Origin of the sequence: Streptomyces sp. MK7 (assembly GCF_032658145.1) — a bacterium.
Classification (GTDB): domain Bacteria; phylum Actinomycetota; class Actinomycetes; order Streptomycetales; family Streptomycetaceae; genus Streptomyces; species Streptomyces spiralis.
This window is the reverse complement of sequence record NZ_JAVACL010000005.1, coordinates 57,672-173,014: the sequence shown is the minus strand read 5'-3', so window position 1 is coordinate 173,014 and position 115,343 is coordinate 57,672. Positions and strand designations below refer to the sequence as shown.

Here is a 115,343-nt window from a genome sequence, read left to right as displayed (position 1 = left end):
GCTCCCGGGTCAGCCTCGCCGAGCCCGGCGCACCGGTCCTGCTGCCGCCCGCGGTCGCCCGGGAGATGGCCGCGGCCGTCGGCGCCGCGCTGGACAACGTCCGCAGGCACGCGGGTGAGGACGCCTGGGCATGGATCCTCGTCGAGGACGAACCGGAGTGCGTGCTCGTGACCGTACGGGACGACGGGCCCGGCATCCCCGAGGGCCGGCTCGCCCAGGCCGAGGGCGAGGGCCGGCTCGGCGTCGCCCAGGCGATCAAGGGCCGGCTGCGCGACATCGGCGGCACCGCCGAGCTGGTCTCGGTGCCCGGCCAGGGCACGGAGGTCGAGCTGAAGGTGCCCAGGAACCCGAAGAAGACGAAAGCGGAGAGCAGATGAGCGCACGGCAGGACCCGATCAGGGTCATGGTGGTCGACGACCACCCCATGTGGCGGGACGCCGTCGCCCGCGACCTGACCGAGTCCGGCTTCGAGGTGGTCGCCACCGCGGGCGACGGCGAACAGGCGGTGCGCCGCGCCCGGGCCGCCGCCCCCGACGTGCTCGTCCTGGACCTCAACCTGCCCGCCAAGCCCGGTGTGCGGGTCTGCAAGGAACTCGTCGCCGCCAACCCGGCGCTGCGGGTCCTGGTGCTGTCCGCGAGCGGCGAGCACGCCGATGTGCTGGAGGCCGTGAAGTCGGGTGCCACGGGCTATCTGCTGAAGTCGGCCTCCACGGGGGAACTGCTGGACGCGGTGCGCCGTACCGCCGTCGGCGACCCGGTGTTCACCCCCGGCCTGGCCGGGCTGGTCCTCGGCGAGTACCGCCGACTGGCCGCCGAGCCCGCCCCCGCCTCCGGGCCCGGTGCCGACGAGCCGAAGGCGCCCCGGCTCACCGAGCGCGAGACCGAGGTGCTGCGCCTGGTCGCCAAGGGCCTGAGCTACAAGCAGATCGCCGAGCGTCTGGTCATCTCCCACCGCACGGTCCAGAACCACGTCCAGAACACCCTCGGCAAGCTCCAGTTGCACAACCGAGTCGAGCTGGTCCGCTACGCCATCGAACGGGGGCTCGACGGCGACTGACGGCGCCGCCCGAGGGATCTCGCCCAGCGATCCCGCCGAGATGCCTCGCCCCGCGCTCGCGTCAAGCCGCGTACGCGGCTCATCCGCTCTTTCGGGTGGATTTGCCGTGATCAACTACGGGACATTTCACCGGAATTGACTTTCCCGCCCATGCCGAAGTGACCTGCGTCACCATTAGCGTGACCCTCACCAGGCAACCGCGGCGAAGGGACATTTCCATGCGGGTCGGAGTACTGACCGGAGGCGGCGACTGCCCCGGGCTCAACGCCGTCATCCGGGGCGTCGTCCGCAAGGGCGTGCAGGAGTACGGCTATGACTTCGTCGGCTTCCGGGACGGCTGGCGAGGGCCCCTGGAGAACGACACCGTCCGCCTCGACATCCCCGCGGTGCGCGGCATCCTGCCCCGCGGCGGCACCATCCTCGGCTCCTCGCGCACCAACCCCCTCAAGCAGGAGGACGGGATCCGGCGCATCAAGGACAACCTCGCCAAGCAGGAGGTGGAGGCGCTCATCGCGATCGGCGGCGAGGACACCCTGGGTGTCGCCGCCCGGCTGAGCGACGAGTACGGCATGCCCTGCGTCGGCGTCCCCAAGACCATCGACAACGACCTGTCGGCCACCGACTACACCTTCGGCTTCGACACCGCGGTCGGGATCGCCACCGAGGCCATCGACCGGCTCCACACCACCGCCGAGTCCCACATGCGGGTGCTGGTCTGCGAGGTGATGGGCCGGCACGCAGGCTGGATCGCCCTGCACTCCGGACTCGCCGGCGGCGCCAACGTCATCCTCATCCCCGAACAGCGCTTCGACCTCGACCAGGTGTGCGCCTGGATCACCTCCCGCTTCAAGGCGTCGTACGCCCCGATCGTGGTCGTCGCGGAAGGCGCCATGCCCAAGGACGGCCAGATGGTCCTCAAGGACGAGTCGCTGGACTCCTTCGGGCACGTCCGGCTCTCCGGGGTGGGCGAGTGGCTGGCCAAGGAGATCGAGAAGCGCACCGGCAAGGAGGCGCGGACCACCGTCCTCGGGCACATCCAGCGCGGCGGCACCCCCAGCGCCTTCGACCGCTGGCTCGCCACCCGCTTCGGGCTGCACGCCGTCGACTGCGTCCACGACGGCGACTTCGGCAAGATGGTCGCCCTGCGCGGCACCGACATCGTCCGCGTACCGATCGCCGAGGCCACCGCGAAGCTGAAGACGGTCGACCCGAAGCTGTACGAGGAGGTCGGGGTCTTCTTCGGCTGACGCTGGCCCCGGACGGCTACACGGTCGTGCGGCGCAGCTGCCCGATCAGTTCCCGCACGACCGCGGCCCCGTTCAGGCTCAGCACCGACTCCGGGTGGAACTGAACACCGGCGAAGCCCGGACCCCGTACGGCGTGCACCTCCCCGTTCTCCGCCCGGCTCACCTCCACCCCGTGCGCGGCCAGTTCCCGTGCCGCCTCCTCGTCGCAGCGGGCCACGAAGCTGTTGTAGAAGCCGACGGTCTCCGCCCGCCCGAACAGGTCGATCCCCGTCTGCGCACCCTGGTACGGCACTTCCTTCCGTACGATCTCGAGCCCCAGCTCCGCCGCGATCAGCTCGTGCCCCAGGCACACCCCGAGCACGCCGTGCCGGTGTTCCCGGATCACCTGGGCGGCCAGCTCCCGCAGGAACCGCATCTTCGGGTCGGCGAGGTCCGAGGGGTCGCCCGGGCCGGGGCCGAGCACGACCGGTCCCCCGTGCGCGAGGACGGTCTCGCGCAGCCCCGGCTCGTCGTGGCGCCGTACCGTCACCTCCAGGCCGGCCGAGCGCAGCACGTGCGCCAGCATCGCCGTGAAGGTGTCCTCGCCGTCGACCACCAGGGCGTGCCCCTCGAGGGAGCCGGACCGCTCCTGCATCCGCAGCCAGAACGGCGCCAGCGAGGCCCGGCGCCCGTCCAGCGCCGCCCGCACCCGCGGGTCGTCGTCGAGGCGGGGCAGCGCCCGCTCGGTGTGCGGCCGGCCGGGACGTACGCCCAGCGCCGCCAGCACGCCCGCCGCCTTCGCGTGCGTCTCGGCGACCTCGCTCGCCGGGTCCGAACCGCGCACCAGGGTCGCGCCGACCGGCACGCGCAGCCGCCCGCCCGCGTCGATGTCGGCGGTGCGGATCAGGATGGGGGAGTCCAGGGTCTGGGTGCCGCCGGGGTCCCGGCCGAGCAGCGCGAGGGCACCCGCGTAGTACCCGCGTCCGACACCGTCCCGCCCGAGGGGCTCATGGCGCTCGATGACCCGGCAGGCGTTCTGCACCGGCGAGCCGGTGACGGTCGCCGCGAACATCGTCTCCCGCAGCACCTCCCGGACATCCAGCGAGGACCGCCCGCGCAGCTCGTACTCGGTGTGCGCGAGATGCGCCATCTCCTTCAGCCGCGGCCCCACCACGACACCGCCCATGTCACCGACGGTGCACATCATCTTGAGCTCCTCGTCGACGACCATCGACAGCTCCTCGATCTCCTTGCCGTCGGCCAGGAAGCCCAGCAGGTGCTCGGGGGTCGGGCCCTCGGCCGGGTAGCGGTACGTCCCGCTGATCGGGTTCATGACGACGGTGCCTCCGGACATCCGGACATGCACCTCCGGGCTCGCTCCGACCAGAGTCCGGTCACCGGTGTGCACGACGAACGTCCAGTACGCCCCCCGCTCGCCCTCCAGCAGCCGCCGGAACAGCGCCAGCGCGTCGGACCTGCCGAAGCCGGGGATCCGGCCCTCGTACGTCCGCCGGATCACGAAGTTCGCGCCCTCGCCCGCGCCGATCTCGTCGGTCAGCACCCGCCCGACGATCTGCGCGTACTCCTCGTCGCCCACGTCGAAGCCGTCGCCCTCGACCCGGACCTCGCGCGCCGGCAGCTGCGCCAGCGCCTCGGCGAGCGGGATCGCGTACGACTCCTCGGGCGTCAGCACCATCAGCGGGGTGCCGTCGTCGCGGACGTCGAAGCCGCGCTCGCGGATCTGACGGAAGGGGACCAGCGCCAGGCCCTCGTCGGGCAGCTCGGCCAGGGTCTCCCGGGTGCTCACCGGGCCGAGCAGCAACTCGACCAGGTCGTGGTCGTGCCCGGGGGCACGGCGCCGCAGCAGGGCGAACGGGCGGGGATCGTGCAGCAGCTGTGCCAGGTCCATGGGTTCCTCTTCCGTCGATCTCGGTCGATGTCGGTGAGGAACGACCCGGGTGCCGCACACACCGAAGGCCGCCCCTCGGGCGGCCTTCGCGAAGTGTGGGATACGCGCAGTCAGCGGGCCGCCGGAGAAGCGGTCCACCACCAGTTCTGGTTCTGGGTCGAATGCGCGAACATGCCCGGCACCCTACCGCACACCGTCCGCGACCGCGCACCTTCTGTCTCACTTGATGAGCAGATGAATGGACCGGCGGAGCGACCCCGTAGTGTTGAGAAGGTGACCGTGAACGCTAAGACCAGCGCGAGCGCTGGCAACACCTGGCGAAACCTGCCCGCGGCGCAGCAGCCCGAGTACTCCGACCCCGAGGCTCTGCGCGCAGTGATCGCGGACCTCGAGTCGTATCCGCCGCTCGTCTTCGCGGGCGAGTGCGACCAGCTGCGCGCCCGGATGGGAGCCGTCGCCAGGGGCGAGGCGTTCCTGCTCCAGGGCGGCGACTGCGCGGAAGCCTTCGACGCGGTGTCCGCCGACCACATCCGCAACAAGCTCAAGACGCTGCTCCAGATGGGCGCCGTGCTCACGTACGCCGCCTCGGTGCCGGTGGTGAAGGTCGGCCGGATCGCCGGCCAGTACTCCAAGCCGCGCTCCAAGCCGACCGAGACCCGTGACGGCGTGACGCTGCCGACCTACCGCGGCGACTCCGTCAACGGCTTCGAGTTCACCGAGGAGGCCCGCGTCCCGGACCCCGAGCGGCTGAAGCGGATGTACCACGCCTCCGCCTCCACGCTGAACCTGGTGCGCGCCTTCACCACCGGCGGCTACGCCGACCTGCGCCAGGTGCATGCCTGGAACCAGGACTTCGTGAAGTCCTCCCCGTCCGGCCAGCGCTACGAGCAGCTCGCCCGGGAGATCGACAGCGCGCTGAACTTCATGCGGGCCTGCGGCACCGACCCGGAGGAGTTCAAGACCGTCGAGTTCTACTCCTCGCACGAGGCGCTGCTGCTCGACTACGAGTCGGCGCTGACCAGGACCGACTCGCGCACCGGACAGCTGTACGACGTCTCGGCGCACATGGTGTGGATCGGTGAGCGCACCCGGCAGCTGGACCACGCGCACATCGAGTTCGCCTCGAGGATCCGCAACCCGATCGGCATCAAGCTCGGCCCGACCACGACGGCCGAGGAGGCGCTGCGGTACATCGAGCGCCTCGACCCGGACCGTGAGCCGGGCCGGCTGACCTTCGTCGTGCGGATGGGCGCGGACAAGGTGCGCGACCGGCTGCCCGAACTGGTGGAGAAGGTCACCGCCTCCGGCGCGACCGTGGCCTGGGTGACCGACCCGATGCACGGCAACACCTTCGAGGCGGCCTCCGGGCACAAGACCCGCCGCTTCGACGACGTGCTCGACGAGGTCAAGGGCTTCTTCGAGGTGCACAAGGCGCTGGGCACGCACCCGGGCGGCATCCACGTGGAGCTGACCGGTGACGATGTCACCGAGTGCGTGGGCGGCGGCGACGAGATCTTCGTCGACGACCTGCACCAGCGCTACGAGACGGCCTGCGACCCGCGGCTCAACCGCAGTCAGTCGCTGGACCTGGCCTTCCTCGTCGCGGAGATGTACCGCGACCAGTGAGGCGGTCGCCCGCTGACGGCCGATGAGTGGGGCGCGGATCACAGACGGTCCGCGCCCCGTCCTCTTTTGCCCGTCCGGCGCGGCGGGTAAGGTTAGGTTTGCCTCACCGAGCAAGTCGGGATGGCACCACTGATCGATCCCGGCGGGAGGTGAGCGGCGCGTGTACGTCTGCAGTTGCTTCGGCGTCACCGAGCAGCAGGTCAAGCAGCACGCGGAGAACGGCGCGTGCACGCCCCGCCAGATCGCCTCCGCCTGCAAGGCGGGAACGGACTGCGGTGGCTGCGTCCGGCGCATCCAGGCGCTGCTCGGCCGGGGCAGCTGCCCGCGCCGGGAACTGGCCGACCGCGGAGCCTCGCCGTTCCCCCGCCTGCCCCAGCCGGCCCCGGCGACGGAACTCGGCGACGCGGCCTAGGTCTAAGACTGACGGACGCCCGGAGCCCTTGAGGCTGTCGCCGCCGTTCTCTGCCGTCGGCCGTTCTCTGCCGTCGGCCCGTCCCCTGCTGTCCGGCCGTCCTAGTGCGTCGAGAAGCCGTGCGTGCCCGGGCCCGAGGGGTCGGGCTGGCTCTGCTCGATCACCGTCGACAGGTAGAGGGCCTCGCCCAGCTTGTCCACCAGCTCCAGCTGGGTGTCCAGGTAGTCGATGTGGTGCTCCTCGTCGGCGAGGATCGCCTCGAAGATGTTCGCGGACGTGATGTCGCCCTTGTCGCGCATCACGTCGACGCCCCGGCGCAGCCGGTCGATGGCCTCGACCTCGATCTGCCGGTCGGCCCGGAACATCTCCGTCACCGTCTGCCCGACCTGCACATGGAAGAGCCGCTGGTAGTTGGGCAGGCCGTCCAGCAGCAGGATGCGGTCGGTGAGGATCTCGGCGTGCCGCATCTCGTCGAAGGACTCGGCCCGCGTGTACTTGGCGAGCGTCGACCACCCCTTGTGGTCCTGCAGCTTCGAATGCAGGAAGTACTGGTTGATGGCGGTGAGCTCGGCGGTCAGCTGCTCGTTGAGCAGTTCGAGGACCTCGGGGTCGCCTTGCATCCTGCGGGCTCCTTCCGGACGGGTCTGGGCCGATAGCGCCGCATGATTGCACCGGCATACAGAGCCGTCCAGTAAGTGCACACTTAGTGCGAGATGCCCGAATCATCCCCGGGCTGGTCATGTGCACCCCGTCCGGTCTGTCAGGATGGAGTCATGGGTCAGCCGGTGGAACGCGCATCTGGGGACGCGTCTGGAGCGAGTGCGAGAGGAGCGTCCGGAGCGGCGTTCGGGGGAGCGGCACAGCCGGAGCTCCCGCCGGGGCAGCGGCTGCAGCGCGGCTGGCCGGTCACGCACTACGGGCCCGTGCCAAAGTTCCGGCCGGAGCGCTGGGAGTTCCGGGTCTTCGGCGCCACTGCCGACGGGGAGAAGCACTGCTGGACCCACGAGGAGTTCACGGCCCTGCCCTACACCACCGTGGTGGCCGACCTGCACTGCGTCACGAAGTACAGCATGCTCGGCGCCGAATGGGGCGGCATCCCGGCCCGGACGATCCTGGACCTCGCGCCGCCCGCGCCGAACGTCACCCATGTGATGGTGTGGGCCGAGTACGGCTTCAGCTCCAACCTCCGCATCGCCGACTTCGGCTCCGGGCGCACCCTCTTCGCCACTCACAAGGACGGCGAGCTCCTCACCGCCGAGCACGGCTTCCCGCTCCGGCTGATCGTCCCCCACCTGTACGCCTGGAAGGGCCCCAAGTGGGTGCGCGGAGTGGAGTACATGACCGCCGACCGCCGCGGCTTCTGGGAGGAACGCGGCTACCACAACATCGGCGACCCCTGGAAGGAACAGCGCTACTCCTACCAGGAGGAACCGGGCGACGGGCCGGAGCTGTGAGGTCTTCCCCCCGGCTGCCGCCCGTCCGGCCGCTCAGCCGTCCCTGAGCTTCTTCAGCCGTTCCACGTCCGCCGCGTGGCCCTCCTTGCCGCCGGGGGTTTCGATGATCAGGGGGACGCCCTCGGTGGCGGGGTGGGTCAGCAGGGCGCGGAAGGGGTCCTCGCCGATGTGGCCGGCGCCGATGTTCTCGTGACGGTCCTTGTGTGCGCCCACCACGTCCTTGGAGTCGTTGGCGTGGATCAGCTTCAGCCGGCCGGCGCCGACCGTGTCCACCAGCAGGTCCAGGGTCTGGTGCATGCCGCTCGGGCCGGTCAGGTCGTGCCCGGCGGCGAAGACGTGGCAGGTGTCCAGGCACACGCCCAGCCTCGGATGGTTCTCCAGCGCCTCGAAGTACGGCCCGAAGTCCCAGGTCCGGGAGCAGAGTGAGGCGCCCTGGCCCGCGGTCGACTCCAGGAGCAGGTACGGATCGTCGTCGTGGGTGAGCTCGTCCAGCAGCGGCAGCATGTGCGTGCGCACCTGCTTCAGCGCCACGGCCCGTTCCCGGCCGCCGGTCGCGCTCCCCGTGTGCACGACGACGCCCAGCGCGCCGATCTCCCGGCCGCGCCGCAGCGAGTGCCGCAGCGACGCCACCGACCGCTCGACGGTCGCCTCGGTGTGCGAGCCGAAGTTGATCAGGTATGGCGCGTGGACGTACGCCGGTATCGATTCCTCCGCGCAGGCCGCGCGGAACTCCTCGTCCTGCCTGGCACTGCCCGCGGGCGTGGCCCAGCCGCGCGGATTGGCGACGAAGACCTGCACGGTCTCGGCGCCCAGCTCACGGGCGTAGGACAGGCCCACGGAGCTCAGACCGCCCGCGACGGGCACATGGCTGCCCACGGGGTTGCGGGAGCGGCCCGGGAGGGACGGAAGGGCGCGGGGAGTGGGGGAGTGCTCACTGCTCACCCGTTCAGGGTGTCACGTGGCAGGGGGGCGCCGGCGGCGGGCCGCCGTGATCCCGGTCTCCTCGCCGACGGCGGCGACCGCCGTCACCTGATGGTGATCGTTATCGTCGAGCCCTTGGGCGCCCGCTCGCCGCCGTCCACCGACTGCTTCTTGACGGTGTCGCCGAACAGCCCGAGGATCCCGCGGTCCTCCTCGACCTTGAAGCCGGCCTGCTGGAGCGTCTTCTTGGCGTCGTCGACGCTGTCGCCGGTCACGTCCGGCACCTCGACCATCTCCGGGCCCTTGGACAGCGTCAGCGTGACCGTGTCGCCCTCGGCGGCCTTGCCGCCGCCCGCCGGGGTCTGCGCGGCGACCTGCCCCTTGTCGTACTCGGAGTTGATCCGCTGCGGTGCGACCGTCACCTTCAGGCCCGCGTCCTGAAGGTCGGACCTCGCCTCGTCCGGGTCCTCGCCGGTGACGTCCGGCACGTCCACCGGGCGGCCCTTGCTGACGACGACCGCGATCGCCGAGCCGGCGTGCCGCTCCGTGCCCGCCTCGGGGTCCGTGCTGATCACCGAGCCCTTGGGGACGCCATCGCTGAAGGCCCGGCTCACCATGCCCGGCTCCAGCCCGGCCTTCCTCAGCAGGCGCTGCGCCTCACCCAGCGGGCGCCCCTTCAGGGCGGGCACCTTCACCGTCTCCGGGCCGTCGGAGACGGTGAGCGTCACCGAGTCGTGGCTGCGGATCCGGGTGCCCGCCTCGGGGTCCGTGCTGATGACCGTGCCCCGCGCGACCGTGTCGCTGTAGGCGTGCCTGACGTCCTTGACCTCGAGACCGGCCGCGTCGAGCCGCTGCCGCGCCTGCGTCTCCGTCTTCGCCAGCAGCGGCGGGACCTTGGTGAACTGGCCGGAGTTGATGTACCACACGCCGCCGCCGACCCCGAGGACCAGCAGGACGGCGGCGACCACGGTCAGCAGGACGCGCCGGGGCCGGCGGGCCGGACGCCGCGGCGCGGGGGGAGTCTCCAGGCGGCTGGTGCGGTGGACCGCCGCCTCGGCCGCCGAGGCCTCGTCCTCCTCGTTCACGGGCAGCGGGCGCGGCACCGTCAGCGCCCGGGGTATGACGCTCGTACGGTCCTCGGCGTTGTCGTGGTCCTCGGTGAGTGCCTGCGGCGGCACCGCGTCCAGCTGCTCCGGGCCGAGCGCAGCGCGGGCCTCGCGGGCCCGCGCCAGCAGCGCCACCGCGTCGTGCGGCCGTACCTCCGGGTTGCGGGCGGTGGCCGTCGCCACGAGCTCGTCCAGCTCGTACGCCAGCCCCGGCACGGCGGCCGACGGAGCGGGCACGTCCTCGTGGAGGTGCTGGTAGAGCACCTGGGCGGGGCTCTCCCCCTGATGGGGCTTGCCACCGGTCAGCATCTCGTAGAGCACGACCCCGCACGCGTACACATCGACCCGGGGGTCGGCGGTGCCCTGTTCGATCTGCTCGGGGGCGAGGTAGGAGACGGTGCCGAGGACCGCGCCGGTGGTGTTCGTCACCGTGTCCACGGCCCGCACCAGACCGAAGTCGGCGACCTTGACCCGGCCGTCGTCCCCTATCAGGACGTTCTCCGGCTTCATGTCGCGGTGCACGAACCCGGCGCGGTGCGCGGCGCCCAGCGCGGCGAGCACCGGCTCCAGGATGTCCAGGGCGGCGCGCGGCTGCAGCGCCCCGCGCTCGCGCAGCACGTCGCGCAGGGTGCAGCCGGAGACGTACTCCATGGCGAGATAGACGTACGACCCGTCGGTGCCCTGGTCGAAGACCTGCACGACGTTGGGGTGGTCCAGGCGGGCCACCGACTTGGCCTCCCGTATGAACCGCTCGACGAAGGACCCGTCGGCCGCGAGTGAGGGGTGCATCACCTTCAGCGCGAGGACGCGGTCCAGGCGGGTGTCCAGGCCCCGGTAGACCGTGGCCATCCCGCCGACGGCGATCCGCGCGTCGACGCGATAACGGCCGTCGAGCACCTGCCCGACCAATGGGTCCTGAAGGGTCGTATCCACGCAGGCGAGTGTACGAGCCACGACGGACACGGACCGCTCCCAGTCGCTCTCCACGGCCCGACTGCAGCCGACCTGTGACGCGCTGCACACAAGCCCGCGGCCGGCCGTGCGGGAGCCTCGGCCAGTCGTGCGGGAGCCTGCGGGCAGTCGTGCCTCCCTCAGTGCTCAACGCCTGGGAGGTACCCCCAGGCGGCACGGGTGGGCGCAGGCGGACCCCGCCGGCGCGGCGAGCGAACCCCGCTCCGCAACCCGCGAGCACCTAGAAGGCCGGACGCTCCGGATCCAGCACGGCCAAGCCCTCCGCAGGAGAAGACGCCTCGGCGAAGTGCCGCTTGGGGATCCGCCCCGCCAGCCGCGCCATCCGCCCCGCCGCCACCGCATGCCGCATCGCCTCGGCCATCACCGCCGGCTTCTGCGCCCGCGTCACCGCCGAGGCGAGCATCACCCCCGCACACCCCAGCTCCATGGCCAGCGCCACGTCCGAGGCCGTGCCGGCGCCCGCGTCCAGGATCACCGGCACGCGCGCGTGCTCGACGATCAGCTGGAAGTTGTGCGGGTTGCGGATGCCCAGCCCGGACCCGATGGGCGAGCCCAGCGGCATGATCGCCGCACAGCCCACGTCCTCGAGCCTGCGCGCCAGCACCGGGTCGTCGTTGGTGTACGGCAGCACCGTGAAGCCGTCGTCGACCAGCGTCTCCGCCGCGTCCAGCAGCTCGATCGGGTCCGGCAGCAGCGTCCGCTCGTCGGCGATGACCTCCAGCTTGATCAGGTCGGTGCCCAGCGCCTCGCGCGCGAGACGGGCCGTGAGCACCGCCTCGCCCGCCGTGAAGCAGCCCGCCGTGTTGGGCAGCACCCGGATGCCCAGCTTCTCCAGCACCGACAGCACGGAGCCGTGCACCGAGGGGTCCACCCGGCGCATGGCAACGGTGGTCAGCTCCGTGCCGGACGCCACCAGGGCCCGCTCCAGCACCTCCAGGCTGGGCGCACCGCCCGTGCCCATGATCAGCCGGGACGCGAAGGACGTGTCACCGAGGACAAGCAGATCGTCGGCCATGGGTCAGCCTCCCTGCACGGCGGTCAGCACTTCGACGCGGTCGCCCTCGCTCAGGGTCGTGGACGGCCACTGCGCGCGCGGGACCACGGTCTCGTTGAGGGCGGCGGCCACCCCGGAGGGCGCCGCGGTCAGGCTCCGCACGACGGTGTCCAGCACGGTGCCGGGCGAGATACGGCGGGGCTCGCCGTTGACGGAGATGTTCACGCGGGCTGCTCCATCGGGACGGCGGCGAACCGCCGCGGGGTGAAGGGACGGACCTCGTCCGGGAGTTCGCCGGTGGTCAGGACGTGGGCCATGGCGTCACCGGTGACCGGCGTGAGCAGCACGCCGTTGCGGTAGTGGCCGGTGGCCAGCAGCAGCCCGTCCAGCTCGGTCGGGCCGAGCAGCGGCGCGTTGTCGGGTGAGCCGGGGCGCAGCCCGGCCCGGGTCTCGGTCAGCGGCAGCTCGGTGATCCCGGGGGCCAGGTCGTGGGCGTCGCGCAGCAGCTCGTACACCCCGCCGGCCGTCACCGTGGTGTCCCAGCCCAGCTCCTCGCTGGTGGCGCCGATGACCAGCTCGCCGCTGACCCGCGGCACCAGATAGACGTGGCTGCCGCGCACCATGGCCCGCACCGTGCGGCTCAGGAACGGCGCGTAGCGCTTGGGCACGGTCAGCCGCAGCACCTGCCCCTTGACCGGCCGAACCGGTGGCAGCACCTCGTCCGGCACCCCGGCCAGCTGCCCGCTGCGGCTGCCCGCGGCGAGCACCACCTGTTCCGCGCCGAGCTCCGTGCCGTCGCGCAGCACACAGCCCGTGGCCCGGTCCCCCCGCACGGTGAGCCGCTCGGCCCACGCGCGGTGGAGGACCACCCCGGCCCGCTCGCACGCGGCGACCAGGGCGGCGGCGAGCCGCCGCGGGTCGATCTGGTGGTCGCCGTCCACCCGGAGCCCGCCGCGCACGCCCGGCGCGAGCATCGGCTCCAGGCGCCGGCAGTCCCGCCCGGACAGCCACTCCGACTCCAGGCCCGAGGCGCGCTGAAGGCCGTGCAGTTCCCGCAGGTGGGCACGGTCGTCGGCGTCCAGCGCCACGGCGAGCGTGCCGCAGCGGCGGTAGCCGAGGTCGTGGCCGGTCAGCTCGGTCAGCTCGGCCGCGAAGTCCGGATAGCGGCGGGCCGAGGCGAGGTTCAGCCCGAGCAGGGTCTGCTCGCCGTAGTGCAGTTCGGTGACGGCGGCCAGCATTCCGGCCGCCACCTGCGCGGCCCCACCGCCCGGCTCGGGGTCCACCACGGCCGTGGCGAACCCGCGCTGCGCGGCCCGCCAGGCCGTCACGAGCCCGATGATCCCGCCCCCGATGACCAGGACGTCTGACGTACGTGGCAACGACATGGGCGTCCAGCCCCTCCCTTCGCCGGCATGACCCGGATCAGGTTCGTACGGTCGGAGGCCGCCAGCCTCCCTCTCAGCCCGGTGCGTCCGGGCTCCCGCGAGTGCTTGTCGGGGGCCACCCTAGCCCCTGCGGCAGAGCACTCGTAAGGGAGCCTCTCGCATGCCCCCTGACCGACCGAACCGTCGGTGACTATGGTGATCAGGTGAGCGAGCAGACGCAGGAACAGGGCATGTCACAGCCGCGGCGGGTGGTCGTCGTGGGCGCGGGCATGGCCGGTGTGCAGACCGCGGTCGCCCTGCGCGAGCAGGGCTTCGCCGGCACCGTCACGCTGATCGGCGCCGAACCCCACCAGCCCTACGACCGGCCGCCGCTGTCCAAGGCCGTCCTGCTCGGCAAGGCCGAGGGCTCGGCCTTCGACGTCGACTTCGAGTCGCTCGGCCTCGAACTGCGGCTCGGCTGCGAGGCGCTCGCCGTCCGCCCCGACGCCCATGTGCTCGACACCTCCGAGGGACCGGTGCCCTACGACGTCCTCGTCGTCGCCACCGGCGCCGAGCCGATCCGGCTCCCCGGCGCCGAGGGCGTCCCCGGCGTCCATCTGCTGCGCACCCTGGACGACGCCGAACGGCTGCGGCCCGTGCTCGCCGAGCAGCACGACATCGTGGTCGTCGGCGCGGGCTGGATCGGCGCCGAGTTCGCCACCGCCGCCCGCGAGGCGGGCTGCGCGGTGACCGTGGTGGAGGCCGCGGACCGGCCGCTCGCCGAGGCCCTGCCCGCCGAGGTGGCCGCGCCGATGACCACCTGGTACGCCGACAGCGGCGCCGAGCTGCGGACGCACGCGCGCGTGGCACGCGTCGAGCCCGGCGCGGTGGTGCTCGACGACGGCTCGCGGCTGCCCGCGGGCGCCGTCGTCGTGGGCATCGGCGCGCGCCCCGCGACCGCCTGGCTCGCCGGTTCGGGCATCGCGCTGGGGGAGCGGGGGGAGGTGCTCGCCGACGACCATCTGCGCACGTCCGTGCCGGACGTGTACGCCGTCGGGGACTGCGCCTCCTTCCCCTCCAAGCGGTACGGCGAGCGGCTGCTGGTCCACCACTGGGACAACGCGCTCCAGGGCCCGCGCACGGTCGCCGCCGACATGATCGGGCTGACCCCCGCCGCCTACGACCCGGTGCCGTACTTCTGGTCCGAGCAGTTCGGCCGCTTCGTGCAGTACGCCGGTCACCACACGTCCGCCGACGCCACCGTCTGGCGCGGCGAGCCGTCCGGCCCGGCGTGGACGGTCTGCTGGCTGCGCGGAGACCGGCTGGTCGCCCTGCTGGCGGTCGGCCGGCCGCGGGACCTGGCGCAGGGCAGACGGCTGATCGAGGCCGGCACGCCGATGGACCCGGAGCTGCTGGCGGACCCGGCCAGGCCGCTGAAGGCGGCCACGGCGTAGGGCGCCACGCGGTGCGCCGCGGGGTTTCGAGGGGCGCCGCAGGGCGCCGTACGTGCGATGTTCTCCTGCGGGTTCTCCCAGGCGGACGGGCCTGACTTCCGACTGTCGGTGGCGGATGGCAGGCTTGGATCCGTGACCGAGATTGACGCGAAGATCGATGCTCTCGTCCCCGCCTGGCTCACCCTCCCCGAGATCGCCGAGATGCTCGGCGTCGAGGTGACGAGGGTGCGGCAGCTGGTGAAGGAGGGCCAGCTCATCGCCGTACGCCGTGGTGAGAACCGCGCGCTGCACGTGCCCGCCGCCTTCATCGACGGTGACAAGGTCGTCAAGGGCCTGTCCGGGACCTTGACGCTCCTGCGGGACGACGGCTTCACGGTCGAAGAGATGATCGAGTGGCTCTTCACCCCCGACCCGACCCTGCCCGGCACCCCCGCGCAGGCCCTGAGCGAGAATCGCGGCACGGAGGTGAAGCGCCGCGCCCAGGCGCTTGCCGTCTGACCGGTACCGCCTGAACAACCCGTCCGGCGTACGGGCCACGGCGGGGCGGCCACGGCCGCTTCGCCACCGCCGCTCCGCCGCGGCCCGTACGCCCTCGACACACCGCGCCGACAACGCACCACCGCACCGAACCGGGGGAATCCACCCATGCCCGTGCCCGACACCGCCGCAGCCGCCGCCCGTGACCGGCTCGCCGACGCGCGCCTGTACCTGTGCACGGACGCCCGTACCCGCCAGGGCGACCTGCCCGGGTTCCTCGACGCGGTGCTGGCGGGCGGGGTCGACATCGTGCAGCTGCGCGACAAGGGCATGGAGGCGGGGGATGAGCTGGAGCACCTTCAGGTGTTCGCCGACGCCTGCGCCCGCCACGGCAAGCTGCTCGCCGTCAACGACCGCGCCGACGTCGCCCACGCCGCCCGCGCGGACGTGCTCCACCTCGGCCAGGACGACCTGCCGGTGCCCGCGGCCCGCGCGATACTCGGCGACGGCGTCCTGATCGGCCGCTCCACGCACGCCGAGTCCGAGGCCGCCGCGGCCGCCGTCCAGGACGGCGTGGACTACTTCTGCACGGGCCCCTGCTGGCCCACCCCCACCAAGCCCGGCCGCCACGCACCCGGCCTCGGCCTGGTCCGGTACGCGGCCTCCCTCGGCACCGACCGCCCCTGGTTCGCCATCGGCGGCATCGACCTCGGCAACCTGGACGAGGTCCTCGACGCCGGCGCCCGCCGTGTCGTCGTGGTCCGGGCGATCACCGAGGCCGAGGACCCCGGCGCGGCGGCGGCCGAGTTCGCCAAGCGGCTGCGGCAGGCGGACACGCCCTGACCGGGCGGTCGAGCAGGGCGACGGCGGGGCAGGCGTCTCGCCTTCCGGACGGCCGGGGCACTCCTACCGCCTCGTATCGGGCCCGGTTGTCCGACAGGTGGACAAGAACCCGGCAATTCCGGCAAATTCCCGGCGTTCGGTTGGGGGACCGCCGCCCCCTGGCTAACCTGCGACTATGGCCCTCGGCACCGCATCCACCAGGTCGGACCACGCCCGTACCGTGCGCGACATGCTCGCGACGGGCAAGACGACGTATTCCTTCGAGTTCTACGCCCCCAAGACCCCGAAGGGCGAGCGGAACCTGTGGAACGCGCTGCGCCGCGTGGAGGCCGTGGCGCCCGACTTCGTCTCCGTGACCTACGGCGCGGGCGGCTCGACCCGCGCGGGCACGGTCAAGGCGACCGAGGCCATCGCCTCCGACACCACCCTCACCCCGATCGCCCACCTGACCGCCGTCGACCACTCGGTGGCCGACCTGCGCAACATCATCGGTCAGTACGCCGACGCCGGGATCCGCAACATGCTGGCGCTGCGCGGCGACCCGCCTGGCGACCCGATGGGCGACTGGGTGGCGCACCCCCGGGGGCTGACCTACGCCGCCGAACTCGTCGAACTGATCAAGACCTCCGGTGACTTCTGCGTCGGTGTGGCGGCCTTCCCCGCGATGCACCCGCGCTCCGACGACTGGGAGACCGACGTACGCCACTTCGTCGACAAGTGCCGCGCGGGCGCCGACTACGCCATCACGCAGATGTTCTTCCAGCCCGAGGACTATCTGCGCCTGCGCGACCGGGTCGCGGCCGCCGGCTGCGACACCCCGATCATCCCCGAGGTCATGCCGATCGCCAGTGCCAAGACGCTGGCGCGCATCCCGTCCCTCACCAACGCCGCCTTCCCGGACGCCCTGAAAGAGCGGATCCTCACAGCACAAGACGATCCGACGGCTGTACGCTCCATTGGCATCGAGTTCGCCACGGAGTTCTGCGCGCGGCTGCTGGCCGAAGGGGTGCCCGGACTGCACTTCATCACGCTGAACAACTCCACGGCGACGCTGGAAATCTACGAGAACCTGGGCCTGCACCACCCGCCGCAGGCCTAGACCGGCCGTACCCGCGTACGACAGACTGCGAAGCGGCCACTGGGAGAGGGGCGTACATGGGCTGGACGGTCCTCTACATCGCGTTCGGCATCGTCGCGCTGTGGCTGCTCGGTGAGGTGCTGCTGCAGTACAAGGCGCGCCTGCGCTGGCGGTTGCTCGCCTTCGCCGGCTTCCTGTGTGTCGTGCTCGGTGTGCTGATGCCGTCCGTGGTGGTGATCGGCGTGGGCGCGGCCGCGTTCGCGGTCGGGCAGACCTACGTCACGCTGTCCTTCCGCCGCGGCTTCGCCGCCGGCTGGGCGGTCAGGCACCCCAGTGGCGAAACGACCAAGCGCCGCCGCGGCAAGGCCGAGCGCCAGGACCGGGCCCTGGAGGATTCCGGCCTCGAAGGCGCCGACGGCGGTCACGACGGCCACCACGGTCAGGAAGAGGCGGACGGCGCGGACGGCGTGGGCAGCCCGGCCGGCCGTGACGATCTGTCGTACGGGCCCGACGACTACGACCAGGACGACGTCTTCGCCCCGGCCCGCGCCGGCGACCCCATGGCCGCCGAGACCACCGCCGTGTACCAGCCGCAGCCCCTGCCCGACGACACCGGTTCCTACGGCGTCTACGGCGACTCCCCGCAGCCGGCCGGCCTGCCCCAGGACCAGTACGCCACCGCGGCCCAGGCCGCCGACCAGGGCTACGGGTACGACTACTCCGGCTACGGGCAGCAGGCCTACGGCTACGACGGCTCCGGCCAGCAGGGCTACGCCGCCTACTCGGACCCGTACACCGGCGCCCAGAGCTACGGCGGCGCCTCCTACGACACCACCTACGGTGGCCAGCAGGGTTACGCGCAGCAGGGCTACGGCGTCCAGGACCCCTACGCCACGGGCGGCTACGGCGGCGAGGCCCCGGCCGGCGGGGTGTGGGTCCCGCAGCAGCGCACCGACGACTCCTACGGCGGCGAACTCCCGCCCGAGCAGTCCTACCCGTACCAGGACAACGGCCAGGGCGGTCAGGGCTACGGCCAGGCGCAGCAGGGCGCCGGATTCGACGAGCAGTACCGTTTCTGAACCGGTCTGAACCGGCCCTGGGGCGCGGGCACTTCCGCGCGCCGGGACTCACTGCGACCCGCGGAACTCCGGCCCCTCCACGACGAGTCCGGCCACCAGCGCGCCCGACATCCCGGCGTGCGGCAGCCCGCCGCCCGGGTGCGACCAGCCGCCCACGGTGAACAGGCCGTCGATTCCCGTGGAGTTCGCCGGATGCAGCAGCCGGCCCCCGGCCGCGGCCAGTGACGGCGCGGGAACGGCCCCGCCCGCCGCGCCTGTTTCCCGGGCGATGTCGGCCGGTGTGCGGGTCTCGCGCCACAGGATGCGGTCGCGCAGCCCCGGCACGGCCCGCTCGGCGGCGGTGATCATACGGTCGGCCTGCGCCTGCAGTGCCTGTCTGCCGGGCTGTTCGTCCGCCCCGGGCAGTGCGGGAACCGTGGCCGTGAGCGTGATCGCCTCGTGCTCCCCGTCGGGGACCAGGGCCGGGTCGTCGGGGCGGAGCACCGTGACGGTGGGCCGCGCGGGCATGCCCGGAGCCGTACCGAACAGGGCGTCCAGCTCCGACTCGCGGTCCTCGGTGTGCACCACGGTGCGATGGGCCGTCCCCTCGGGGCGGCCGCCGCGCAGCGCCAGCAGCACGGTCAGGCGGCTCGGCAGCCCGTGCCGCGCGGGCACCTGACCCTCGCCCCGCAGAGCCGCGCCCGCCACGAAGCCGCTCAGCGTCTCCGGTGCCACACCGGCGACCACGAACTCCGCCTCCGCCACGCCGCCTTCGGCGAACTCCACACCCGTCGCCCGGCCGTCCTTCTCGAGGATCCGCACCACCTCGGTGCCGAAGACGAACTCGACCCTGCGGGCCACACAGCGCTCGTACACCGCGCGCGCCAGTTCACGCAGCCCCCCGCGGACGTACCAGATGCCGAAGGCGTGCTCCATGTACGGCAGCACGGACGCGCTCGCCGGGGCGGTGCGCGGATCGAGGCCGTGGGCGAGCGCATGGCTCTCCAGGAGCGCGGCGAGGCGCGGATCGCGCAGCTCCCAGGCGCCGACCTCGGCGAGCGTGCCGGCCCGCCGGGTGCGCAGCAGGCGCCCCAGCGGGACCGCGGGATAGGGCTCGCGCTCGGCCAGCACGGACCAGTTGGGCCACAGCGGCTCCTCCAGAAGCGGCCGGCGGGTGCGGTCCCAGGCCTCGCGCGCCCGCACCAGGAAGTCGCCCCAGCGCTGCCCGGCGCCCTGCCCGAGCGCCGTGTCCAGGGCCGTGACGACTCCCGCGCGGGAGGCGTTCGGCAGCGACACCTCGGTGCGGTCCGCGAACACGTGCCGCGCCGCCGGGTCGACCTGGACCAGTTCGACACGGTCCTCCAGCGGCTCCTTGCCGGTCTTGACGAACAGGTCGCGGTAGACCGCGGGCAGCGGGAGCAGCCCGGGCCCGGTGTCGAAGGCGAAACCGTCCCGCTCGAGGCGGCGCACCGCTCCGCCGTACGTCTCCGTACGCTCGTACACCGTCACCCGGTGGCCCGCGACGGCCAGCCGGGAGGCGGCCGCCATCGCGCCCGTCCCGGCGCCGATCACCGCAATCCGTGCCATGCCCGCGACTTTATCGACCACCGCTGACAACACCTGCTCCGGGGCGTTGACCAGCGGCTTTTCCGGTCCATGGAGCGCCGCCCCCGGGTGCAGGTGCGCAGGGCTGAGTACACGTACTCAGGCGAGGAGATGAGTACGTGCGCGGATGGGGTCCGACCTGCGTGAACGAGAGAGTGGAGGCACGGGACGGGGCACGGCGCCGGCACCGCCGACACGGGGCGGCGGAACGGCGTAGCCCTGGACCGCTCCTTCCGCCGGCCCGCGTCGGCGGGAGCGAGCCACGGGGGAATCCGGGGGAACGACCGTACGGGGGCCCAACGGGGGACGGGGGAGCGAGGGAAGCGCCGGTGCGTGGTGGCCCGTGGAAGACGTGGCCACGGCGGACCGGCGCTTCCTCATGCGAGCCCAGTCCTGCGCTGCCATCCCCTGCCGCCCTGCCATGCCCTCGGAATGTCGTCGGCCGCGCACGGCATCGCGAGCGGCCTCAGCGGGTGCCGCTCACCCGGCCCTGGAGGAGCCGCGACAGCGCCGCGTGGACGTCGTCCAGGGAGCGCTCCGGCTGGAACGACTTCCAGTCCAGGGCGGCCACCAGCACCATGCCCACCAGCGCGGACGCGGTCAGCGGCACATCGATCTCCTCGCTGAACTCGCCGCGCGCCACGCCCTCGCGCAGTACGCCCTCGACGACCGCCACCGCCTGCTGCCTGACCACCATCAGCGTGGACTGCCAGGTGCGGTTGGTGCGCCACAGCTCGGCGACGTACAGCTGGGTGAAGGCGGGGTAGCGGTCGATGAAGACCAGTCCGGCCCGGATCATCGCGTCCAGGGCGTCGACCCGGCTGCCGCCCTCCCGCTCCGTCCCCTCGGCCGCCTCGCGGAGGGAGGCGGCCAGGAGGCCCACACCGTGCCGCAGCAGCTCCTCGAAGAGGTCCGACTTGCTGGCGAAGTTGTAGTAGACCGTGCCCTTGGCGACCCCGGCCCGCTCGGCGATCTCGTCCACCGTGGTGGCGGAGAAACCCTGCTCGGCGATGAGCGTGACGGCGGCCTCGTAGAGCTTCTGCCGGGTGACCTCGCGGCGGGTCCGGCCGCCCGGCGTGGCGCTGCTGCTTTCCATGGCCCTGATTCTCACAGGAACGCCGGCCGGTTCCTCGGCCGGTACGGCCGGTTCCTCGGCCGGTACGGCCGGTTCCTCGGCCGGTACGGCCGGTGGGACGGGTGGCGGCGGCCCTGGTGGTACGGGTGGTGGCGGTGGCGGGGCGGGGGACGGCGCGGACGGTGGCGGGGCAGGGGATGGCGCGGACGGTGGCGGGCTCACAGGCTCAGCTCCGGGTGCAGCCGGTCCAGGGTCCACACCTGCCGGCGCCGGGCCGCCACGGCGGTCAGCGCGAGCGCGGCGGCGGTAAAGCCCGCCAGCACCGCACAGGCCGTCCAGACCGGGGCGAGGCCGCCGCCCGTGATCAGCCGCCTGAGGGCGTCGACGACGTAACTCATCGGCAGGAACGGGTGGAGCGCGTTGAAGAAGCCCGGACTGGTCTGCACGGGATAGGTGCCGCCCGCGGACGTCAGCTGGAGCATCAGCAGGGCGAGGACCAGGATCCGGCCCGCGGGACCGAAGCGCGCGTTCAGCCACTGCACGATCGCCGCGAAGCACGCCGCCACCAGGAACAGGAAGGCGATCGTCCCTGCCGCGCGGGCCGACTCCAGGCCGATCGCCCAGTGCAGCACCGCCATCAGGGCCGCCGTCTGCAGCACCCCGACCGCGGCCACCGGCAGCCAGCCCGCCAGCGCGATCCGCCACGAGGAGGCGCCCACCGCGAGCGCGCGCCGGTTCATCGGCGGGATCAGCATGTACGCCACCATCGCGCCCACCCACAGGGACAACGGGATGAAGTAGGGGGCGAAGCCGGTGCCGTAGTTGGGCGCGTGGTGCAGGTCCTGCGCGGCCAGCCGCACCGGGTCGGCCATGACGCCGGTGCGCCGGTCGCGGTCCTTCTTGTCGTAGTCCGGGATCTGCTCCGCTCCGTCGTGCAGTCCGCCGGCGAGCTTTGCGGAGCCGTCGACCAGCTTGTAGATGCCCCCGTCGAGGTCCTCGGCGCCCGTCTTCAGCGCGCCGACGCCCTTGTCGAGGCCCGCCGCACCGGACTTGGCCGTGCCGAGCCCGGTGTGCAGCTTCTTCGCGCCCGCGGCGACCTTGCCGGCGCCCTCGTTCAGCTTGTTGATCCTCTTCACGGCGTCGTCGACGTCCTCGGAGAGGTGGGGTGCGCGGTCGGCGAGGGCCTGGGCCTGCTTCTGGAGGCCGGCGAGGCTCGTGTCGAGCTTCTTCAGATCGCCGTCGTTGTCCGCGATCAACGTGTTGACGTCGTCGGCGATGCCCGCCACGTCCGCGGCGGCCTCCTTGGCCTTCTTCAGGTCGGGGCAGGCGGGGTCGGGCAGGGCGGCGGGCCGCGCGCAGCGCCGCGCGTAGACGTCGTCCAGGACGGTGGAGGCCGCGTGGGCCCCCTTGGCGGCGCCCGGTGCGCTCTTCACCAGCGTGTCGAGGTTGTGGCGGATCGCCCTGGCCGAGTCGGCGACCAGCCGGGAGGAGTCGCCGATCGTCTTCTCGTTGTCCTTCAGGAAGGGGCCCACCTTGCCGTGCACGGTGTTGACCCGGTCGGCCAGGGTCCGCGTGCCGTCGGCCACCTGCCGGGAGCCGTCCTCCAGGTCACCCGCCCCGGTGTTGAGCTTCTTCAGGCCCTTGGACAGCTTGCCGCTGCCCTTCTTGGCGTCGGCCAGCCCGTCGGCCAGGTCCTTGGAGCCCTTCTCCGCCTTGCCGATGCCGCCGCTGAGCCTGTCGGCGCCCTTCGCGGCCTTCACCGTCCGGCCGTGGATGTCGGAGAACGAGACGAAGATCCGGTCCAGGAAGGACCGCGAGGCCTTGGTGGACGCGGCCGCGCGCACCTCGTTGAACACCGTCTTGGAGATCTGCCCGACGATGTAGTTGTTGGCGTCGTTCGTACGGACCTGGAGCGCGCCGGTCTCCGGGGAGTCGCCCGCGCTGGAGGCGATGCGCCTGCTGAAGTCGGCGGGCACGGTCAGCGACAGGTAGTAGGTGCCGTCCTCCACGCCCCGGCGGGCCTCCTCGGCGCTCACCCGGTGCCAGTCGAAGACCTCGCTCTCCAGCAGCCCCTGGGTCAGGTCGTCGCCGGCCGTGACCCTCCGGCCGCCGGCAGTGGCCCCCTGATCGTCGTCGACGAGGGCCACGGGGATGCGGTCCAGATGGCCGTACGGGTCCCAGAACGACCACAGGTACAGGGCGCCGTACAGCAGCGGCAGCACCAGGAGCGCGACCAGCGCGGCGCGCGGCAGCCTGCCGCGGCCGAACCGCCTCAGCTCAAGAGCGGCCAGTCTCGGCGGACGCATCGGCCGCCTCCTTCTTCTTCCGGGACGGCCTGGTGCAGACGGTCCGTGCCCCTTCCGGTGCCTCTGCGCAGACCGCGAGCACGGTCGTCCCGGACTCGGCGACGGACCTCAACAGCGCCCAGGTCTCGGCCTGTTCGGACGGCCGGAGTTTGTAGTCGGTGTCGTCGACGGCGAGCAGTCGCGGCCCGGACATCAGCGCGAGAGCGACGGACAGGCGCAGCGCCTCCGCGCGCTCCAGGTCTCGTACGGCGGTGCGGGCGCCCTTGGGCAGCGTGGCGACGTCGAGGCGGGCGGCGTCCAGCGCGGTGTCGATCAGACGCTTCCCCTCGGCCCGCCGCCGCCCGGGCGATCGCAGCAGCGCTCGCGGAGCGGAGCCGAACGCGCGCCGCAGCAGCGCCCGTTCACGCAGGTGCTCCCCGACGGTCAGGGCCGGTTCCAGGTCGGTGACACCGGAGACGTTGGCGAGCGCGCTGACCCGGCGCAGGGCGGACATGTGCCGGGGCGGCCCGAAGCCGCCCACCTCGGCCACCCCGTCCGTGGGCCTCATCCGCCCCGTGAGCGCGAGCAGCAGGCAGGTGCGGCCGGAGCCGGACGGGCCCTCGACCGCGATCAGCGAACCGGGCTCCGCGTCGAGGTCGACGTCGCGGAACGCCCAGCCGCGGGGCCCGCGCAGTCCGAAGCCGCGGGCCCTGATCCCGAGGCCGTGCGCCGTGTCGTCCACGGCTCCCCCTCCCCGAGTTTTTTGAACTGACTGGTCAGTGCAAAAGCTATACCGAATGTGCGAGCGAAGCAAAAGTCCAGGTCAGAACGGATTGTCAGTGGCATACCTCACGATGGGCACATACGGCACCTGTGCCGTCACCCAGACGACAGGAGGTTCGTCATGGCCAACCCGTCCGCAGCCGCCGCCCGCCGGCGCCGCGCCACCGGCCCTGCCCCCTCACTGACCGGCCCGGCGAGCGACGTGCACCCCGTGCTCCGCCGGGCGACGGCCCCGCCCGCCGCTCTCGACCTGCTCGCCAAGGCCCGCGCGGGGCTGGAAGAGGCCGCCGTCCTGGAAACGCCCAACGAGCGCTACGCGACCGCCCACCTGGCCGCCCTGCGCACCGCCGCCGCCGTGCTCGCCGCCCGGGCGCGCCCCGAGCCCACACCCCGGCGCCGGGCGCGCATCCGCAGCGCCTGGGAGGTGCTCCCCGAGATCGCACCGGAACTCACCGAGTGGAGCGCGCTGTTCGCCGCGGGCGCGCGCCGCCGCGCCCTGGCCGAGGCCGGGGTCCAGGGCGCGGCCGGCCGGCGGGACGCCGACGACCTGATACGGGACGTGGCGATGTTCGTCCGCATCGTCGAGCGGATGCTGGTCCTCCAGCCGGTGCTGCCCCAGCCGCGCCAGGACGCCGCCGAGCCCGGCACGGCCCGCCCCGCACACGACGCCCGGCACGACACCGGGTACGACGCGCGGCGCGAGGTCCGGCACGACATGCCGGACGCGGGCTGAGCCGTCCCCGGGGCCGCGGCGTCCCGGGGTCACCGGAGCCGGCAGGGCGGACGCGGTGGGCGGACAGGGCGCGGGAGGCAAGGGACAGGGCGCCGGAGGCAACAGGCGGTCAGGGCGCCGGAGGCAATAGGGTGGAAGACGCCTGAAGCCTCCCGCCTCCCGTGCCCCGGGCGGGGGAGGCAGCCCGATCGCCCCGCCGTGCAAGAGGCGGTGCCGCCTCGAGGAGTCAACTGCCGTGTCGGACCCGATGCGCCCACCCGCCTCCCACCACCACCCTCAACCGGCGTCGCTGCGCTCCGCCCCCTCCCGGAGCCGCGCCTCGCTGCGTACCGCCGTGGTCTGGGAGGTCCTGCAGGAGGCCCTCGACCGGCTGGTCAAGGCCACGGGCCGGGAGTCGCTGGACGTCCTCGACACCGGCGGCGGCAGCGGCAACTTCGCCGTGCCCGTCGCCCGCCTCGGCCACCGGGTCACCGTCGTCGACCCCAGCCCCAACGCGCTGTTCGCGCTGGAGCGCCGCGCCGCCGAGGCGGACGTGGCCGACCGGGTGCGGGGCGTGCAGGGCGACGCCCACGGCCTCTTCGACGTGGTCGAGCGCGGCGGGTACGACGCCGTGCTCTGCCACGGGGTCCTGGAATACGTCGACGACCCCGCCGAGGGCGTGCGCAACGCGGTCGCCGCCCTGCGCGAGGAGGGGGTGCTCAGCCTGCTCGCGTCCGGTCTCGGCGGTGCCGTGCTCGCCCGCGCCCTGGCCGGCCACTTCACGGACGCGCGGCGGGCCCTCGCCGACCCCGACGGGCGCTGGGGGCAGGGCGACCCGATGCCGCGCCGCTTCACCGCCGAGCAGCTCACCGCCCTCGTCGAGGGCGCGGGGCTGCGGATCGGCGCGGTGCACGGCGTGCGGGTCTTCGCCGACCTGGTGCCCGGTGTGCTGGTGGACACCGAGCCCGCGGCGCTGGACGCGCTGCTGAAGCTGGAGGCGGCGGCGGCCGAGCTCCCCGCCTTCCACTCCGTGGCCACACAGCTCCACGTCCTCGGCGAGACCCGGGGGGCCGCCGGGTCCTGAGCGACCCCCGAAGTCCGGAAGCGGCTTTCGCGGTGGTCACCGCCGTGGTCCGGGTGGCGATCGGGGCGCGGCCCGTGGCGGGCATGGAGTCCGCCACAGGCCCCCCGATCCAGGCCTGTGCGCCGTATGATCGAGGGAGACCGCCCGGCATGACGGGTCGGCCGCCGGGGAATGGAAGCCTCAGCGAGCCGGGTCCGTCGTGGCGGGTGCGGTTGGCCAATTGGCGCAGAGGGGCGGGTTTCACGGGGGCGATTCCCTGCCTATCCTGAAGGGACCCCCCGGGTCGCCCCGGCGACTGCACGATGAGGAGGACTCCGTGCCGCTCTCGGAGCACGAGCAGCGCATGCTCGAGCAGATGGAGCGAGCGCTGTACGCCGAAGATCCCAAGTTCGCGTCGGCGCTCGAGGGAAGCGGGCTGCGTACGTACACCCGGCGGCGGGTCTACCAGGCGGTCGCGGGCTTCCTCGTGGGTATCGCGCTCCTCATGGCAGGCGTGATCGTCCCGTACTACTGGGTGAGCGTGGTGGGCTTCCTGGTGATGCTGGGCTGCGCCCTGCTGGCGGTGACCGGCTGGCGCAAGGCACCCAAGCCGGGCGAGCGGCCCGTCGGCCCGCAGAGCCGCGGTCAGGCCCGTCCGAAGCGCTCCATGATGGACCGTATCGAGGAGCGCTGGCAACGCCGCCGCGACGAGCAGCAGGGGCACTGACCCCGCAGCAGAACTCCAGCCGTGCCGAGGGGCCGGCCACCGAGGGTGGCCGGCCCCTCACTCGTGTCCCGCTGCGGTCCGTCAGGGCCCGCCCCGGCCTCTGCCCACGGCTCTTCCACCACCCGCTCCCGGGGCACCGGCCGGTCCCCCGGGAGCGCTCGGCCTCGGCGCGCTCAGCCCTGCTGGCCCGACGGTCGCCTGCGTGGGGCCGGGCGCAGGGCCGTGATGCGGGACTTCACGGCGGCCCAGCGGGCCGAGAGCATCCAGGCCAGGCGGGCGGCCGAGCGGGGAGCGAGGGCGGCACGGAGCCTGGTGCCGCGGGAGGCCGTGGCGCGCAGGCCCGCGGTGACGCGGCGGACGTCCTCGGCGAGACCCGGGACCGGACGCGGACGAGGCGCGTAGAGGACCTGTTCCACGGCATCGGCCAGCCGGTGCACGGACTCGGCCGTCACCGGGTCGAGGCGCCCGAGACGGACGATCCGCGCGGCCGCCCTGCGCGGCGTCCGCGACTCGTCCGGAAGGATCCCGAAGTCCCAGGCGGTGTCGGTGAGTTCCTGCCAGACGGCCAGGGTGTGCGGAGCCGTGTCCGCCTCGCCGCGCCCGTGCGCGCCGAGCCGGACGGACCGCGTCCGTCTGCGCCACAGCATCGGCGACAGCGGCAGCGCGACGACGATCAGCCCGGCCAGCGCCCAGGCCGCGACCGCGCCCCACCCGGGGCCGCCGCGGTCGACGGGCAGCGCGGCCTGCGCCGACGGGCTCGGGCACTCCCCCAGCCGCTTCAGCTGCGGCGGGCAGCCCGCGCTCGCCGAGGGGGCGGCCGACGGTGCCGTGCTCGCCTGCTGGGACGGCTCTGCCGGGTTCGGCAGGGTCGTGCCCGGGGTGTCCGGCTGGGTGTAGGAGGGCACCGTGCCGCGGGTCGGCGTCGGCTCGAAACGGGTCCAGCCGACGCCCTCGAAGTACAGCTCGGGCCAGGCGTGCGCGTCCTTCAGCCCCACCGCGACCGTGCCGTCGCCCTGCACCGAGCCGGGCGCGAAGCCGACCGCGACCCGGGCGGGAATGCCGAGCGTGCGGGCCATCGCCGCCATCGCGAAGGAGAAGTGCACGCAGAAGCCCCGCTTGGACCTCAGGAACCGGGAGATCGCCTCGGAGCCGCTGCCCACCTCCACCTGGGTGTCGTACTGGAAGCCGCCGTCCACGGCGAACCAGTTCTGGAGCTTGACCGCCTGCTCATAGTGGTTCGTCGCTCCGTCGGTCACCGCCCGCGCGGTGTTGGCCACGAGTCCCGGCATGGTGTCGGGCACCTTGGTGTACTCGCGCCTCATGGTCTCGGACGGCTCCGGCGCCGCGGCCAGCTGCGCGGCCGTCGGCTGCACATCCAGGCTTCTGACCTGGTACGACAGCCCGCGCGTGTTCTGCCCGTGGTCACCGACCAGGGTCATGCCCACGGGTTCGTAACGCCAGCTTCCCTTGACCCGCACACCGCTGGGCGGATACGGCATCGGCAGCCAGTCCTGGGCGTACCAGTCCGCCGTCGAGATGGACGTGGTGATCTCCGACCGCCTGACGTCGCCGCTCAGGCCGGCCGGCGTGGGGAAGGGGTCGGGCACGCCGATGATGTGCCGCTGGGACGGCTTCCAGGTGGTGCCGTCGAAGTCGTCCAGGGACACGATCCGCAGATACAGGCCGGAGGAGTCCTCGGAGGTCGTGCGCAGGCTGAGGACCGTGCGGTCCTCGTCCACGTTGAGGCTGTCCCGCAGCGACACCAGCGGGTTCACCGCCGAGATCGTTCCGCCGCCCCCGACACCCCCGCCGACGCCGGTACCCGCGGGGCCCAGCAGCCCGCCGCGCATGCCCGGCAGGGCGAGCGGCACCACCAGGGCCACGCCCAGCGCGACCGCGCCGATACGGCGCCCCGTGCGCACCGGTGCCGTCGCACCGCCCGGATCGCCGCCCGCCGCCCGGGACGCCCCGCTGAACACCCGGCCCCACTGCGAGAGCCGGTCCCGGCCCTCGGCCAGCAGCAGCATCAGATAGCCGACGGCCGCGACCAGGAACCACAGCCAGTCCGTCCCGCCGGTGGACAGCCCCGCTGCCACGGAGTACAGCGCGAGCAGCGGCAGGCCGGCGGGGGCCGCGCTGCGCAGGGTCACCGCGACGGCGTCCACGATCAGCCCGATCAGCAGGACACCGCCGACCAGCATCAACCGGATGCCGTCGCTCAGCGGTGCCGGGATCGCGTACCGGCCGACGTCGTCCGCGCCGTGCTGGAGCAGGGCGGCCAGGTGCCGGAAGGCGTCCGGCCCGGGGACCAGCCCGGCCACGGCCTGGGCCCGGGCGAAGACCAGGGTCAGCAGCAGCAGCGTGACCAGGGCCTGTGCCGCCACGGTCAGCGGCCGGGCCAACGGCACCCGCCGGGCCGCCGCGCCGACCCCCGACTGCACCGCCAGCAGCAGCGCGGCCTGCACCATCCACGCGGCGGAGGAGACCAGCGGCAGCAGCGCACACGCCGCCATCAACGTGGCCACCGCGGCACACATCGCCAGCCGCGTCCGCCCGCTCACACCCACACCCCCCACTCGCGCCACTTCTCCGGTACGGCTCGTACGGTCGTGCCGTTCATGACCGTCCCTCCCCGAGCGCCCCGCCTCGCGCCGCCGCGCCGAAGGCGGTCACGCCTGCCGCGCCCACCCCCGGTGTGCCGGTCAGCCCGGCGCTGGTGCGGTCGTGGTCCGCCTGGCGCCACACCTCGGTCAGCGAGGCGCCCCTGGGGACGCTCACGGCCGTCCAGCCGGCGTCGCGGAGCAGCCGGAGCCGCTCCCCGCCCGGGGCCGCCGGGCCGGGCACGTCGGTCGGCTCCCGCAGCCAGGTGTCGCTGTCCAGCAGGAAGGCCACCGCGCCGCCGCTGCGCTGCCGCATCTTGGCGGCCACCGCGGCCTGTGCCTCGTCCAGGTCGCCGAGGAAGGCGACCAGCAGACCCTCGTTGCCGCCGCGCAGCACGTCGTAGGCGCGGGACAGACCCGCCCCGTCCGAGTGGTCGATCACCGCGAGGGTGTCCATCATCAGCCCGGCCGCGTCCGCCGACTCCGGGCCGCTGCCCGCGAACCCGTCGGAGCCCTCGCCCGGCACCGAGCTTCCGCTGTCCGTCAGCAGCCGTACCGAGAAGCCCCGCTCCAGCATGTGCACCAGGACGGAGGCGGCGCCGGACACCGCCCACTCGAAGGCCGAGTCGGGGCCCGCGCCCCGGAAGGCGATGGCCCGGGTGTCCAGCAGCACCGTGCAGCGGGCCCGCTGCGGCTGTTCCTCGCGGCGCACCATCAGCTCGCCGTAGCGCGCGGTGGACCGCCAGTGCACGCGGCGCAGGTCGTCGCCGTAGCGGTACCCGCGCGGGATCACGTCGTCCTCGCCCGCCAGCGCCAGCGAGCGCTGCCGCCCGTCGCCGTACCCCTTGGCCTCGCCGCTCAGCCGCACCGGCGGCAGCGCCTCCACGCGCGGGATCACGGTCAGGTTGTCGAACGTCGAGAAGGACCGGGTCAGCTCGCACATCCCGAACGGGTCGCTCAGCCGCAGCTGGAGCGGGCCCAGCGGGTAGCGGCCGCGCAGGTCGGAGCGGACCCGGTAGGACACCTCGCGGCGGCCGCCGGGCTCCACCCGGTCGAGCACGAAGCGGGGGCGCGGACCGAGCACGTAGGGCACCCGGTCCTGGAGCATCAGCAGGCCCGTGGGCAGCCGGGAGACGTTGTCCATCCGCAGATGCACCCGCGCCTCGCCGCCCGCGGGCACGCGCGCGGGGGAGAGCCTGCGGCTGCCGGCGACCCGGTAGCGCGTGCGGTAGAGCACGGTCGCGCAGGCCAGCGGCAGCACGGCGAGCAGCAGCCCGACCCGCAGCAGGTCGGGCTGGCCGAGGACGTAGGCGCAGATCGCGGCCGCGACACCGGCGGCCAGGAAGGAGCGTCCGCGGGTGGTCAGACCGGCCAGCGCGGTGCGGACGCCGCCGCGGTCGCCCCGTTCGTCCTCCGCGCGCGGGGTCCCCGCGGTGCTCATCACAGCCTCCGCGGCTGCCGGCGGCCGAACTCCGGCGCGGTGCCGCCCAGGCCGAGGCCACCGGCCTGCTGCGAGGTGGCGGGCACCGGCGTGTGCTGCAGGATCTCCTCGACGACCTGCTCGGCCGTACGCCGGTTGAGCTGGGCCTGGGCGGTGGGCAGCAGCCGGTGGGCCAGCACCGCCACGGCCAGTGCCTGGACGTCGTCCGGCAGCGCGTACTCCCGGCCGCTCAGGGCGGCGGACGCCTTCGCCGCGCGCAGCAGGTGCAGCGTCGCGCGCGGCGAGGCGCCGAGTCTGAGGTCGGGGTGGGCGCGGGTGGCGGCGACCAGGTCCACCGCGTAGCGCCGTACGGAGTCGGCGACGTGCACCCCGCGCACGGCCTCGATCAGCTTGACGACATCGTGCGCGTGCGCCACCGGCTGGAGGTCGTCCAGCGGGTTCACCCCGCCGTGCACGTCCAGCATCTGCAACTCGGCCTCCGGGCTCGGATAGCCGATGGAGACGCGCGCCATGAAGCGGTCGCGCTGGGCCTCGGGCAGCGGGTAGGTGCCCTCCATCTCGACCGGGTTCTGGGTGGCCACCACCATGAACGGGCTGGGCAGTTCGTAGGTCTGCCCGTCGATGGTGACCTGGCGCTCCTCCATGGACTCCAGCAGCGCCGACTGGGTCTTGGGCGAGGCGCGGTTGATCTCGTCGCCGATCACGATCTGCGCGAAGACGGCGCCGGGCTTGAACTCGAAGTCCCGGCGCTGCTGGTCCCAGATGGACACGCCGGTGATGTCCGACGGCAGCAGGTCGGGCGTGAACTGGATGCGCCGCACCGAGCAGTCGATGGACCGCGCCAGCGCCTTCGCCAGCATGGTCTTGCCCACCCCGGGAACGTCCTCGATCAGAAGATGCCCCTCGGCGAGCAGTACGGTCAGCGAGAGCCGTACGACCTCGGGCTTGCCCTCGATCACTCCCTCCACCGAACTGCGGACACGCTCCACAGTGGCGGTCAGATCAGTGAGGCTCGCTCGATCGTCATAGGTCGTCACCCGGCCCTCCTCGGCCCGTCCCCTGCCCTTGGAAGAGCAGGGGATTCCCCAACTTTCCGGACCGACGCGCCGCTGAGCGGACCGGCCCACCCCGAACACGGACACCGCGCCGGAAAAGTTCCGCGCGACGTCACACCCGCATTCTTGCCGCCGTTACCGATTCGTGTCACTCGCCTGTGGACAACTGCCCGCGATATGTCGGGGCTTACGCCCTTTCGCGGTGCAGAACGGGCGCGGCGGCTCTCGGAACGGGCGGGCCGGTCAGGCGGCGGGGTCGATCTCGCGCAGCCGCCCGGTCTTGACGTCGAACACGAAGCCGCGCACATCGTCGGTGTGCGGCAGGAACGGCGAGGTGCGCACGCGCTGCATCGACTGCCGTACGTCCTGGTCGACGTCCCGGAACGCCTCGACCGCCCACGCCGGACGCTGGCCGACCTCCATCTCCAGCTCGTGCCGGAAGTCCTCGGTGATGGTCTCCATGCCGCAGTTGGTGTGGTGGATGAGCACGACCCGGCGGGTGCCGAGCGCCCGCTGGCTGATGGCCAGCGAGCGGATCACGTCGTCGGTGACGACGCCGCCCGCGTTGCGGATGGTGTGGCAGTCGCCGAGCTTCAGACCGAGCGCGGCGTGCAGGTCGAGACGGGCGTCCATGCAGGCCACGACCGCCACCTGGAGGACGGGACGGGCGTCCATCCCCGGGTCGCTGAACGCGTCGGCGTAGGCCTCGTTGGCCGATACGAGGCGGTCGGTGACGGCGCCCGGCGCTATGGCGCCCTCGGATCCGGCGGGAACTGATGCGGAAGTCGTCATGGCTATGACGGTACTGGTCATGTGCGCTCCGGTCCTGCTGTGAGAAGGGACAAAGAACGCCACGGTGGCCAGTTGTGATCGACTCCACACGCACCGCAGCGCACCTCCTTACGGGTGAATCACTCCGCAATGCCGTGTCGCGGACACTCCGCCGGGCGACGCGCAGGCCGGTTGATTGACCGGGAGACAGGGTGGACTAAAGTGACGCGAAGCGGGAGGCGTGGCCTCCCGACCTGCATTCCCGGAGACCTGGGCATCCACCCGAACGGTCTCCCCGCGTGCGCGGCGCGTACGTACGGCTCGGCCTCCACCCGCTCCCGGTCGGCTGACGCTTTTGGCGCCGGCGGGACTTCTCGTCCGCGAGCGGTCGGGGACCCGGCGGTGCGTGCGGGACGCGCCGGACCTGAGAGGGCCCCTTGAGCAACAGCCGACACGTCCCCGTGATGCTCCAGCGGTGCCTGGATCTGCTGGCACCCGCCCTGGAGCGGCCGGGAGCGGTGGCCGTCGACTGCACCCTCGGCCTCGGCGGGCACAGCGAGGCGCTGCTCACCCGGTTCCCCGGGGTCCGGCTCGTCGCCCTGGACCGCGACAAGGAGGCTCTGCGCCTCGCCGGCGAGCGCCTCGCCCCGTTCGGCGACCGGGCCACCCTGGTGCACGCCGTCTACGACGAGCTGCCCGGCGTCCTTCAGCGACTGGGCACCCCACGCGTCCAGGGCGTCCTGTTCGACCTCGGCGTCTCCTCCATGCAGCTCGACGAGGCCGACCGCGGCTTCGCCTACGCCCAGGACGCTCCCCTGGACATGCGCATGGACCAGTCCACCGGCATCAGCGCCGCCGAGGTCCTCAACACCTACCCGCCCGGCGAACTGGTGCGCATCCTGCGGGCGTACGGCGAGGAGAAGCAGGCCAAGCGGATCGTGGCCGCCATCGTGCGCGAACGCGGCAAGGAGCCGTTCACCACCAGCGCCCGCCTGGTGGAGCTGATCCGCGACGCGCTGCCCCAGGCCGCCAAGCGCACCGGCGGCAACCCGGCCAAGCGCACCTTCCAGGCACTGCGCATCGAGGTCAACGGCGAACTCGCCGTGCTGGAGCGGGCGATCCCGGCCGCGGTGCAGGCGCTCGACCTGGGCGGCCGGATCGCCGTACTGTCGTACCACTCGCTGGAAGACCGTCTGGTCAAGCAGGTGTTCGCGGCCGGCGCCGCCTCCACCGCGCCCCCCGGCCTGCCCGTCGTCCCCGAGCGCTACCAGCCCCGGCTCAAGCTGCTCACGCGCGGTGCCGAACTTCCCACCGAGGAAGAGATCGCCGAGAACCGGCGGGCGGCACCGGCCCGGCTGCGCGGGGCCGAGCGCATCAGGGAGTCCATCGAATGACGGGCGTGAGGCATGCGAAGGGGGACAGTTGAGCAGGAATCCCGAACTGAAGGGCCGCGCCGCCCGGCTGGCGAGGCTCCTCCCGGAGGGCGGCCGACAGGCCGCCCGCACGCCCTTCGTCCTCCTCGTCGTGCTGCTCCTGGGCGGCGGCCTCATCGGGCTCCTGGTGCTGAACTCCGCGCTCAGCGAAGGCGCGTTCCAGCTGGACGACCTGCAGAAGGACACCAAGAACCTCACCGACGAGGAACAGGCCCTGCAGCGGGACATCGACTCCTACTCCGCGCCCGACGCCCTTCAGCGCCGCGCCCGTGAACTCGGCATGGTGCCCGGCGGCGATCCCGCCTTCCTCGACCCCGACGGCACCGTGAAGGGCGTCCCCTCCGCCGCCCCCGCCGAACGGTCCTCCCTCCAGGACGAGCCGGTCTCCGTCCTGCCGCCCGAGGCCCTCCCCACCACACCGTCCGTGCCGTCCCCCACGGACGGCCCCCTCCCGGCCGCCGGGCAGACCATGCCGTCGCCCACGCTGCCGCAGAGCGCCCCGGTCGCCGGCCCGGACGACTCGACCGCCCCCCAGCCCGCCACGACCCCGACCCCCGGCAGGTGACGGAAGTGCCAGACACTTCTGGAGAAAGGCAACCGCCGCGCCGCCGTGTGCCCGGCCCCGCCCGGCCCGCCCGCCCCGGCAGCGGCAGCGGCCGCCCGCGCACCGGCCCCGGCAGCCGTCCGGCCCGCCGCCCGGACTCCACCCGGCGGCCCCCGCGCGTGCGGGTCCTCCGCCTCGGCAGCCCCCGCCCACGGCTGCGCATGGTCGCCCTCGCGCTGACCGTGGTGATGCTGGTCTTCGTCGTCCGGCTGCTCCAGGTGCAGGCCGTCGACGCCAGCGCCTACGCCGCCAAGGCCGACGAGAACCGCTACGTGGTCCACACGATCGCCGCCGAGCGGGGCGGCATCACCGACCGCAACGGCGTCGCCCTGGCGGCCAGCGTGGACGCCGAGGACATCACGGCCGACCCCACCATGTTCACGCGCGAGCAGCTGAAGATCGGCGACGGCCCCGAACGGGCCGCCGCGCTGCTCGCCCCGATCCTCGGCCAGGACCAGGCGCAGCTCGCCAGGAAACTCAGGACGCGGAACACCCGGTACGTGCTGCTCGCACGCCGGCAGACGCCGCAGGTCTGGAAGCAGATCAAGGACCTGAAGGCCACGCTCACCAAGAAGGGCCAGGCCGACAAGGCCACCGTCAACGTCCTCGCCGGCATCTTCTCCTCGCCCAGCAGCAAGCGCGTGTACCCGGGCGGTGACCTGGCCGCCGGGATACTGGGCTGGGTCAACGCCGACGGCAAGGGCGGCGGCGGCATCGAGCAGCAGCTGGACCAGCAGCTGTCCGGCAAGCCCGGCAAGGTCCGCTACGCCCAGTCCGGCGGCCGGGAGGTGCCCACCGCGGGTTCCGACGAGACGCCCGCGGTACCCGGCGCCGACGTCGAGCTCACCATCGACCGGGACATCCAGTGGGCCGCCCAGAACGCCATCACCGAGCAGGTGCGCAAGTCCCGGGCGGACCGCGGCTACGTCATCGTGCAGGACACCCGGACCGGCGAGATCCTCGCCATGGCCGACTCCCCGGGCTTCGACCCCAACGACCTGGCCCACGCCGACCCGGCCGCCCTGGGCAACGCCGCGGTCCAGGACGCCTACGAGCCCGGCTCCACCGCCAAGGTCATGTCGATGGCCGCCGTACTGGAGGAGCACGCGGCCACGCCGCTCACCCACGTCGTCGTGCCCAACCGGCTGCACCGCGGCGACCGGCTCTTCCAGGACGACGTCGACCACGGCACCTGGTACCTCACGCTCAACGGCGTGCTCGCCAAGTCCAGCAACATCGGCACCATCCTGGCCACCGGCCAGCTCGGCAGGACACAGCCCGAGGCCAACAAGGTGCTCTACTCGTACCTGCGCAAGTTCGGCATCGGCAGCTACACCGGCATCGACTTCCCCGGCGAGACCAGGGGCATCCTCGCCCCCGCGGACAAGTGGTCCACCTCGCAGCAGTACACGATCCCCTTCGGCCAGGGCTTCTCCATCAACGCCCTCCAGGCCGCGTCCATCTACTCGACGATCGCCAACGCAGGGGTCCGGATCGAGCCGTCCCTGGTGCGTGGCACCAAGGACGCCGACGGCCGCTTCACGCCCGCCCCGAAGCCGGCGAAGAGCCGGGTGGTGAGCGCGAAGACGGCCAGGCAGCTGGCCCAGATGCTGGAGTCCGTCGTGGACGACGAGCAGGGCACCGGCCTGAAGGCGCGCATCCCCGGCTACCGCGTGGCGGGCAAGACGGGCACCGCCAACCGCGTGGATCCGGCCACCGGCAGATACCACGGCTACACCTCCTCCTTCGCCGGGTTCGCGCCCGCCGACAACCCCCGTGTCACCGTCTACTGCGCGATCCAGAACGCCACCACGGGCAGCTACTTCGGCGGCCAGATCTGCGGCCCGATCTACAAGCAGGTCATGGAGTTCACGCTGAAGACGCTCCAGGTCCCGCCGACCGGGGCACGGCCCGCGAACCTGCCCGTCGACTTCAAGCCGTGACATCCGCCCGAGCCTGAGCGCCCCGCCCCCGGCAGACCCGCGGGCGTACGGGACCCGTAACGCCCGCCCCGTGCGATCCTTGCGCCCCACAAGACCCGTAGGACCCGTAAGCCCCTTACGAGCACGACCCGTACCACCGGAACAGAACCACCAGGACACAGCGCGTGACAACGATCACCCCGGACCCCGGGAACCACCACCCGCCCCGGCCCTCACTTCGCCCGCAGGCCGCTGCGCCCGGTACGCTCACGGCCGTGCCACACCCTGATCAGTCCCAAACCACCCAGAAGGGCGCTTCCGTGACATACCCGGGACCGCCGCGACCGGTTCAGGTCTCCGCCACACCCCTCGCGGAGCTCGCCGATCAGCTGGGTGCCGCGCAGCCGGACGGCGCCGCCGAGGTCACGGGCATCACCCATGACTCGCGTGCCGTGCGCCCCGGCGACCTGTACGCCGCGCTGCCCGGAGCCCGTGCCCACGGCGCCGACTTCGTCGCCCAGGCGGCGAGCCTCGGCGCGGTCGCGGTGCTCACCGACCCGTCCGGCGCCGAGCGCGCCGCCGCGACCGGGCTGCCGGTCCTCGTGGTCGACGACCCGCGCGGGCGGATGGGCGAGCTGGCCGCCACGATCTACGGCCGCCCCGGCCGCGACCTGCTCCAGATCGGCATCACCGGCACCTCCGGCAAGACCACCACCGCCTACCTCGTCGAGGGCGGCCTGAAGACCGCGCGGTCCACCGGGCTGATCGGCACGGTCGAGATGCGCATCGGCGAGGAGCGCATCAAGTCCGAGCGCACCACCCCCGAGGCCACCGACCTCCAGGCCCTCTTCGCGGTCATGCGCGAGCGCGGTGTGGAGGCGGTCGCCATGGAGGTCTCCAGCCACGCCCTGGTGCTCGGCCGGGTGGACGGCTGCGTCTTCGACATCGCCGTCTTCACCAACCTCAGCCCGGAGCACATGGAGTTTCACTCCGACATGGAGGACTACTTCCGGGCCAAGGCGCAGCTGTTCACGCCGCGGCGCAGCAGGCTCGGGGTGATCAACCACGACGACGAGTACGGCCGCCGGCTCGCCAAGGAGGCCACCGTCCCGGTGGTCACCTTCTCCGCCGAGGGCGACCCCGACGCCGACTGGCGCGCCGAGGACGTCCAGGTCGGCCCGATGGACTCCACGTTCACCGTGATCGGCCCCGAAGGACAGCGGATCGCCGCCAGGTCGCCGCTGCCCGGCCCGTTCAACGTGGCCAACACCCTCGCCGCCGTCGTCGCCCTGGCCGCCGCCGGCCTCGACGCGCAGGCCGCCGCCGACGGCGTGGCCGCCGTTCCGGGCGTGCCCGGCCGGCTGGAGCGCGTCGACGCGGGGCAGGCGTACCTCGCGGTCGTCGACTACGCGCACAAGACGGACGCCGTCGAGTCGGTCCTCAAGGCGTTGCGCAAGGTCACCAAGGGCCGGCTGCACGTGGTGCTCGGCTGCGGCGGCGACCGCGACCGCACCAAGCGCGCCCCGATGGGCGCCGCCGCGGCCCGGCTCGCCGACACCGCCGTGCTGACCTCCGACAACCCCCGCTCCGAGGACCCGCTCGCGATCCTCGCCACCATGCTTCAGGGCGCCGCCTCGGTGCCCGCGCACGAGCGCGGCGAGGTGCTCCTGTTCGAGGACCGGGCCGCCGCGATCGCCGCCGCCGTGGGCCGCGCGCAGGCCGGGGACACCGTGCTGGTCGCGGGCAAGGGCCACGAGCAGGGCCAGGACATCGCCGGGGTGGTCCGTCCCTTCGACGACCGCCAGGTGCTGCACGAAGCAATCCGGAAAACCCAGGGATGAAAATCCAGAAGACCCAGGGGATGAACTTGTGATCGCCCTCTCCCTCGCCGAGATCGCAGCAGTCGTCGGCGGGCAGACGCACGACATACCGGATCCGTCCGTCCAGGTCACCGGACCCGTCGTCCGGGACTCCCGTGAGGCGGTCCCCGGCAGCCTCTTCGTCGCCTTCGCCGGCGAGCGGGTGGACGGCCACGACTTCGCGCGGGACGTCGTCGAGGCGGGCGCGGTCGCCGTACTGGCCTCCCGCCCCGTCGGCGTGCCCGCGATCGTCGTCGAGGACGTCCAGAGCGCCCTCGGCGCCCTCGCCCGCCATGTCGTGACCCGGCTCGGCGCGACCCTCGTGGCGCTGACCGGCTCCGCCGGCAAGACCAGCACCAAGGACCTGATCGCCCAGGTGCTCCAGCGCCAGGCGCCGACCGTGTTCACACCCGGCTCGCTCAACAACGAGATCGGGCTGCCGCTGACCGCCCTGAGCGCCACCGAGGAGACCAGGTTCCTCGTGCTGGAGATGGGCGCCCGCGGCATCGGACACATCCGCTACCTCACCGAGCTGACCCCGCCGAAGGTCGGCCTCGTGCTCAACGTCGGCACCGCCCACATCGGCGAGTTCGGCGGCCGGGAGCAGATCGCCCAGGCGAAGGGCGAGCTGGTGGAGAGCCTGCCCCCGGCCGAGGAGGGCGGCGTCGCGATCCTGAACGCCGACGACCCGCTGGTCAAGGCCATGGCCTCCCGTACGAAGGCGAAGGTGGTCCTTTTCGGAGAGTCCGGCGAAGCGGACGTACGTGCCGAGAACGTGAGACTCACGGACAGCGGACAGCCCGCTTTCAGGCTTCACACACCCTCCGGTGCAGCCGATGTGACCATGCGCCTGTACGGTGAGCACCACGTGTCGAACGCGCTCGCCGCGGCCGCCGTCGCCCATGAGCAGGGCATGTCCGCGGAAGAGATCGCCACCGCGCTCTCCGAGGCGGGCTCCCTCTCCCGCTGGCGCATGGAGGTCACCGAGCGCCCGGACGGCGTGACCATCGTCAACGACGCCTACAACGCCAACCCCGAGTCCATGCGGGCCGCCCTGCGCGCGCTGGTGGCCATGGGCCGCGGACGGCGGACCTGGGCGGTGCTCGGCAAGATGGCCGAGCTCGGGGACGAGGCGCTCGCCGAGCACGACGCGGTCGGACGGCTCGCCGTCCGGCTCAACGTCAGCAAGCTCGTCGCGGTCGGGGGCAGGGAAGCGTCCTGGCTGCAACTGGGCGCATACAACGAGGGTTCGTGGGGTGAGGAGTCGGTGCACGTGTCCGACGCACAGGCGGCGATCGACCTGTTGCGCAGCGAGTTGCGCCCGGGGGACGTGGTGCTCGTGAAGGCGTCCCGTTCGGTCGGTCTGGAGGGCATCGCCGAGGCGCTCCTCCAGGCCGGGACCGAGGGTGAGGTCGCCGCCCGATGATGAACCAGATCCTCTTCGCGGGTGTCATCGGCCTCTTCCTGACCCTGATCGGCACCCCCCTGCTGATCAAGCTCCTGGCCCGCAAGGGCTACGGTCAGTACATCCGCGACGACGGACCGCGCGAGCACGCCAGCAAGCGCGGTACGCCGACCATGGGCGGCATCGCGTTCATCCTGGCCACGGTCGCCGCCTACTTCCTGTCCAAGGTGATCACCGGCAAGCCCCCGACGTACTCGGGGCTGCTGGTGCTCGGCCTGATGGTGGGCATGGGCATGGTCGGCTTCCTCGACGACTACATCAAGATCGTCAAGCGTCGTTCGCTGGGCCTGCGCGCCAAGGCGAAGATGGCCGGCCAGCTGATCGTCGGCATCGCCTTCGCGGTGCTGTCGCTGCAGTTCTCCGACAACCGCGGCAACACCCCGGCCTCCACCAAGCTGTCGTTCATCACCGACTTCGGCTGGACGATCGGCCCGGTGCTGTTCGTGGTCTGGGCGCTGTTCATGATCCTGGCGATGTCGAACGGCGTGAACCTCACCGACGGTCTGGACGGTCTGGCCACCGGCGCCTCCGTCCTGGTCTTCGGCGCCTACACCTTCATCGGCGTCTGGCAGTACCAGGAGTCCTGCGCCAACGCCGTGACGCTGACCAACCCGGGCGCCTGCTACGAGGTGCGCGATCCACTCGACCTCGCGGTCGTGGCCTCCGCGCTGATGGGCGCCTGCCTCGGCTTCCTGTGGTGGAACACCTCGCCGGCCAAGATCTTCATGGGCGACACCGGTTCGCTCGCGCTCGGCGGTGTCCTCGCCGGCCTCGCGATCTGCTCGCGCACCGAGCTGCTGATCGCGCTGCTGGGCGGCCTGTTCGTGCTGATCACCATGTCGGTGGTCATCCAGGTCGGCTCCTTCCGGCTCACCGGCAAGCGGGTCTTCCGGATGGCGCCACTCCAGCACCACTTCGAACTCAAGGGCTGGTCCGAAGTGCTCGTCGTGGTCCGTTTCTGGATCATTCAGGGCATCTGTGTCATCGTCGGACTCGGCCTCTTCTACGCGGGATGGGCAGCGGACAAGTGACCTCATCGGTGCCTTCGGAGTTCCGGGGCAAGCACGTCACCGTCGCCGGACTCGGTGTGTCCGGCGTCCCGGCGGCCAAGGTGCTGCACGGCCTCGGCGCGCACGTCACGGTCGTCAACGACGGCGACGACGACCGGGCCCGGACGCAGGCCGCCGAACTCCGGGCGCTCGGGGTCACCGTGCGCCTCGGTGACGGCGACACCCTGCCCGAGGGCACCGAGCTGATCGTCACCGCGCCCGGCTGGCAGCCCGGCAAGCCGCTGTTCCAGGCCGCCGAGAAGGCGGGCGTGCCGGTCTGGGGCGACGTGGAGCTCGCCTGGCGGCTGCGCGGCCCCGACGCCGCCCCCTGGCTGTGCGTGACGGGCACCAACGGCAAGACCACGACCGTCCGGATGCTGGCGTCGATCCTGAAGGCGGCCGGGCTGCGCACCGCCGCCGTCGGCAACATCGGCGTCTCGCTGCTGGACGCCGTGCTCGGCGAGGAGACGTACGACGTGCTCGCCGTCGAACTCTCCAGCTACCAGCTGCACTGGGCGCCGTCCCTGCGCGCCCACTCCGCCGCGGTGCTCAACCTCGCCCCGGACCACCTCGACTGGCACGGCTCCATGGAGGCGTACGCCGCCGACAAGGGCCGCGTCTACGAGGGCAACCGCGTCGCCTGCGTCTACAACGTCGCCGACAAGGCCACCGAGGACCTGGTGCGCGAGGCGGACGTCGAAGAGGGCTGCCGGGCGATCGGGTTCACGCTGGGCGCGCCGGGACCGTCCCAACTCGGCGTCGTGGACGGCATCCTGGTCGACCGCGCCTTCGTCGAGAACCGGCAGCGCAACGCCCAGGAGCTCGCCGAGGTCTCCGACATCAGCCCGCCCGTCGCCCACCACCCTTCCGAGGAAGGCGCTTCGCGTCCCCATTTCGTTGCCCCGCACAACATCGCCAACGCTCTTGCCGCGGCGGCCCTCGCGCGCGCCTACGGCGTGCCGGCGACGGCCGTCCGGGACGGTCTGCGGTCCTTCACCCCGGACGCCCACCGCATCGCGCACGTGGCGGACGTGGACGGCGTCGCCTACGTCGACGACTCCAAGGCCACCAACACCCACGCGGCCGAGGCGTCGTTGGCGGCATATGAGTCGATCGTATGGATTGCGGGTGGTCTGGCGAAGGGCGCGACCTTCGACGAGCTGGTCGCGAAGGCGGCGCCGCGGCTGCGCGGTGCCGTGCTCATCGGCGCCGATCGCGCCCTGATCCGTGACGCCCTCGTGCGACACGCCCCCGAAGTCCCCGTCGTCGACCTCGACCGGACCGACACTGGGGCGATGCTCCAGGCTGTCCAGGAAGCGCGGCGGCTCGCACGGCCCGGCGACACGGTACTGCTGGCCCCGGCCTGCGCCTCCATGGACATGTTCACCAACTACAACAAGCGTGGTGACGCGTTCGCGGAGGCCGTTCGCGAACTCGGCGCCCGCTGACCCCGGCCGCCCCCGCCGCCGGGCGACCTCGGGAGGGACACGTGGGACCCGCGAGCCGCGTCAGTGCCTGTGCCTGTCCAGGCCCTCGAGCTGTGCGGCCGACGTACCGCGGAGGTGGAGATGGCCGGTAGCCCCGGCAGCCGCACCGGGCGGCCGCCCGTGCGGGGGGCCGGCGCACGGCCCGCCGCCGGCCGGAACTCGCCCGACAACCCCGTACGCCGGCTCGTCACCCGCGCCCGCAAGGCCTGGGACCGTCCGCTCACGGCGTACTACGTGATCCTCGGCGGCAGCTCGCTGATCACCGTGCTGGGCCTGGTGATGGTCTACTCGGCCTCCCAGATCACCGCGCTGCAGATGGCGCTGCCGGGGTCGTACTTCTTCCGCAAGCAGCTGCTGGCGGCCGCGATCGGCGGCGGGCTGCTGCTGGCCGCCGCCCGGATGCCGGTGAAGCTGCACCGGGCCCTGGCCTATCCGATCCTGGCGGGCGCGGTGTTCCTGATGGTGCTGGTGCAGGTGCCCGGGATAGGGATGTCGGTCAACGGCAACCAGAACTGGATCGCGCTGGGCGGCTCCTTCCAGATCCAGCCCAGCGAGATCGGCAAGCTGGCGCTGGTGCTGTGGGGCGCCGACCTGATCGCGCGCAAGCAGGAGAAGCGGCTGCTGACCCAGTGGAAGCACATGCTGGTGCCGCTCGTCCCGGTCGCCTTCATGCTGCTCGGCCTGATCATGCTCGGCGGCGACATGGGCACCGCGATCATCCTCACCGCCATCCTGTTCGGCCTGCTGTGGCTCGCGGGCGCGCCCACCCGCCTCTTCGTCGGCGTCCTGTCGGTCGCCGCCCTGATCGGCCTGGTCCTCATCAAGACCAGCCCCAACCGCCTGGACCGGTTCGCCTGTGTGGGGTCCGGCGACGTCACCAAGTGCTGGCAGGCGGTGCACGGCATCTACGCCCTCGCCTCCGGCGGACTCTTCGGTTCCGGCCTCGGGGCGAGTGTGGAAAAATGGGGGCAACTTCCCGAAGCCCACACCGACTTCATCTTCGCCGTCACCGGTGAGGAACTGGGCCTGGCGGGGACGCTGTCGGTGCTCGCCCTGTTCGCGGCTCTAGGCTATGCGGGCATCCGCGTGGCCGGACGCACGGAGGACCCCTTCGTGAGGTACGCCGCGGGAGGCGTGACCACCTGGATCACCGCTCAGGCGGTGATCAACATCGGTGCGGTGCTCGGTCTGCTGCCGATCGCCGGCGTCCCCCTCCCGCTGTTCTCCTACGGAGGATCCGCCCTGCTGCCGACCATGTTCGCCATCGGGCTGCTGATCGCCTTCGCGCGGGACGAACCCGCTGCGCGGGCGGCGCTTGCCATGCGGCAGCCTCGCTTTGGTAGAAAGCGGGCGGGAGGCTCCGCGGCCGGCCGGAGATCCGGCCGGAAGCCCGATCGGAGTGCCGGCCGGAAACCCGGCCGTGGCTCCGGCCGGGAGCCCGGCCGTGGCTCCGGCCGGGAGCCCGGCGGGGGCTCGGGCCGTGGCTCGGGCCGGGTATCCGGTGCAGGATCGGGCCAGGGGTCCGGCCAGGGGCCTCGGAGATGGAACACGATGCGACGGCGTGCCTCGGCGGCGCGTCCGTCCGGAGAGCGGTGAATTTCGGTGCATGTCGTACTCGCCGGCGGAGGTACCGCGGGCCACATCGAGCCCGCGCTCGCCCTCGCGGACGCCCTGCGCAGGCAGGACCCGACCGTGGGAATCACGGCACTGGGCACGGAGCGGGGCCTGGAGACCCGGCTCGTCCCCGAGCGCGGCTACGAGCTCGCGCTGATCCCGGCGGTGCCGCTGCCGCGCAAGCCCACCCCCGAACTGATCACCGTCCCGGGCCGGCTGCGCGGCACGATCAAGGCCGCCGAGCAGATCCTGGAGCGCACCAAGGCCGACGCCGTGGTCGGCTTCGGCGGCTATGTCGCCCTGCCCGGCTATCTCGCCGCCAAGCGGCTCGGCGTGCCCATCGTGATCCACGAGGCGAACGCCCGCCCCGGCCTGGCCAACAAGATCGGTTCGCGCTACGCCGCCCAGGTCGCCGTCTCCACGCCGGACAGCAAGCTGCGAGGCGCCCGCTACATCGGCATCCCGCTGCGCCGCGCCATCGCCACCCTGGACCGGGCCGCCGTACGCCCCCAGGCGCGCGCCGCGTTCGGCCTGGACCCCAACCTGCCCACACTGCTGGTCTCCGGCGGCTCCCAGGGCGCCCGCCGGCTCAACGAGGTGGTCCAGCAGGTCGCGCCCTGGCTCCAGCAGGCCGGCATCCAGATCCTGCACGCGGTCGGCCCGAAGAACGAACTGCCGCAGGTGCACCAGATGCCGGGGATGCCCCCCTACATCCCGGTAAGTTACCTGGACCGGATGGACCTCGCGTACGCCGCGGCCGACATGATGCTCTGCCGCGCCGGCGCGATGACCGTCGCCGAACTCTCCGCCGTCGGGCTCCCGGCCGCCTACGTCCCGCTGCCCATCGGCAACGGCGAACAGCGGCTGAACGCCCAGCCGGTGGTGAAGGCCGGCGGCGGACTCCTGGTCGACGACGCGGAACTCACCCCGGAGTGGGTGCAGCACAACGTCCTGCCCGTGCTGGCCGATCCGCACCGGCTGTACCAGATGTCCCGCGCCGCCGGGGAGTTCGGCCGCCGGGACGCCGACGACCTGCTCGTCGGCATGGTGTACGAGGCGATCGCCTCGCGCCGTTAGGACCATATGACCGAAGGGGCTTGAAAGACGTGGCCGGACCGACGACCGCCGAGCGCGGTGAACGCCAGCAGGAGTCGTCCGGCCCGCCCCTGGTCCGCCGGCTCAGGCCGCCGGGCCTTCGTACGATCGTCATCCTGGCGCTGGCCCTGCTGCTCCTGGCCGGCGGCTCCCTCTGGCTCCTGTACGGCTCCGCGTGGACCCGGGTGGAGCGGGTGTCCGTCTCCGGGACACGGGTGTTGACGCCCGCCCGGGTGCGCGCCGCCGCCGCGGTCCCGCTGGGAGACCCGCTCATTTCCGTCGACACCGACGCGATCGCCGCCCGGCTGCGCCGCCAATTGCCCCGAATTGACACGGTTGACGTGGTTCGTTCATGGCCTCATGGAATCGATCTGAAAGTGGGCGAACGCACCGCGGTCATGGTGGAGGAAAAGGGCGGAAAGTTCATCGAAGTGGACCGCGGCGGCGTCCGGTTCGCCACGGTTTCACAGGCGCCGAAAGGTGTGCCCGTCCTGGAATTGTCGCTTTCCCGCGACGGCTCGGCGGCGGCGAGTCTGCGGCGCTTCGACGAGAGCCGGCTCGTGCGCGAGGCGGTCGCCGTCGCGGCGCGGATCCCGGCGGCCGTCGCCGGCCGGACCCGGGGCGTCAAGGTCCGTACCTACGACGACATCTCGCTGGAGTTGAGGGACGGCCGCACCGTCGCCTGGGGCAGCGCGGAGAACGGCGCCGAGAAGGCCCGCGCGCTCACCGCGCTGATGAAAGCGGCCCCCCGAGCGCGGCACTTCGACGTCAGCGTCCCCACCGCCCCTGCCACGTCGGGTAGTTGACGCCCGTCCGTGCAGGCCAGCACCCTGGTTGGGCAGCGCTATGCCTGATCACATAGGGTGAAAAGAAAAACGGGAGGTTCGGCGTGTTCGTTGAACGGGCGCCACTTGTCGACTTAGTGTCCTGTTCAGAAGACTTCAGGGAACAGACACACTGGTAACCCTAAACTTCAGGGTTAGGGTTCGGGTCGGCACTACGGACCGTCCCATTCGGCATCAGTCGTCGGACCGCGAGGCAGCAGTGCTTCGACGATTCGGCGGCACGTAACTCGAGGCGAGAGGCCTTCGACGTGGCAGCACCGCAGAACTACCTCGCAGTCATCAAAGTCATCGGTGTCGGCGGCGGTGGTGTCAATGCCATCAACCGGATGATCGAGGTCGGTCTCAAGGGCGTCGAGTTCATCGCCATCAACACCGACGCACAGGCGCTGTTGATGAGCGACGCCGACGTCAAGCTCGACGTCGGCCGCGAACTCACCCGCGGACTCGGCGCCGGAGCCAACCCGGCCGTCGGCCGCAAGGCCGCCGAGGACCACCGCGAGGAGATCGAGGAGGTCCTCAAGGGGGCCGACATGGTCTTCGTGACGGCCGGTGAGGGCGGCGGCACCGGCACCGGCGGCGCGCCGGTCGTGGCCAACATCGCGCGTTCGCTGGGCGCCCTCACCATCGGCGTGGTCACCCGCCCGTTCACCTTCGAGGGGCGGCGCCGCGCCAACCAGGCCGAGGACGGCATCGCCGAGCTGCGCGAAGAGGTCGACACCCTGATCGTCATCCCCAACGACCGGCTGCTGTCCATCTCGGACCGCCAGGTCTCGGTCCTGGACGCCTTCAAGTCGGCCGACCAGGTCCTGCTCTCCGGTGTCCAGGGCATCACCGACCTCATCACCACTCCCGGTCTGATCAACCTCGACTTCGCCGACGTCAAGTCGGTCATGTCCGAGGCGGGTTCGGCGCTCATGGGCATCGGCTCGGCCCGCGGCGACGACCGCGCGGTGGCCGCCGCCGAGATGGCGATCTCCTCGCCGCTGCTCGAGGCCTCCATCGACGGCGCCCGCGGTGTGCTGCTGTCCATCTCCGGCGGCTCCGACCTGGGCCTGTTCGAGATCAACGAGGCCGCCCAGCTGGTCAGCGAGGCCGCCCACCCCGAGGCCAACATCATCTTCGGCGCGGTCATCGACGACGCCCTCGGCGACGAGGTCCGGGTCACCGTGATCGCGGCCGGCTTCGACGGCGGCCAGCCCCCGGCCCGCCGGGACAACGTCCTCGGTGCGACCACGCCCGCGCAGCGCCGCGAGGAGCCCACCCCGGTACGGCAGCCCGAGAGCCGTCCGACCTTCGGCTCGCTGGGCAGCGTGACCCCGAAGGAGGAGCCGGAGCCCACGGCCCCGGAGCCGGTCAGCGACCTCCCGGCCTCGCCGCCGGTCCCCCCGGCACCGCGGAGCTACTCGGACAGCGCGGCCGAGGAACTGGACGTACCGGACTTCCTCAAGTGATAGGACAGCGCGACACCGTGAACGGCGCGCACTTCGCTTTCACCGACCGGTGGGGCGGGGTGAGCGCCGTTCCGTACGAGGAGCTCAACCTCGGCGGCGCGGTCGGCGACGACCCCGGCGCCGTACGCACCAACCGCGAACGGGCCGCCGGCTCTCTCGGACTCGACCCGGCCCGGGTGGTCTGGATGAACCAGGTGCACGGTACGGACGTCGCGGTGGTGGACGAACCCTGGGGAGCGGCGGCCGGCATCCCCTCCGTCGACGCGGTCGTCACCCGCCGGCGCGGACTCGCCCTCGCCGTGCTCACCGCGGACTGCACCCCCGTGCTGCTCGCCGACCCCGTCGCCGGGATCGCCGCCGCGGCCCACGCGGGACGGCCCGGCATGCTGGCCGGGGTGGTTCCCGCCGCCGTGCGCGCCATGGTCGAACTCGGCGCCGAGCCGGGCCGGATCGTCGCCCGCACCGGACCCGCGGTGTGCGGCCGGTGCTACGAGGTGCCGGAGGCGATGCGCGCCGAGGTGTCCGCCGTCGAGCCGGCGGCGTACGCCGAGACGAGTTGGGGCACGCCGGCCCTCGACGTGAGCGCCGGTGTGCACGCGCAGCTCGAGCACCTCGGGGTGCACGACCGGGAGCAGTCGCCGGTGTGCACGCGGGAGTCGAAGGACCACTTCTCGTACCGCCGCGACCGCACCACCGGCCGGCTCGCGGGCTATGTCTGGCTGGACTGATGGGGCATGACGGACCGTAGGGACGAAATCGCCGGGAATCTGGCGCGGGTTGAGGAGCGCATCGCCGCCGCGTGCGCGGCCGCGGGGCGTCCGCGTCAGGAGGTGACCCTCATCGTGGTCACCAAGACCTACCCGGCCGCGGATGTGCGGATCCTGTCGGAGCTCGGTGTGCGCCATGTCGCCGAGAACCGCGACCAGGAGGCGGCGCCGAAGGCCGCCGAATGTGCTGATCTGCCCCTCAGTTGGCATTTTGTCGGTCAACTTCAGACCAACAAGGTGCGGTCCGTGGTGGGTTACGCGGATGTCGTGCAGTCCGTCGACCGTTCCCGGCTCGTCACCGCGCTCTCGAAGGGGGCCGTACGGGCCGGGCGCGAGGTGGGCTGCCTGATCCAGGTCGCTCTGGACGCCGACGAGAGCGGCAGGGGTGAGCGGGGAGGCGTGGGCCCCGGCGGAATCGAAGAGTTGGCCGACCTCGTCGCCCGTTCCGAGGGGCTCCGACTCGACGGGCTGATGACCGTCGCGCCGCTGACCGGCGAGTACGCCGGGCGTCAACAGGCGGCGTTCGAACGGCTCATGGATTTGTCGACCTCCCTGCGCGCGAGCCATCCGGCTGCCACCATGGTTTCGGCAGGGATGAGCGCGGACCTCGAACAGGCCGTGGCCGCCGGAGCGACACACGTACGCGTCGGCACTGCGGTACTCGGAGTCCGCCCCAGGCTCGGGTAACGTCGCCAGGAAGTCGGACCACAGCAGAAAATATGGTCAATACCGCCGAAGAAGGCGCAACGACCTCGTGGATCGCGGGGACTTGGCGGTCGTCAGCGGATCCACCACAGAGCGGAGGACTCAGAGCATGGCCGGCGCGATGCGCAAGATGGCGGTCTACCTCGGCCTCGTGGAGGACGATGGGTACGACGGCCGGGGATTCGACCCCGATGACGAGTTCGAGCCCGAGCTGGACCCGGAGCCCGAGCGGGACCGCCGACGGCACGAGCCGTCGCATCAGTCACTTGGGGCACATCAGCCACAAAGGGACGAACCGGTACGTGTGGTGCAGCCTCCGGCACCCCGCGAACCCGTGTCCCATTCCGCTTCGCTTCCGGCGGAATCGGGGCGTCCGGCGCGCATCGCGCCCGTGGCGTCCATCACACAAGAACGCGCAAGCCTGGAGAAGAACGCACCGGTGATCATGCCCAAGGTCGTGTCCGAACGTGAGCCGTACCGGATCACCACACTGCACCCGCGGACCTACAACGAGGCCCGTACCATCGGGGAACACTTCCGTGAGGGCACCCCGGTGATCATGAATCTCACTGAGATGGATGACACAGACGCGAAGCGACTTGTCGACTTTGCGGCCGGTTTGGTGTTTGGTCTTCACGGCAGCATCGAGCGGGTGACGCAGAAGGTGTTTCTGTTGTCGCCTGCTAACGTCGATGTCACGGCGGAGGACAAGGCCCGCATCGCAGAGGGCGGGTTCTTCAACCAGAGCTGAGACACAGACCGGACGACAGGCACGGAACAGGGGAGAGGGAAGCACCGATCATGGGCGTGGCCATGGAGGTTCTCTACATCGCGCTGATGGTGTTCCTCATCGTGCTGATCTTCCGGCTGGTCATGGACTATGTGTTCCAGTTCGCCCGCTCGTGGCAACCCGGCAAGGCGATGGTGGTCGTTCTTGAGGCCACCTACACTGTCACCGATCCACCGCTGAAGCTTCTGCGGCGGTTCATCCCGCCGCTGCGTCTCGGGGGCGTGGCGCTCGACCTGTCCTTCTTCGTACTGATGATCATCGTCTACGTCCTGATCGCCATCGTGGGGAACCTGGCGACGTGACAGTGGACGATACGGTCTTGCCGACTGCCGATGACTACGTTGAGGTGAAGAGATGCCGTTGACCCCCGAGGACGTGCGGAACAAGCAGTTCACGACCGTCCGCCTCCGAGAAGGCTATGACGAGGACGAGGTCGATGCCTTCCTCGACGAGGTCGAGGCCGAGCTGACCCGTCTGCTCCGCGAGAACGAGGACCTGCGCGCCAAGCTGGCCGCGGCCACCCGTGCCGCCGCCCAGAACCAGCAGAACATGCGCAAGCCCCCGGAGCAGCAGGACCAGCCGCAGCATCCGCAGGGCGGTATGCCTCAGCAGGGCGGTATGCCTCAGCAGGGCGGAATGCCCCAGCAGGGCGGTATGCCTCAGCAGGGCGGTATGCCTCAGCAGGGCATGCGAGGTCCGGGGGCTCCGGTGCCCGCCGGGATATCGGGCCCGCCGCAGCAGCAGATGGGTGGCCCCATGGGTGGCCCGCCCCAGCTGCCGAGCGGTGCCCCGCAGCTGCCCGCCGGCCCCGGCGGACAGGGCCCGCAGGGTCCCGGCCCGATGGGCCAGGGTCCTGGTCCGATGGGTCAGGGCCCGATGCAGGGCCAGATGGGTCCGGGCCCGATGGGCGGCCCCGGTCCCATGGGCGGTCCCGGCCCGATGGGTCAGGGCCCCGGTGGCGACAGCGCCGCGCGCGTCCTGTCGCTGGCCCAGCAGACCGCCGACCAGGCGATCGCCGAGGCCCGTTCCGAGGCCAACAAGATCGTCGGCGAGGCGCGTTCGCGTGCCGAGGGCCTCGAGCGCGACGCCCGCGCCAAGGCCGACGCGCTGGAGCGGGACGCGCAGGAGAAGCACCGTGTCGCGATGGGCTCCCTGGAGTCCGCCCGCGCCACGCTGGAGCGCAAGGTCGAGGACCTGCGCGGCTTCGAACGCGAGTACCGCACGCGCCTGAAGTCGTACCTCGAGTCCCAGCTGCGCCAGCTGGAGACCCAGGCCGACGACTCCCTGGCCCCGCCGCGCACCCCCGCGACGGCCTCGCTTCCGCCGTCCCCGGCGCCCTCCATGGCCCCGGCCGGCGCGAGCGCCCCGTCCTACGGCGGCAACCAGACGATGGGCGGCTCGCCCGGCCCGTCCGGCCCGTCCTACGGCGGTCAGCAGCAGATGTCGCCGGCGATGACCCAGCCGATGGCACCGGTACGCCCGCAGGGCCCGTCCCCCATGGGCCAGGCCCCGTCCCCGATGCGCGGCTTCCTCATCGACGAGGACGACAACTGAGGGGCCCCCTGAAGGGTTCCTGAGACAAAAGGCATCGGCAGCCTGCGAGAACGGCCCCGGAGGTTTTCACCTCCGGGGCCGTTCGGTCTTTTCAGGGGCGCGGGGCCGCATCGATATGCGGCTCCGCCGCGTGGGCGCGACAAAGCCCCACTGGTCCGCACGGGAAGGGCAGGGGCGGCGGGGGCGAACACCCTTGGGCGCCCGCCCCCCCGCCGGGGCTCACACCTTGCGCAGACGGAACGTCAGCGACAGCCCCTCGTCGGTGAACGCGGCACCGTAGGCGTCGTCCGCCTCGCCCTGCGCGAAGTCCGTCGCGAGAACCTCCTCGGCGATCAGACCCGCGTGCTCGGACAGCGCCGAGATGACGGCCGGGTCCGTGGACACCCACCGCAGCGCGATCCGGTCCGCCACGTCCAGCCCGCTGTTCTTGCGAGCCTCCTGGATCAGCCGGATCGCATCCCGCGCCAGCCCCGCCCGCCGCAGCTCCTCCGTGATCTCCAGGTCCAGCGCCACCGTCGCGCCCGCGTCGGACGCCACCGACCAGCCCTCACGCGGAGTCTCGGTGATGATCACCTCGTCCGGCGTCAGCGTGATCGTCTCACCGTCGACCTCGACCGACGCCGTACCCTCCCGCAGCGCCAGCGACAGCGCCGCCGCGTCGGCCGCGGCGATCGCCTTGGCCACGTCCTGCACCCGCTTGCCGAACCGCTTGCCCAGCGCCCGGAAGTTGGCCTTCGCGGTGGTGTCCACCAGCGACCCGCCGACCTCGCTGAGCGACGCCAGCGAGGAGACGTTCAGCTCCTCGGTGATCTGCGCGTGCAGCTCCCGCTCCAGGGACTCGAAGCCGGCGGCGGCGACCAGCGCCCGCCGCAGCGGCTGTCGGGTCTTGACGCCCGACTCCGCACGCGTGGCCCGGCCCAGCTCCACGAGCCGGCGCACCAGCACCATCTGCCGCGACAGCTCCGGGTCGATGGCGGTCAGGTCCGCCTCCGGCCAGGAGGACAGGTGGACGGACTCCGGGGCGCCCGGGGTGACCGGCACGATCAGGTCCTGCCAGACCCGCTCGGTGATGAACGGCGTGATCGGCGCCATCAGCTTCGTCACCGTCTCGACGACCTCGTGCAGCGTGCGCAGCGCCGCCTTGTCGCCCTGCCAGAATCGGCGGCGCGAGCGGCGCACGTACCAGTTGGACAGGTCGTCGACGAACGCGGACAGCAGCTTGCCGGCGCGCTGGGTGTCGTAGGCCTCCAGTGCCTGCGTGACCTGGTCGGTCAGCGCGTGCAGCTCGCTGAGCAGCCAGCGGTCGAGCAGCGGGCGGTCGGCCGGGGCCGGGTCGGCCCCGGACGGCGCCCAGTTCGACGTGCGGGCGTACAGCGCCTGGAAGGCGACCGTGTTCCAGTACGTCAGGAGCGTCTTGCGGACGACCTCCTGGATGGTGCCGTGACCGACCCGGCGGGCCGCCCACGGAGAGCCGCCGGCCGCCATGAACCAGCGCACCGCGTCCGCGCCGTGCTGGTCCATGAGCGGGATCGGCTGCAGGATGTTGCCCAGGTGCTTGGACATCTTGCGGCCGTCCTCGGCGAGGATGTGGCCCAGGCACACGACGTTCTCGTACGACGACTTGTCGAACACCAGCGTGCCGACCGCCATCAGCGTGTAGAACCAGCCGCGCGTCTGGTCGATGGCCTCGGAGATGAACTGCGCCGGGTAGCGGCTCTCGAACAGCTCCTTGTTCTTGTACGGGTAGCCCCACTGCGCGAACGGCATCGAACCCGAGTCGTACCAGGCGTCGATGACCTCCGGCACGCGCGTGGCCGTGCCGGCGCAGCCCTCGTGCGGGCAGGCGAAGGTGACCTCGTCGATGAACGGCCGGTGCGGGTCCAGGGCCGACTGGTCGGTGCCGGTCAGCTCGGTCAGCTCCGCGCGGGAGCCGACGCAGGTGAGGTGGCCGTCCTCGCAGCGCCAGATCGGCAGCGGGGTGCCCCAGTAGCGGTTGCGGGACAGCGCCCAGTCGATGTTGTTGTTGAGCCAGTCCCCGTACCGGCCGTGCTTGACGGTCTCCGGGAACCAGTTGGTCTTCTCGTTCTCCTGGAGCAGCCGGTCCTTGATCGCCGTGGTGCGGATGTACCAGGACGGCTGCGCGTAGTAGAGCAGCGCGGTGTGGCAGCGCCAGCAGTGCGGGTAGCTGTGCTCGTACGGGAGGTGCTTGAAGAGCAGGCCGCGCTGCTGGAGATCCTCGGTGAGCTTCTCGTCGGCCTTCTTGAAGAAGACGCCGCCGACCAGCGGGACGTCCTCCTCGAAGGTGCCGTCCGGGCGGACCGGGTTGACCACCGGCAGGCCGTAGGAGCGGCTGACCTTGAGGTCGTCCTCACCGAAGGCGGGGGACTGGTGGACCAGGCCCGTACCGTCCTCGGTCGTCACGTACTCGGCGTTCACCACGAAGTGGGCCGGCTCCGGGCTGTGCCCATCGGTTCCCTCGCTGACGCTCGGGAACTCCACCAGCTCGAACGGGCGCTGGTAGGTCCAGCGCTCCATCTCGGCGCCGGTGAAGGTCTGGCCGGTGGTCTCCCAGCCCTCGCCGAGCGCCTTGCCGACGAGCGGCTCGGCGACGACGAGCTTCTCCTCGCCGTCGGTGGCGACGACGTAGGTCACCTCCGGGTGCGCGGCGACCGCCGTGTTGGACACCAGGGTCCAGGGGGTGGTCGTCCACACCAGCAGCGCGGCCTCGCCGGCCAGCGGGCCCGAGGTGAGCGGGAAGCGGACGTAGACGGACGGGTCGACGACCGTCTCGTAGCCCTGCGCCAGCTCATGGTCGGACAGGCCGGTGCCGCAGCGCGGGCACCAGGGGGCCACGCGGTGGTCCTGGACCAGCAGGCCCTTGCCGAAGATCTCCTTCAGCGACCACCAGACGGACTCGATGTACTCCGGGTCCATGGTCACGTAGGCCTCGTCGAGGTCGACCCAGTAGCCCATGCGGGTCGTCAGCTCGGAGAAGGCGTCGGTGTGCCGCAGCACGGACTCGCGGCACTTGGCGTTGAACTCGGCGATGCCGTACGTCTCGATGTCCTGCTTGCCGGAGAAGCCCAGCTCCTTCTCCACCGCCAGCTCCACGGGCAGGCCGTGGCAGTCCCAGCCGGCCTTGCGGGCCACGTGGTAGCCGCGCATGGTGCGGAAGCGGGGGAAGACGTCCTTGAAGACGCGCGCCTCGATGTGGTGGGCGCCCGGCATGCCGTTGGCGGTGGGCGGGCCCTCGTAGAACACCCACTCGGGGCGGCCCTCGGACTGCTCCAGGCTCTTGGCAAAGATCTTCTGCTCGCGCCAGAAGTCGAGCACCGCGTGCTCGAGCGCGGGCAGGTCGACCTGGGCGGGCACCTGGCGGTACTGCGTCATCGATCTTCCTCCGGCGGACGTACTGCCTTCCGTCGGAGGGACGAGAGCGTCGTGCTTCTACGCCGTGTGCGGCGCGCTCCCGCGGTACCACCCTCCTTGGCTCCCCGGTGCGCCGTACGCGCCGACGAGCCCCCTCATTGGGGTCGCGATGCCGGTTCTACTGGCCCCCGCGGCCTCGCTGGGGCGTTCTTCCGGCGGCTCCGGGGTGATCTTCACGTCGCGCTCGCCCCCGGGCTCACACCGTCCCCGGGTCGCTCTGGGCTGCGTACGCCGCTACTCGTCCCCATCCACGCTTCTCGCTCCGCCCAGTGTACGGCGCCCCGGGGACAGCGGCCGACCGGTTTTCGCGCGCGGGGGCGGTGCGGGGTCCGCGGGCGGTGCGGGAGCCGCGCGCCGGGCGTGCGGGGCGCGCGGCGCGCGGGGCCGGCGGGGGTGGGCTCGGTGACCCGAACGGCGAGGTGCGCCGGGTTCGGATCGTAGGACCTGCGGCTGGTCGGATTACCCGGCGAAGAGCTGGGCACAACGCATGCATGCCGGCGGAGCGGTACGCGCGAGGCGGGCGAATCGGGCGGCGTGCCCCGTTGCCGCGGGACTCGAGTCGATTTATCGTCCCAGCACGATTCGCGAGCAAGATCACAATATGTGAAGGGGCCGCGGCCATGGTGGCGAAGAAGACCGCCGAGCAGTCGGCGTCCGGCAGGTCCCGGGGCTCCGGAGCCTCCGTCGGCGCGGCCAAGGACGTGAACGGGATGCCGAGCACCCACGCCGCGCCCAAGGCCGCGAAGACGGCGAAGACGAAGCCGAAGACCACGAAGCCCGCCGTGAAACCCACAGCGAAGAGGGCGGCGGAGAAACCCGGGCCGGAGGAGACGCGCGCGAAGGACACCCCGCACGGCGGCACGCGCGCGAAGACCACCGGCGGCAAGAAGTCCCCGAAGACCTCCGCGCGGCAGCCGGCCTCCGGAGCGACGGCAGCCAAGGCGACGGCAGCCAAGGCGACGGCAGCCAAGGCGACGGCAGCCAGGGCTGCGGCACCCGAGGCGACGGCACCCGAAGCGGCCGCGAAGGGCACCGCCGGCACCCCCGCGCGGGGTGGGGAAGGCTCCGGTGTGGGCAGGAAGAGCACGGGCAAGAAGGCGGGCGCGGCTCAGGCCGCGAAGCAGACGGGAGCCACGACGGTGGTTGCGAAGAAGACTCCTGGCACGGCCACGGCGGCCACGACCGCCGTCCCCAAGGCACGCGTCGCCGCGGCGGTGGAACCGGGCGACCTCGCGGTACGCCCCGGCGAGGACCCCTGGACCCCGGAGGAGGTGGCGGAAGCCCGCGCCGAGCTGCAGTCCGAGATGGAGCGGCTGCGCACCGAGATCAGCTCGTCCGAGGCGTCCCTCGCGGGGCTGATGCGGGATTCAGGCGACGGCGCGGGCGACGACCAGGCGGACACCGGGGCCAAGAACATCACGCGCGAGCACGAGATGGCGCTCGCCGCCAACGCGCGCGAGATGCTCGTCCAGACCGAGCGCGCCCTGGACCGGCTGGACGCGGGCACCTACGGTCTGTGCGAGAGTTGCGGCAACCCCATCGGCAAGGCCCGTATGCAGGCCTTTCCACGGGCCACCCTGTGCGTGGAGTGCAAGCAGAAGCAGGAACGCCGGTACTGAACCGGGTACGGGACGTGTCGTACTCTCGTCCTCAGTCAGGTACCTAGGTTGAGGGACTCACGTGGCAGAGGCGGAGCGCATCATCGGTACGCCGGACACCCCGGACGCGGCACGGCCCGGGCAGGAAGGCCCCGGCGGCGACACGGCGCCGGGCCGGCGCTCCGGCGCCGGGAGCGCGGGCGCCGACGGCCCGGCCGCCCCGGAGGACAGGCCCCGCGCCGACGGCCCGGCGGACCCCGCGGCGGCCGACGGCCCGGCGGAGCCCGCGGGCGCGGCCGGCCGGAGTCCCGCCCCGGCCGAGCGCCCCCGGGGCAGGCGCCGGATCGCGGTGCTGTTCACGGTCGCGGCGTTCGCGTACGCCCTCGACCTGATCAGCAAGCTGATCGTCGTGGCCAAGCTGGAGAACCACGCGCCGGTGCGGATCCTCGGGGACTGGCTGCGGCTGGAGGCGATCCGCAACGCCGGTGCCGCCTTCAGCTTCGGCGAGGCCTACACGGTGATCTTCACGGTGATCGCCGCCGCCGTGATCGTGGTGATCACCCGGCTCGCGCGCAAGCTCTACAGCCTGCCCTGGGCGATCGCCCTCGGGCTGCTGCTCGGCGGAGCGCTCGGCAACCTCACCGACCGGATCTTCCGGGCGCCCGGTGTCTTCGAGGGCGCGGTCGTCGACTTCATCGCACCCGAGCACTTCGCCGTCTTCAACCTCGCCGACTCGGCGATCGTCTGCGGCGGCATCCTGATCGTGCTGCTGTCCTTCCGCGGCCTGGACCCGGACGGCACCGTCCACAGGGACTGACCGACCCGGTTGTCCACAGGCTCCCGTCCGGGGTGCCGGACCCGTCCGGCATACTCGACGGGTGAGCACGCTTCCCGAGATCCGTACCCTGCCCGTGCCCGACGGCCTGGAGGGCGAGCGCGTCGACGCCGCCATCTCCCGCATGTTCGGCTTCTCCCGCACGAAGGCGGCCGAGCTGGCCGCCACGGGCAAGGTGCTGGTCGACGGCACGGCGGTCGGCAAGTCCGAGCGGGTGCGCGGCGGGGCCTGGCTGGAGGTCGAGATGCCGCAGGCACCCGCGCCCGTGCAGGTCGTCGCCGAACCGGTCGAGGGCATGGAGATCGTGCACGACGACGAGGACGTGGTCGTGATCGTCAAGCCGGTCGGCGTCGCCGCGCACCCCAGCCCCGGCTGGACCGGTCCGACGGTCATCGGAGGGCTGGCCGCCGCCGGGTTCCGCATCTCGACCTCCGGCGCCGCCGAGCGCCAGGGCATCGTGCACCGCCTCGACGTCGGCACCTCGGGCCTGATGGTGGTCGCCAAGTCCGAGTACGCGTACACGTCGCTCAAGCGCCAGTTCAAGGAGCGCACGGTCGACAAGCGCTACCACACCCTCGTCCAGGGTCACCCCGACCCGACCAGCGGCACCATCGACGCGCCCATCGGCCGGCACCCGAACCACGACTACAAGTGGGCGGTCACGGCCGAGGGCAAGCCGTCCGTCACCCACTACGACCTGATCGAGGCCTTCCGCGCGGCCTCCCTGCTGGACGTGAAGCTGGAGACCGGACGGACCCACCAGATCCGCGTCCACATGGCCGCCCACCGCCACCCCTGCGTCGGCGACCTCACCTACGGCGCCGACCCCACGCTCGCCAAGCGGCTGAAGCTGACCCGGCAGTGGCTGCACGCGGTGCGCCTCGGCTTCGAGCACCCCGGCGACGGCGGGTGGGTGGAGTTCACCAGCGACTACCCCGAGGACCTGCAGAAGGCCCTGGACCGGGTGCGCGAGGAGACCTACGCGTGAACGGCCCGCTGAGCAGCACCTCGTACAGCACACGCGTCGCCGAGGACCCCGCCGACCGCGAGGCCTGCTTCGCGGTGCGCAAGGAGGTCTTCGTCGTCGAGCAGGGCGTCCCCCAGGAGATCGAGTACGACTCCTACGACGCCGTCGCCCTCCATGTGCTCGCCGTCCGCGGCGACGGCACGCCGCTCGGCACCGGACGGCTGCTGCACGGCGAGGAGGCCGCCGCCAAGACGGGCGGCGACCCCACCGTCGGCTCCCTCGGGCGGCTCGCCGTCACCCAGGAGGCCCGCGGGCTGGGCGTCGGTGCCGCCCTGGTGCGCGCCATCGAGGACGCGGCACGCGCACACGGCCTCGCGGCGGTGGACCTGCACGCGCAGACCCACGCCCTGGGCTTCTACGAACGGCTCGGGTACGAGGCGTACGGCCCGGAGTTCCCGGACGCCGGCATACCGCACCGGGCGATGCGGCGCGCCCTGGGCCAGCCCTAGGCCCTGCCGACGACAGGACCTGGGCCCCGACGGCCGAAAGGGCCGGTGGGGAGGATGACATGGCAGGCTTGAGGCCTGCCGTGTGCACGTCCGACCATTCGGAGCGCTGAGCATGGACCAGTTGGCCCTGCTGTTCATCGTGTTGCTCGGGGCCGTGATCAGCGTCCCGGTCGGGGACCGGCTCGGCCTGCCCGCGCCGGTACTGATGACGCTCCTCGGGATCGTCCTCGCGGTCCTGGACTTCGTGCCGAACGTCGCCATCCCGCCCGAGCTGATCCTGCCCACCCTGCTGCCGCCGCTGCTCTACGCCGCCGTCCGGCGCACCTCCTGGCGGCAGTTCTCGGCGAACAGACGACCGATCTTCCTGCTGGCCGTGGCGCTGGTGTTCGTCACCACCGTCTGTGTCGCCGCCGTCGCCCACACCATCGTGCCGGGGCTGCCGCTCGCCGCCGCCGTGGCGCTCGGCGCGCTCGTCGCACCGCCCGACCCGGTCGCGGCGACCGCCGTCGCCGGGCAGCTCGGCCTGCCGCGCCGTCTGGTGTCGATCCTGGAGGGCGAGGGGCTGTTCAACGACGTCACGGCCATCGTGCTCTACCACGTCGCGATCGCCGCCGCCGTCAGCGGGGAGTTCTCGGCCTGGCACGCCGGTCTCGACCTGGTGCTGTCCGCGGTGGTCGCGGTGGCCGTCGGCATGGCGCTCGGCTGGGGCGCGAACAAGCTGCTGGGCCTGCTTCAGGACGCCACCCTCCAGATCGGGCTGACGCTGCTGGTGCCGTACGCGTCCTACGTCCTGGCCGAGGAGCTGCACGGCTCCGGCGTCCTCGCCGTGCTCACCACCGCGCTGTTCCTCGCCGAGTACGCCGCCGACGCCGACGACGTGATGACCAGGCTGGCCGGGCACACGGTCTGGGACGTGGTCGACACACTCGTCACCGGGGTGGCCTTCGGGCTGGTCGGCCTGGAGCTGCACAACGCCGTCCGGACCGCCTCCAGCCACTGGAGCGAGCTGCTCGCCTGGGCCGGGGTGATCGTGGCCGTGGTGGTCTTCGTACGGCTGCTGTGGCTGCTGCCGGCGAGCTGGCTGACCAAGCGCATGCACGCGTCGCGGAACTACGAGGAGGACATCCCGACCGGCTGGCGGGAGACCGTCGTCATGTGGTGGTCGGGGATGCGCGGCGTGGCCTCGGTGGCGCTGGCGCTCGCCGTGCCGCTGAAGACGGACAGCGGTGCGCCGTTCCCCGACCGGGACGAGATCGTCTTCATCGCCTTCGGCGTGATCATGGTGACCCTGGTGGTCCAGGGGCTCACCCTGCCGTGGCTGGTGAAGCGGCTGGGGGTACGTGCGGACACCGAGCGGGAGAAGGCGTTCGAGAGGGAGCTGGCCGTGCGGGCGGCCAAGGCGGCCAAGCGGCGGCTGCGGGAGATCGAGTCGGTCGAGGACCTGCCGGACGACCTGTCCGAGCTGATGCAGCGGCGGGCCTTCGAGATCGGGCTGCGGATCACCCCGCAGATCGGCGACGAGGAGCGCCGCGAGGCCCACGAGCACCGGGTGCGGCGGCTGAAGCGGGTGCGGCGGATCCAGGGCGAGATGCTCAGCGCGGCACGCCACGAGGTGCTGGCCGCGCGCAGCGAGCCCGGCGCCGACCCCGAGATCGTCGACCGGGTGCTGCGCCACCTCGACGTGCGCAGCCTGCGGTGAACTCCTGCCGCCGCGTCCCTGCGTTGCCTTGCGGTCCGCTTCCGCGGACCTAGGGGGTGCCTCGCCGATCATGCCGGGCTCGCGGTGGCCGGCACCGCACCTCGCGGCGTTGTCGTCGGTCGCCGATGCTCGGCATCGACTCCCTCCTCGGCCTTGCGAGGCACGGCACCAGCCACCGCTCCCTGATCCGGCCTGATCGACGAGACACCCCCTAGGCTCATGCTCATGACTCGCAATGTGGTGATCAGTGGTGGCGGTACGGGGATCGGGCTGGCCACGGCGCAGGTGTTCGCGGCCCATGGGGACCAGGTCCTGCTGCTCGGACGGCGGGAGGAGGTGCTGCGCAAGGCGGCGGTGCCGGGGGCGCTCACCTGCGCCGCCGACCTCAGCGACGTGGACGGGGTGCGGCGGGCCGCCCGGTTCGCGGCCGACGAGCTGGGCGCCGTGGACGTGCTGATCCACAGTGCGGGAGGGTCCGGCAGGCTGGAGCCCCAGGTCGTGCGGGAGGAACCGCTCGACCTCGTCGCCGACAACTGGCTGGTCAACTTCCGGATCAACACCCTGACCGCCGTGCTGCTCACCGAGGCACTGAAGGACCACCTGGCCGAGCCGGGCGGGCGCGTGCTGTTCCTGAGCTCCATCGCCGCCTACCGCGGCTCCGGCAGCGGCGCCTACGCCGCCTCCAAGGCCGCCCTGCACCCGTACCTCCACGACCTGGCACGTGAGTTGGGCCCGCGCGGGATCACGGTGAACGCGGTCGCCCCCGGGTACGTCGAGGACACCGACTTCTTCGGCGACGCGCTGGACGAGGCCCGCCGCGAGCGGCTCGTCGCGGAGACCTCCACCGGACGCCCCGGCACCCCGGGCGACGTGGCCGCCACCCTGCACTGGCTGGCCTCCCCGGCCGCCGGTCACATCACTTCCCAGATCGTCCAGGTCAACGGCGGTGCGGAGCGCGGTCACTGACCGGCAGGGCGATGCGCCGGCGCGCCGGCCCGGCCTCGGCCGTGGTGACGCGCGGCAGGGCGGAGGGGTGTTCCTCGCACAGCCAGCGGATCATCTCCTCGCGCACCGCGACCCGCACCGTCCAGATGTCGTCGGCGTCCTTGGCCGTCATCAGCGCCCGGACCTCGACGGTGGTCGGTGTCGTGTCCGTGATGTGCAGGTTGTAGGCGCGGCCGTCCCAGGCCGGGCACGCGCGCAGGATGTCGCGCAGCTTCTCGCGCATCGCCTCCAGGGGCGCGGAGTGGTCGAGGTGCCAGAAGACGGTGCCGGTCATCTGCGCGCTGCCGCGGGACCAGTTCTCGAACGGGTTGGACGTGAAGTACGACACCGGCATCGTGATCCGGCGCTCGTCCCAGGTCCGTACTGTCAGGAAGGTCAGCGTGATCTCCTCGACCGTGCCCCACTCGCCGCTCACGACCACGGTGTCGCCGATGCGCACCATGTCGCCGAAGGCGATCTGCAGCCCGGCGAACAGGTTGCTCAGCGTGGACTGCGCGGCGACACCGGCGACGATGCCGAGGACGCCGGCCGAGGCCAGCAGCGAGGCACCGGCCGCGCGCATCGCCGGGAAGGTCAGCAGCATGGACGCCGCCGCGACGACGATGACGACCGCCGAGACCACCCGCATGATCAGCTCGACCTGGGTGCGCACCCGCCGCACCCGGGCCGGGTCGCGGTGGGCGCGGGCACTGGCATAGCGCGAGTAGGAGGTCTCGACGACCGCCGCCGCGATCCGGGTGGTCAGCCAGGCCGCCGACCCGATCAGCACCAGGGTCAGCGTCCGTCCCACGCCGACCCGGTGCTCCTGAAGCAGTTCGGCCTGGTCGTAGGAGCCTCTGAGCAGGGCGGTGCACAGCACGAGCTGATAGGGCACGCGGGCCCGGCGCAGCAGCCCCCACAGGGGTGTCTCGTGATGCCGTTCGTCGGCCTTGCGCAGCAGAAGGTCGGTGGCCCAGCCGATCACCAGGGTGAGGACGACCGAGCCACCGACCACGGTCAGGGGCCGGAGTACGTTCTCCATGCCTGGGAAGTAACCGGCGGCGGCCGGGCCCGAACCTGTGACATGCGTCGCCCCGGTGCCCGCCTGGCACCATGGGCTCATGAACATCATGCTCTTCCACTCGACCCATGGCCTCAGACCCGCGGTGCGGGAGGCCGCGGACCGGATGCGCGCGGCCGGACACGAGGTGTGGACGCCGGATCTCTTCGAGGGCCGTACGTTCGACTCGGTCGAGGAGGGCATGGCCTTCAAGGACGGCATCGGCAAGGACGAGCTGCTCAGGCGGGCCGTGCTGGCCGCCGCGCCCTACTCGGAGCGGGGCCTGGTCTACGCCGGGTTCTCGCTCGGCGCCTCCATCGCCCAGACCCTCGCCCTCGGCGACGACAAGGCCCGCGGGCTGCTGCTTCTGCACGGCACCTCGGACGTGGCGCCGAACGCACGGGTGGACGAGCTGCCGGTGCAGCTGCACGTCGCCGAGCCGGACCCGTTCGAGACGGACGACTGGCTGAGCGCCTGGTATCTGCAGATGCGCCGGGCGGGCGCCGACGTAGAGGTCTACCGCTACGCCGGGGCCGGCCACGTCTACACCGATCCGGAGCTGCCGGACTACGACGCGGAGGCCGCCGAGGCCACCTGGCGGGTGGCGCTCGGCTTCCTCGAAACCCTCTGAGTCCGCCCCGGCCGGAACGCGCCTCAGACCGGGTCGTACGTCCGCTCGACCTTCTGCGTGCCGCTGCGCGTGCGGTACGAACGGGTCCAGGCGGACGTCGCGTTCGGGCTGGTGCGGTCGGACAGGACGTAGTAGTCCATCTGCGCCCGCTCGGCCGTGATGTCCAGGACGCCGTAGCCGTGCCGGTCGGTGTCGACCCAGTGGACGTGCCGGTTGGCGGCGCGGATCACCGGAGCGGCGATCGCCGAGACCGTGCCCTCGGGGACCTTGACGATGTCGTCGAGGTTGTCGGAGGACACCGAGGTGACCACGAACTCCGTGGCGGCCGACGGCGACAGCGGGTACGTACCGGCGTCCACCGGCACGTCGTTGGCCCACGCCATGTGGATGTCACCGGTGAGGAAGACGGTGTTGCGGATGGCGTTGGAACGAAGGTGGGCCAGCAGCTCCCGGCGGTCGTCGGTGTAGCCGTCCCACTGGTCGGTGTTGACGGCCAGGCCCTCCTGCGGCAGCCCGAGCAGCTTCGCCAGCGGCTTCAGCAGGTCCGCGGAGAGCGAGCCGACGACGAACGGGGAGATCATCACCGAGTTGCCGACCAGCCGCCAGGTGGTGTCGGACGCCTTCAGCCCGGCCTTCAGCCAGTCGAGTTGGGCGCGCCCGGTGATCGTGCGGTCCGGGTCGTCGACCGAGCCGCTCGCCGTGGACGCCTGCTGGGAGCGGAAGGAGCGCAGGTCCAGCAGGGACAGGTCGGCGAGCCTGCCGAAGCGCAGCCGGCGGTAGGTGGTGCCCTCGATCGCCGGGCGCACCGGCATCCACTCGAAGTAGGCCTGCTCGGCCGCCGCCTTGCGGGCGCTCCAGGTGCCCTCGGCGCCCTCGGTGTGGTTGACGGCGCCGCCCGACCAGGCGTTGTCGGCGAACTCGTGGTCGTCCCAGATCGCGACGACCGGCGCCGTGTGGTGCAGGGCCTGGAGGTCGGGGTCGGTCTTGTACCGCGCGTGCCGGACGCGGTAGTCGGCGAGGGTGATGATCTCGTTCGCGGGCGAGTGGGGCCTGACGACCTTGTCCCGGGCCGCGTACTCGCCGGACTTGTACTCGTAGATGTAGTCGCCGAGGTGCAGCCAGGCGTCCAGGTCGCCACGGGCCGCGAGATGGCGGTACGCGGTGAAGTAGCCGGCCTCCCAGTTGGCGCAGGAGACCACGCCGAAGCGCAGGCCCGCGACGGCCGCGTCGTGCGCGGGCGCGGTGCGGGTGCGGGCGACGGGGGAGTCGGTGCCGCCGGCCGAGAAGCGGAACCAGTAGTCGGTGGCCGGCTCCAGCCCCCGGATGTCCGCCTTGACGGTGTGGTCGGAGGCGGCCGTGGCGGTGGTGGACCCCTTGGCGACGACGTCCGTGAACGCCTTGTCCCTGGCCACCACCCAGCTCACCGCGGTGTCCGGGCCGAGCCCGGAGCCCGGCACCGCCTCGGCGGTGGGGGTCACCCGGGTCCACAGCAGGATGCCGTCGGGCAGCGGGTCACCGGAGGCGACGCCGTGCAGGAAGGCCGGTGCGTCCGTGGCCGCCCGCGCCGGAAGCGCGGCGGCGAGCGGCCCGGCCAGAACAGCACTCGCCGCCGCGGCCTTGACGACCGTACGGCGGCGGGGCGAAAGGGAGTTGAGGCCCTTGGATGCCTCGGAGGATCTGTGTCGACTGGTCACGACCGATCAGGTTACTGATCGGTACACGGAAGAGTGGGCGAACTCCGAAAGTTCGCCCACTCTTCAGGCGGTGGTCGATGTCCGACGCAGCGTCAGGCCTTGAGGGCCGCGTCCACCACGCTGTTGAACTCCTGCACCGTCATCGGCGGGTTGTCGGAGCCGGGGGTGGTGAGGATCTTGCCGTCCATGACGAAGCTCGGGGTGCCCTTGACGCCGTCCTTGTTGGTGTCCCAGGTCTTCGACATCGCCAGCGCCCAGGCGTCGTACGTGCCGGTCTTGACCGCCGTCTCGAACTTGGCGTTGTTCTTCAGCGCCGGAACGGTGTTCGCTATCTGGATGAGGTAGTCGTCGCTCTTGAACTTGTCCGTCGTCTCCTCCGGGTGCCACTTCGCCGAGTACATCGCGGTCTTGTACTCGAGGAAGGCCTCGGGGCTGACGTTGAGCGCGGCGCCCAGGGCGCTCATCGCGTTCTTGGAACCCTCGCCCCGCGAGCCGATCGTGCCCTGGCCGAGCGCGTCGCCGTCGAGGAACGTGCCACCGATGAACTGCATCTTGAACTTGCCGTCGTCGATGTCCTTCTTCAGGGTCGATCCGACGGTCTGCTCGAACTGCGCGCAGACCGGGCAGCGCGGGTCCTCGTAGACCTTGAGGGTCTTCTTGGCGGTGTCCTTCCCGATGACGACGGTCGTGCCGTCCTTGCCGGTGGTGTTGGCCGGGGCGACGACCTTCTCGTCCTTCATGGCGTCCCAGTGACCGGGCTTGTTGGCCTGGACGACTGCGTAGCCGATGCCGCCGGCCGCCGCCAGCACGGCGACGACCGAGCAGGCGACGATGATCTGCCGCCTGACCTTGGCGCGCTTGGCCTGGCGCTCGCGCTCGGCGCGCAGCCGCTCCCGGGCCGCCGTCTTCGCCTGCTGGCTGTTCCGCTTGCTCATGGTGGTGTTCTCCTGTGGTACACGCGGCCGTGCCGCGCGGGATACGAAAGGGGGGACTGCTCGTGCTCGGCGTGCGCCGCCGCTCCGGCCGCCGCTCAGGCGAGGGCGAGGGCGGGGGCGGGTGAGCACGGCGGTCCGCGCCGTCCCAGGGAGTACACAAGGAAGCGGGTGCGCGGGGCGCTGCGGTGGGGCGCGGGGCGGACCGGCCGGCGGGCCGTGCGCGGCCGGCGGACCGTGACCGTCGCCACGGCGACCAGCAGCGGCCGGAACGTGGTCGCGGCCGCCGCGCGCAGCAACTGGGCCAGGGCCCGCTCGCCGCGGCCCAGCCAGCCGGCCGCCAGGAGGCCGACGCCGACGTGCGCGGCGAGCAGCAGCCAGGCGGTCGCCGGATCGGCGTGGGCCAGCAGGGCCGCCGGCCGGTCGGTGTCCGTGCCGGTCATACGGGCCAGCGGGGTGCCGACGGCCGTGCCGTTGCCGCACAGCACGTCCCAGCCGACCGAACGCAGCGGCCCGGCGACCGGGCCGCCGGCGGGGCCGTAGCAGACCTGCTGGCCAGTGGTGAAGACGGTGTCGGCGGCCAGCTCCAGCGGGATCAGCAGGGTGGCGATCCGCCCGAAGCCGCGCTCGCGGCCGGACAGGGCGTAGGCGAGCAGGAACACGGCGGCCGCGACGACGGCCACCGTGTTCAGCGGCAGCGGGACCCGGGACAGCAGCACGTGCGACGTGGTGCCGAGCGTCACGACCACGCCCGTGAACAGCGCCGCGCGCAGGGCTCTGAGCTGGGTCCCGGATATGTCCATAGCGAATGAAGAGTGTGTCACGTGGGCCGGTAAAGGGTCCTTAAAAGGACCCTGTGAGCGGCCGCCTTGTCACAGACCCGGAATCCGGCCGTTGCGGAACAAATCCAGGAAGATCTGGTGATCGGCACGCGCGCGGGCGCCGTAGCCGTGGGCGAAGTCCACGAGCAGCGGTGCGAAGCCCTCCTCGTCGGCCGCGATCACCGCGTCGATGGCGCGCTCGGTGGAGAACGGCACCAGGGACTCGCCCGAGGTGTCGTCCGCCGCCGCGTGCATGGTGGCGGTGGCCCGGCCGAGGTCGGCGACCACCTGCGCGATCTCCTCCGGGTCGTCGATGTCGCCCCAGTCCAGGTCGACGGCGTACGGCGACACCTCGGCGACCAGCTGCCCGGCGCCGTCCAGCTCGGTCCAGCCCAGCCACGGGTCGGCGTGCGCCTGCAGGGCGCGCTGGGAGATCACCGTGCGGTGGCCCTCGTGCTGGAAGTAGTCGCGGATCGCCGCGTCCGTGATGTGCCGGGAGACGGCCGGGGTCTGGGCCTGCTTGATGTAGATCACGACATCGTTCTCCAGGGCGTCGCTGTGGCCCTCGAGGAGGATGTTGTACGACGGCAGCCCGGCCGAGCCGATGCCGATGCCCCGGCGGCCCACGACGTCCTTCACGCGGTAGGAGTCCGGGCGGGCCAGGGAGGAGTCCGGCAGCGTCTCCAGATAGCCGTCGAAGGCGGCGAGCACCTTGTAGCGGGTGGCCGCGTCCAGCTCGATGGAGCCGCCGCCCGGCGCGAAGCGGCGCTCGAAGTCACGGATCTCCGTCATGGAGTCCAGCAGCCCGAACCGGGTCAGCGAGCGGGCGTCACGCAGCGCGTCCAGCAGCGGACCCTGCGCGGTGTCCAGGGTGAAGGGCGGCACCTCGTCGCTCTTGGCGCCGGTGGCCAGAGCGTGGACGCGCTCCCGGTAGGCGGCGGCGTAGACCGTCACCAGCTCGGTGATCTGGACGTCGCTCAGGGCCTTGGCGTAGCCGATGAGGGCGATGGAGGCGGCGAAGCGCTTGAGGTCCCAGGTGAAGGGGCCGACGTAGGCCTCGTCGAAGTCGTTGACGTTGAAGACCAGACGGCCGTTCGAATCCATGTACGTGCCGAAGTTCTCCGCGTGCAGGTCGCCGTGGATCCACACCCGCGAGGTGCGCTCGTCCAGGTACGGGCCGCTGATCCCCCTGCCGCCGCCCCACCCGGTGTTCTCGCTGTCCAGGTCGTGGTAGAAGAGGCAGGCCGTACCCCGGTAGAAGGCGAAGGCCGAGGCCGCCATCTTGCGGAACTTCACGCGGAACGCGGCCGGGTCGGCGGCCAGCAGCTCGCCGAAGGCGGTGTCGAAGACGGAGAGGATCTCCTCGCCGCGCTGCTCGTCGCTGAGCTGGGGGACCGACATCGCTGGGTGCCTCCTGGTACGGGTGGTACGAGACGTATGGACTGATCCTTCGCGGATCCTCCCTCACCCCAACGTCCGGCGGGGCGGGGGAGTGCCCGCGTTTCTCCTCGCACGAAGGTACGCGGCGGACGGCTCCGAGTGTCAGTGCCGGGGCATAGACTTCGACGCTGTCCCCCAGACTGTCCGCAGCCCGTCGCCCAGAGTTCTCCTTGGAGGCCGAAGCCGTGTCGAAGCCGCCGTTCACGCACCTGCACGTCCACACCCAGTACTCGCTGCTGGACGGTGCCGCGCGGCTGAAGGACATGTTCAACGCGTGCAACGAGATGGGCATGACGCACATCGCCATGTCCGACCACGGCAACCTCCACGGGGCGTACGACTTCTTCCACTCCGCGAAGAAGGCCGGAATCACCCCGATCATCGGGATCGAGGCCTATGTCGCCCCCGAGTCCCGGCGCAACAAGCGCAAGATCCAGTGGGGCCAGCCGCACCAGAAGCGGGACGATGTCTCCGGTTCGGGTGGTTACACCCACAAGACGATGTGGGCCGTGAACAGCACCGGCCTGCACAACCTCTTCCGCCTCTCCTCGGACGCCTACGCCGAGGGCTGGCTGCAGAAGTGGCCGCGCATGGACAAGGAGACCATCGCCCAGTGGTCCGAGGGCATCGTCGCCTCCACCGGCTGCCCTTCCGGCGAGGTGCAGACCCGGCTGCGCCTCGGCCAGGAAGAGGAGGCCCTCAAGGCCGCCGCCGACTACCAGGACATCTTCGGCAAGGACCACTACTTCCTGGAGCTGATGGACCACGGCATCGAGATCGAGCACCGGGTCCGTCAGGGCCTCCTCGACATCGGCAAGAAGCTCGGCATCCCGCCCCTGGTCACCAATGACTCGCACTACACGTACGCGCACGAGGCGGGCGCCCACGACGCCCTGCTGTGCATCCAGACCGGCAAGAACCTCTCCGACCCCGACCGCTTCAAGTTCGACGGCACCGGCTACTACCTGAAGTCCACGGACGAGATGTACGCCATCGACTCCTCGGACGCCTGGCAGGAGGGCTGCGCCAACACGCTCCTGGTGGCCGAGATGGTCGACACCACGGGCATGTTCGAGAAGCGCGACCTCATGCCCAGGTTCGACATCCCCGAGGGCTACACCGAGGTCACCTGGTTCAAGGAGGAGGTCCGCCGCGGCATGGAGCGCCGCTACCCGGGCGGCATCCCCGAGGACCGCCAGAAGCAGGCCGACTACGAGATGGACGTCATCATCTCGATGGGCTTCCCCGGCTACTTCCTCGTGGTCGCCGACTTCATCATGTGGGCCAAGAACAACGGCATCGCGGTCGGCCCCGGCCGTGGTTCGGCCGCCGGTTCGATCGTCGCCTACGCCATGGGCATCACCGACCTCGACCCGATCCCGCACGGTCTGATCTTCGAGCGGTTCCTCAACCCCGAGCGCATCTCCATGCCCGACGTCGACATCGACTTCGACGAGCGCCGGCGCGTCGAGGTGATCAGGTACGTGACCGAGAAGTACGGCGCCGACAAGGTCGCCATGATCGGCACCTACGGCACCATCAAGGCCAAGAACGCGATCAAGGACTCCGCGCGCGTGCTCGGCTACCCGTACGCGATGGGCGACCGGATCACCAAGGCCATGCCCGCCGACGTCCTCGGCAAGGGCATCCCGCTGTCCGGTATCACCGACCCCGAGCACCCCCGCTACTCGGAGGCCGGCGAGGTCCGCTCGATGTACGAGAACGAGCCGGACGTGAAGAAGGTCATCGACACCGCACGCGGCGTGGAGGGCCTGGTGCGGCAGATGGGCGTGCACGCGGCCGGCGTGATCATGTCCAGCGAGACCATCACCGAGCACGTCCCGGTCTGGGTCAGGCACACCGACGGCGTGACCATCACGCAGTGGGACTACCCGAGCTGTGAGTCGCTCGGCCTGCTGAAGATGGACTTCCTGGGCCTGCGCAACCTCACGATCATGGACGACGCCGTGAAGATGGTGAAGTCCAACAAGGGGATCGACATCGATCTCCTCAGCCTGCCGCTGGACGACCCCACGACCTTCGACCTGCTCCAGCGCGGCGACACCCTCGGCGTCTTCCAGTTCGACGGCGGCCCCATGCGCTCCCTGCTGCGCCTGATGAAGCCCGACAACTTCGAGGACATCTCCGCCGTCTCGGCCCTGTACCGGCCGGGCCCGATGGGCATGAACTCCCACACCAACTACGCGCTGCGCAAGAACGGCCAGCAGGAGATCACGCCGATCCACCCCGAGCTGGAGGCGCCGCTCAAGGAGGTCCTGGACGTCACCTACGGCCTGATCGTCTACCAGGAGCAGGTGCAGAAGGCCGCCCAGATCATCGCCGGCTACTCGCTCGGCGAGGCCGACATCCTCCGCCGCGTGATGGGCAAGAAGAAGCCCGAGGAACTGGCGAAGAACTTCACCATCTTCCAGGAGGGCGCGCGCAAGAACGGCTACAGCGACGAGGCCATCCAGGCCCTGTGGGACGTGCTGGTCCCCTTCGCCGGCTACGCCTTCAACAAGGCGCACTCCGCCGCGTACGGCCTGGTCTCGTACTGGACGGCCTACCTCAAGGCCAACCACCCCGCCGAGTACATGGCGGCCCTGCTGACCTCCGTCAAGGACGACAAGGACAAGTCGGCGATCTACCTCAACGAGTGCCGCCGCATGGGCATCCGGGTGCTCCCGCCGAACGTCAACGAGTCCGAGGCCAACTTCGCCGCCCAGGGCGACGACGTGATCCTCTTCGGCCTGTCGGCCGTCCGTAACGTCGGCACCAACGTCGTCGAGTCGATCATCAAGTCCCGCAAGGCCAAGGGGAAGTACGCCTCCTTCCCCGACTACCTCGACAAGGTCGAGGCCGTGGTCTGCAACAAGCGCACCACGGAATCGCTGATCAAGGCCGGCGCCTTCGACACCATGGGGCACACCCGCAAGGGCCTGACCGCGCAGTACGAGCCGATGATCGACAACGTGGTCGCGGTCAAGCGCAAGGAGGCCGAGGGCCAGTTCGACCTCTTCGGCGGGATGGGCGAGGAGACCAGCAGCGAGCCCGGCTTCGGACTCGACGTGGAGTTCTCCACCGACGAGTGGGACAAGACCTATCTGCTCGCCCAGGAGCGGGAGATGCTCGGCCTGTACGTCTCCGACCACCCGCTCTTCGGCCTGGAGCATGTGCTCGCCGACAAGGCCGACGCCGGTATCGCCCAGCTCACCGGCGGCGAGCACGCCGACGGCGCGGTCGTCACCATCGGCGGCATCATCTCCGGCCTGCAGCGCAAGATGACCAAGCAGGGCAACGCCTGGGCGATCGCCACCGTCGAGGACCTGGCCGGCTCCATCGAGTGCATGTTCTTCCCGGCGACCTACCAGCTGGTGTCCACCCAACTCGTCGAGGACGCGGTCGTGTTCGTCAAGGGCCGCCTCGACAAACGCGAGGACGTGCCGCGCCTGGTCGCGATGGAGCTGATGGTCCCCGACCTGTCCAACGCGGGCACCAACGCGCCGGTGGTCCTCACCATCCCCGCCCTGAAGGTCACCCCGCCCATGGTCAGCCGCCTCGGCGAGATCCTCTCCCACCACAAGGGCGACAGCGAGGTGCGGATCAAGCTCCAGGGCCCGCGCAAGACGACGGTCCTGCGCCTGGACCGGCACCGCGTGAAGCCCGACCCCGCCCTCTTCGGCGACCTGAAGGTCCTGCTCGGCCCGTCCTGCTTGGCAGGCTGAGGCGGATCGTGGCAACCGGCGATCGCTGAAGGGCGAGTGAGCCGAAGGGGCGCGCCGGTGTCGAGAGGCCGAACGCGCGGAGGCGCGCAGCGCTGAGCACGATCGGGCTCTCGACACCGGCTGGAGCGCCCCGGAGGCGAACGAGCCACAAAAAAGAGGGGGCGTGCCCGTGGCCATCGGGCGCGCCCCCTCTTCGTCACCAGGTTCAGGGCTCAGTCAACAGCCCGGACGCCGGGCTTCAGTTGTGGCCGAAGCGCTTCTGACGGCCCTTGCGGGACATGTCCGTCGGATTGACCTGCGGGGCGTGGTGCTCGGGCTGCGACTCCGTCAGGGAGTGCTCCGTCTCCTGCGGGCCGTTCGCGGCCACGGACGCCTTCTGCCGGCTGCGGTCCTGCTTGCGGTTCTTGGCCATGGTGATCAGCCTCCTGTGGGGGATCTAGGGGCCAGGGCCGGGACCAGATTCACATATGCTGACAATGAACGCATGTCGGATAATTACCGTACGTAACAAGGGTCATCGAACTCCAAGCCCTCGAAACGCCACGCCGAAGATCGAGTTCGGGACGTTAACCCCGGCGCGGTCGGGCAGACTCGAACCAAGCCCGAACCAAGCCCGAAGCAAACCCGAAGCAAACCCCGAAGCTCCAAGCCCGAAGCAACCTCCCGGAAAGAGGGTGGAACGCGTGGACCGCTGCATCGTCCTGGTGGACGCCGGGTATCTGCTGGGGGCCGCCGCGAGCCTCCTCGCCGGGGAGCCGTCGCGGTCCCGGATCACCGTCGACCACACCGCGCTCATCCAGGGCCTGCGCGAACAGGCCGAGTCCGACACCGAGCGCCCCCTGCTGCGCATCTACTGGTTCGACGGCGCCCCCGACCGCGTCCCGCAGCCCGAGCACCGCAGGCTCCGCGTGATGCCACGGGTGACCGTCCGGCTGGGCGCGCTGACCCGCAGCGACGGCCGCTGGGCGCAGAAGGGCGTGGACGCCGCGATGCACGCCGAACTGACCGAGCTGGCCCGCAACCGCGCCTGCTCCGACGTCGTCCTCGTCACCGGCGACGGCGACCTGCTGCCCGGCATGATGGCCGCCAAGGAGCACGGTGTCGCCGTCCACCTGTGGGCCGTACAGGCCGCCGACGGCGACTACAACCAGTCCGAGGACCTGGTCGCCGAGGCCGACGAGCGGCGCGTCCTGGACCGTACGTGGATCACCAAGGCCGTACAGGCCAAGGAGTTCGGCGGCATCTGCGCGCCGCCGCCCGCGCCCCGCCCCGAGATCGCCGCGATCCTCTCCGCGCCGCTGCCCGAGTCCTCCCTGTCCCAGGCCGCCGAGCGCCCCGCCGAGGAGCGCCCGCACCCCGCCGCCGCGGGCGCGCGGGGCGGCACCGAGGAGCGGATGCCCCCCAAGGGCGTCCCCACCCCCAAGGACCTCGCCACCCTGCGCGCCCCCGGCGCGCATCCCGCCCAGCACCCCACCACCGCCACCCTGCGCTGGTCCTCCGACAAGGGCTGGGTCGACCGATCCGGCGTGGCCGCGGAGCCCCCCGAGGCCGCCTCCATGCCGACCCTCGCCCAGCTGACCACGGCCGAGCAGCGGTGGGCGGACCGGGAGGAGGACATCACGACCGTCGGCGGCGACCCGTACGAGGTCGGGCAGGTCTTCGCGCGGCGCTGGGTGGAGCGGCTGGGCGACCCGAGCCATCTGCAGAAGCTGTCGTCGATGTACCCGCGCGTCCCGCACCGCATCGACGGCGAGCTGCTGCGCTACGCCGCCCGGTTCGGGCTGCTCGCGCACAAGGACGACCAGATCGACGAGCACGACCGGTACGCCATCCGGGCCGGCTTCTGGCGGGAGATCGACGTACGCACGGGCACCGAGCACGCCCCGGCGGTCGACTGAGCGGGCGACCGGGTCCCGGACGGGCGGCGGTTCGTCCCGGACGGACGGCACGGAGGGACCGGGAGAGGTCGCCCCAAGGGCGAGTAAAGCCCACGGACCCCGTAGTCTCGTCCTTTGTGAGTACGCGCGCGGCACAGGCACTTCGGCACGGGGACGACGTCGTGTGCGCGGTGCGCGGACTGACCAAGACCTACCCGGCGGCCCGCGGCCGGCGCGGCACCCCCGGCACGCCCGAGGTGCGCGCCACCGACGACGTCGCACTCGACGTCCGGCGCGGCGAGATCTTCGGGCTGCTCGGCCCGAACGGCGCCGGCAAGTCCACCCTCGTACGGCAGCTGACCGGCCTGATGCGCCCCGACCGCGGCACCGTCGAGATCCTGGGCCACGACATCGTGGCGCACCCCGAGCGGGCCGCGCGGATCCTCGCCTACCTCGGGCAGGAGTCCACCGCCCTCGACGAGCTGACCGTCTCGCTGGCCGCCGAGACCACCGGGCGGCTGCGCGGCCTGGACGTCCGGCGGGCGCGGGCCGAACGGGACGCCGTCCTCGACGAACTGGGCCTCGCGCCGATCGCCGGCCGTCCGCTGAAGAAGCTCTCCGGCGGCCAGCGGCGGCTTGCCTGCTTCGCCGCGGCGCTGGTCGGCGAGCGCCCCCTGCTCGTGCTGGACGAACCGACCACCGGCATGGACCCGGTGGCCCGGCGTGCGGTGTGGTCCGCCGTGGACCGGCGGCGCGCCGAGTACGGCACCACCGTCCTGCTGGTCACCCACAACGTCATCGAGGCCGAGACCGTCCTCGACCGGGTCGCCGTCCTGGACCGGGGCCGGGTCATCGCCTGCGACACCCCGGCCGGGCTCAAGGAACAGGTCTCCGGCGAGGTACGGGTCGAACTGGTGTGGCGGGACAGGGCGCCCCTGGAGGTGCCGGAGGTCGCCGCGCTGCGGGACCGGGCCGCGGAGTCCGGGCGCCGCTGGACGCTGCGGCTCGCCCCCGAGGAGGCCCGCGCCGCCGTCGCCACGGTCACCGGCGGTGCCGCCTTCGCCGCGCTGGACGACTTCACCCTCGCCACGCCCAGCCTGGAGGACGTCTATCTGGCGCTGGGCGGCGCCGCCCGGCAGGGGCTGGTGAAGGCGTGAGCGGCACTGGACTACGCCCTGGCGGACGTAGGGGAGAGGAGCAGTTCGACATGAGCGTCGTATCCGCCGGCGCACCGGCCGGCACGACTCCCGTGCGGGACGGCGCCACGGCCGTACAGGGCGGCGGCGCCGGCCGGGCCGCGGCCGCCGCCCTCGGGCCGCGGGCACGGCTGTGGCCGTCCCTGGCGGCCGTGTACCGGGCCCAGCTGTCCCGGGCGCGGGTCGCGCGCATCCCGCTGCTGTTCGTGGCGACCTTCCAGTCCGTCGGCATCATGATCATGATGAGGGGTGTGGTCAGCGGCGGCGGTGAGGCCCGCTCCGTGGTGGCCGGTGCGTCGATCGTCGTCGTCGCCTACGTCGCCCTGAACCTGCTCGCACAGTACTTCGGCCAGCTGCGGGCCAGCGGCGGGCTCGACCACTACGCGACGCTGCCGGTGCCGCCGGCGGCCGTGGTGCTGGGCGCGGCGGCCGCGTACGCGTCCTTCACCGTGCCCGGCACGCTGATCACCGCGGTCTTCGGCTGCCTGCTGTTCGGGCTGCCGCTGGGCAATCTGTGGGTGCTGGTGGCGGTGATCCCGCTCGCGGGCGCCGCGCTCTCCGGGCTGGGCGCCACCTGCGGGCTGCTCGCGCCGCGGCCGGAGCATGCCACCCTGCTCGGTCAGCTGGGCATGTCGGCGGCCCTGCTGCTGGGCGTGCTGCCGCCCGACCACATGCCGGGGATCGTAAGGCTCGCGCGCGATCTGCTGCCGTCGACGTACGGAGTGGAGGCGTACGCGCGCACCTTCTCGGCCCGGCCCGACTGGGTGTACGTCGGCGTGGACATGGCCGTGTGCGCCGCGGTCGGGGTGATCTCGCTGGCCGTGGCCACGTGGGCGTATCGCCGGGCGGCCGTCCGGTGACGCGGCTGACAGACTCACCTGGCACGATGACAGGGTGACCTCACCGTTGACTCCACCACCACCGCCGCACCGGCGGCCCGCACAGCCCTCCCGGTCCGGCGAGGCCGAGCGGCAGTCCTGGCAGCTGCCCGCCCCGGGAGCCGACGTGACCGGACCGACCGGAGCGACGGGAACCGCGTACGGACCGGACGGACAGGACGGACAGGACGGTCCCGGGATGAAGACCGAAGTCCGGGAAGCCGCCGTGATCACGGTGGCCGTGACGCTCGGCGGTGTGCTGATGGGCCTGCTGTGGCTGTGGCTGGCGCCGCGGGTGCCGCTCGTCGGGGACGTCACCGGGAACAGCTGGGTGGTCTACCTCAAGGACTCCGAGGGCGAGCAGGCGATCGGCGTGGACGGAACGTTCACGCTGCTGGCGCTGGTCTTCGGGGTGCTCAGCGCGGTGGCCGTCTTCCTCGTGCGGCGGCGCGGGGGCGTGCCGCTGGTGGTGGCGCTGTGCGTCGGGGGGTTGCTCGGGGCGGTGCTGGCGTGGCGGCTGGGGGTGTGGCTCGGGCCCCAGCGGGATGTGATCGCTCATGCGCAGGCCGTGGGCAAGGGGGTGACGTTCTCGGCGCCGCTGAAGCTGGGGGCGAAGGGGGCGCTGCTGGCTTGGCCGTTGGCCGCGCTGGTGGTGCATCTCGGGATGACGGCGCTGTTCGGGCCGCGGGATCCGGAGGGGTACGAGGAGTCCGTCGCGGCGTAGGTTTTCGACAGCGCGCGGCTGCGGGCAGCGGCACCCCTCGAGCGGGGGCCGGCTGGGTCAGTTGCGGCCGATCGGGGCCAGGACCGCCTCCGTCAGCTTGGCCAGGTCCTCCGGGGTCAGTTCGACCTCCAGGCCTCTGCGGCCCGCCGAGACGCAGATGGTGGGGTGGGCCGTGGCGGAGGCGTCGAGGACCGTGGGGAGTTTCTTGCGCTGGCCGAGGGGGCTGATGCCGCCGCGGACGTAGCCCGTGGTGCGTTCCGCGAGGGCCGGGTCGGCCATGGCCGCGCGCTTGCCGCCGACCGCCGAGGCCAGGGCCTTGAGGTCCAGGGAGCCCGCGACCGGGACCACGGCCACCGTCAGCGCCCCGTCGACGTCCGCGACGAGCGTCTTGAACACCCGTTCCGGAGAGACCCCCATCGCCTCGGCCGCCTCCTCGCCGTAGGACGGGTGGGACGGGTCGTGGTCGTAGGCGTGGACGGTGTAGTCGACGCCCGCCGCGGTCAGGGCCACCGTCGCGGGCGTTCCTCCGGACTGCTGCTGCTTCTTCGCCTTCTTCGCCATCCGTGCCTGTTCTCCCTCAGTTGAAGCTCGTCGGGCCGCGCGTCAGGTCCGGCGCCGGCAACGACGGCAGACTACGGATGATCGCCGTCTCCGAGCGAAGCAGTTTCAGCTCGTCACGCAGCCGCGAGGAGGTGTCGGGCGCCTGGAGCAGCCGCTGCTTCGTCGGTGTGTCCAGCACCATCGCCGCCGCCACCAGGTACGACACCACGCTCGGCTCGTCCGGCAGCTCCGCCCCCGTGGACAGCGACCGCTCCCGCGCGCCCGCCAGCCGCTTCTGGTACTGCCGGAAGGACCGCAGCACCCCCTGGGCCAGCGCGCCGGCCTCGTCGCCGGGCTCCTCGGTCAGCTCCTGGAGCTCCGCGGTGAGGAAGGGGCCGGAGGAGTCCACCGACAGCAGCCGTACCCGGGTCGTGCCGGTCGCCAGCACCTCGAAGGTGCCGTCGGCCCGCTCCCGTATGGTCGCCGCGTCGGCCACGCAGCCCACGCCGTGGAAGGCCCTGGCCGGGTCGGGGCCGAAGCCGGCCGCGGGCCCGCGTTCGGGCTGCGCCGTCGGATCGGGCATGCCGGGAGCGCTCGGTGCCACCTCGTGGCCGTCGCGGATCGCCACGACGGCGAACCGGCGCGGTGCGTCCTCGGGCGTCTTCAGCAGGGCGCGCATCATGGCGCGATAGCGCTCCTCGAAGACGTTCAACGGGAGCACGAGCCCCGGGAACAGCACCGAGTTCAGCGGGAAGAGGGGGAGCCGGACGGTCGTCACGGCGCAAAAGCCTAATGGTCGCGTGAGTGGGCCCGTCCGCCGCGCTCACTTTTTCGGGGATGCCGGGGCGGCCCGGCGAGCGGTGCCGCGCGCACGTCGGCGCGCAGTCTCAGGAACAGGCCCAGCGGATCGTCCGACACCCGGTCCCAGGGGAAGGACGTGGCGTACGGGCCGGTGAGGCGCAGTTGCACACGGGCGTCCTCTCGGCGGTCGAGCCGGATCAGGACGTAGGCGAGCAGGTTGCGGATCTCCGCCGGCCAGGGCGTGGCCGCGGGGAGCCGGACGGAGAGCTCGACCGCCCGGTCCGCCGCCGCGTCCAGTCGCTCGCGCGGCACCTCGGGCCCGCAGCCGTCGGTCAGGTAGGAGAAGGCGGCCCGCACGGGCAGGGCCTGCACCAGTGAGTCGGCGGGGGCGTCCTGGGCGGCCAGGTCGGCGAAGTCGAAGCACTCGCGGTGGGAGCCGTGCCAGGAGGCGGCCAGGTACCGCAGGGCCGCCACATGGCAGCCGTGGTGGTGCGGGGCGCGGCGGACCGCGGCCTCCCACAGCTCCCCGAAGTAGGTGTGCCCGGCGTGGCTGCCGCGCGCGTGGTCCAGCGCGACCCGCCACGGCACCGGATCCCGGCCGTCGGCGCGGGCGGCGGCCGTGATCAGCGGGCTGACCTCGCGCAGCAGCTCGGCCCGGCCCGGCGAGGGCCAGGCGCGGTCCACGGCGAGCTGGGCCGCGACCAGCAGCGCGTCCGGATCGTGCGGGGCGGCGGCGCGCCAGGCGTCCAGCCACTCGGCGCGGGAGCGCGCGAACGCGGCCAGCCGCTGCGCGTACCGGTCGCGGTGCTCCCACTCGGCCCGCTCCCGGGTGGCGGCGAGCAGCGCTGCGGCGGGCCCGTACCTGCCCTGGGCGGCGGCGACCAGCGCAGGACCCAGCCGCTCGTCGGGCGCGTCGAGCAGCACCTCGTCGTCGGCGGGGAGCACCTCGTCGTCGGCGGGGAGCACCTCGTCGTCGGCGGGGAGCCCGGCGACGGGGAGGGGCACGGTTCTTGTCATCCGGGTGGGGCGGATGAAGGGGGGAAGCAGAGCCATGGTGTCGACCATTGAAAGTCCGCAGGTCGGGGACGCGCCAGAGGGCCGGGGCAAGCCGGGGAAAGTTGTACGCCGGAGGGTCAAGGTCAAGTAAAAAGGTGAGACTTCAACAATGTCTCTCGGGTGCCGCTCGCAGCAGCGCCGGCAGTGCCGGCAGGCTCCGCGGGCCCCTACCCCCGCCGCAGCAGCCGGGTCGCGCCCGCCGCCACCGTCGTGGCCAGGGTCCAGCCGAGCAGGACCAGCGCCGCCGCCAGCCACTGCCAGGCGCCGCTCAGCTGCCACTGGCCGGCCTGGCCCAGGTCGACGACCGGCAGCAGCAGGTCCAGCGCGAACAGGGCGGGGTTCCACTGCGGATGCTGGCCGGGGGTGACCGGGGGGTGGGCGGCGTGCGCGAAGGCGAGCGAGCCGGCCGCCCACAGCACCGCCATCCACACCGCGGCCCGGCCCGGCCGGTACCCGTAGGCCACCGTGCCGTCCTGGACGTACCCCCAGAGCTTGCCGGCCGGCGGCAGGGTCTCGCGGCGGCGGCGCTGCTTGGCGAGCAGCACCTCGCGCGCGTCCTCGTCCTCGCCGGCCTCGCGCAGCACCGCGGCCAGCCGCTCGTACGGCTCCGGGTTGTACTCGGCGGTCGCCGCCGCCACCCAGTTCAGCCGCTCGGCCAGCGGGAACGGGCCGCGCGGCACCAGGTTGCCGTAGACGAAGCCGCCCATGTGCAGACCGCCCGGGCCGGGCCAGCTGGTCGCCCGGTCGACGAGGGTGACGATCCGCGCGCCGGACAGCAGCACCTGGCCGCGCTGCGGCCGCTCCCCGAGAAAGCGCAGCTCGGGGGCCTGTATCCGGCGCAGCGACAGCACTTGGTCGTCGCTGAAGGTGAACCGGGCCCGGTCCAGGTCGACCGCGTCGCCGAACCGCCCGTCGTCCAGCCGCACCCCGCCCTGGCTCTCGAAGTTCTCGATCCGCGTCCCGCGCGCCGGGGTCACCCCGCTCGGCGCGCTGCCGACCCCGGCCGGCGTGAGGTACAGCGTGCGCTCCACGGTCAGCTGCGGCGCGTTCAGTGCCCAGGGCGTGTACGGGCTGGCGAGTTTCGCACCGCGCAGGCTCAGCGACACGCCGATCTTCGCGCCGCGCAGGCTGATCTCGCCGTGCGACCGGAGCAGCTCCGCCTGGAGGTCCTGGCCCACCGTCATCCCGTCCGCGGAGACCGACCGGCCGGTGCGGTCGCGGTGCACGACCGCCTGGTTGAGCAGCAGGTCCGTGCCGATGTGCGCGTCGGTGAGCCGTATGCCGCCCAGGAAGCGGCAGCGGGGTAAGTGCAGGTCGCCCTCGGTGCGCACCCGGGCCGCCTCCAGCCGGGGCACCGAGCAGTCCACCAGCCGCACGGTCGTGAAGTGCGCCTCCGGCAGCCGTACCTCCTGCTCGAACCGACAGCCCTTCAGCTCCACGTACGGCACCACCGTGCCCCCGGCCAGGTCCACGGTCCCCGCGATCCGCAGCCCGGTCAGCTTCAGGGACGACACCCGCCCGGCGAGCGCGGGCGGGCCGTCCAGCAGCAGCCAGCACACGACCCGCGCCCGGACCGTCCGCTCGCGCCCCCAGGGATGCCCGCCGTGCGGATCGTCCACCGCCGCGTCCCCGCTGCGCAGGTCGTACACGCTGCCGTTGCGGAAGGCCTGCCACATCCCGGCCTCGACATCGGTCAGGTCGTCCGGCAGGTCCCCGGCCCGACCGCCGGTCCCCTCGGTCACAGATCTTCCCTTCTTCACCGACTACTCGCGGGTTCGGTCGTTTCGTACAACCGGTGATGCCCGTTGTGTGACGAACTGAACGCGCAAAGTGAATGGAGTCTTCCGCACCGATGGCGGACCCCCGGACACCGCGATCCGGGTGGTTCTGTATCAGCCATTGATACGGGCGCACGGGGCTCGTGTGCGGTCTGAGAGAATTGGAACCGTGCTGCAATTTCTCCCTATGGCCCGAATCGATCTGCGCGGCGACGCCCTTCCCGAGGGCCCCGCCCTGCGCGACCTGCTGCCCCGAGCCGACTTCGACGTCGCGGCCGCCCTGGAGAAGGTGCGCCCGATCTGCGAGGCCGTGCATCATCGCGGCGACGCGGCGCTGATCGACTTCGCCGAGAAGTTCGACGGTGTACGGCTGGAATCCGTCCGGGTCCCGGCCCAGGCTCTCAAGGACGCGCTGGAGCAGCTGGACCCCGCCGTGCGCGCCGCCCTGGAGGAGTCCATCCACCGCGCCCGCCTGGTCCACCGCGAGCAGCGCCGCACCACCCGCACCACCCAGGTCGTGCCCGGCGGCACGGTGACCGAGAAGTGGGTGCCGGTGGAGCGCGTCGGGCTGTACGCGCCCGGCGGCCGCTCGGTCTACCCCTCCTCCGTGGTCATGAACGTCGTCCCCGCGCAGGAGGCCGGCGTTCCGTCCATCGCGCTCGCCTCCCCGGCCCAGGCCGAGTTCGGCGGCCTGCCGCACCCGACGATCCTCGCCGCCTGCGCCCTGCTCGGCGTCGACGAGGTGTACGCCGCCGGCGGCGCCACCGCCGTGGCGATGTTCGCCCACGGGACCGAGTCCTGCCCGCCCGCGAACATGGTCACCGGCCCCGGCAACATCTGGGTCGCCGCCGCCAAGCGGTACTTCACCGGCAAGATCGGCATCGACGCGGAGGCCGGCCCCACCGAGATCGCCGTCCTCGCCGACGCCACGGCCGACCCGGTGCACGTCGCCTCCGACCTGATCAGCCAGGCCGAGCACGACCCGCTGGCCGCCGCCGTCCTCGTCACCGACTCCGTCGAGCTCGCGGACGCGGTGGCCAAGGAGCTGGAGCCGCAGGTCGCGGCCACCAAGCACATCGAGGACCGGATCCGCCCGGCCCTGTCCGGCAAGCAGTCCGCGATCGTCCTGGTCGACGGCGTCGACGAGGGCCTGCGCGTGGTCGACGCCTACGGCGCGGAGCACCTGGAGATCCAGACGGCCGACGCGGCGGCGGTCGCCGACCGCGTCCGCAACGCCGGCGCGATCTTCATCGGCCCCTGGGCGCCGGTCTCCCTCGGCGACTACGCGGCAGGCTCCAACCACGTGCTGCCCACCGGCGGCTGCGCCTGCCACTCCTCCGGCCTGTCCGTGCAGTCCTTCCTGCGCGGCATCCACATCGTCGACTACACGAAGGACGCCCTCGCCGAGGTCGCGCACCACGTGGTGACGCTGGCGGAGGCCGAGGACCTGCCCGCGCACGGCGCGGCGATCAAGGCGAGGTTCGGCTGGAAGGTGCCCGAGAGCAAGTGAGCGACGTGAGGATCGACGATCTTCCCGTACGGGACGAACTGCGCGGCAAGTCCCCCTACGGCGCGCCCCAGCTGGACGTCCCCGTACGGCTGAACACCAACGAGAACCCCTACCCGCTGCCGGAGCCGCTCGTCGAGCGGATCACCGAGCGGGTGCGCGAGGCGGCCCGCGGCCTGAACCGCTACCCGGACCGGGACGCGGTCGAGCTGCGCACCGAACTCGCCAAGTACCTGACGAAGACCGGCGGCCACCCGGTCGGCGTCGAGAACGTCTGGGCGGCCAACGGCTCCAACGAGGTCATCCAGCAACTGTTGCAGGCCTTCGGCGGTCCCGGCCGCACCGCGGTCGGCTTCGAGCCGTCGTACTCGATGCACGCGCTCATCGCGCGCGGCACCGGCACCGGCTGGATCTCCGGGCCCCGGGGCGAGGACTTCACGATCGACCTCGCCGCCGCCGAGAAGGCGATCGCCGAGCACAAGCCGGACGTCGTCTTCATCACCACCCCCAACAACCCCACCGGCAACGCGGTCGCTCCCGAGACGGTCCTCGCCCTGTACGAGGCCGCCCAGGCGGCGAAGCCGTCCATGGTGATCGTCGACGAGGCGTACATCGAGTTCAGCCACGGCGCCTCGCTGCTGCCGCTGCTGCAGGGCCGGCCGTACCTGGTGATCTCGCGCACCATGTCGAAGGCGTTCGGCGCGGCCGGCCTGCGCCTGGGCTATCTCGCCGCGCACCCGGCGGTCGTGGACGCCGTCCAGCTGGTCCGGCTGCCCTACCACCTGTCGGCGATCACCCAGGTCACCGCGCTGGCCGCGCTCGAGCACACCGACACGCTGCTGAAGTACGTCGAGCAGCTCAAGAGCGAGCGGGACCGGCTGGTCGGCGAGCTGCGGGCGATCGGCTACGACGTCACGGAGTCGGACGCGAACTTCATCCAGTTCGGCCGGTTCGCCGACGCCCACGAGACCTGGCGGAAGATCCTCGACCGGGGCGTCCTGGTCCGGGACAACGGCGTACCGGGCTGGCTGCGGGCGACGGCCGGGACCCCGGCGGAGAACGACGCGTTCCTCGATGCGGTGCGCGATCTGAAGAAGGAACAGGAGTCAAGCGGATGAGCCGCGTCGGGCGCGTGGAGCGCACCACCAAGGAGACCTCGGTCCTCGTCGAGATCGACCTCGACGGCACCGGCAAGACCGACATCGCCACCGGCGTCGGCTTCTACGACCACATGCTCGACCAGCTCGGCCGGCACGGTCTGTTCGACCTGACCGTGAAGACCGACGGCGACCTGCACATCGACTCCCACCACACCATCGAGGACACCGCCCTCGCGCTGGGCGCCGCCTTCAGGCAGGCGCTCGGCGACAAGGTGGGCATCTACCGCTTCGGCAACTGCACGGTCCCGCTGGACGAGTCCCTCGCCCAGGTCACCGTCGACCTCTCCGGCCGCCCGTACCTGGTCCACACCGAGCCGGAGAACATGGCGCCGATGATCGGCGAGTACGACACGACCATGACCCGGCACATCCTGGAGTCCTTCGTCGCCCAGGCACAGATCGCCCTCCACGTGCACGTGCCCTACGGGCGCAACGCGCACCACATCGTGGAGTGCCAGTTCAAGGCCCTCGCCCGGGCGCTGCGGTACGCCTCCGAGCGGGACCCGCGCGCGGCCGGCATCCTCCCGTCCACGAAGGGCGCGCTGTAGAGCATGAACGGCCTGTCCACCATCCTGATCGTCGTCGGCCTCTTCCTGGTCGGCGGCATCGTCTCCTTCGTCAAGCAGAAGATGCCGAGGAGCCTGATCGTGCTCCTGTCCATCGGCGCCGCGATGTGCCTCGTCGCGGGCGTGATGCGGCTGGAGGTGTGGAGCTGATGAGCAGCCCGAAGAAGGTCGTCGTCTTCGACTACGGCTTCGGGAACGTCCGCTCCGCCGAGCGCGCCCTGGCCCGCACCGGCGCCGAGGTCGAGATCACCCGTGACTTCGACGCGGCGATGAACGCCGACGGCCTGCTGGTGCCGGGCGTCGGCGCCTTCGCCGCCTGCATGCGCGGCCTGAAGGAGGCCCGCGGCGACTGGGTCATCGACCGCCGGCTGTCCGGCGGACGCCCGGTCATGGGCATCTGCGTCGGCATGCAGATCCTCTTCGCGCGCGGCATCGAGCACGGCGTGGAGGCCGAGGGCCTGGACGAGTGGCCCGGCACCGTCGGGCCACTGGAGGCCGACGTGGTGCCCCACATGGGCTGGAACACCGTCGACGCGCCGGCCGACTCGGAGCTGTTCGCCGGCGTGGACACCGACGCCCGCTTCTACTTCGTGCACTCCTACGCCGTCCACGACTGGCAGCTTCAGACGAGCAACCCGGTGATGCACCCGCCCAAGGTCACCTGGGCCACGCACGGCAAGCCCTTCGTGGCGGCCGTCGAGAACGGCGCCCTGTGGGCCACCCAGTTCCACCCCGAGAAGTCCGGCGACGCCGGAGCGCAGCTGCTGAACAACTGGATCGGAACCCTGTGATGGCTTCGAAGCTCGAACTCCTCCCCGCCGTCGACGTCCGTGACGGCCAGGCCGTCCGCCTGGTGCACGGCGAGTCCGGGACCGAGACCTCCTACGGCTCCCCGCTGGAGGCGGCCCTGGCCTGGCAGCGGTCGGGCGCGGAGTGGCTGCACCTGGTCGACCTGGACGCCGCGTTCGGCACCGGCGACAACCGCGCGCTGATCGCCGAGGTCGCCAAGGCGATGGACATCAAGGTGGAGCTGTCCGGCGGCATCCGCGACGACGACACCCTCGCCGCCGCCCTGGCCACCGGCTGCACCCGCGTCAACCTCGGCACGGCCGCCCTGGAGACCCCCGAGTGGGTCGCCAAGGTCATCGCCGAGCACGGTGACAAGATCGCGGTCGGCCTGGACGTCCGCGGCACCACCCTGCGCGGCCGCGGCTGGACCCGGGACGGCGGCGATCTGTACGAGACGCTGGACCGTCTCGACAAGGAGGGCTGCGCCCGCTACGTCGTCACCGACATCGCCAAGGACGGCACGTTGCAGGGCCCCAACCTGGAGCTTCTCAAGAACGTCTGCGCGGCGACCGACCGCCCCGTGGTGGCCTCGGGCGGTGTCTCATCCCTGGACGACCTCCGGGCCATCGCCGACCTCGTCCCGCTCGGTGTCGAGGGCGCCATCGTAGGGAAGGCCCTGTACGCGAAGGCTTTCACTCTGGAAGAGGCCCTGGAGGCAGTGTCGTCATGACGTCCGATGCCGTACGGCGCGTGCAGAGCGGGGTTCCCTGGGAAGAGACGTTCGGCTTCGCACGCGCCGTGGCGGCGGGCGACCGTGTCCTGGTGGCGGGTACGACCGCCTTCCGGGGCGACGTACTGTACGGGGAGGGGGACCCGTACGAACAGGCCAAGGTGGCCTTCACCAGCGCGATCGAGGCGATCGGCGAGTTCGGGCTCGGTGTGGACTCGGTGATCCGTACGCGGATGTATCTGAGCCACGCGCGGGACGTGGACGACGTGGGCCGGGCCCACAAGGAGCTGTTCGACTCGGTCCGTCCGGCCGCGACCGTGCTGGTGGTGGAGGGCTTCGTCGACCCGCGCGTGCTGGTGTCGGTGGAGCTGGAAGCCTACAGAGGCTAGAAGACCCTCAGATTCTTGTTTCGTGTTCTTGTGTGTGCTGGTTGAGGAGCCGTGAAGTCATGACCCTGGCGGTCCGAGTCATTCCCTGCCTGGACGTGGACAACGGCCGGGTCGTCAAGGGCGTCAACTTCCAGAACCTGCGCGACGCGGGTGACCCCGTCGAGATGGCGAAGGTGTACGACGCCGAGGGCGCGGACGAGCTGACGTTCCTGGACATCACCGCGTCCTCGGGCGACCGGGAGACGACGTACGACGTGGTGCGCCGCACCGCCGAGCAGGTGTTCATCCCGCTGACGGTCGGCGGCGGCGTCCGCACGGCCGAGGACGTGGACCGGCTGCTGCGGGCGGGCGCGGACAAGGTGGGCGTCAACACGGCCGCGATCGCCCGCCCGGACCTGATCCGGGAGATCGCCGAACGCTTCGGCCGCCAGGTCCTGGTCCTGTCGGTCGACGCCCGCCGCACGCCGTCCGGCAGCTTCGAGGTGACCACCCACGGCGGCCGCCGCGGCACCGGCATCGACGCGGTGGAATGGGCGCACCGGGCGGCCGAGCTGGGCGCGGGCGAGATCCTGCTCAACTCCATGGACGCGGACGGCACGAAGGACGGCTACGACCTGGAGATGATCGCCGCCGTCCGCAAGCACGTCACGGTCCCGGTCATCGCCTCGGGCGGCGCCGGCAAGCTCACCGACTTCCCCCCGGCCGTCGCGGCGGGCGCGGACGCCGTCCTGGCGGCCTCGGTCTTCCACTTCGGCGACCTGCGCATCGGCGAGGTGAAGGGGGCGCTGCGGGGGGCGGGGCATCCGGTGAGGTGACGCCCGCACAGGGCCGCGCAGAAAGCCCCGGTCCCCTTGAGGTGGCCGGGGCTTTCCGCACGGCAGATGGGAAAGAGAAGTTGCGCAAAATCTGTTGTGCAGTTTTTCTTTTCATATCTACGGTGGGGGCATGGCCGAGCAACAGGATCGCCGGATCACGGACGTGGGCACCCTCAAGGCGCTCGCGCATCCGCTGCGCATGAAGCTGTACCGGGCGCTCTACCTGGAGCGCGCGGCGACCGCCTCGCGGCTGGCCGGCATCCTCGACGAGGCCGTGTCCCTGGTCAGCTACCACCTGCGCAAGCTCGCCGAGCACGGCCTGATCGAGGAGGCCGAGGGGCAGAGCGAGGACGGGCGGGAGCGCTGGTGGCGGCCGGCCTCGGAGGGCGTCACCATCCACGACGAGGACTTCCGGGACGCACCCGAGAAGGCGGCCGCGCACACCGCGGCCTCCCGCCTCTTCTACCAGCAGCGCAGCGAGCTGTACCACCGCCATCTCGACGAGCGGGCCCACTGGAGCCCCGAGTGGAACAGCGCCTCCTTCGACTCCGAGTACCTGGCGCAGCTGACCGCGCCCGAACTGGCCGGCCTCTGCGGCGAGATGCACGCGCTGATCAAGAAGTACGAGGCGAAGGGGCGCGCCGCCGCGGCGGCCGGCGACACCGAAGGGCGCGAGCACGTCGCGCTGCACGTGTACGGATTCCCCTTCCGCGTCTGAGAGAGGCCGCACAGTGACCGTCGTGTCCGCGACATCCGCCGACGCACCCGCCGTCGAACGCCCCGCGCACCGCGATGCCAACGTGTTGCGCTGGCTGGCCGCCTACACCGCGTCGATGGCGGGGGACAACATCTACTACCTCGCCCTGTCCTGGGCGGCGGTCCGGGAGGGAACGCCCGCGCAGGCCGGGGCCGTGATGGCGGTGAGCGCGCTGCCCAGGGCGCTGCTGATGCTGGGTGGCGGAGTGGTCGCGGACCGGCTCGGCCCGCGGCGGGTCGTCATCGGCAGCGACGCCGTGCGGTGCGCCGCCGTCCTCGCCGTGGCCGCCCTGCTGGGGCTCACCAGCCCCGGGCTGTGGCCGCTGACCGTGCTCGCCCTGGTCTTCGGCACCGTCGACGCCGTGTTCATGCCCGCCGTGGGCGCCTTGCCCGCGCGCGTGACGAGCCGGGGCCAGCTCGCCCGTGTACAGGGCATGCGCGGCCTGGCGATCCGGTTCGCGAGCGTCGTCGGCGCCCCGCTCGGCGGGCTGGGTGTCGCACTCGGCGGTGCGGCGGCCGCCTTCGGGCTCGCCGGGCTGCTGATCGCCGTCTCCGTGCCGCTGCTGGTCTCCGTACGGATGCGGGACCTGCCCCCGGACGACACCGCCGGGGCGCGTGACACCACCCCCTGGCGCGACATGGTCGCCGGCCTGGGCTACATACGGCGGCACCGCGTCCTGGCCCCGCTGATGGTGGCCATCGCCCTCGGCGACCTCGGCTTCGTCGGTCCGCTCAACGTCGGCCTCACCCTGCTGGCCGACGAACGCGGCTGGGGCGCCTCCGGCATGGGCTGCGTACTGGCCGGGTTCGGCACCGGGGCCGGCGCCGCCTCCCTGCTGCTCGCCGTGCGCGGGCGGCTGCCCCACGCGGGACGGCTGGCCGCGTACCTGATCTTCGCGGGTTCCCTGGCCATCGGCGCCCTCGCCTACGCCCCCGGCGTCGTGGTGGCCGTCGTGGTGGCCGTGCTCATCGGCCTCCTCGCGGGACTCAGCGGCGCGCTGTGCGGCGCGCTGCTCCAGACCCACGCCGACCCCGCCTGCCTGGGCCGGGTCACGGCCGTGGCCGGCCTGGTCAGCCTGGGCCTCGCCCCGCTCAGCATGCCGCTGTCCGCCGCCGCGATCGGGGCGTTCGGAACCGGTCCGGTGTTCGTCGTCAGCGCGGCGGTGTGCGCCCTGGGCGGCGTCGTCGCCCTGGCCGCCCCCGGCCTGCGCCGCGCCGAACTGCCCCGCTGAGCCACCGGCCGCCGGACCCCGCAGACCGGATCGGCGTCCGCCGGACCGCCCGCAGACCGGACCACCGGCCGCCGGACCGCGTACCGGCCCCGCTCAGAACCCCAGCTGCTTCGTCTCCGACACCTTCGAGATCGCGTCCTGCTCGCCCTCCAGCTCCACGCGGGCCGCGCTCTGCCGGCCGAACGCGAACAGCAGCAGCTCCGAGGGTTCGCCCGTCGCCGTGACCACCGGCGTGCCCCGGTGCGCGACGGCGGTCTGGCCGTCGGGGCGGCGCAGCACCAGGCCCGTCGGGATGCCCCGCCCCAGCAGCCGGGCGGTGCGCTCCAGCCGGGACCACAGGGCGTCCTGGAAGACGGGGTCGAGCTCGCGCGGCGTCCAGTCGGGCTGGGCGCGCCGGACGTCCTCCGTGTGGACGTAGAACTCGACCGTGTTGGCCGCCTCGTCGACCTGCTTGAGCTGGAAGGGGGAGAAGCGCGGCGGTCCGGTACGGATCAGCTGGATCAGCTCCTCGTACGGCTTCGCGGCGTACTCCTGGAGCACCTTCTCCAGGCGGGGCGCGAGCGGTTTGATCAGCGCGCCCCCGGCCGCGTCCGGGCGCCGCTCGCGCACCACCACGTGCGCGGCGAGATCCCGGGTGAGCCAGCCCTCGCAGAGGGTCGGCGCCTCCGGACCCGCGGTCTCCAAGAGGTCGGCGAGCAGAAGCCGTTCACGCTTGGCAAAGGTCGACATGGAGTCAGCCTACGACCACGGTGCGCGTCCGCACACCGGACGCGCCCCCCGGGCTGCCACCGCCGCGCGGCACAATGGCATCCATGACCAGCACGCCCGGCATGCCCGCCCGTCACCCGACCACCGCCCCTCATCGAGGCGCTTCGCGCCACAGTGTTCCCCCCAGCAGCCTCGACACCGAGATCGCCGCGCGCCTCAAGCGCAGCGCCGACGGACTCCTCCCCGCGATCGCCCAGCAGTACGACACCGGAGAGGTGCTGATGCTGGGCTGGATGGACGACGAGGCGCTGCACCGCACCCTGACCACCGGCCGCTGCACCTACTGGTCGCGCAGCCGCCAGGAGTACTGGGTCAAGGGCGACACCTCCGGGCACTTCCAGTGGGTGAAGTCCGTCGCGCTCGACTGCGACGCCGACACCCTGCTGGTCAAGGTCGACCAGGTCGGCGCCGCCTGCCACACCGGCGCCCGCACCTGCTTCGACGCCGACGTACTGCTCAAGGACGGCGATTGCGCCGCTCCGGCGTCCGGTCAGTAGGGTCAGCGGCCATGGACCTCGAGACCTTCCGCAAGCTCGCCACCGACCGGCGTGTCATCCCGGTCACGCGCAGGCTCCTCGCCGACGGCGACACCCCGGTCGCGCTCTACCGCAAGCTCGCCGCCGAGCGCACCGGCACGTTCCTTCTGGAGTCGGCGGATGGGGGTACCACCCACGCGATCAGCAGTGGGGGAGGCCGCTCCTGGTCCCGGTACTCCTTCGTGGGCGTCCGCAGCGCCGCCACCCTGACCGAGAAGGACGGCCGCACCCACTGGCTGGGCGCGCCGCCGGTCGGGGTCCCCGTCGAGGGCGACCCGCTGGCCGCCCTGCGGGCCACCGTCGAGGCCCTGCACACGCCCCGCGACCTCGCCCACGACCTGGGCCTGCCGCCCTTCACCGGCGGCATGGTCGGCTATCTGGGCTACGACATCGTGCGCCGCCTGGAGAAGGTCGGCCCGGGCGAGCGGGACGACCTGCGGCTGCCCGAGCTGACCATGCTGCTCACCTCCGACCTCGCCGTCCTCGACCACTGGGACGGCACCGTGCTGCTGATCGCCAACGCGATCAACCACAACGACCTCGACACGGGTGTCGACGAGGCCTACGCGGACGCCGTCGCCCGCCTCGACGCGATGGAGGCGGACCTGTCCCGGCCGGTCGCCCAGCCCCCGGCCGCGCTGCCGCCCTCCGCGCTGCCCGAGTACACCGCGCTGTGGGGCGGCGAGGACTTCCAGTCGGCCGTCGAGGACATCAAGGAGCGCATCCGCGCCGGCGAGGCCTTCCAGGTCGTCCCCTCGCAGCGCTTCGAGACGCCGTGCACGGCGAGCGCGCTGGACGTCTACCGGGTGCTGCGGGCCACCAACCCCTCGCCGTACATGTACCTTTTCCGCTTCGAGGGATTCGACGTCGTCGGCTCCTCCCCGGAGGCGCTGGTCAAGGTCGAGGACGGGCGGGCCATGGTCCACCCCATCGCCGGCACCCGCCCGCGCGGGGCCACCCCGCAGGAGGACCAGGCCCTCGCCGAGGAACTGCTCGCCGATCCCAAGGAGCGCGCCGAGCACCTGATGCTCGTCGACCTCGGACGCAACGACCTGGGCCGGGTCTGCGAGCCGGGCTCCGTCGAAGTCGTCGACTTCATGTCCATCGAGCGGTACTCGCACGTGATGCACATCGTCTCGACCGTCACCGGGCGGGTCGCCGAGGGCCGTACCGCCTTCGACGTGCTGACCGCCTGCTTCCCGGCGGGCACCCTGTCCGGCGCGCCCAAGCCGCGCGCCCTGCAGATCATCGACGAACTCGAGCCGTCCCGGCGGGGGTTGTACGGCGGCTGCGTCGGCTATCTCGACTTCGCCGGCGACTCCGACACCGCCATCGCCATCCGCACCGCCCTGCTGCGCGGCGGCACGGCGTACGTCCAGGCCGGAGCCGGTGTGGTCGCCGACTCCGACCCGGTCGCGGAGGACACCGAGTGCCGCAACAAGGCGGCGGCGGTCCTCCGCGCGGTGCACACGGCCAACCGGCTCACCTCGTAGGGAGGTTCACCGGTCGGGCGGTGCGGCGGCTCAGCCGGTGAAGGCGGCCGTGCCGTTCGGGACGCCGAGCCCGGACGGGCCGTCGTACCCGCTGCTGCCGGTGCACAGATACGAGCCGGAGCAGCTGCCGTTGGAGCCGCTGGTCACGTCGTACAGCGCCGAGGTGTGGGCGTACGGGAACGACGCCGGGTACGAGCCGGAGGACGGAGAGCCCGCCAGCGCGTAGGTCGCCGCGATCAGCGGAGCCGAGGCGCTGGTGCCGCCGAACACCATCCAGCCGGTGGCCTGCCGGTAGCTGTCGTAGACCGCCACACCGGTGTTGGGGTCGGCCACCGCCGAGACGTCGGCGACGGTGCGCCGCGCACAGCCGCTGTCGGTCTGCCAGGCCGGCTTGGCGTCGTAGGCGGAGCAGCCCGAGCCCGCGCCGCTCCACACGGTGTCGGTCCAGCCGCGGGAGTTCGACGCGGTCCTGAGGGACGTACCGCCCACCGCCGTCACGTACCGGGACGCGGCCGGGTACTCGACGCCGTAGCCGTTGTCACCGGAGGAGACGGTGATGGCCACACCGGGGTGGTCGAAGTACTGGGTGTCGAAGGTCGGGTCGCTGGAGGACTCGCCGCCGCCGTAGCTGTTGGAGACGAACTTCGCGCCCAGCCTGACCGCGGTGTTCACGGCCGTGCCGAGGTTGGTCATGGTCGCCGAGGATGCCTCCACCAGCAGGATCTTGCAGTTGGGGCAGGCCGCGCTGACCATGTCGAGGTCGAGGGAGATCTCCTCCGCCCAGCCGGAGTCGCCCCGGGGGTACTTGGTGCCGCCGTTCTGGTCGACCTTGCTGAAGCAGCCGTTGGCCGTGGTGCAGGCGGGCAGCCCGTACTGCGAGCGGTAGACGGCGAGGTCGGCCTCGGCGTTCGGATCGTCGTACGCGTCGACGATCGCGACCGTCTGCCCCGAACCGCCGCCGGCGGAGGGCAGGTTGTAGGCGGCCTGCAACGAGGCGGGGCCGTAGCCGGAGGGTGCGGCGGCGGCCGTCAGGTCGCTCTCGGCGTGTGCGGACCTGGGGGTGCCCGCGACGACCTTCAGCGCGTTGCACGCCATGACGTTCTTCTGCGTCGGAGCCGCACAGGAGTGGGCGACGGAGACGCCGTGGGCCGTCGACGTCGTCGATGTCGAGGGTGCGGCCTGGCCGAGCGGGGCGGCCAGGGCCAGGCCGGCCGCGGCGAGCGTGGCCACGGCGGCAGCAGAAAGGGTTCTGCGCAACGTAGTCCTCCACGAGGTGGGTGAACCGGGAGAGGTGTGGGGGGTGCGCACTGCGGTCGGTCGCGCCGGGTGGGCGCGCCGGTCGCGCAGAAGGTATGTGTGGCCCGTACACGTCAACAAGAAGGAAGTTGAAGGTGAGGCTTTCCTTTGCCCATTGCTGACGATCTCCGCGCCGCTCGCGGGCACACCATGGGGAAACGATGACGTCGCCATGGGTTGACGGGCCCAGAGAACGTTGACGGGCGCTGAGAATGTTGACGGGCGCCGAGGGTGCCGAGGGGCGTCGGCGGACCCGGGTGACGGTTCCCCAGGGGTTCGGGTGATAGTGGAGTACGTGACTGCCGTACCTCACCCCCGCATCGAAGCCGCCGCCTCCGCCCGGTCCGGCCGCCGCAGCCTCGCCGTAGCCCTGCTGTGCGGCGCCCTCGGCGCGGCCGTGGCGCTGCTGGCCTCCCGGCAGCGCTGGGCGGCGGGCACCACCGCGGTGGCCGGCGGCGACTACGCCCTGACCGCCAAGGGCAGCGAGGTCACAGGCGTGCCCGCGGCGCTCGCCATAGTGGGCCTGGCCGCGCTCGTCGCCGTCTTCGCCGTCCGACGCTCCGGCCGCCTGCTGGTCGCGGGCCTGCTCGCGCTCTCCGGCGCCGGGACCGTCGGCGCCGCCCTGACCGGCGCCGCGAACCGCGCCGCGCTCGACGAGAAGGCGGCCCAGGCCTCCGGCGACACCGCCGCGACCGCCGCCTCGCTCACCCACACCGGCTGGCCCTACGTCGCGGCCGCCGGCGGGGTGCTGATCCTGCTGGCCGGACTCCTCGCCCTGCGCTACGGCCGCCTCTGGCCGGCCATGGGCGGCCGCTACGAGCGCTCCGGCGCGCCCCGCCCGCGCGCCACCCGTCCGGTGGATCCCGACCGCCCCGAGGACCTGTGGAAGGCCCTGGACCGCGGCGAGGACCCGACCGGCACCGATTCCGCCTGACCGAGGCGGCCCGCCCCCGCCCGAAGGGCCGCGCCGGGAGCCACCCCCGATCACGTCGCGTGCACGCGTACGGGACAATGACTTCCGAGCGTCCGGCTCAGACACGTACAAGCAACGAGGAGCAAGTCATGGCGGGCAGCAGCCACGGTCACACCCCGGCCGCCTGGACCGGTGTCATCATCGCCTTCATCGGTTTCTGCGTCGCGGGCGCCTGCATGGTGGCGGCCCAGCCGGTCGGCTTCTGGGTCGGCATGGGTGTCGTGCTGCTCGGCGGTGTCGTCGGCGGCGTCATGCGCATGATGGGCCTGGGCCAGAAGGGCGAGCACCCGGTGCACCAGCTCGCCACCAAGAGCTGACGACCCGAACGTGAGGGGCGGCTCCGGCCGCCCCTCACGCAAGGCCGCGGGCAGACGCCCCGCACGCGCGCATGCGGCCCGTGCGGGGCAGAATGCGGGGTGTGAACGCCGACAGTCGCAGGGGGACGTACGGCCGCACGGTCGTACCCGGTCCGAGGTGTGCGTACGAGGACCCGCCGGCACCGCCGATGCACCGCGCCGCCGTCCTGGGACGGCTGGCCGTCCCCGCCGCCGTGCTGGCCGCCGTCGCCGGCGCCTTCGCGTACGTGGGGGCGGTGGATCCCAACGAGCCCGGCCACTACCCCGTCTGCCCGCTGCTGCGCTACACCGGCCTGTACTGCCCCGGCTGCGGCGGCCTGCGCAGCGCGCACGCCTTCGTCCACGGCGACTTCCTCACCGCCCTGCACGACAACGCCCCGGCCGTCGCGGGCTATCTGGTCTTCGCCGTGGTGTGGATCGCGTGGGCGGCCGGCGCGGCGCGCGGCCGGCCGCCGCGGATCGGGCTCGGCCCCGCCTACCTCTGGAGTCTGGGCGCGCTGCTCGTCGCCTTCACCGTTGTTCGGAACCTGCCCCTCGGTGGCCTGCTCCACCCTTGATCGGCCGGCGTATGTCCAGGAGGGGGCACCTCCCGCCCGAGCCGTGCGAAGCTGGTTCGAGGGTGGGGGAGGGACCGCTGTCCACCGGATGCGAGGCCTTCGCCCTCCTCCGGATACCATCGCAGTGACCGCCGGATTCCGACCCGATCGATCCGCCCGATCCGCGTGACGCGGGCCGCCGGGGGCCGCTCGACCCGCTGGAACATCACACCGTCTGGAAGGGGGCCGCTCGCGTGAGTGTGCTCGACGAGATCATCGACGGAGTCCGTGCCGACCTTTCGGAGCGGCAGGCGCGCGTCAGCCTCGACGAGCTCAAGGAGCGCGCGGCGAAGGCTCCGGCCGCCAAGGACGGAGTGGCCGCGCTCAAGGGCGACGGCGTCAAGGTGATCTGCGAGGTCAAGCGCTCCAGCCCGTCCAAGGGCGCCCTCGCCGCGATCGCCGACCCGGCCGGGCTCGCCGCGGACTACGAGGCGGGCGGCGCGGCCGTCATCTCGGTGCTGACCGAGCAGCGGCGCTTCGGCGGCTCGCTGGCCGACCTGGAGGCGGTCCGCGCCCACGTGGACATCCCGATCCTGCGCAAGGACTTCATCGTCACGTCGTACCAGCTGTGGGAGGCCCGGGCCTACGGCGCAGACCTCGCCCTGCTGATCGTCGCCGCCCTCGACCAGCCGGCCCTGGAGTCGCTGATCGAGCGCGCGGTGTCCATCGGACTCACCCCGCTCGTCGAGGTCCACGACGAGGACGAGGTGGAGCGCGCGGTCGACGCGGGCGCCAAGGTGATCGGCGTCAACGCGCGCAACCTGAAGACGCTGGAGGTCGACCGCGACACGTTCGAGCAGGTGGCCCCGGAGATCCCGGACGGCATCGTCAAGGTCGCCGAGTCCGGAGTCCGCGGCCCGCACGACCTGATCGCCTACGCCAACGCCGGAGCCGACGCCGTCCTGGTGGGCGAGTCGCTCGTCACCGGCCGCGACCCGAAGACGGCGGTCGCCGACCTGGTGGCCGCCGGAGCCCACCCGGCGCTGCGGCACGGCCGGGGCTGAGAAGCCGGTAGGCTGACGCCGATGACGCTCACCGTGACGACCGTGGACCGGCACGCCCGCCTCGCGCGCGGCTGCCGCCCGAGGGGCTGCCGTGCCCCCGCGAGGCGTGTCCACGGCCGTCGCGTGCGCTACGTCATCGGTGACGAACCCGGGCAGGTGAACGGCCGTCGATGGCAGCGCCCCTCCAGGGGCGCGGGGCTGCGTCCGACGCGCGGCCACCGCCGCGCGGGCGCGAGCGACCACTGACGGCCCGCGGCTGACGGACCCATCCCCGCCCCCACGGCGAACAGTGTCTTTCCGCACACACTCACCGTGAGGTTCTGGCATGCCCAGCGATTTCTTCTTCCCTGACCCGGAAGGTCAGGTCCCCGGCGCCGACGGCTACTTCGGCGCATACGGCGGCAAGTACATCCCGGAGGCGCTCGTCGCCGCCGTGGACGAGGTCGCCGTCGAGTACGACAAGGCCAAGAACGACCCCGCCTTCGCCCGCGAGCTGGACGACCTGCTCGTCAACTACACCGGCCGGCCCAGCGCCCTGACCGAGGTGCCGCGGTTCGCCGAGCACGCCGGTGGCGCCCGGGTGTTCCTCAAGCGCGAGGACCTCAACCACACCGGCTCCCACAAGATCAACAACGTCCTCGGCCAGGCCCTGCTCACCAAGCGCATGGGCAAGACCCGGGTGATCGCCGAGACCGGTGCCGGCCAGCACGGCGTCGCGACCGCCACCGCGTGCGCGCTCTTCGGCCTCGACTGCACGATCTACATGGGCGAGATCGACACCGAGCGGCAGGCCCTGAACGTGGCCCGCATGCGTATGCTCGGCGCCGAGGTCGTCGCCGTGAAGTCCGGCAGCCGCACGCTGAAGGACGCCATCAACGAGGCCTTCCGCGACTGGGTCGCCAACGTCGACCGCACCCACTACCTGTTCGGCACCGTCGCCGGGCCGCACCCTTTCCCGGCGATGGTCCGCGACTTCCACCGGGTCATCGGCGTCGAGGCCCGCCGCCAGCTCCTCGAGCGCGCCGGGCGCCTGCCCGACGCCGCGATCGCCTGCGTCGGCGGCGGCTCCAACGCCATCGGCCTCTTCCACGCCTTCATCCCCGACGAGGGGGTCAGGCTCATCGGCTGCGAGCCCGCCGGCCACGGCATCGACACCGGTGAGCACGCGGCCACGCTGACCGCCGGCGAGCCCGGCATCCTGCACGGCTCCCGCTCCTACGTCCTCCAGGACGACGAGGGCCAGATCACCGAGCCGTACTCCATCTCGGCCGGCCTGGACTACCCGGGCATCGGCCCCGAGCACTCCTACCTCAAGGACTCCGGCCGCGGCGAGTACCGCGCGGTCACGGACGACGCCGCGATGCAGGCCCTGCGCCTGCTGTCGCGCACCGAGGGCATCATCCCGGCGATCGAGAGCGCCCACGCCCTGGCCGGCGCCCTGGAGGTGGGCCGGGAACTCGGTCCGGGAGGGTTGATCGTGGTCAACCTCTCCGGCCGCGGCGACAAGGACATGGACACCGCCGCCCGCTACTTCGGCCTGTACGACACCGACGCCGAGGTGGCCGCCGACGAAGCCGACACCGCCGAGATCGAGGGGGACGCCAAGTGAGCGGGAACATCCGGCTGCTGAACGACACCCTCGCCGGCGCGAAGGCGGAGGGCCGGTCGGCGCTCATCGCCTACCTGCCCGCGGGCTTCCCGACGGTGGACGGCGGCATCGAGGCGATCAAGGCCGTCCTCGACGGCGGTGCCGACGTCGTCGAGGTCGGGCTGCCGCACAGCGACCCGGTCCTGGACGGGCCGGTCATCCAGACCGCCGACGACATCGCCCTGCGCGGCGGCGTCAGGATCGCGGACGTCATGCGCACGGTCCGCGAGGCCCATGAGGCCACCGGCAAGCCGGTGCTGGTCATGACGTACTGGAACCCCATCGACCGCTACGGCGTCGAGCGGTTCACGGCCGAGCTCGCCGAGGCGGGCGGTGCCGGGTGCATCCTGCCGGACCTGCCGGTCCAGGAGTCCGCCCTGTGGCGGGAGCACGCCGACAAGCACGGCCTCGCGACGGTCTTCGTCGTCGCCCCGAGCAGCAAGGACGAGCGGCTGGCCGAGATCACCGGGGTGGGCTCCGGTTTCGTCTACGCCGCCTCGCTGATGGGCGTCACCGGCACCCGCGAGTCGGTCGGCGCACAGGCCGAGGACCTGGTGCGGCGCACCCGCGCCACCGGCACCGGCCTGCCCGTCTGCGTCGGCCTCGGTGTCTCCGACCGCGCCCAGGCCGCCGAGGTCGCGGGCTTCGCCGACGGGGTGATCGTCGGCTCCGCGTTCGTCAAGCGGATGCTGGACGCCCCGGACCACGCGGCCGGCGTCGTGGCCGTCCGCGACCTCGCGGGCGAGCTGGCACGCGGGGTGCGCGGACAGGCGTAGGACTCGAGCGGCCGGGCGTCGTGCCGGCCGCGAGGGACGGTGGCCGGCCTGCCTGGAGCAGGCCGCGGCCGTCATCTCAGAACACATGATCACCCGAACGGGTGGACCTGGGACCGGGGAGGCGCAATGCGCCTCCCCGGTTCGTTCTGGTGGTGTGAGCGACAAGAACCATGACGGAAGGCGCACCGCCCGCCAGCGACTGGCGGTCGAGCGCGAGAAGCAGAAGGCCTCGGAGCGGCGGCGGCGCACGCTGATCGTGGCCGTCAGCGTGGTCTGCGTACTGGGCCTGGCGACGGTGATCGGCGTGCTCGCGGCGAACTCCGGCAAGAAGAAGAGCGCCAGTACCGGCCCGGTCGTGGCGCCCTCGGGGGCGCAGGGCAAGGACGCCCTCGCGATCCCGGTCGGCAAGGACGGCGCCAGGTCGACGCTCACGGTGTGGGAGGACTTCCGCTGCCCGGCCTGCAAGGCCTTCGAGGCGGCGTACCGCCCGACGATCCACCAGCTGACCGACTCCGGCAAGCTCAGAGTCGAGTACCACATCGTCCGGCTGATCGACGGCAACCTCGGCGGCACCGGCTCGCTGCGCGCGGGCAACGCCGCGGCCTGCGCCCAGGACGCCGGAACGTTCCGTGCCTACCACGACGTGCTGTTCGAGAACCAGCCCAAGGAGACCGACGACGCCTACGCGGACAACGACAAGCTGATCGCGCTGTCCGGCAAGGTGAGCGGCCTGGACACGCCGGCCTTCACCCAGTGTGTGAAGAAGGGCACGCACGACAGCTGGATCGACAAGGTCCACAAGGCGTTCCAGGCCGGCGGCTTCTCGGGCACCCCGACCGTGCTGCTGAACGGCAAGAACATCGCCCAGGACCGCACCATGACCCCCGCGAAACTGAAGCAGATGGTGGAATCGGCCGCCAAGGGCTGAGCGCCTGGTGACGCCCTGGAGCGGGCCCCCGTTATGGACCCGTGTCCGGGCCGCCGGACGTGGCTCCGCTCCGGCTGCGGTAGCGTCGACCTTGCCATGGAACTTGCCTACATTCCCAGCCCGTCGCGCGGTGTGCTGTATCTCGGACCGATTCCGCTGCGCGGCTATGCGTTCTGCATCATCATCGGCGTCTTCGTCGCCGTCTGGCTCGGCAACAAGCGCTGGATCGCCCGCGGCGGACGGGCCGGCACGGTGGCGGACATCGCCATCTGGGCCGTGCCGTTCGGCCTGGTCGGCGGCCGGCTCTACCACGTGATCACGGACTACGAGCTGTACTTCAGCGCGGGCCGTGACTGGGTGGACGCCTTCAAGGTGTGGGAGGGCGGCCTCGGCATCTGGGGTGCGATCACGCTCGGCGCGCTGGGCGGGTGGATCGGCGCCCGCCGCCGGGGCGTCCCGATGCCCGCCTACGCCGACGCCGTCGCACCCGGCATCGCCTTCGCGCAGGCGATCGGCCGCTGGGGCAACTGGTTCAACCAGGAGCTGTACGGACGCGAGACGCACCTTCCATGGGCGTTGCACATCACCTCCTCGGCCGACGGCCGGGTGCCGGGGTACTACCACCCGACGTTCCTCTACGAGTCCCTGTGGTGCGTCGGCGTCGGCCTGCTGGTCATCTGGGCCGACCGCCGCTTCACCCTGGGCCACGGCCGGGCGTTCGCGCTGTACGTCGCCGCGTACTGCGTGGGCCGCGGCTGGATCGAGTACATGCGCGTCGACGACGCCCACCACATCCTCGGTCTCCGCCTGAACGACTGGACCGCGATGATCGTGTTCCTGCTCGCGGTGACCTACATCGTGGTGTCGGCGAAGAAGCGGCCGGGCCGGGAGACCGAGGTCGAGCCTGCCCTGTCCGCCGCCGGCGAGGGAACCGAGGCACCGGCCGCCACGGACACGGACGCGGAGGCAGCCGGCCCGGACGGCTCCGGCCCGCAGACGGCCGCCGACACGAACGACGACACGAACGACGAGGCGAAGGACGAGGCGAAGGACCAGGCGCCGCAGGACCAGGACCGCGGGGACACCGAGTCCGAGGACGCGGGCGTCAAGGACGGAGCCGGGTCGGCCAAGAAGGGCTGACGGCCGGCCGCGCAGGGGCCGTACGCGCACGAGGGCGCTCCCGGGATCCGGGGGCGCCCTCGCCGCATGCGGACGTCACGGGACGTCGCCGTGCGCCGCCCTCAGCATCTGCGGGCCAGCGCCAGGGTCCGCCGCGCCGCCGCCACCACCGCCGCGTCGACGAAACGCCCGTCGGCGAGCGCCTGAGCACCCTGATCCACGGTGGCCGCCTTGACGATCGTCTCGGCCTCCTCCAGCTCCCGGTCGGTCGGCAGATAGGCGCGCTCGATGATCGGCAGCTGACGGGGGTGGATGGCCGCGCGGCCCAGGAAACCCAGGGCGCGGCCGTGCGCGCAGGAGGCCGCGAGCCCCTCCAGGTCCCGGATGTCGGGGTGGACGGACTGGGCCGGCGGGGCGAGACCGGCCGCGCGGGCGGCGACGACGACCCGGGCCCGGCACCAGTCGAGACCTCCGTCCTGCCGTACCCCGAGATCGGCCCGCAGGTCCGCCTCACCCAGCGAGACACCCCGCAGGGACGGATGCGCTCGGGCGATGGCGTAGGCGTGCTCGATGGCCAGGGCGCTCTCCAGCAGGGCGTACAGCGGCGGCCCCGAGCCTCGGAAGGCCGGGGAGCGCCCCGCGGCCCCGGCCTGCTCGGTCCGCCGCGCGACCCGCACCACCTGCCGCGCCGACGTCACCTTCGGCAGCCGCAGCCCGGCCAGCCCCGGCCGGGACGCCACCGCGTCCAGGTCGGCGTCGGCCAGCGGCCCGTCGACCGCGTTGACGCGCACATGGACCGGGACCGGCGGCGGCTCGGAGAGCAGTTCGGCCGTGGCGGCGCGGGCGTACGCCTTGCGGTGCGGGTCGACCGCGTCCTCCAGGTCGATCACCACCACGTCGGCGCCCGAGGCGAGAGCCTTGCCGACCACATGGGGGCGGTCACCGGGGGCGTAGAGCCAGGTGAGCGGAAAGGGGGCGGTGGCCGTCACAGCGCGCCCTCCGCGCGCAGCGCGGCCAGCTCCTTCGGGGTGAGGCCCAGCTCGGTCAGCACCTCGTCCGTGTCCGCGCCGTGCGGGCGGCCCGCCCAGCGGATCGCGCCCGGGGTGGCGGAGAGCCGGAAGAGGACGTTCTGCATGCGCAGCCGGCCCAGCTCCGGGTCGTACAGCGTGGCGAAGGTGCCGAGGGCCTGGTACTGCGGGTCCGCCAGCACGGCCCGCACGTCCTGGACCGGCGCGATCGCCGCCTGGGCCTTCTCGAAGGCGGCCAGCACCTCGGTGCGGGTGTGCCGGGCGATCCAGTCGCCGACCGCCTCGTCCAGGACGTCGGCGTGGGCGGCCCGTCCGGTGCCGGTCGAAAACCACGGCTCGTCGGCCAGCTCCGGGCGGCCCACCAGGCGCATCACCCGTTCGGCCACCGACTGCGCCGAGGCGGACACGGCGACCCAGGTGCCGTCGCAGGTCCGGTAGGTGTTGCGCGGGGCGTTGTTCTCGGTGCGGTTGCCGGTGCGGGGCTGGACGTAGCCGAGCTGGTCGTACCAGAGGGGCTGGGGGCCGAGGGCGGTCAGGATCGGCTCGATGATCGCCAGGTCGACGATCTGGCCGGCGCCGGTGCGCTCCCGCGCCGCCAGCGCGGTCATCACCGCGTACGCCGTGGCCAGGCCCGCGATGGAGTCGGCGAGCCCGAACGGCGGGAGCGTCGGCGGGGCGTCCGGCTCGCCGGTGATCGCGGCGAACCCGCTCATCGCCTCGGCCAGGGTGCCGAAGCCGGGCCGGGACGCGTACGGGCCGAACTGGCCGAAGGCGGTGACCCGGGCGAGGACCAGCCGCGGGTTGGCCGCCGACAGCTCCGGCCAGCCCAGCTCCCACCTCTCCAGGGTGCCGGGGCGGAAGTTCTCCACGATCACGTCGGCGCCGGCGGCCAGCCGCAGCAGGACGGCGCGGCCGCCGGGCGTGGACAGGTCCAGGGTGATGGTGCGCTTGTTGCGGCCCAGCAGCTTCCACCACAGGCCGACGCCGTTCTTCGCCGGGCCGTGGCCGCGGGCCGGGTCGGGCTTTTCGGGGTGTTCGACCTTGATGACCTCGGCGCCGAAGTCGCCGAGCATGGTGGCGGCGATCGGCCCGGCGAAGAGGGTGGCGAGGTCCAGGACGCGCAGACCGGCGAGGGGCGCCGGGGCCTTTGGCCCGGGTGTGTGCGGCGTCATCGGCGGGACGCCTCCCGATGGGTGAGGTGGGCCAGGGCGTCGAAGCCGGTGCCGTGGAACTCGCCGACGGACGTGGCCAGCCGGTTCTTCAGCGGGGCCGTCCAGCGCTCGGGCAGCGCGGCGGGGGAGCCGGCCAGCAGACCGGTGACGGACCCGGCCGTGGCGCCGTTCGAGTCGGTGTCCCAGCCGCCGGAGACCACCCGGCAGACGGCGCCCTCGAAGTCGCCGTCGGCGTGGGTGAGGGCGGCGGCGATCAGCGCCGTGTTCGGTACGGCGTGCACCCAGTGGCAGGTGGCCGAGTGGATGGCGTGCAGGGCGTCCACCACCGTGTCGAAGTCCTCGTGGGAGCGGGCCAGCCGGACGGCCTGCCGGACCGCCCGGGCGAGCCGGGAGCCGGGCGGCACCACGGTCAGGCCGGTGGCCAGACAGCCGTGCACGTCGTGAGCGCCGGTCGCCGCGGCCGCGATGACGGCGGCGGTGAACATCGCCGCGTAGACGCCGTTCGCGGTGTGGGTCAGGATGGCGTCGCGGTGCGCCTGCTCGGCGGCGGCCGCCGGGTCGCCCGGGTTGGTCCAGCCGTGCGCATCGGCGCGGATCAGGGCGCCGATCCACTCGCGGAAGGGGTTGCGGTGACGGGCGGTGCGCGGGGGTTCGATGCCGAGGAGGAGGTTGCGGTAGGCGACGCGTTCGGCGGTGAAGGTGCGGCCGGCGGAGAGTTCCTCCAGCCACAGCCGGGCGACGTCGGTGGTGGTGAAGGCCCTGCCGTGGCGTTGCAGCAGGAGCAGATTGATCAGCGGGTAGTCGAGGTCGTCGTCCTCGGGCATGCCGTCGATGTTCTCGGCAAGGCAGCAGGCCGCGGAGCGGCGGTTCCACGAGTACCGCGCCGCCAGGTCCTCGGGGACGCCACGGGCGGTGAACCAGGTGTTCAGGGGCCAGTTGCCGGTGACCCGGGCGAGCTGGCGGATGCCGTCCAGGGGGAGCTTCTCGACGGGTTTGCCGAGCAGACAGCCCGCCGCCCGGCCGAGCCAGGCGGCCTCGAAGCGGTCCTGGTCGGTCGCCGCGGGACGGTCGGCCGACGCCGGCCAGTCCGGGCACAGCGCCTTGATCGCGGCCAGGTCCGTCGGTTCCGCGTCCGCCAGCCGGCTCGGCAGCTCGGCCAGTTCGTCCAGGAGATCCTCCGCGAGCAGACGCAGATAGCGTGAGGCGGGCTCCGGGGAGGCACCCGCACGCGCCGGCGCCTCGGGGCCGCCCGCCGCCCGCCACCGTGCCGCGATCGCCGACGGCTCCCGGCCGTCCTGCACCGCCTGGCGCAGCTCGTGACCCAGCAGGTCCTCCGGCTGGACCCAGGTCAGTCGGAGCATCCCGGACCTCCCATCCGGGCGAACGCGCGCTCGTGGGCGCGCCGCCGCCGTACGTCCCTGTCGAAGATCTCCCGGGTCACCCCGGTCAGCGTGCGCGCCGGCTCCCACAGGTCCAGCCGGCTGGCCTCCGCCACCGTCTTCGCCCAGTCCTCCGGGACCGGTGAGCCCAGCGCTCCCGCCAGTGCCCCGGCCATCGTCGCGATGGAGTCGCAGTCGCGGCCGTAGTTCACCGCGCCGAGGACGGCCTGGCGGAAGTCGCCGCGTGCCACCGTCAGCATGCCCAGCGCGACGGGCAGTTCCTCGATCGCGTGCAGCCGGGACGGCCTGCGGGCGCCGAGCGAGGGGTTGCGGTAGTCCGGACCGACCGTGTCGTACGGCGCGACCGCCGCCCGCAGCGGGCCCAGCGCCGACTCGAAGTCCCGGTGAGCGCGGGCGACTTCGCAGACCTTCTCGATCGCGGCCCGGGTGCCGTCCTTCGCCAGGGACAGACACGCCGTCACCACCGAGTCGGGGGTGGCCCCGGGCGTGCAGGCGGCCGCCACTCCGGCGGCGAGGACGCCGGCCGCTTCCCGCCCGTACGACGACTGGTGGGCGCCGGCGACGTCGAGGGCCTCGGCGTACGCGGCGGCCGGGTCGGCCGCGTTGACCAGGCCGACCGGCGCCATGTACATCGCGGCACCGCAGTTGACGATGTTGCCGACACCTGCCTCGCGCGGGTCCGCGTGGCCGTAGTGCAGCCGGGCCACCAGCCACTTCTCCGCCAGGAACACCCGGTGCACCGGCAGTGTCTCCGCCTCCAGCTCGGGGATCCAGCGGGGGTTCGTCATCAGGTCGGGGACCAGGTGGTCGGCGATCGCGTGGGCGTCGAGATGGTCGCGGACCCGGGCGTACACGCGGACCAGCGCGTGCGTCATCAGGGTGTCGTCGGTGACGTGGCCGTCTCCCTTGTGGTACGGCGCGAGGGGGCGGGCGGTGCGCCAGTCGTCGCCGTGCCAGGGGCCGACGACGCCGTGGATCCGGCCGCCGTGGCGCTGGAGGATCTGGTCGGGGGAGTAGCCCTCGACGGGCCCGCCGAGGGCGTCGCCGACGGCCGCGCCGACGAGCGCCCCGGTGATCCGCTCCTCCAGACACGCCTCGCGGCGGCCGGTTCCCCGGGTTTCTTCTGCTGTGGGCGTCATGCCCCGAATCATCCTCCTGGCGCGTCCGGTTGCGCGGCTTCCAGAAGCCCGGCGAGTTCCACCAGGTCGGTGCCGGTGAGGCGGGGCAGCACACAGCCGGACAGGGTGCGGCAGGCGTCCCGCCAGGACTCCGGGATGGCCTCGCCGCCGCCGAGGGCGCCGGTGAGCGCGCCCGTCAGGGCCGGGGCGGAGTCGGCGAGACGCGACAGGCACACCGCGGCGGGCAGGGCCCGGTCGATCCGGCCGCCGGCCGCCGTGGCCAGGGCCAGGGCGACCGGAACCGTCTCGGCGGCGGCGATGCCGTAGCTGTAGACGTGGTCGACGATCTGGTGCTCCAGCAGTGGCACCAGCGCGAACGCGCCGTCGCTGTCCTCGGCCAGCTTCAGCGCGTGCCGGGCGTTGCGGCCGATCTCCGTCCCCTCGGGGAGTTCGGCCAGCGCGGCCGTGACGCAGTGCTCGACGCCGGCACCGGCGAGGGCCGCCGCGAGCGCCGCCGCCATCGCCCGGGCGCCGTGCACCCCGTCGCCGTCCTGGGTGTAGCGGGCGTCGAACTCGGCCAGTTCGGCGGCGCGGCCGGGGTCGCCCGGGTGGGCGACGGCCAGCACACACGCCCGTACACAGGCCGCGTCGTCGAAGTAGTGCGGGTTGTCGTGCCCGGTGGCGGGCGGGCGCAGGCCGGTGGCCAGGTTGCCGAGGCCGGCCCGCACGGAGATGCGGGCGCGCAGCGGCAGCACCGCGGACTCCACCTCGGGCGCGCGTTCGGCCGCCGCGGCGACCTCACTGGCCACCGCGTTCCAGGTGAGGTCGATCGCGGCCCGCACCCGCCGCTCCCGGCTGAGGTCGCCGAGCGCGTCGTCGTCCCCGGCCCGCAGCACGGCCTCCGCCGCGAACACCGCCCATTCGGCGTCGTCGGACGGGCCGAGGCACAGCGGCTCGGGGGGCTGGTTGAGGGCGATCGGGACGGGCAGCGTGGTCGTCGCGTTCTGCTCGGCGAAGGTGTCCAGCTCACGGGTGAGTCGCCGGGTCCACTCGGGCATCCGCGCGGCTCGGTGCCGCCCGGCCGGCCACCCGGCGGCGTCACCGGCGGCCAGCCCCAGCAACAGCCCTTCGATCCGTCTCCGGCTTCTCATGCTCATGCAACCACCTCCATCTGGTCGTAGGTGAGGACGAGGGACCTGGGTGGCGGGGCAGGGGAGGACCGCGCGGACGGTGGGACTGGGACTGGGACTGGGACTGGGAGTGGGAGCGGGAGTGGGATGTGTGTCGTGCCGCGCACCGGGGACAGGAGGCGCGTCACGCCGTGCGGTGCCGCACGGCCGGCGGGTGAGGCAGCGGGACCTTCCGGTCCGCCCGGGCACACGGACGGCGCGCCGCTGCCCGCCGGACGGCTCGACGGCGGAGTCTGTGTCCGCTGGTGCCGGTGGGGGTCTCTCGGTGTGTGGTCGGTGTTTCATGGCTGCGGGCTCGGTGGGGTGGCTTGTGGGCGGGGAGGTGTGTGATGTGCCGTGTGGGGGCGCTGAGGCGATGAGTGGGGCGGGGGATCTCTTGGGCAAACGGACGGCGCGCCGCCGCCCGCCGGACGGCCCGGCGGCGGGTCTGTGTCCGCTGGTGCGGGTGGGGGTCTTTCGGTGTGTGGTCGGTGTTTCATGGCTGCGGGCTCGGTGGGGCGGCCTGTGGCGGAAAGGTGTGCGGTGGGCCGCCGGGCCGGGGTTGCGCCCGTGTCGGTGCGTGCGGTCGTCGGACCGGGCGTCGGCCGGGCGGGGCCTTCGCCCGTGTCGGCGCGTGCCGTCGCCGGACCGGGCGGGAGTCCTTCGATGCGTTGCCGGTCTCTCATGCTCCGATCTCGCTCTCGTCGTCGGCGAGGGTGCCGGTGGCGGGGCAGAGGAGGGCGGCGCGCCGCACGGAGGCGTCCGGGTGCAGGACGTCCCGGCGAGTTGCCGGCCCGGCTTCCCCCGCTCCGCTCGCGGCCCTCTCCACCAGCAGGTCCGCCAGGTCCAGCACGTGCCGTCCGGCCATGGACGGCAGGCAGCTGCCGAGTGCCGGGCCGATGGCCGCCGCCCAGCCGGCCGGGATGGCGGCGGCGCCCTGGGTCGCTCCGGCCAGGGCGCCCGCGACCGCCGCCGTGGTGTCGGCGTCGCGGCCCATGTTGACGGCGGTCAGGACCGCGTCGCGGAAGTCCCCGTCGGCGGCGGCGTACGCGCCGAAGGCGAGGGCCACCGCCTCGGGGGCCAGGTCGGTCCAGGGATAGCCGCCGATGACCACCGCGCGGCGCACCGCCCGTTCGCCGTGGTGGGCGGCGGCCGTGGCCCGGCGCAGCGAGCGGGCCGTCCAGGAGTCGTCCGGTACGACGGCGAGGGCGGCGGCCACGACCGCGACCGGGGTCGCGCCCGCCATCGCCGCCGCGACCCCGGCCGCCACCGCCCGGCCGCCGTGGATGCCCTCGCCCTCGTGGCTGACCGAGCCGTCGATCGCGACCAGCCGGGCCGCCTCGGCGGGCCGCCCGGCGGCGAACACCCCGAACGGCGCCGCACGCATGGCCAGGCCGTCGCTCCAGGCGTGCCGGTGCTGGGCCGAGATGGGCGCGGCCAGGCCCCGGCGGAGGTTCTCCAGGGTGCCCCGCTCGCTGAACCCGGCACCGCGGAAGGGACCGTCGGCGCGGTCGGCGATGTGCTCGTGCCAGGCCGCCTCCGCATGGGCCGGGGTGAGCGCGGATCCGTGCCGGGCGAGCAGCAGCCCGGAGAAGAGGGCGTACTCGGTGTCGTCGGTGCCGGCCGGGTGCTCGGCGACGTAGCCGGTGATCCGGCCCCAGCGGGCGCGGATCTCGGAGGGCTTCAGGTTCTCCGCGGGCGCCCCGAGGGCGTCTCCGACGGCGAGGCCGAGCAGCGCGCCGCGCGCCCGGTCGCGCAGGGCGGCCGGAGGATCACCGGCACTCGATGCCATCGCGGGCTCTCCTCTCCAGGGCGCCGAAGCCGGCGCAGAACCCTTTGCGGAACTGTCCCCGGTCCGCGACGCGACGCAGCCTCGCCGACCGCACCATCACCCGTACGACATCTGTGCACTCACCGTCTCGTATGAGCAAAATGGCGTGAAACCGCAGGTTAGCCCAGCCTTTCCTTGCTGGCGGCGGCGGAATTCCAGGCGTAGATTCGGTGTTGTCGAAAAGTAGAATTCGTCCAAAAGCAAGCCTTGCCTAATCCGCCTGGGGGACTGACGATGGCCATCCTCGACACCGAAGCGACGCTGCACGAGGCGCACCGCGACAATCACACGCACCGCGACGTGAACGGCGGCTGGCTGCGCCCGGCGGTCTTCGGCGCGATGGACGGCCTGGTCTCCAACCTCGCCCTGATGACCGGTGTGGCCGGCGGTTCGGTGAGCCAGCAGACCATAGTCCTCACCGGGCTCGCGGGCCTGGCCGCCGGCGCCTTCTCCATGGCGGCCGGCGAGTACACCTCCGTCGCCTCCCAGCGCGAGCTGGTCGAGGCCGAGCTGGACGTCGAGCGGCGCGAGCTGAGAAAGCACCCGCAGGACGAGGAGGACGAGCTGGCCGCCCTGTACGTGGCGCGGGGCGTCGAGCCGCGGCTCGCCCGCGAGGTGGCCCGGCAGCTGTCGAAGGACCCCGAGCAGGCCCTGGAGATCCATGCCCGCGAGGAACTGGGCGTCGACCCGGGCGACCTGCCCTCGCCGCTGGTCGCCGCCGTGTCGTCGTTCGGCTCCTTCGCGCTGGGCGCGCTGCTCCCGGTGCTGCCCTATCTGCTGGGGGCCGGCGTCCTGTGGCCGGCCGTGCTGCTCGCCCTGATCGGGCTGTTCGCCTGCGGTGCGGTGGTGGCCAAGGTGACCGCGCGGAGCTGGTGGTACAGCGGTTTGCGGCAGCTTGTCCTGGGTGGCGCCGCCGCCGGTGTGACGTACGCCCTGGGTACCCTGTTCGGAACGGCCGTAGGATGATGTGACTGGATCTTATGCATCGTCTTGCATAAGTAGCCGTTACCCGCTGGTTTCGACCGCATGACCACCGGGCATGAGCCGTAAGCGCTGTGGGCAATGAGGCCTGCCGTGCACCCTGCGGGGCGGGCGACGACGCCGCTCCCCCCGTCCTTCACGGGCCGATGGGCGTGGATCCGACCGGTCCCGTCCTCCCCCGGCCCCCACGACAAGCCTCCACCGCCGGGCGCGGAAACCCCCGCCGCCGACCCAGCGGTGTCCGCATGTTGAAACGGAATATCCAATTCCCGAGAACCGCTTCATCATGTAACCTGCACGAAATTTCGCACTTACGCAGAGGGCCAACGTCGTCCCTCGGCACCAGCACATGCCAGATGACGACGACGGGAGAGCCGATGCGTACGCCGCGCCAGCCGTCCCAGCACTCCGCGAACGGCCGAAACTGGTCGTTCATGGATGCTCGCCCTGCTGCGCAGGGTATGTACGACCCCCGCAACGAGCACGACGCCTGCGGCGTCGGCTTCGTGGCCACCCTCACCGGCGAGGCGAGCCACACGCTGGTCGAGCAGGCACTCACGGTTCTGCGCAACCTGGAGCACCGCGGCGCCACCGGTTCCGAGCCCGACTCCGGCGACGGCGCCGGCCTGCTCTCCCAGGTGCCCGACGCGTTCCTGCGCGAGGTGGCCGGATTCGAGCTGCCCGCCGCCGGCTCCTACGCCGTCGGCATCGCCTTCCTGCCCGAGGACGGCACCGCCGACGCCGTCTCACAGATCGAGACCATCGCGGCCGACGAGGGCCTGACCGTCCTCGGCTGGCGCGAGGTCCCCGTCGCTCCCGAGCTGCTCGGCGCCACCGCCCGCTCCACGATGCCCGTCTTCCGTCAGCTGTTCGTCGCCGACGGCGTCAGCGAGGGCATCGCCCTGGACCGCAAGGCGTTCGTGCTGCGCAAGCGCGCCGAGCGCGAGGCCGGCGTCTACTTCCCGTCGCTGTCCGCGCGCACCCTCGTCTACAAGGGCATGCTCACCACCGGCCAGCTGGAGCCGTTCTTCCCGGACCTGTCCGACCGCCGCTTCGCCTCCGCGATCGCGCTCGTCCACTCCCGGTTCTCCACCAACACCTTCCCGAGCTGGCCGCTCGCCCACCCCTACCGCTTCGTCGCGCACAACGGCGAGATCAACACCGTCAAGGGCAACCGCAACTGGATGGTCGCCCGCGAGTCCCAGCTCGCCTCGGACCTCTTCGGGGGCAAGGACAGCCTGGAGCGGATCTTCCCGATCTGCACCCCGGACGCCTCCGACTCCGCCTCCTTCGACGAGGTCCTGGAGCTGCTCCACCTCGGCGGCCGCTCCCTGCCGCACTCCGTGCTGATGATGATCCCGGAGGCGTGGGAGAACCACGACTCCATGGACCCGGCCCGCCGCGCCTTCTACGGCTACCACTCCACGATGATGGAGCCCTGGGACGGCCCCGCCTGCGTCTGCTTCACCGACGGCACCCAGGTCGGCGCCGTCCTCGACCGCAACGGCCTGCGCCCCGGCCGCTACTGGGTCACCGACGACGGCCTCGTCGTCCTCGGCTCCGAGGTCGGCGTCCTCGACATCGACCCGGCCAAGGTCGTCCGCAAGGGCCGCCTCCAGCCCGGCCGCATGTTCCTCGTGGACACCGCCGAGCACCGCATCATCGAGGACGACGAGATCAAGGCGACCCTCGCCGCCGAGCAGCCCTACGCCGACTGGCTGGAGGCCGGCGAGATCGAGCTGGGCGACCTGCCCGAGCGCGAGCACATCGTCCACACCCACGCCTCGGTCACCCGCCGCCAGCAGACCTTCGGCTACACCGAGGAGGAGCTGCGCGTCATCCTCGCGCCGATGGCCAAGGCCGGCGCCGAGCCGATCGGCTCCATGGGCACCGACTCGCCGATCGCCGCGCTCTCCGAGCGCCCGCGGCTGCTCTTCGACTACTTCACCCAGCTGTTCGCCCAGGTCACCAACCCGCCGCTGGACGCCATCCGCGAGGAACTGGTCACCTCCCTGCGCAGCTCGCTGGGCCCCTCGGGCAACCTGCTGGAGCCGACCGCGGCCTCCTGCCGCAGCGTCGTCCTGCCCTTCCCGGTGATCGACAACGACGAGCTGGCCAAGCTCATCCACATCAACGCCGACGGCGACATGCCCGGCTTCAAGGCCGCGACCCTGTCCGGCCTGTACCGGGTCTCCGGCGGCGGCGACGCCCTCGCCGCGCGCATCGACGAGATCTGCGCCGAGGCGGACGCCGCCATCGACAACGGCGCCCGGCTGATCGTCCTGTCCGACCGGCACTCCGACGCCGAGCACGCGCCGATCCCGTCGCTGCTGCTCACCGCGGCCGTCCACCACCACCTCATCCGCACCAAGCAGCGCACCCAGGTGGGCCTGCTGGTCGAGGCCGGCGACGTCCGCGAGGTCCACCACGTCGCCCTGCTCATCGGCTACGGCGCCGCCGCGGTCAACCCCTACCTGGCGATGGAGTCCGTCGAGGACCTGGTCCGCGCGGGCACCTTCCTGCCGGGCATCGAGCCCGAGAAGGCCATCCGCAACCTGATCTACGCCCTCGGCAAGGGCGTGCTGAAGGTCATGTCCAAGATGGGCATCTCCACCGTCGCCTCCTACCGCGGCGCCCAGGTCTTCGAGGCCGTCGGCCTGGACGAGACCTTCGTGGAGAAGTACTTCAACGGCACCACCACCAAGATCGGCGGCGTCGGCATCGACGTCATCGCCAGGGAGGTCGCCGCCCGCCACGCCAAGGCCTACCCCGCCTCCGGCATCGCCCCGGCGCACCGCGCGCTGGAGATCGGCGGCGAGTACCAGTGGCGCCGCGAGGGCGAGCCGCACCTGTTCGACCCGGAGACGGTCTTCCGCCTCCAGCACTCCACGCGCAGCGGCCGCTTCGACATCTTCAAGAAGTACACCTCGCGCGTGAACGAGCAGTCCGAGCGCCTGATGACGCTGCGCGGCCTGTTCGGCTTCAAGTCCGACCGGAAGCCGATCCCGGTCGAGGAGGTCGAGCCGGTCTCCTCGATCGTCAAGCGGTTCTCCACGGGCGCCATGTCGTACGGCTCCATCTCCAGGGAGGCGCACGAGACCCTCGCCATCGCCATGAACCAGCTGGGCGGCAAGTCCAACACCGGTGAGGGCGGCGAGGACCCCGAGCGCCTGTACGACCCGGCCCGGCGCAGCGCGATCAAGCAGGTGGCCTCCGGCCGCTTCGGCGTGACCTCCGAGTACCTGGTCAACTCCGACGACATCCAGATCAAGATGGCCCAGGGCGCCAAGCCCGGCGAGGGCGGCCAGCTGCCCGGCCACAAGGTGTACCCGTGGGTGGCGAAGACCCGGCACTCGACGCCGGGCGTGGGCCTCATCTCCCCGCCGCCGCACCACGACATCTACTCCATCGAGGACCTGGCCCAGCTGATCCACGACCTGAAGAACGCCAACCCGCAGGCCCGCATCCACGTGAAGCTGGTCTCCGAGGTCGGTGTCGGCACGGTCGCGGCCGGTGTGTCCAAGGCCCACGCGGACGTCGTCCTGATCTCCGGCCACGACGGCGGCACGGGCGCCTCCCCGCTGACGTCGCTCAAGCACGCCGGCGGCCCCTGGGAGCTCGGCCTGGCCGAGACCCAGCAGACCCTGCTGCTCAACGGCCTGCGCGACCGCATCGTCGTGCAGACCGACGGCCAGCTGAAGACCGGCCGTGACGTCGTCATCGCCGCGCTGCTGGGCGCCGAGGAGTTCGGTTTCGCCACCGCTCCCCTCGTCGTCTCCGGCTGCGTGATGATGCGCGTGTGCCACCTGGACACCTGCCCGGTCGGCATCGCCACCCAGAACCCGGTGCTGCGCGAGCGGTTCTCCGGCAAGGCCGAGTACATCGTGAACTTCTTCCGGTTCATCGCCGAGGAGGTCCGCGAACTCCTGGCCGAGCTGGGCTTCCGCTCCATCGAGGAGGCCGTCGGCCACGCCGAGATCCTCGACGTCACCCGCGCCGTGAACCACTGGAAGGCTCAGGGCCTGGACCTGCACCCGCTCTTCCACGTGCCCGAGCTGCCCGAGGGCGCGGTGCGCCACCAGGTGACCGCCCAGGACCACGGCCTGGAGAAGGCCCTCGACAACGAGCTGATCAAGCTCGCCGCCGACGCCCTGGCCGCACCCGGGGCCACCGAGGCCCAGCCGGTGCGCGCCCAGGTCGCCATCCGCAACATCAACCGCACTGTCGGCACCATGCTCGGCCACGAGGTGACGAAGAAGTTCGGTGGCGCGGGCCTGCCCGACGACACCATCGACATCACCTTCACCGGCTCCGCCGGCCAGTCCTTCGGCGCCTTCGTCCCGCGCGGCGTCACGCTGCGCCTGGAGGGCGACGCCAACGACTACGTCGGCAAGGGCCTCTCCGGCGGCCGGATCGTCGTCCGCCCGGACCGTGCGGCCGACCACCTCGCCGAGTACAGCGTCATCGCGGGCAACACCCTCGCCTACGGCGCCACCGGCGGCGAGATGTTCCTGCGCGGCAAGACCGGTGAGCGGTTCTGCGTGCGCAACTCCGGCGCACTGGTCGTCTCCGAAGGCGTGGGCGACCACGGCTGCGAGTACATGACCGGCGGTCACGCGGTCGTCCTCGGCGAGACGGGGCGCAACTTCGCGGCCGGCATGTCCGGTGGCATCGCCTACGTCATCGACCTCGACCGCGACAACGTCAACGTCGGCAACCTCGACGCGATCGAGGCGCTCGACGAGACGGACAAGCAGTGGCTGCGCGAGGTGGTGCGCCGCCACCAGGAGGAGACGGGCTCCACCGTCGCCGAGAAGCTGCTCGCCGAGTGGGACACGGCCGTCGAGCGCTTCAGCAAGATCATTCCCAGCACGTACAAGGCAGTGCTCGCCGCCAAGGACGCCGCCGAGCGAGCCGGTCTGTCCGAGACCGAGATCACCGAGAAGATGATGGAGGCGGCGATCAATGGCTGACCCGAAGGGCTTCCTGAACCACGGCCGCGAGGTCGCCAAGACCCGTCCCGTCGGTGAGCGCGTCAAGGACTGGAACGAGGTCTACGTCCCCGGCTCCCTGCTGCCCATCATCTCCAAGCAGGCCAGCCGCTGCATGGACTGCGGCATCCCGTTCTGCCACAACGGCTGCCCGCTCGGGAACCTGATCCCCGAGTGGAACGACTACGCCTACCGCGAGGACTGGGCCGCCGCCTCCGAGCGGTTGCACGCCACGAACAACTTCCCGGAGTTCACCGGCCGCCTGTGCCCGGCTCCGTGCGAGTCGGCGTGTGTGCTCGGCATCAACCAGCCGCCGGTCACCATCAAGAACGTCGAGGTCTCCATCATCGACAAGGCGTGGGAGGCCGGGGACGTCGCCCCGCAGGTTCCCGAGCGCCTGTCCGGCAAGACCGTCGCCGTCATCGGCTCGGGCCCGGCGGGCCTGGCCGCCGCCCAGCAGCTCACCCGGGCCGGCCACACCGTCGCCGTCTACGAGCGCGCCGACCGCATCGGCGGCCTGCTCCGCTACGGCATCCCCGAGTTCAAGATGGAGAAGCGGCACATCAACCGCCGTATCGAGCAGATGCGCGCGGAGGGCACCCGCTTCCGCACCGGCGTCGAGATCGGCCGCGACATCAAGGCGACCGACCTGAAGAAGCGCTACGACGCGGTCGTCATCGCCGCCGGCGCCACGACCGCCCGCGACCTGCCGGTGCCGGGCCGCGAGCTCAAGGGCATCTACCAGGCGATGGAGTACCTGCCCCTGGCCAACAAGGTCCAGGAGGGCGACTACGTCACCGCGCCCATCTCGGCCGAGGGCAAGCACGTCGTCGTCATCGGCGGCGGTGACACCGGCGCGGACTGCGTGGGCACCGCCCACCGTCAGGGCGCGGCCTCCGTCACCCAGCTGGAGATCATGCCCCGCCCGAACGACGAGCGGCACCCCACCAACCAGCCCTGGCCGACCTTCCCGATCCTGTACAAGGTCACCTCGGCCCACGAGGAGGGCGGCGAGCGGATCTACGCCGCCTCCACCACGCACTTCGAGGGCGACGAGGACGGCAACGTGCAGTGGCTGCACCTGGCCGAGGTCGAGTTCGTCGACGGCAAGCTGACCCAGAAGCCGGGCACCGAACGCAAGATCCCCGCCCAGCTGGTCACCCTCGCCATGGGCTTCACGGGCACCGACCGGGTCAACGGCCTGGTCGAGCAGTTCGGCCTGGAACTCGACGAACGCGGCAACATCGCCCGCGACGCCGACTTCCAGACCAATGTGCCGGGTGTGTTCGTCGCCGGTGACGCCGGCCGCGGCCAGTCGCTCATCGTGTGGGCGATCGCCGAGGGCCGCTCGGCCGCTCGCGGCGTCGACCGCCACCTGACCGGCGCCAGCGACCTGCCGGCCCCGATCCGCCCGACGGACCGCGCACTGACGGTCTGACGCGCGGTCACGAAAGAACGTCCCGTACAACGGCGTACGGGCGGGCCATCTGGGGGAGTTCCCCCAGACCCCCCGTGCCGGCGCCTGCCCGCCCGTCCCCGACCGGACAACAGGGCAGGCGCCGTCGCATGTCGTCGCACGTCCCGGAAACCGTGTGGACCCTCCCCGGCGTCCCCGTCCCCGACCGACAGGGGAGGAGCGGGACATGGCCGCGATCAGTCTGAGCAAGGTGGAGGAGACCGCGCCCGCGCTGGTCAGCCTCTACAAGAGCGCGGGGGCCTCGCTCGTCGAGCACGGCCTCGACGAGCAGCGGGCCGCCGTGTACCTCGTGCTCGACCACTCCGGCTCCATGAGGCCGTACTACCGCAACGGCAGCGTGCAGGCGCTCGCCGACCGGGTGCTGTCGCTCTCCGCGCATCTCGACGACGACGGCCGCGTCCCGGTGGTGTTCTTCTCCACGGACGTCGACGCCGTCGGCGAGATCGCCCTCGACGACCACCAGGACAGCATCCGGCGCATGGCGGCCGGCCTCGGCCACATGGGCCGCACCAACTACGAGGCCGCCGTGGACGCCGTGATCGACCACTACCTCGACTGCGGCGCCACGCACCCGGCCCTGGTCGTCTTCCAGACCGACGGCGCCCCCTCCAGCAGGACCGCCGCCGAACGCCACTTGTGCAAGGCCACGAGGCTCCCCCTCTTCTGGCAGTTCGTGGGCTTCGGCAGCGCCCGCAGCCACCGGTTCGACTTCCTGCGCCGACTCGACGAACTGGCGGTGCCGGGCAGACGTGCCGTCGACAACGCGGGCTTCTTCCCCGCCGGCCGCGATCCGCGGCGCCTGTCCGACGCCGAGCTGTACGACCGCCTCCTCGCCGAGTTCCCGCTGTGGCTGGCGG

The 115,343-nt window shown here is 72.3% G+C and carries 101 protein-coding genes, 1 pseudogene and 1 riboswitch (2 of these 103 cut by a window edge); of the genes and pseudogenes, 67 read left to right on the top strand and 35 right to left on the bottom strand.

Annotation, left to right across the window (positions count from 1 at the left end):
- From macS to R2S09_RS09495, 3 genes are all read left to right on the top strand, one after another.
- A protein-coding gene (gene macS / locus R2S09_RS09505) for a MacS family sensor histidine kinase (RefSeq protein WP_316740418.1) crosses the window boundary here: on the top strand, positions 1-377 show its end. Its footprint begins 865 nt before the window's first position; only the last 377 of its 1,242 coding nucleotides appear in the window; its start codon lies beyond the left edge, outside the window; its stop codon occupies positions 375-377.
- Complete coding sequence (locus R2S09_RS09500; RefSeq protein WP_316740417.1) at positions 374-1,057, top strand: response regulator transcription factor; 684 nt, start codon at positions 374-376, stop codon at positions 1,055-1,057. The genes macS and R2S09_RS09500 overlap by 4 nt, the downstream gene beginning before the upstream one ends.
- Positions 1,058-1,275: 218 nt before the next feature.
- Positions 1,276-2,304: a 6-phosphofructokinase gene (locus tag R2S09_RS09495; RefSeq protein WP_306183447.1), complete on the top strand. Its 1,029-nt coding sequence runs from the start codon at positions 1,276-1,278 to the stop codon at positions 2,302-2,304.
- Between the two features lie 16 nt (positions 2,305-2,320).
- On the opposite strand, the gene R2S09_RS09490 is transcribed toward R2S09_RS09495, so the two are convergent.
- Together R2S09_RS09490 and R2S09_RS40530 are read right to left on the bottom strand one after the other, a co-directional pair.
- Positions 2,321-4,192, bottom strand: a complete 1,872-nt coding sequence (locus tag R2S09_RS09490) for an anthranilate synthase family protein (protein ID WP_316740416.1) — start codon at positions 4,190-4,192, stop codon at positions 2,321-2,323.
- A gap of 110 nt (positions 4,193-4,302) precedes the next feature.
- Entirely contained in the window at positions 4,303-4,365 is a 63-nt protein-coding gene (locus tag R2S09_RS40530) for a trp operon leader peptide (protein ID WP_358864531.1), read from the bottom strand.
- A 100-nt stretch (positions 4,366-4,465) separates the two neighbouring features.
- Between R2S09_RS40530 and R2S09_RS09485 the strand changes: the two genes are divergently transcribed.
- Positions 4,466-5,818 carry a class II 3-deoxy-7-phosphoheptulonate synthase gene (locus R2S09_RS09485; protein ID WP_316740415.1) on the top strand — a complete coding sequence of 451 codons (1,353 nt, stop codon included), beginning with the start codon at positions 4,466-4,468 and terminating at the stop codon, positions 5,816-5,818.
- A gap of 160 nt (positions 5,819-5,978) precedes the next feature.
- Complete coding sequence (locus tag R2S09_RS09480) at positions 5,979-6,230, top strand: (2Fe-2S)-binding protein (RefSeq protein ID WP_316740414.1); 252 nt, start codon at positions 5,979-5,981, stop codon at positions 6,228-6,230.
- A 101-nt stretch (positions 6,231-6,331) separates the two neighbouring features.
- On the opposite strand, the gene bfr is transcribed toward R2S09_RS09480, so the two are convergent.
- Positions 6,332-6,850 carry a bacterioferritin gene (gene bfr, locus R2S09_RS09475; RefSeq protein WP_306183453.1) on the bottom strand — a complete coding sequence of 173 codons (519 nt, stop codon included), beginning with the start codon at positions 6,848-6,850 and terminating at the stop codon, positions 6,332-6,334.
- Between the two features lie 153 nt (positions 6,851-7,003).
- On the opposite strand from bfr, the gene R2S09_RS09470 reads away from it, so the two are divergent.
- Positions 7,004-7,684 carry a sulfite oxidase-like oxidoreductase gene (locus R2S09_RS09470; protein ID WP_306183454.1) on the top strand — a complete coding sequence of 227 codons (681 nt, stop codon included), beginning with the start codon at positions 7,004-7,006 and terminating at the stop codon, positions 7,682-7,684.
- A gap of 33 nt (positions 7,685-7,717) precedes the next feature.
- Here R2S09_RS09470 and R2S09_RS09465 read toward each other — a convergent pair whose 3' ends face one another.
- From R2S09_RS09465 to thiO, 5 genes are all read right to left on the bottom strand, one after another.
- On the bottom strand, positions 7,718-8,626 hold the full coding sequence (locus tag R2S09_RS09465) for a deoxyribonuclease IV (protein WP_306183455.1): 909 nt from the start codon (positions 8,624-8,626) through the stop codon (positions 7,718-7,720).
- Positions 8,627-8,709: 83 nt separating this feature from the next.
- Entirely contained in the window at positions 8,710-10,644 is a 1,935-nt protein-coding gene (gene pknB, locus R2S09_RS09460) for a Stk1 family PASTA domain-containing Ser/Thr kinase (RefSeq protein WP_316740413.1), read from the bottom strand.
- Between the two features lie 259 nt (positions 10,645-10,903).
- Complete coding sequence (locus R2S09_RS09455) at positions 10,904-11,698, bottom strand: thiazole synthase (RefSeq protein ID WP_316740412.1); 795 nt, start codon at positions 11,696-11,698, stop codon at positions 10,904-10,906.
- 3 nt (positions 11,699-11,701) lie between these two features.
- Entirely contained in the window at positions 11,702-11,902 is a 201-nt protein-coding gene (thiS, locus tag R2S09_RS09450; RefSeq protein ID WP_316740411.1) for a sulfur carrier protein ThiS, read from the bottom strand.
- Positions 11,899-13,062: a glycine oxidase ThiO gene (gene thiO, locus R2S09_RS09445; RefSeq protein WP_316740410.1), complete on the bottom strand. Its 1,164-nt coding sequence runs from the start codon at positions 13,060-13,062 to the stop codon at positions 11,899-11,901. The genes thiS and thiO overlap by 4 nt, the downstream gene beginning before the upstream one ends.
- A riboswitch (TPP riboswitch) is annotated at positions 13,060-13,171 on the bottom strand. It overlaps the preceding gene by 3 nt.
- Before the next feature lie 94 nt (positions 13,172-13,265).
- Here thiO and R2S09_RS09440 point away from each other — a divergent pair.
- The 5 genes from R2S09_RS09440 to R2S09_RS09420 all read left to right on the top strand — a co-directional run bounded on the left by R2S09_RS09440 (position 13,266) and on the right by R2S09_RS09420 (position 17,972).
- Positions 13,266-14,495, top strand: a complete 1,230-nt coding sequence (locus R2S09_RS09440) for an FAD-dependent oxidoreductase (RefSeq protein ID WP_316740409.1) — start codon at positions 13,266-13,268, stop codon at positions 14,493-14,495.
- A gap of 132 nt (positions 14,496-14,627) precedes the next feature.
- On the top strand, positions 14,628-14,993 hold the full coding sequence (locus R2S09_RS09435; RefSeq protein WP_306183465.1) for an Rv2175c family DNA-binding protein: 366 nt from the start codon (positions 14,628-14,630) through the stop codon (positions 14,991-14,993).
- Positions 14,994-15,146: 153 nt separating this feature from the next.
- Positions 15,147-15,815, top strand: coding sequence for a thiamine phosphate synthase (gene thiE, locus R2S09_RS09430; protein ID WP_316740498.1), 669 nt, complete (start codon positions 15,147-15,149; stop codon positions 15,813-15,815).
- Positions 15,816-15,990: 175 nt separating this feature from the next.
- The gene (gene metF / locus R2S09_RS09425; protein WP_306183466.1) at positions 15,991-16,914 is read left to right on the top strand and encodes a methylenetetrahydrofolate reductase [NAD(P)H]; all 924 of its coding nucleotides are present in this window, start codon (positions 15,991-15,993) and stop codon (positions 16,912-16,914) included.
- 56 nt (positions 16,915-16,970) lie between these two features.
- Positions 16,971-17,972, top strand: a complete 1,002-nt coding sequence (locus R2S09_RS09420) for a hypothetical protein (protein WP_316740408.1) — start codon at positions 16,971-16,973, stop codon at positions 17,970-17,972.
- Positions 17,973-18,020: 48 nt separating this feature from the next.
- Here the strand turns inward: R2S09_RS09420 and R2S09_RS09415 are convergent, their stop codons facing one another.
- From R2S09_RS09415 to R2S09_RS09400, 4 genes are all read right to left on the bottom strand, one after another.
- The gene (locus R2S09_RS09415; RefSeq protein ID WP_316740407.1) at positions 18,021-19,538 is read right to left on the bottom strand and encodes an NAD(P)/FAD-dependent oxidoreductase; all 1,518 of its coding nucleotides are present in this window, start codon (positions 19,536-19,538) and stop codon (positions 18,021-18,023) included.
- Positions 19,539-20,022: 484 nt separating this feature from the next.
- The gene (locus R2S09_RS09410; RefSeq protein ID WP_316740406.1) at positions 20,023-20,652 is read right to left on the bottom strand and encodes a TetR/AcrR family transcriptional regulator; all 630 of its coding nucleotides are present in this window, start codon (positions 20,650-20,652) and stop codon (positions 20,023-20,025) included.
- A gap of 197 nt (positions 20,653-20,849) precedes the next feature.
- Entirely contained in the window at positions 20,850-22,937 is a 2,088-nt protein-coding gene (locus R2S09_RS09405; RefSeq protein WP_306183473.1) for a YhgE/Pip domain-containing protein, read from the bottom strand.
- Positions 22,909-23,658: an ATP-binding cassette domain-containing protein gene (locus R2S09_RS09400; protein ID WP_316740405.1), complete on the bottom strand. Its 750-nt coding sequence runs from the start codon at positions 23,656-23,658 to the stop codon at positions 22,909-22,911. Before R2S09_RS09400 ends, R2S09_RS09405 begins: the two co-directional genes overlap by 29 nt.
- 162 nt (positions 23,659-23,820) lie before the next feature.
- Here R2S09_RS09400 and R2S09_RS09395 point away from each other — a divergent pair, with 162 nt between their 5' ends.
- From R2S09_RS09395 to R2S09_RS09385, 3 genes are all read left to right on the top strand, one after another.
- A complete protein-coding gene (locus tag R2S09_RS09395) occupies positions 23,821-24,432 on the top strand; it encodes an SAV_6107 family HEPN domain-containing protein (RefSeq protein ID WP_306183475.1) in 612 nt (203 codons plus the stop codon).
- A 235-nt stretch (positions 24,433-24,667) separates the two neighbouring features.
- Positions 24,668-25,495, top strand: a complete 828-nt coding sequence (locus R2S09_RS09390; protein ID WP_316740404.1) for a methyltransferase — start codon at positions 24,668-24,670, stop codon at positions 25,493-25,495.
- A gap of 316 nt (positions 25,496-25,811) precedes the next feature.
- Positions 25,812-26,201, top strand: coding sequence for a DUF3040 domain-containing protein (locus tag R2S09_RS09385; protein WP_306183477.1), 390 nt, complete (start codon positions 25,812-25,814; stop codon positions 26,199-26,201).
- Positions 26,202-26,374: 173 nt separating this feature from the next.
- Here R2S09_RS09385 and R2S09_RS09380 read toward each other — a convergent pair whose 3' ends face one another.
- The 4 genes from R2S09_RS09380 to R2S09_RS09365 all read right to left on the bottom strand — a co-directional run bounded on the left by R2S09_RS09380 (position 26,375) and on the right by R2S09_RS09365 (position 32,110).
- Complete coding sequence (locus tag R2S09_RS09380; protein ID WP_316740403.1) at positions 26,375-28,762, bottom strand: DUF3488 and transglutaminase-like domain-containing protein; 2,388 nt, start codon at positions 28,760-28,762, stop codon at positions 26,375-26,377.
- 55 nt (positions 28,763-28,817) lie between these two features.
- The gene (locus tag R2S09_RS09375; RefSeq protein ID WP_316740402.1) at positions 28,818-30,242 is read right to left on the bottom strand and encodes a DUF58 domain-containing protein; all 1,425 of its coding nucleotides are present in this window, start codon (positions 30,240-30,242) and stop codon (positions 28,818-28,820) included.
- On the bottom strand, positions 30,242-31,279 hold the full coding sequence (locus R2S09_RS09370) for a MoxR family ATPase (RefSeq protein ID WP_306183482.1): 1,038 nt from the start codon (positions 31,277-31,279) through the stop codon (positions 30,242-30,244). Before R2S09_RS09370 ends, R2S09_RS09375 begins: the two co-directional genes overlap by 1 nt.
- Positions 31,280-31,540: 261 nt before the next feature.
- The gene (locus tag R2S09_RS09365) at positions 31,541-32,110 is read right to left on the bottom strand and encodes a carbonic anhydrase (RefSeq protein WP_306183484.1); all 570 of its coding nucleotides are present in this window, start codon (positions 32,108-32,110) and stop codon (positions 31,541-31,543) included.
- Between the two features lie 395 nt (positions 32,111-32,505).
- Here R2S09_RS09365 and rsmH point away from each other — a divergent pair, with 395 nt between their 5' ends.
- The 16 genes from rsmH to R2S09_RS09285 all read left to right on the top strand — a co-directional run bounded on the left by rsmH (position 32,506) and on the right by R2S09_RS09285 (position 50,708).
- Positions 32,506-33,462, top strand: a complete 957-nt coding sequence (gene rsmH / locus R2S09_RS09360; RefSeq protein WP_316740401.1) for a 16S rRNA (cytosine(1402)-N(4))-methyltransferase RsmH — start codon at positions 32,506-32,508, stop codon at positions 33,460-33,462.
- A gap of 28 nt (positions 33,463-33,490) precedes the next feature.
- Complete coding sequence (locus tag R2S09_RS09355) at positions 33,491-34,066, top strand: septum formation initiator family protein (RefSeq protein WP_316740400.1); 576 nt, start codon at positions 33,491-33,493, stop codon at positions 34,064-34,066.
- Positions 34,063-36,048: a penicillin-binding protein 2 gene (locus R2S09_RS09350; RefSeq protein ID WP_316740399.1), complete on the top strand. Its 1,986-nt coding sequence runs from the start codon at positions 34,063-34,065 to the stop codon at positions 36,046-36,048. The genes R2S09_RS09355 and R2S09_RS09350 overlap by 4 nt, the downstream gene beginning before the upstream one ends.
- Positions 36,049-36,212: 164 nt before the next feature.
- Complete coding sequence (locus R2S09_RS09345) at positions 36,213-37,868, top strand: UDP-N-acetylmuramoyl-L-alanyl-D-glutamate--2,6-diaminopimelate ligase (protein WP_306183490.1); 1,656 nt, start codon at positions 36,213-36,215, stop codon at positions 37,866-37,868.
- Between the two features lie 28 nt (positions 37,869-37,896).
- Entirely contained in the window at positions 37,897-39,312 is a 1,416-nt protein-coding gene (gene murF, locus R2S09_RS09340; protein WP_306183491.1) for a UDP-N-acetylmuramoyl-tripeptide--D-alanyl-D-alanine ligase, read from the top strand.
- Positions 39,312-40,382, top strand: a complete 1,071-nt coding sequence (mraY, locus tag R2S09_RS09335) for a phospho-N-acetylmuramoyl-pentapeptide-transferase (RefSeq protein WP_306183937.1) — start codon at positions 39,312-39,314, stop codon at positions 40,380-40,382. The genes murF and mraY overlap by 1 nt, the downstream gene beginning before the upstream one ends.
- Positions 40,364-41,848 carry a UDP-N-acetylmuramoyl-L-alanine--D-glutamate ligase gene (murD, locus tag R2S09_RS09330; protein ID WP_316740398.1) on the top strand — a complete coding sequence of 495 codons (1,485 nt, stop codon included), beginning with the start codon at positions 40,364-40,366 and terminating at the stop codon, positions 41,846-41,848. Before mraY ends, murD begins: the two co-directional genes overlap by 19 nt.
- 120 nt (positions 41,849-41,968) lie before the next feature.
- Positions 41,969-43,483 carry a putative lipid II flippase FtsW gene (ftsW, locus tag R2S09_RS09325; protein ID WP_316740397.1) on the top strand — a complete coding sequence of 505 codons (1,515 nt, stop codon included), beginning with the start codon at positions 41,969-41,971 and terminating at the stop codon, positions 43,481-43,483.
- Between the two features lie 6 nt (positions 43,484-43,489).
- On the top strand, positions 43,490-44,578 hold the full coding sequence (gene murG / locus R2S09_RS09320; protein ID WP_316740396.1) for an undecaprenyldiphospho-muramoylpentapeptide beta-N-acetylglucosaminyltransferase: 1,089 nt from the start codon (positions 43,490-43,492) through the stop codon (positions 44,576-44,578).
- 29 nt (positions 44,579-44,607) lie between these two features.
- Positions 44,608-45,402, top strand: coding sequence for an FtsQ-type POTRA domain-containing protein (locus tag R2S09_RS09315; RefSeq protein ID WP_316740395.1), 795 nt, complete (start codon positions 44,608-44,610; stop codon positions 45,400-45,402).
- Between the two features lie 287 nt (positions 45,403-45,689).
- A complete protein-coding gene (gene ftsZ / locus R2S09_RS09310) occupies positions 45,690-46,892 on the top strand; it encodes a cell division protein FtsZ (protein WP_306183498.1) in 1,203 nt (400 codons plus the stop codon).
- Positions 46,889-47,620 (top strand): peptidoglycan editing factor PgeF, encoded by a 732-nt coding sequence (gene pgeF / locus R2S09_RS09305; protein ID WP_316740394.1) that lies wholly within the window; start codon positions 46,889-46,891, stop codon positions 47,618-47,620. Before ftsZ ends, pgeF begins: the two co-directional genes overlap by 4 nt.
- A gap of 6 nt (positions 47,621-47,626) precedes the next feature.
- Positions 47,627-48,346 carry a YggS family pyridoxal phosphate-dependent enzyme gene (locus R2S09_RS09300; protein ID WP_306183501.1) on the top strand — a complete coding sequence of 240 codons (720 nt, stop codon included), beginning with the start codon at positions 47,627-47,629 and terminating at the stop codon, positions 48,344-48,346.
- A gap of 127 nt (positions 48,347-48,473) precedes the next feature.
- Positions 48,474-49,115, top strand: coding sequence for a cell division protein SepF (locus tag R2S09_RS09295; RefSeq protein WP_306183502.1), 642 nt, complete (start codon positions 48,474-48,476; stop codon positions 49,113-49,115).
- 50 nt (positions 49,116-49,165) lie between these two features.
- Complete coding sequence (locus tag R2S09_RS09290; protein ID WP_030167740.1) at positions 49,166-49,456, top strand: YggT family protein; 291 nt, start codon at positions 49,166-49,168, stop codon at positions 49,454-49,456.
- 52 nt (positions 49,457-49,508) lie between these two features.
- Positions 49,509-50,708, top strand: coding sequence for a DivIVA domain-containing protein (locus tag R2S09_RS09285; RefSeq protein WP_306183505.1), 1,200 nt, complete (start codon positions 49,509-49,511; stop codon positions 50,706-50,708).
- A gap of 219 nt (positions 50,709-50,927) precedes the next feature.
- Here the strand turns inward: R2S09_RS09285 and ileS are convergent, their stop codons facing one another.
- Entirely contained in the window at positions 50,928-54,098 is a 3,171-nt protein-coding gene (gene ileS / locus R2S09_RS09280) for an isoleucine--tRNA ligase (RefSeq protein WP_316740393.1), read from the bottom strand.
- A gap of 659 nt (positions 54,099-54,757) precedes the next feature.
- Between ileS and R2S09_RS09275 the strand changes: the two genes are divergently transcribed.
- The 6 genes from R2S09_RS09275 to R2S09_RS09250 all read left to right on the top strand — a co-directional run bounded on the left by R2S09_RS09275 (position 54,758) and on the right by R2S09_RS09250 (position 60,711).
- On the top strand, positions 54,758-55,756 hold the full coding sequence (locus R2S09_RS09275) for a TraR/DksA family transcriptional regulator (protein ID WP_316740392.1): 999 nt from the start codon (positions 54,758-54,760) through the stop codon (positions 55,754-55,756).
- Between the two features lie 61 nt (positions 55,757-55,817).
- Entirely contained in the window at positions 55,818-56,552 is a 735-nt protein-coding gene (gene lspA / locus R2S09_RS09270) for a signal peptidase II (RefSeq protein ID WP_316740391.1), read from the top strand.
- Positions 56,553-56,613: 61 nt separating this feature from the next.
- Positions 56,614-57,558, top strand: coding sequence for an RluA family pseudouridine synthase (locus R2S09_RS09265; protein WP_306183511.1), 945 nt, complete (start codon positions 56,614-56,616; stop codon positions 57,556-57,558).
- 8 nt (positions 57,559-57,566) lie between these two features.
- Positions 57,567-58,046 carry a GNAT family N-acetyltransferase gene (locus R2S09_RS09260; protein WP_316740497.1) on the top strand — a complete coding sequence of 160 codons (480 nt, stop codon included), beginning with the start codon at positions 57,567-57,569 and terminating at the stop codon, positions 58,044-58,046.
- 112 nt (positions 58,047-58,158) lie between these two features.
- Positions 58,159-59,745 (top strand): Na+/H+ antiporter, encoded by a 1,587-nt coding sequence (locus R2S09_RS09255; protein ID WP_306183512.1) that lies wholly within the window; start codon positions 58,159-58,161, stop codon positions 59,743-59,745.
- 225 nt (positions 59,746-59,970) lie between these two features.
- Positions 59,971-60,711 carry an SDR family NAD(P)-dependent oxidoreductase gene (locus R2S09_RS09250; RefSeq protein ID WP_306183514.1) on the top strand — a complete coding sequence of 247 codons (741 nt, stop codon included), beginning with the start codon at positions 59,971-59,973 and terminating at the stop codon, positions 60,709-60,711.
- Here R2S09_RS09250 and R2S09_RS09245 read toward each other — a convergent pair.
- Positions 60,683-61,771, bottom strand: a complete 1,089-nt coding sequence (locus R2S09_RS09245; protein ID WP_316740390.1) for a mechanosensitive ion channel domain-containing protein — start codon at positions 61,769-61,771, stop codon at positions 60,683-60,685. The genes R2S09_RS09250 and R2S09_RS09245 overlap by 29 nt on opposite strands.
- Positions 61,772-61,850: 79 nt before the next feature.
- On the opposite strand from R2S09_RS09245, the gene R2S09_RS09240 reads away from it, so the two are divergent.
- Positions 61,851-62,420, top strand: a complete 570-nt coding sequence (locus tag R2S09_RS09240) for a dienelactone hydrolase family protein (protein ID WP_306183518.1) — start codon at positions 61,851-61,853, stop codon at positions 62,418-62,420.
- 23 nt (positions 62,421-62,443) lie between these two features.
- On the opposite strand, the gene R2S09_RS09235 is transcribed toward R2S09_RS09240, so the two are convergent.
- From R2S09_RS09235 to R2S09_RS09220, 4 genes are all read right to left on the bottom strand, one after another.
- Positions 62,444-64,114: an alkaline phosphatase D family protein gene (locus tag R2S09_RS09235; RefSeq protein WP_316740389.1), complete on the bottom strand. Its 1,671-nt coding sequence runs from the start codon at positions 64,112-64,114 to the stop codon at positions 62,444-62,446.
- A gap of 92 nt (positions 64,115-64,206) precedes the next feature.
- Entirely contained in the window at positions 64,207-65,049 is an 843-nt protein-coding gene (locus R2S09_RS09230) for a thioredoxin domain-containing protein (RefSeq protein ID WP_316740388.1), read from the bottom strand.
- Positions 65,050-65,144: 95 nt separating this feature from the next.
- On the bottom strand, positions 65,145-65,849 hold the full coding sequence (locus tag R2S09_RS09225; RefSeq protein ID WP_306183522.1) for a hypothetical protein: 705 nt from the start codon (positions 65,847-65,849) through the stop codon (positions 65,145-65,147).
- A gap of 69 nt (positions 65,850-65,918) precedes the next feature.
- Positions 65,919-67,268, bottom strand: coding sequence for a DUF2252 domain-containing protein (locus tag R2S09_RS09220; protein WP_316740387.1), 1,350 nt, complete (start codon positions 67,266-67,268; stop codon positions 65,919-65,921).
- A 224-nt stretch (positions 67,269-67,492) separates the two neighbouring features.
- On the opposite strand from R2S09_RS09220, the gene dnaE reads away from it, so the two are divergent.
- Positions 67,493-71,032, top strand: coding sequence for a DNA polymerase III subunit alpha (dnaE, locus tag R2S09_RS09215; RefSeq protein ID WP_316740386.1), 3,540 nt, complete (start codon positions 67,493-67,495; stop codon positions 71,030-71,032).
- Between the two features lie 238 nt (positions 71,033-71,270).
- Here the strand turns inward: dnaE and R2S09_RS09210 are convergent, their stop codons facing one another.
- Positions 71,271-71,444, bottom strand: a complete 174-nt coding sequence (locus R2S09_RS09210; protein ID WP_189903678.1) for a hypothetical protein — start codon at positions 71,442-71,444, stop codon at positions 71,271-71,273.
- Positions 71,445-71,715: 271 nt separating this feature from the next.
- On the opposite strand from R2S09_RS09210, the gene R2S09_RS09205 reads away from it, so the two are divergent.
- The 4 genes from R2S09_RS09205 to R2S09_RS09190 all read left to right on the top strand — a co-directional run bounded on the left by R2S09_RS09205 (position 71,716) and on the right by R2S09_RS09190 (position 75,707).
- Positions 71,716-72,930: an NYN domain-containing protein gene (locus tag R2S09_RS09205; protein ID WP_306183526.1), complete on the top strand. Its 1,215-nt coding sequence runs from the start codon at positions 71,716-71,718 to the stop codon at positions 72,928-72,930.
- A gap of 161 nt (positions 72,931-73,091) precedes the next feature.
- The gene (locus R2S09_RS09200; protein WP_306183942.1) at positions 73,092-74,066 is read left to right on the top strand and encodes an ABC transporter ATP-binding protein; all 975 of its coding nucleotides are present in this window, start codon (positions 73,092-73,094) and stop codon (positions 74,064-74,066) included.
- Between the two features lie 50 nt (positions 74,067-74,116).
- Positions 74,117-74,965, top strand: coding sequence for an ABC transporter permease (locus tag R2S09_RS09195; RefSeq protein WP_316740385.1), 849 nt, complete (start codon positions 74,117-74,119; stop codon positions 74,963-74,965).
- A 34-nt stretch (positions 74,966-74,999) separates the two neighbouring features.
- Positions 75,000-75,707 (top strand): AAA family ATPase, encoded by a 708-nt coding sequence (locus tag R2S09_RS09190; protein WP_306183529.1) that lies wholly within the window; start codon positions 75,000-75,002, stop codon positions 75,705-75,707.
- A gap of 57 nt (positions 75,708-75,764) precedes the next feature.
- On the opposite strand, the gene ybaK is transcribed toward R2S09_RS09190, so the two are convergent.
- The 4 genes from ybaK to R2S09_RS09170 form a co-directional block, all read right to left on the bottom strand.
- Positions 75,765-76,268, bottom strand: coding sequence for a Cys-tRNA(Pro) deacylase (gene ybaK, locus R2S09_RS09185; protein ID WP_306183530.1), 504 nt, complete (start codon positions 76,266-76,268; stop codon positions 75,765-75,767).
- Positions 76,269-76,284: 16 nt separating this feature from the next.
- Entirely contained in the window at positions 76,285-77,025 is a 741-nt protein-coding gene (locus R2S09_RS09180) for an LON peptidase substrate-binding domain-containing protein (protein WP_306183531.1), read from the bottom strand.
- An 11-nt stretch (positions 77,026-77,036) separates the two neighbouring features.
- Complete coding sequence (locus R2S09_RS09175) at positions 77,037-78,113, bottom strand: hypothetical protein (protein ID WP_316740384.1); 1,077 nt, start codon at positions 78,111-78,113, stop codon at positions 77,037-77,039.
- 158 nt (positions 78,114-78,271) lie between these two features.
- Positions 78,272-79,846 carry an oxidoreductase gene (locus R2S09_RS09170; protein WP_316740383.1) on the bottom strand — a complete coding sequence of 525 codons (1,575 nt, stop codon included), beginning with the start codon at positions 79,844-79,846 and terminating at the stop codon, positions 78,272-78,274.
- Positions 79,847-80,069: 223 nt separating this feature from the next.
- Here R2S09_RS09170 and hisD point away from each other — a divergent pair, with 223 nt between their 5' ends.
- From hisD to R2S09_RS09120, 10 genes are all read left to right on the top strand, one after another.
- Positions 80,070-81,392: a histidinol dehydrogenase gene (gene hisD / locus R2S09_RS09165; RefSeq protein ID WP_306183535.1), complete on the top strand. Its 1,323-nt coding sequence runs from the start codon at positions 80,070-80,072 to the stop codon at positions 81,390-81,392.
- Complete coding sequence (locus tag R2S09_RS09160) at positions 81,389-82,507, top strand: histidinol-phosphate transaminase (RefSeq protein ID WP_316740382.1); 1,119 nt, start codon at positions 81,389-81,391, stop codon at positions 82,505-82,507. The genes hisD and R2S09_RS09160 overlap by 4 nt, the downstream gene beginning before the upstream one ends.
- Positions 82,504-83,097 (top strand): imidazoleglycerol-phosphate dehydratase HisB, encoded by a 594-nt coding sequence (gene hisB, locus R2S09_RS09155; protein ID WP_316740381.1) that lies wholly within the window; start codon positions 82,504-82,506, stop codon positions 83,095-83,097. Before R2S09_RS09160 ends, hisB begins: the two co-directional genes overlap by 4 nt.
- A gap of 3 nt (positions 83,098-83,100) precedes the next feature.
- Positions 83,101-83,265 (top strand): hypothetical protein, encoded by a 165-nt coding sequence (locus R2S09_RS09150; RefSeq protein ID WP_306183539.1) that lies wholly within the window; start codon positions 83,101-83,103, stop codon positions 83,263-83,265.
- Complete coding sequence (gene hisH / locus R2S09_RS09145) at positions 83,265-83,906, top strand: imidazole glycerol phosphate synthase subunit HisH (RefSeq protein WP_372337599.1); 642 nt, start codon at positions 83,265-83,267, stop codon at positions 83,904-83,906. Before R2S09_RS09150 ends, hisH begins: the two co-directional genes overlap by 1 nt.
- Positions 83,906-84,634 carry a bifunctional 1-(5-phosphoribosyl)-5-((5-phosphoribosylamino)methylideneamino)imidazole-4-carboxamide isomerase/phosphoribosylanthranilate isomerase PriA gene (gene priA, locus R2S09_RS09140; RefSeq protein ID WP_306183541.1) on the top strand — a complete coding sequence of 243 codons (729 nt, stop codon included), beginning with the start codon at positions 83,906-83,908 and terminating at the stop codon, positions 84,632-84,634. The genes hisH and priA overlap by 1 nt, the downstream gene beginning before the upstream one ends.
- Entirely contained in the window at positions 84,631-85,023 is a 393-nt protein-coding gene (locus tag R2S09_RS09135; protein ID WP_306183542.1) for a RidA family protein, read from the top strand. The genes priA and R2S09_RS09135 overlap by 4 nt, the downstream gene beginning before the upstream one ends.
- 59 nt (positions 85,024-85,082) lie before the next feature.
- Positions 85,083-85,838, top strand: coding sequence for an imidazole glycerol phosphate synthase subunit HisF (hisF, locus tag R2S09_RS09130; RefSeq protein WP_306183543.1), 756 nt, complete (start codon positions 85,083-85,085; stop codon positions 85,836-85,838).
- A gap of 130 nt (positions 85,839-85,968) precedes the next feature.
- Complete coding sequence (locus R2S09_RS09125) at positions 85,969-86,556, top strand: transcriptional regulator (protein ID WP_306183545.1); 588 nt, start codon at positions 85,969-85,971, stop codon at positions 86,554-86,556.
- A gap of 22 nt (positions 86,557-86,578) precedes the next feature.
- Entirely contained in the window at positions 86,579-87,826 is a 1,248-nt protein-coding gene (locus R2S09_RS09120) for an MFS transporter (RefSeq protein ID WP_306183547.1), read from the top strand.
- Between the two features lie 93 nt (positions 87,827-87,919).
- Here the strand turns inward: R2S09_RS09120 and R2S09_RS09115 are convergent, their stop codons facing one another.
- Entirely contained in the window at positions 87,920-88,555 is a 636-nt protein-coding gene (locus R2S09_RS09115; RefSeq protein WP_306183548.1) for a TIGR03085 family metal-binding protein, read from the bottom strand.
- 83 nt (positions 88,556-88,638) lie between these two features.
- Here R2S09_RS09115 and hisI point away from each other — a divergent pair, with 83 nt between their 5' ends.
- Positions 88,639-89,091, top strand: a complete 453-nt coding sequence (gene hisI / locus R2S09_RS09110) for a phosphoribosyl-AMP cyclohydrolase (RefSeq protein WP_372337600.1) — start codon at positions 88,639-88,641, stop codon at positions 89,089-89,091.
- A gap of 11 nt (positions 89,092-89,102) precedes the next feature.
- A complete protein-coding gene (locus R2S09_RS09105; RefSeq protein WP_316740379.1) occupies positions 89,103-90,623 on the top strand; it encodes an anthranilate synthase component I in 1,521 nt (506 codons plus the stop codon).
- Positions 90,624-90,653: 30 nt separating this feature from the next.
- On the opposite strand, the gene R2S09_RS09100 is transcribed toward R2S09_RS09105, so the two are convergent.
- Positions 90,654-91,931 (bottom strand): peptidase S8, encoded by a 1,278-nt coding sequence (locus R2S09_RS09100; protein WP_399143931.1) that lies wholly within the window; start codon positions 91,929-91,931, stop codon positions 90,654-90,656.
- Positions 91,932-92,205: 274 nt separating this feature from the next.
- Between R2S09_RS09100 and R2S09_RS09095 the strand changes: the two genes are divergently transcribed.
- The 9 genes and pseudogenes from R2S09_RS09095 to lgt all read left to right on the top strand — a co-directional run.
- Positions 92,206-92,853 carry a TIGR02234 family membrane protein gene (locus tag R2S09_RS09095; RefSeq protein WP_306183553.1) on the top strand — a complete coding sequence of 216 codons (648 nt, stop codon included), beginning with the start codon at positions 92,206-92,208 and terminating at the stop codon, positions 92,851-92,853.
- A gap of 128 nt (positions 92,854-92,981) precedes the next feature.
- Entirely contained in the window at positions 92,982-93,209 is a 228-nt protein-coding gene (locus R2S09_RS09090; RefSeq protein ID WP_306183554.1) for an HGxxPAAW family protein, read from the top strand.
- Positions 93,210-93,397: 188 nt separating this feature from the next.
- Entirely contained in the window at positions 93,398-93,805 is a 408-nt protein-coding gene (locus tag R2S09_RS09085; RefSeq protein ID WP_306183946.1) for a DUF2752 domain-containing protein, read from the top strand.
- Positions 93,806-94,038: 233 nt separating this feature from the next.
- Positions 94,039-94,848, top strand: coding sequence for an indole-3-glycerol phosphate synthase TrpC (gene trpC / locus R2S09_RS09080; protein ID WP_306183555.1), 810 nt, complete (start codon positions 94,039-94,041; stop codon positions 94,846-94,848).
- 21 nt (positions 94,849-94,869) lie between these two features.
- Positions 94,870-95,094 (top strand): tryptophan biosynthesis modulator TrpM, encoded by a 225-nt coding sequence (gene trpM, locus R2S09_RS09075; protein ID WP_306183557.1) that lies wholly within the window; start codon positions 94,870-94,872, stop codon positions 95,092-95,094.
- A 79-nt stretch (positions 95,095-95,173) separates the two neighbouring features.
- On the top strand, positions 95,174-96,457 hold the full coding sequence (gene trpB, locus R2S09_RS09070) for a tryptophan synthase subunit beta (RefSeq protein WP_316740377.1): 1,284 nt from the start codon (positions 95,174-95,176) through the stop codon (positions 96,455-96,457).
- Positions 96,454-97,272 (top strand): tryptophan synthase subunit alpha, encoded by an 819-nt coding sequence (trpA, locus tag R2S09_RS09065; protein WP_316740376.1) that lies wholly within the window; start codon positions 96,454-96,456, stop codon positions 97,270-97,272. The genes trpB and trpA overlap by 4 nt, the downstream gene beginning before the upstream one ends.
- Positions 97,273-97,426: 154 nt before the next feature.
- Complete coding sequence (locus tag R2S09_RS09060) at positions 97,427-98,200, top strand: thioredoxin domain-containing protein (RefSeq protein WP_316740375.1); 774 nt, start codon at positions 97,427-97,429, stop codon at positions 98,198-98,200.
- 96 nt (positions 98,201-98,296) lie between these two features.
- A pseudogene (gene lgt, locus R2S09_RS09055) lies at positions 98,297-99,113 on the top strand (prolipoprotein diacylglyceryl transferase); the annotation flags it as partial.
- A 328-nt stretch (positions 99,114-99,441) separates the two neighbouring features.
- On the opposite strand, the gene R2S09_RS09050 reads toward lgt, so the two are convergent.
- The 6 genes from R2S09_RS09050 to R2S09_RS09025 form a co-directional block, all read right to left on the bottom strand.
- The gene (locus tag R2S09_RS09050) at positions 99,442-100,308 is read right to left on the bottom strand and encodes an aldolase/citrate lyase family protein (protein WP_316740374.1); all 867 of its coding nucleotides are present in this window, start codon (positions 100,306-100,308) and stop codon (positions 99,442-99,444) included.
- Positions 100,305-101,519 (bottom strand): CaiB/BaiF CoA-transferase family protein, encoded by a 1,215-nt coding sequence (locus R2S09_RS09045; protein WP_306183567.1) that lies wholly within the window; start codon positions 101,517-101,519, stop codon positions 100,305-100,307. The genes R2S09_RS09050 and R2S09_RS09045 overlap by 4 nt, the downstream gene beginning before the upstream one ends.
- The gene (locus R2S09_RS09040; protein ID WP_316740373.1) at positions 101,516-102,880 is read right to left on the bottom strand and encodes an ADP-ribosylglycohydrolase family protein; all 1,365 of its coding nucleotides are present in this window, start codon (positions 102,878-102,880) and stop codon (positions 101,516-101,518) included. Before R2S09_RS09040 ends, R2S09_RS09045 begins: the two co-directional genes overlap by 4 nt.
- Positions 102,868-104,058, bottom strand: a complete 1,191-nt coding sequence (locus R2S09_RS09035) for an ADP-ribosylglycohydrolase family protein (RefSeq protein ID WP_306183571.1) — start codon at positions 104,056-104,058, stop codon at positions 102,868-102,870. Before R2S09_RS09035 ends, R2S09_RS09040 begins: the two co-directional genes overlap by 13 nt.
- Positions 104,059-104,066: 8 nt before the next feature.
- The gene (locus R2S09_RS09030; RefSeq protein ID WP_306183947.1) at positions 104,067-105,188 is read right to left on the bottom strand and encodes an ADP-ribosylglycohydrolase family protein; all 1,122 of its coding nucleotides are present in this window, start codon (positions 105,186-105,188) and stop codon (positions 104,067-104,069) included.
- A 700-nt stretch (positions 105,189-105,888) separates the two neighbouring features.
- Entirely contained in the window at positions 105,889-106,998 is a 1,110-nt protein-coding gene (locus R2S09_RS09025; protein WP_306183572.1) for an ADP-ribosylglycohydrolase family protein, read from the bottom strand.
- A gap of 273 nt (positions 106,999-107,271) precedes the next feature.
- Here R2S09_RS09025 and R2S09_RS09020 point away from each other — a divergent pair, with 273 nt between their 5' ends.
- The 4 genes from R2S09_RS09020 to R2S09_RS09005 all read left to right on the top strand — a co-directional run.
- On the top strand, positions 107,272-108,003 hold the full coding sequence (locus tag R2S09_RS09020; RefSeq protein WP_306183574.1) for a VIT1/CCC1 transporter family protein: 732 nt from the start codon (positions 107,272-107,274) through the stop codon (positions 108,001-108,003).
- 476 nt (positions 108,004-108,479) lie between these two features.
- Entirely contained in the window at positions 108,480-112,991 is a 4,512-nt protein-coding gene (gene gltB, locus R2S09_RS09015) for a glutamate synthase large subunit (protein WP_316740493.1), read from the top strand.
- Positions 112,984-114,447: a glutamate synthase subunit beta gene (locus R2S09_RS09010; protein ID WP_306183578.1), complete on the top strand. Its 1,464-nt coding sequence runs from the start codon at positions 112,984-112,986 to the stop codon at positions 114,445-114,447. The genes gltB and R2S09_RS09010 overlap by 8 nt, the downstream gene beginning before the upstream one ends.
- A gap of 205 nt (positions 114,448-114,652) precedes the next feature.
- A protein-coding gene (locus R2S09_RS09005; protein WP_316740372.1) for a VWA domain-containing protein crosses the window boundary here: on the top strand, positions 114,653-115,343 show its 5' portion. The gene runs 41 nt beyond the window's last position; 691 of the gene's 732 nt are visible here — the first part of the coding sequence; the start codon lies at positions 114,653-114,655; its stop codon lies off the right edge, out of view.

Coding starts and splice junctions, on each gene's coding strand:
- ftsW (WP_316740397.1), top strand. CDS start 41,969: ATGGCCGGTAGCCCCGGCAGCCGCACCGGGCGGCCGCCCGTGCGGGGG.
- R2S09_RS09040 (WP_316740373.1), bottom strand. CDS start 102,880: ATGCTCCGACTGACCTGGGTCCAGCCGGAGGACCTGCTGGGTCACGAG.
- ileS (WP_316740393.1), bottom strand. CDS start 54,098: ATGACGCAGTACCGCCAGGTGCCCGCCCAGGTCGACCTGCCCGCGCTC.
- R2S09_RS09470 (WP_306183454.1), top strand. CDS start 7,004: ATGGGTCAGCCGGTGGAACGCGCATCTGGGGACGCGTCTGGAGCGAGT.
- R2S09_RS09455 (WP_316740412.1), bottom strand. CDS start 11,698: ATGGCCGACGATCTGCTTGTCCTCGGTGACACGTCCTTCGCGTCCCGG.
- metF (WP_306183466.1), top strand. CDS start 15,991: ATGGCCCTCGGCACCGCATCCACCAGGTCGGACCACGCCCGTACCGTG.
- R2S09_RS09150 (WP_306183539.1), top strand. CDS start 83,101: ATGAACGGCCTGTCCACCATCCTGATCGTCGTCGGCCTCTTCCTGGTC.
- R2S09_RS09300 (WP_306183501.1), top strand. CDS start 47,627: ATGACGGACCGTAGGGACGAAATCGCCGGGAATCTGGCGCGGGTTGAG.
- R2S09_RS09175 (WP_316740384.1), bottom strand. CDS start 78,113: ATGGTCGACACCATGGCTCTGCTTCCCCCCTTCATCCGCCCCACCCGG.
- R2S09_RS09045 (WP_306183567.1), bottom strand. CDS start 101,519: ATGACGCCGCACACACCCGGGCCAAAGGCCCCGGCGCCCCTCGCCGGT.
- R2S09_RS09090 (WP_306183554.1), top strand. CDS start 92,982: ATGGCGGGCAGCAGCCACGGTCACACCCCGGCCGCCTGGACCGGTGTC.
- R2S09_RS09285 (WP_306183505.1), top strand. CDS start 49,509: ATGCCGTTGACCCCCGAGGACGTGCGGAACAAGCAGTTCACGACCGTC.
- R2S09_RS09135 (WP_306183542.1), top strand. CDS start 84,631: ATGACGTCCGATGCCGTACGGCGCGTGCAGAGCGGGGTTCCCTGGGAA.
- R2S09_RS09395 (WP_306183475.1), top strand. CDS start 23,821: ATGGCCAACCCGTCCGCAGCCGCCGCCCGCCGGCGCCGCGCCACCGGC.
- trpB (WP_316740377.1), top strand. CDS start 95,174: ATGCCCAGCGATTTCTTCTTCCCTGACCCGGAAGGTCAGGTCCCCGGC.
- R2S09_RS09230 (WP_316740388.1), bottom strand. CDS start 65,049: ATGAGCAAGCGGAACAGCCAGCAGGCGAAGACGGCGGCCCGGGAGCGG.
- R2S09_RS09225 (WP_306183522.1), bottom strand. CDS start 65,849: ATGGACATATCCGGGACCCAGCTCAGAGCCCTGCGCGCGGCGCTGTTC.
- bfr (WP_306183453.1), bottom strand. CDS start 6,850: ATGCAAGGCGACCCCGAGGTCCTCGAACTGCTCAACGAGCAGCTGACC.
- R2S09_RS09025 (WP_306183572.1), bottom strand. CDS start 106,998: ATGGCATCGAGTGCCGGTGATCCTCCGGCCGCCCTGCGCGACCGGGCG.
- mraY (WP_306183937.1), top strand. CDS start 39,312: ATGAACCAGATCCTCTTCGCGGGTGTCATCGGCCTCTTCCTGACCCTG.
- R2S09_RS09125 (WP_306183545.1), top strand. CDS start 85,969: ATGGCCGAGCAACAGGATCGCCGGATCACGGACGTGGGCACCCTCAAG.
- murD (WP_316740398.1), top strand. CDS start 40,364: ATGGGCAGCGGACAAGTGACCTCATCGGTGCCTTCGGAGTTCCGGGGC.
- R2S09_RS09290 (WP_030167740.1), top strand. CDS start 49,166: ATGGGCGTGGCCATGGAGGTTCTCTACATCGCGCTGATGGTGTTCCTC.
- gltB (WP_316740493.1), top strand. CDS start 108,480: ATGTACGACCCCCGCAACGAGCACGACGCCTGCGGCGTCGGCTTCGTG.
- R2S09_RS09035 (WP_306183571.1), bottom strand. CDS start 104,058: ATGACGCCCACAGCAGAAGAAACCCGGGGAACCGGCCGCCGCGAGGCG.
- R2S09_RS09250 (WP_306183514.1), top strand. CDS start 59,971: ATGACTCGCAATGTGGTGATCAGTGGTGGCGGTACGGGGATCGGGCTG.
- trpM (WP_306183557.1), top strand. CDS start 94,870: ATGACGCTCACCGTGACGACCGTGGACCGGCACGCCCGCCTCGCGCGC.
- R2S09_RS09085 (WP_306183946.1), top strand. CDS start 93,398: ATGCACCGCGCCGCCGTCCTGGGACGGCTGGCCGTCCCCGCCGCCGTG.
- hisB (WP_316740381.1), top strand. CDS start 82,504: ATGAGCCGCGTCGGGCGCGTGGAGCGCACCACCAAGGAGACCTCGGTC.
- R2S09_RS09495 (WP_306183447.1), top strand. CDS start 1,276: ATGCGGGTCGGAGTACTGACCGGAGGCGGCGACTGCCCCGGGCTCAAC.
- R2S09_RS09255 (WP_306183512.1), top strand. CDS start 58,159: ATGGACCAGTTGGCCCTGCTGTTCATCGTGTTGCTCGGGGCCGTGATC.
- hisI (WP_372337600.1), top strand. CDS start 88,639: ATGACCAGCACGCCCGGCATGCCCGCCCGTCACCCGACCACCGCCCCT.
- R2S09_RS09405 (WP_306183473.1), bottom strand. CDS start 22,937: ATGCGTCCGCCGAGACTGGCCGCTCTTGAGCTGAGGCGGTTCGGCCGC.
- R2S09_RS09490 (WP_316740416.1), bottom strand. CDS start 4,192: ATGGACCTGGCACAGCTGCTGCACGATCCCCGCCCGTTCGCCCTGCTG.
- R2S09_RS09420 (WP_316740408.1), top strand. CDS start 16,971: ATGGGCTGGACGGTCCTCTACATCGCGTTCGGCATCGTCGCGCTGTGG.
- R2S09_RS09245 (WP_316740390.1), bottom strand. CDS start 61,771: ATGGAGAACGTACTCCGGCCCCTGACCGTGGTCGGTGGCTCGGTCGTC.
- hisD (WP_306183535.1), top strand. CDS start 80,070: ATGGCCCGAATCGATCTGCGCGGCGACGCCCTTCCCGAGGGCCCCGCC.
- R2S09_RS09410 (WP_316740406.1), bottom strand. CDS start 20,652: ATGGAAAGCAGCAGCGCCACGCCGGGCGGCCGGACCCGCCGCGAGGTC.
- R2S09_RS09220 (WP_316740387.1), bottom strand. CDS start 67,268: ATGTCGGTCCCCCAGCTCAGCGACGAGCAGCGCGGCGAGGAGATCCTC.
- ybaK (WP_306183530.1), bottom strand. CDS start 76,268: ATGGCGAAGAAGGCGAAGAAGCAGCAGCAGTCCGGAGGAACGCCCGCG.
- R2S09_RS09295 (WP_306183502.1), top strand. CDS start 48,474: ATGGCCGGCGCGATGCGCAAGATGGCGGTCTACCTCGGCCTCGTGGAG.
- R2S09_RS09240 (WP_306183518.1), top strand. CDS start 61,851: ATGAACATCATGCTCTTCCACTCGACCCATGGCCTCAGACCCGCGGTG.
- R2S09_RS09415 (WP_316740407.1), bottom strand. CDS start 19,538: ATGGCACGGATTGCGGTGATCGGCGCCGGGACGGGCGCGATGGCGGCC.
- R2S09_RS09020 (WP_306183574.1), top strand. CDS start 107,272: ATGGCCATCCTCGACACCGAAGCGACGCTGCACGAGGCGCACCGCGAC.
- R2S09_RS09030 (WP_306183947.1), bottom strand. CDS start 105,188: ATGAGAAGCCGGAGACGGATCGAAGGGCTGTTGCTGGGGCTGGCCGCC.
- R2S09_RS09010 (WP_306183578.1), top strand. CDS start 112,984: ATGGCTGACCCGAAGGGCTTCCTGAACCACGGCCGCGAGGTCGCCAAG.
- priA (WP_306183541.1), top strand. CDS start 83,906: ATGGCTTCGAAGCTCGAACTCCTCCCCGCCGTCGACGTCCGTGACGGC.
- R2S09_RS09195 (WP_316740385.1), top strand. CDS start 74,117: ATGAGCGTCGTATCCGCCGGCGCACCGGCCGGCACGACTCCCGTGCGG.
- R2S09_RS09365 (WP_306183484.1), bottom strand. CDS start 32,110: ATGACCAGTACCGTCATAGCCATGACGACTTCCGCATCAGTTCCCGCC.
- R2S09_RS09275 (WP_316740392.1), top strand. CDS start 54,758: ATGGTGGCGAAGAAGACCGCCGAGCAGTCGGCGTCCGGCAGGTCCCGG.
- R2S09_RS09210 (WP_189903678.1), bottom strand. CDS start 71,444: ATGGCCAAGAACCGCAAGCAGGACCGCAGCCGGCAGAAGGCGTCCGTG.
- thiO (WP_316740410.1), bottom strand. CDS start 13,062: ATGTCGTTGCCACGTACGTCAGACGTCCTGGTCATCGGGGGCGGGATC.
- R2S09_RS09115 (WP_306183548.1), bottom strand. CDS start 88,555: ATGTCGACCTTTGCCAAGCGTGAACGGCTTCTGCTCGCCGACCTCTTG.
- hisH (WP_372337599.1), top strand. CDS start 83,265: ATGAGCAGCCCGAAGAAGGTCGTCGTCTTCGACTACGGCTTCGGGAAC.
- hisF (WP_306183543.1), top strand. CDS start 85,083: ATGACCCTGGCGGTCCGAGTCATTCCCTGCCTGGACGTGGACAACGGC.
- R2S09_RS09105 (WP_316740379.1), top strand. CDS start 89,103: ATGGACCTCGAGACCTTCCGCAAGCTCGCCACCGACCGGCGTGTCATC.
- R2S09_RS09500 (WP_316740417.1), top strand. CDS start 374: ATGAGCGCACGGCAGGACCCGATCAGGGTCATGGTGGTCGACGACCAC.
- R2S09_RS09375 (WP_316740402.1), bottom strand. CDS start 30,242: ATGAGCACCGCGGGGACCCCGCGCGCGGAGGACGAACGGGGCGACCGC.